The sequence below is a fragment of the Luteimonas sp. e5 genome, from assembly GCF_054031035.1.
In genome coordinates, this window is record NZ_JBSTRX010000003.1 from 267,125 (window position 1) to 378,996 (window position 111,872).

The following is a 111,872-nucleotide window of genomic DNA, read 5'->3' on the forward strand; positions in this document are numbered from 1 at the left end:
TCGTGATTCCCGGCCCTTCGCGCATAGCGCTACGGGCGTTCGCCGGATGCGCGCGGCAGTGCCGCGCAAACGCATCCGCTCACCCCTCCAGGCGCGCCATCTTCCAGATGGCGTCCTGTCGTGATTCCCGGCCCTTCGCGCATAGCGCTACGGGCGTTCGCCGGATGCGCGCGGCAGTGCCGCGCAAACGCATCCGCTCACCCCTCCAGGCGCGCCATCCTACGGATGGCTTCCTGTCGTGATTCCCGGCCCTTCGCGCATGACCCTGCGCGCGTCCACCGGTCACCGCATCCCGGCTTCATAGCTGTCTCAGGTTCTGCGACACCTCACGCCTATCCTGCCGGCAGGCCGGTCGGAGATGCGTTCATGACGATGCTGTTCCCCTTCAAGGTTGACTGTGGCTGCTGCGGCAAGCAGGCCGAGGTCACCGAAATCACCAGTACCAATGCCCATGGCTACGACGACCTGGACATGCGGCCGCCGCCGATGGAACGCGATACGTTGCCGCATCAGGTGCATGCCTGTCCGCACTGCGGCTGGCGCAGTTTCCAGTTACGGCCGCTTGATGGCATCGACTTGCCGCAGCTGGTGCAGTCCGCCGGCTATCGCGATCGGTTGCAAGCACCGGGGTTTCCGCAGTTGGCACGGGACTTCCTCGCCCACGCGTACGCCTGCGAGCAGGCCGGGCAGGCCAGGCAGGCGACCCTGCACACCTTGAAGGCGGCTTGGGCTTGTGACGATGCCGATTGCGGCGAGGCTGCGAGATCGACCCGCCTGACCCTCCTCAAGCTGCTGGATGCGTTGCAGGCGGCGGGCGAAGTGTTCACCGCGGACGCCATCTCCGACGCCCTGGTTCGCCTCGACATCGCACGCCGCGCCGGTGAGTTCGACACCACCATCAAGCTCGCGCAGGACGTGTTGGCGCAGCAAGGCCTGACCGACTTCGGGCGTGACATCGCCCGGTTCCACCTGGCGCGCGCCAAGGCCGCGGATGCGGGCTGCTACACCATGGCCGCGGTGGAAGAAAGCACGGGCTGAGCGGGTCGGCGCCGCAGCCGCGTGAATCCACTCCATTGGCGCAGGCGCAACGCCGGCATTACGGGCGGCCACGCATCGTTCTCCATTCCGCGTCCTCGCTCAGGCACAATCCCTGCGCATACGGTTGCCGGCCACCCCGGGGAACAGATGGCCGCGCCATGCCTGCAAGGGGAGAGAGATGGGGTCATCCAGTGCACGCGAACTCAAGCAGCGCCATCGGCAGCTGCGCGAGGGGCAGGAGCGGAATGCGGCGACGCGGCTGCATCGGGCGATCAGTTGGCTGGCGCGGGCCGAACAGGAGACGGACGATGCCGATGCCTGCTTCATCTTCCAGTGGGTGGCGCTGAACGCGGCCTACGCGCGCGAGTTCAGTCGCGAGGAAAACGAGCGCGACCGCTTCCGCCAGTTCGTGGCGACGCTGGTGACATTGGACACGCGCCACACGCTGCACGCGGCCTTGTTCGGCCAGTTCAGCGGCCCGATCCGCACGCTGATCGAGAACCGCTTCGTGTTCGAGCCGTTCTGGACCGCGCTGCGCGAGCACGATGCCAGCAATCGCTGGGAGGCGAGCTTCGCAGCCAGCCGCAAGGCGGCACTGGCGGCGGTGATGGACAACGACACCACGACCGTGCTGTCGATCGTGTTCGACCGCCTGTACGTGCTGCGCAACCAGTTGGTGCATGGCGGCGCCACCTGGAACAGCCAGGTCAACCGCGCCCAGTTGCATGACGCGGTGCGGATCCTGGGCACTTTGTTGCCGTTGATGCTGGAGGTGATGCTGGATCACCCGCAGCACGACTTCGGCGAGGTGCTGTATCCGGTGGTGTGATCGGCAGGGCCGTCGCTGACGTCGCCAAGCAAAGCTGACCCCCGGCGCACCCGTCGATTCCCGGCGGCAGCAGTGCGCGCCGGAGTTTGACAGACTGCCCGTGCCCGGCAGGGTTTGCCGGTGACGGAGAATCAGATGCTTGCGCTGTGGGTCGCGGTAGCGGCGTTGATGTTCGGTTTGTACAACGTGTTCATCAAGCTGTCGGCGGATGCGATCAATCCGATATTGGGTGCGGTGGTGCTGCAGTTCGTGGCCGCGTTCCTGGGGCTGGGCCTGCTGTTGGCGACGCAGGCGCCAGCGGGTGCCCCGTCGTTGCTGTGGACTGGACGCGGGCTGGTGCTGGCAACGCTGGCCGGGGTCGCGATCGGGCTGGTCGAGATCCTCGCCTTCTTCATCTACGGCCGCGGCATGTCGGTGGCGGTGGGCAATCCGTTGATCGTCGGCGGCTCGTTGCTGGTCACCACCGGCATCGGCGTGGCGCTGCTGCGCGAGTCGATCAGCCCATTGCAGGCGCTGGCGGTCGGCATGATCGCCGGTGGCGTGCTGTTGCTGGCCTGGACTGCGGCCCGCGCCGGAGGGTGATGCGCCGCGGGTGCGCTGCTACGCTTTCCGTGATGGAATCGCACACCAACCCCGTCCTCGCCCCGACATGGCGGCGCAAGCTGTCGGCGTACTGGCGCCTGATGCGCGCGGATCGGCCGATCGGCTGGCTGCTGCTGCTGTGGCCGACCTGGTGGGCCTTGTGGCTGGCCTCGGACGGGGTGCCGGCGTGGCATCCGCTGATCGTGTTCACCCTCGGCGTGTGGCTGACGCGTGCCGCCGGCTGCGTGATAAACGACTATGCCGACCGCTGGCTGGATGGCGAGGTGGAGCGCACGCGGTCGCGGCCGCTGGTGACCGGCGAAGTCGGCGCACGCGAGGCGCTGCTGCTGTTCGCGGTGCTGATGCTGGTCGCGTTCGCCCTGGTGCTGACGCTCAACCGCCTCGCCATCGGGCTCAGCGTGATCGGCGTGCTGCTGGCGGCGAGCTATCCCTTCCTCAAGCGGCATACCCACCTGCCGCAGGTGTACCTGGGCATGGCCTTCGGCTGGGGCATCCCGATGGCGTTCGCCGCGGTGCAGGGCGAGGTGCCGCCGCTGGCCTGGCTGCTGTACGTCGGCAACATCTTCTGGGCCACCGCGTATGACACCTGGTATGCGATGGTCGATCGCGACGACGATCTGCGCATGGGCGCGAAATCGACCGCGATCCTGTTCGGTGATCTGGATCTGGTCGCACAGGGCGTGCTGTATGCGGCCACCTTCGTGGCGCTGGGGCTGGTCGGGACGCGCGCCGGGCTGGGCGCGTGGTATGCCGCGGGCCTCGCCGTCGCTGTGCTGCTGGTGCTGTGGCAGTTTCGCATCGCCCGTGGCCGCGAGCGCGCGGCCTGCTTCCGCGCCTTCCTGCACAACAACTGGGTCGGCATGGTGGTGTTTGCTGGCATCGCACTGGACTTCGCCCTGCGTACCGGCTGAACCGGCGCGCAGGCGGACGCTCCGGGTCATCGGGTCAGCTTCCGTAAATTACGGAAGACGAACCAGGCACGCGGAACGTTCGGTAATTGCCGAATGCGGCATGGAGCCGATGACAGCTGATCCGCCACCGCGTGCGGGACGTTCCGGAAACGTGCATGCGATTCAATAATTATTGGACGCATCAACCCGCGCACGCAACGCTCACGCCACCCGCGCGCAGACCCAGGCATCGACCCGCTCCACGCCCGCCGCGCGCAGTGCCCAGGCTGCCGCTTCCAGCGTGGCGCCGGTGGTCATCACGTCATCCACCAATGCCACGTGCGCCGGCCACGGGGTGCCGGGCCGGCAGCGGAATGCGCCGCGCAAATTGCGCCGGCGCGCCGCCTTGTCCAGTCGCGATTGAGCCGCAGTGGCGCGTTGCCGTTGCAGGCCGCGCTGCAGCAGCGGGATGTCCAGGGCCCTGGCCAGCGGTCGCGCCAGTTCCAATGCCTGGTCGTAGCCGCGCTGGCGCAGGCGTGCGCCGTGCAACGGCACCGCCAGCAGCGCATCGGGACGCTCGCCCGCCGGCAGCCTGCGCCAGGCATCGGCCATCAGCCCGGCCAGCAGACGCCCGGCGGCCAGCGACTGGTGAAACTTGAAGCGCGGCAGCAGATGATCGAGTGGCGCGGCATAGACGAATGCCGCGCGGGTCACGCTGATCGGCATGTCGCGCCGTTTGAGGCAGGCGCCGCACAGCCCGCCGGCGTCCAGCCGCGACAGCGGTTCGGCACAACTGCGGCAGGCGTGCTCCAGCCACGGCAGCGCCGAATGGCAGGCCGGGCACAGGTCGCGATCGGCCTGAGCATCGCCGGCCATGCCGCAGGCGAGGCAGCGTGGCGGCCAGCCTGCGCGCACGCCGCCGTCAACCAGCGTGCGAAGGGAAAAGTTGACAGGCATCCTCATGCTTCCCAGACTGCCTGTTTCCGCTCCCCGGGTCTGTCAGACATGTCCGATTCCTGCGTCGGTTCGACGCCCGTTCGCCACGACTGGACGCTTGGTGAAGTCACCGCGCTGTTCGCCCTGCCGTTCACCGAGCTGCTGTTCCGCGCCGCCGACGTGCATCGCCGGCACTTCGACCCGACCCAGGTGCAGATTTCCACCCTGCTCTCGGTGAAGACCGGCGGCTGCCCGGAGGATTGCGGCTATTGCCCGCAGGCGCAGCGCTATCACACCGGCGTGGAGGCGACCAAGCTGATGGCCTGCGACGAGGTGCTGGAGAAGGCACGCGCGGCCAAGGCCGCCGGGGCCTCGCGCTTCTGCATGGGCGCGGCCTGGCGCTCGCCCAAGGATCGCGACATCCCCAAGGTGGCGGAGATGATCGCCGGGGTGAAGGCGCTGGGCCTGGAAACCTGCGCCACGCTCGGCATGTTGAGCGAGAGCCAGGCGCAGGCGCTCAAGGACGCCGGCCTGGACTACTACAACCACAATCTGGATACCGCCCCGGACTTCTATGGCGACGTGATCACCACCCGCGAGTACCAGGATCGCCTGGACACGCTTGGCCACGTGCGCGATGCCGGGCTCAAGACCTGCTGCGGCGGCATCGTCGGCATGGGCGAATCGCGTACCCAGCGCGCCGGCCTGCTGCGCACGCTGGCCAACCTGCCCGCGCATCCGGATTCGGTGCCGATCAACCGCCTGGTGCGGGTTGCCGGCACGCCGCTGGCCGAGGAGGCCGAGCTGGATCCGTTCGAGTTCGTGCGCACGATTGCCGTCGCCCGCATCCTGATGCCGCGCTCGATGGTGCGGCTGTCCGCCGGGCGCGAAACCATGAGCGACGAACTGCAGGCGCTGTGCTTCCTTGCCGGGGCCAACTCGATCTTCCACGGCGACAAGCTGCTGACCACCGGCAATCCCGACGTGTCGCAGGACGAAGCCCTGCTCGAGCGCCTCGGCCTGAGTGCGATGCCGTTCGCCGGCGCCGATGTCGAGAGCTGCAGCGACACCGTGCATGCCGACATCACCGCGGCAAGGCGGGCCAGCGCCGCGGCATGAAGCGGCCTTCGCCCGCCGAACGCATCGCGCAGGCGCGCGCCGAACGCGACGCGCGACGCCAGCGTCGCCGGCGCCGCGTCATCACGCGCCGCGACGGCGTGCGGGTGCAGATCGACGGGCGCTGGCTGACCGATTTCTGCAGCAACGATTACCTCGGCCTGTCGCAGCACTTCAGCGTGATCGGTGCGCTGCAGGATGCCGCCGCCGAGGCTGGCAGCGGCGGTGTCGCCTCGCATCTGGTCAGTGGCCACACGGCGCTGCACGAGGCGCTGGAACGGGAGATGGCCGACTGGCTGCAGGCGCCGGCCGCGCTGCTGTTCTCCAGCGGCTGGCAGGCCAATCTCGGCGTGCTGCAATCGCTGCTGGGCGAGTCCGATGTCTGCGTGCAGGACCGCCTCAACCACGCCAGCCTGATCGACGGCGCGCGCCTGGCCGGCTGCCGCCTGCGGCGCTATCCGCATGGCGATGCCGAGGGCGCATTGCGCCAGTTGCGCGCACAACCCGAAGGGCTGGCGATGCTGGCCACGGACGGCGTGTTCAGCATGGATGGCGACATCGCCCCGCTGCGCGAGCTGGCGCTGGTCGCGCGCATGCAGCAGGCGCTGCTGTACGTGGACGATGCGCACGGCGTGGGCGTGATCGGCCCGCAAGGCCGCGGCAGCGTGGCCGCGGCGCGGCTGGGCGTGGATGAAGTGCCGCTGCAATTGGCGACGCTGGGCAAGGCGCTCGGCAGCGCCGGCGCGGTGGTGGTCGGTGATGCCGACTGCATCGGCCACCTCGCCGAAACCGCGCGCCCCTATCTCTACACCACCGCGCTACCGCCGGCGCAGGCCGCCGCCGCGCTGGCCGCGGTGCGCCTGGCCCGGCGTGAGGACTGGCGCCGCGAGAAGTTGCTCGCGCTCAGCCTGCGCTTCCGCGCCGCGGCACTGCGCGAAGGCTTCCGCCTGATGGACTCGGATACCCCGATCCAGCCCTTGCGCTGCGCCAGTGCCGAGCACGCGTTGGCGATGGCCGAGGCACTGACCGACGCCGGCGTGCTGGCGGTCGCCATCCGTCCGCCGACGGTGCCGGAAAACGGCGCGCGGCTGCGCTTCACCTTCTCCGCCTTGCACGCCAACGAAGACATCGATGCGCTGCTCGAAGCACTGTGCCGGGCGCGCGATGAAACCCGGCGCCGGATCGGCAGCGCACCATGAACCGGGCTGCGACGGAAGGCCGCCTGGCACTGGCGGCGATCGGGCTGGGCCTGGCTTCGGCGCTGTTCTTCAGCCTGACCTATGTGCTCAACCGCGCCGCCGCCAGCGACGGCGGCCACTGGGCGTGGACCGCCAGCCTGCGTTATCTGGTCACCCTGCCGCTGATGCTGCCGTTGATGCGTCGGCGCCAGCAGTGGCAGCCGGTGCTGCACGCGATCAAGGCACATCCCGGGGCCTGGTTCGGCACCTCGGCGCTGGGCTTCGTGCTGTTCTATGCACTGCTCTCGTATGCCGCCGACAGTGGGCCATCGTGGCTGGTCGCGGGCAGCTTCCAGTTCACCGTGATCGCCGGGATGCTGATGGCGCCGTTGCTGTACCGCGATGCACGCCGCCATGTGCCGCTGGCGGCGTGGGGCGTGGGCCTGATGATCTTCGCCGGGGTGATGCTGATGCAGTTCGCGCATGCCGAAGGCGGGCTCGACCGCGCCGGCTGGATCGCGCTGGCCTGCGTGCTCGGCGCGGCACTGCTGTATCCGCTGGGCAACCGCCTGCTGCTGCTGCATCTGGAGCGCAGCGGCGAAGACCTCGATGCCACCCAGCGCGTGTTCGGCATGACCCTGGCCAGTCAGCCGATGTGGCTCGCACTCGCCGCCTGGGCGTGGACCCGCGCCGGTGCACCGCCGGCCTCGCAGCTGTGGCTCGCCGCCGGGGTCGCGGTCTCTGCCGGCATCATCGCCACCATCCTGTTCTTCAAGGCCACCGGCATGGTGCGCGACAACCCGACCGCGCTGGCCGCGGTGGAGGCGATGCAGGCCGCCGAGCTGATCTTCGCCAGCCTGATCGGGGTGTGGTGGCTGGGCGAAGCGTGGCCGCGCGGCGGCGCATTCTGGGGCGGTGCGGTCATCATCCTCGGCATCTTCGCCTTCGCCTGGGTGGCGGCGCGCCCGCGTGCGCGCGACCCGCGCGAAGCCCGCGCGGTGGGCACGGATCACGGCGCATGAAACTCCACATCGAACGCACCGGCGACGGTCCGGACCTGGTCCTGCTGCATGGCTGGGCGATGCACGGCGGCGTGTTCGCGCCGCTGGTCGAACGCCTGCGCTCCGACTTCCGCCTGCACGTGGTCGATCTGCCGGGCCACGGCGGCTCGCGCCACAGCCGCGTGCCATTGACGCTGGATGCCTGCATCGACGCGATCAGCGGCAAGGTGCCGGACACTGCATCGTGGTGCGGCTGGTCACTGGGCGGGCTGATCGCGTTGGCCGCGGCGCAACGCGGCGCACCGATGCGTGCATTGGCGATGCTGTGCGCCTCACCCTGTTTCGTGAAGAAGGCCGACTGGCGCTGGGGCATGTCGGCGGAAATCTTCAGCGGTTTCGCCGACGGGCTGCGCAGCGACTGGCGTGGCACGCTGGAGCGTTTCATCGCGCTGGAGGCATTCGGCTCCGACCACGCGCGCGATGAGCTGCGCCAGTTGCGTGCGGAAGTGTTCGCCCGCGGCGAACCGGCGGCCTCGGTGCTGGCCGATGGCCTCGCCCTGCTCGAGCACGAGGACCTGCGTCCCGGCCTGTCCGCGCTCGCGCTGCCCAATCTGTGGCTGGCCGGGCGCCGCGACCGCGTGGTGGATGCCCGCGCCATGGCCGCGGCGGCCGCCGCAACACCGGGAGCGAAGCATGCGCTGATCGAGCACGCCGGCCATGCGCCATTCCTGACCCATGCCGACGCGGTGGCCTCGGCGCTGCGCGAACTGGCGGCGGAGGCGGCATGAGCCGGGTGTTCGACCACCGCCAGGTGCGACGCGCGTTCGGCCGCGCCGCCGCGGGTTATGCCGCGGCCTCGCCGGTGCAGGCCGAAATCGAATCGCGCCTGCTCGAATCACTCGACCACTGGTCGCTGCGCCACGGCGATGCCATGCCGGAGCGCATCCTCGACCTCGGCTGCGGCCCCGCCCGCGCTTCCGCGCACATGCGCGAGCGCTGGCCGAAGGCGCAGATCATCGCCATCGATGCCGCGTTGCCGATGCTGCACGCGGCCGCAGCCAATACCCGCGGCCACTGGCTGCGCCGGCGCGAGGTGCATCGCGTGAATGCCGATCTGCGCGCGCTGCCGCTGGCCGCCGCCAGCGTGGATCTGTTGTTCAGCAACCTCGCCCTGCAATGGGTCGAGGATCTGCCAGCCACCTTTGCCGAGTTCCGTCGCGTGCTGCGGCCCGGCGGCATGCTGCTGGTCTCCACCTTCGGCAGCGAAACCCTGGCCGATCTGCGCGAGGCCTTCGCCGCCGCCGACAACGCACCGCATGTCAGTCCGTTCACCGCCATCGCCCCGTTCGGCGACGCGCTGATCGCCGCCGGTTTCCGCGACCCGGTGCTTGATCGAGACCTGCTGCTGGAATACCACCCGCGTTTTTCAGACATCCTGCAGGCACTGCGCGCGATGGGCGCGACCAACGCACTGCAGGCACGTCGCGGCACGCTGTCCGGGCGTGGCCGCTTCGCTGCCGCCGAGGCCGCGCATGCACGCGACGAGCGCGGATTCCCCATGCGCTGGGAAGCGATCCATGCGCAGGCGTGGGCGCCGGAGCATGGCGCACCGATCCGCGATGCCGAAGGCGAACTGGCCGCGGTGCCGCTGTCGGCGATCCCGATCCGGCGCCGGCCCCGCTGAGCGCGGCAACGGATGCGTTCATCGATGGCGGCCTAGACTGCGGCCATGCCCATGCCGCCTGCATCCCGCCGTCATCGCCGCGCACGCCGTTTGCATGGCCTGCTCCTGTTGCCGTGCCTGCTGCTGCCGCTGCTGCCCGTGCACGCCACGCACGCCGCTGACAGCACGAGCGCGGTGCAACAGGCCGATGCGTTGCTGTCGCGCGCCGACGAGGCCGCTCTCGATGGCGTGTTCCAGGCCCTGCATGGCGTGTCCCGATCGCCGCAGGACGCGGCGCGCCTGTGCCAGGCACTGGCCGGTGCTGGCCAGAGCGATGCCTGGCTGCGTCTGCCCGGCGAGCTGTCCCCGCTGCACCAGCAGGCGCTTGCCGATGCCTTCGCCAACCTGCTGCTGTCGGCGTGGATCGGCCAGCCACGCGAGTTCGACGAAGCGGCGGCGCAACGCAGCCTGCGCCAGGCCGGCGTGCGCGCGGCCCTGCTCGATGCCGACTTCAGCGCGGCCACACTCGCCGGTCCGGTACAGGATCCGGCCGACGAGGCATTTCATCAGCGGCGCTGCGCGTCGATGCGCGCGTTGCTGGATGCCCTCGCGGGCCAGCCGCGCGAGGAACGCGCCGCGGTCACCCGCCTGCTGCTGCGCGATGGCCTTGCCGTCATGATCGGCACCACCGCGGGGAATTGACGAGCCCGCCGGCGGCGTTCAGTCCCGCGCCGACACCTGGGCGATCCACTCGCGCAGGTTGTAGTAATTGGTGATGCGGCCGATGCGCGGCTGACCGGCCTCCTCGACGATTTCGAAGAACGCGCCACCGGGAAGTTCATAGCGCTGGCCGGCGGCGTCGGGCAGTCCGGCGGCGGTGCTGAGGTATTCACCATGCACCACGTACTCGGCACCGGCGCGGCGACCATCGGGGCTGGTGGTGACCACGATGTCGTGCAACTGCTCGCGGTAATGCGCGTCCATGCGGCGCATGAAGGTGGCGAATGCATCGCGCCCGATTTCGCGCGCGCCTTCGTTGAGGTCATGCACCACGTCGTCGGCCAGCTGCTCCAGCATGCCGTGGCGATCGCCGCGGTTGAAAGCGTCGTAATAGGCCAGGATCAGCGCGCGCGTGCGCTGGGCGGCGGGGGTGCTCATGGCAGGGACTCCAGCAGGGTGGACAGGTCGGCGGGATCGAGGTTGCCGCCGCTGAGGATGATGCCGACGCGACGTCCGGCGAAGCGGCCCGGTTCGGCCAGCAGCGCGGCCAGCGTCACCGCCGCCGAGGGCTCGACCCATTGCCGCAGGTGGCGGATCAGCAGCCGCAGCGCCTCGCGGATGATGTGCTCCGGCGCCAGCACGATGCCGCGCGCCCCGCGCTGCAGCAGGGCGAAGGTGCGTGGCGACAAATGCCCGCGCAGGCCGTCGCAGATGGTCGCGGGTACGCGGTCGTCGATCAACCGGCCCGCGGCCAGCGAGTCATGCGCATCGCGCGCGGCTTCGGGTTCCGCGCCCCACACTTCGCAGCCCGCACCGCGCGTGCGCACCGCCAGGGTGCAGCCCGAGAGCAGACCGCCGCCACCGACCGGCGCCAGCAGCACGTCGAGCGTGGGTACGGCAGCCAGGAGTTCCAGCGCCGCGGTGGCCTGCCCGGCGATCACCTGCGGATCGTCGAACGGATGGATCAGGCGGCCGCCACTCTCGGCCAGCAATGCCGCGGTCGCCGCGTCGCGTGCGCGCATGTTCGGCGCGCAACGCAGCAGCCGCGCACCGTGGCGGACGATGTTGTCGAGCTTGGCCTGCGGTGCCCCCTCGGGCACCACCACCTGCGCACGAATGCCGCGCAGGCGACAGGCCAGCGCGATCGCGGCGCCATGGTTGCCCGAGCTTTGCGTCACCACCCCGCGCGCGGCTTCATCATCGCTCAAGGCGAACACCGCATTGCAGGCGCCGCGGAACTTGAACGCACCGCTGCGCTGCAGATGCTCGCATTTGAAATGCAACTCGGCGCCCACCAGTTCATCCAGCACCGTGCTGCGCAGCACCGGGGTGATGCGCGCATGCGGGCGGATGCGTGCCGCTGCCTGCAACACGTCCATGGTCCCCGGGAATCGTGGGCCGGGGCTCACTGCCTCAACCCGATCTTGCGCTCGCGGCCTTCCTCAGTCACGAGTCAGCGCGTGCAGGATGCGCAGGTCCTCCGGCTCCAGTTGCGCAGTGAGCGGCTCGCTCGGCGCAAGGCCGCGGAAGCGCATGCGGAAGGCGCGCAGGGTGGCGGCACGGTCATCCAAGCCATAGCCGATCGCGCGCAGCGCCAGCCAGCCATCGAAGCCCGGCGGCGGGTCGACCAGCTCGCCCTGCGGCCAGATGCCGAAGCCGGCATCGAACAGCCGCTTCCACGGGAAATGCGCGCCGGGGTCGACCTTGCGCGTGGGCGCGAGATCGGAATGGCCGATCACCTGACTGCGCGGGATGCGCAGGCGCGTGGTGAGGTCATCCAGCAGGCGCAGCAGAGCCTGGATCTGCGCCTCGCTGTACGGCTCTTCGCCATCGTTGTCGATCTCGATGCCGATGCTGGCGCTGTTGAGGTCGGTGATCGCCCCCCAGCGCCCGCCACCGGCGTGCCAGGCGCGCTCCTGGTCGGAGACCAGCTGATGGATGCCGCCATCCTCGCCGATCAGGTAATGCGCGCTGACCCGGCCGCCGCTGTTCGCGGTCTTCAGCGTATGCAGGCTCTCCTCGACCGAACCCTGCTGGGTGAAGTGCAGCACGATCACCACCGCACGGCGCTGGTCGAAGTTGGGCGACGGCGACCAGGTCGCCATCGGATTGCGCGGTGCGCTGGCACACGCCGCAAGCAGCAGAACAAGGCACAAGGTGAGCAAGTTCTTCATGCCCCGATTGCACCCGTCCCGTGCGCGGCTTGTCAAGCCCCGTGGTTCCGTGCCGGGCGAACGCCCGCCGCGCTGCGGCGGGCCGGACATCCGCCGTTCCGTCGTGCTGCTGGGTGATGCCGCGCGTAGCGTCAGATGGTGTGACATCTGATATTCGAGCGGGTGAGCCGGGCATGCCCGCGCGGCACGGCCGCGCATGCCGGGCGAACGCCCGCCGCGCTGCGGCGGGCCGGACATCCGCCGTTCCGTCGTGCTGTTGGGTGATGCCGCGCGTAGCGTCAGATGGTGTGACATCTGATATTCGAGCGGGTGAGCCGGGCATGCCCGCGCGGCACGGCCGCGCATGCCGGGCGAACGCCCGCCGCGCTGCGGCGGGCCGGACATCCGCCGTTCCGCCGTGCTGTTGCGCGATGCCGCATGTAGCGTCAGATGGTGTAGTACATCTGGTATTCCAACGGATGCGTCGCGGCGCGGAAAGCGGTGACTTCCTTCATCTTCAGGGCGATGTAGGCATCGATGAACTCGTCACTGAACACGCCGCCGGCCTTGAGGAAGTCGCGGTCGCCGTCGAGTGCCTCCAACGCCTGATCCAGCGAGTGGCAGACGGTGGGAATGGCCTTCTCCTCTTCCGGCGGCAGGTCGTACAGATCCTTGTCGCTAGGCCCGCCCGGATCGATCTGGTGGCGGATGCCGTCCAGCCCGGCCATCAGCAGTGCGGCGAAGCCGAGGTAGCCGCTGTTCATCGGGTCGGGGAAACGCATCTCCACCCGCCGCGCCTTGGGGTTGGCGACATAGGGGATGCGGCAGGAGGCGGAACGGTTGGATGCCGAATAGGCCAGCATCACCGGCGCCTCGAAGCCCGGCACCAGGCGCTTGTAGCTGTTGGTGGTGGCATTGGTGAAGGCGTTGATCGCGCGCGCATGCCTGAAGATGCCGCCGATGTACCACAGCGCGGTCTGCGACAGACCGCCGTAGCCATCGCCGGAGAACAGGTTCTTGCCGTCCTTGGCCAGGCTCATGTGCACATGCATGCCGCTGCCGTTGTCACCGACCAGCGGCTTGGGCATGAAGGTGGCGGTCTTGCCGTGGCGATGGGCGACGTTCCTGACCACGTACTTCAGCGTCATCAGATCGTCGGCCTTCTTCACCAGGGTATCGAATCGCACACCGATCTCGCATTGGCCGGCCGTGGCGACTTCATGGTGGTGCACCTCGACTTCCAGGCCGAGGTTGCCCAGCACCTTGCACATTTCCGCGCGCAGGTCATGCAGGCTGTCCTTTGGCGGCACCGGCAGATAACCGCCCTTGACCATCGGCCGGTAGCCGCTGTTGCCACCGGCATACTCGCGACCCGAGTTCCACGCCGCTTCCTCGGAATCAACCTCGTAGAACACGCGGCCCATGTCGTTGCCGAAGCGCACCGAGTCGAACACGAAGAACTCCGGCTCCGGGCCGAAGAACGCGCTGTCGGCGATGCCACTGGCCTTGAGGTAGGCCTCGGCGCGGCGCGCGATGCCGCGCGGGTCGCGGGCATAGGCCTGCATCGTGGTCGGGTCGAGCACGTCGCAGACCATGACCAGGGTCGGGTCCGCGGTGAACGGATCGAGGAAGGCGCTGCCGGCATCGGGCAGCAGCACCATGTCGGAGTTCTGGATGCCGCGCCAACCACCGATCGAACTGCCATCGAACATGCGTCCGTCCTCGAACAGGCTCTCATCGACGATGGACGCGGGAAATGTCAGATGGTGTTGCACGCCGACGAGGTCGGCGAAGCGCAGGTCGACGAATTCGACCTGATGGTCGCGGATGAGGGTTTCGACGTGTTCGATGGACATGGAATGGCCGGACTGGAGGGAGGTGGGCACGCGGTTGCGACGCGCAAGGGGACGGCTCATCGCGCCTGCGCCAGGTCTGCTCCGATGGGTACCACCCCGCCATGCCCGCCGCAGGACATGCCGGCGATCATGATGCGGCAAGCCGGGCGCCGGCCGCAAGCATGGTCGCGCCATCGCGTGGGCGCTGCCGGCGCCGTCGCCTGCTAACCTGCGCGCTGCGCACGGCCCTGCCGCCGCGCCCATCCGCACCTGTCATCCTGCCGACCTGCCCCCATGTCCGACCTCCTCGCCGCGCTGCTGCTCGGCATCATCGAAGGCATCACCGAGTTCCTGCCGATCTCCAGCACCGGCCACCTGCTGATCGCGCAGCATTGGCTCGGCGCGCGCAGCGACCTGTTCAACATCGCGATCCAGGCCGGGGCGATCCTCGCCGTGGTGGTGATCTACTGGCGCAAGCTGCGCGACCTTGCACTGGCGTTCCTTGGCCGTGCGCCGCTCGAGGGCGAGGCCGGCAATATCCGCGCCGCACGCGATTACCTTTACAAGCTCGGCCTCGCCTTCCTGGTCACCGCGCTGGGCGGCCTGCTGGTGAAGAAGCTTGGCTGGGAGCTGCCCGACCGCGTGCTGCCGATCGCCTGGGCGCTGGTGATCGGTGCGTTCTGGATGGTGCTGGCCGAGCAATGGGCGGCACGCCGTGCCGCGGTGATCGGCGAGCGCAGCCAGGTGTCGTGGCTGACCGCGGTGCTGGTCGGCATCGCGCAGGTGGTGGCCGGGGTATTCCCCGGCACCTCGCGCTCAGCGGCAACCATCTTCATCGCCCTGCTCGCCGGCACCACCTCGCGCGCGGCGGCCACCGAATTCGCCTTCCTCGTCGGCATCCCGACCATGTTCGCCGCCACCGGCTACGAACTGATCGACGTGCTGCGCCAGGGTGCCGCCGGCAACGAGGACTGGGCCGCGCTCGCGGTCGCCTTCGTGGCCTCGATGCTGACCGCCTTCATCGCGGTCAAATGGCTGTTGCGCTATATCCAGAGTCATCGCTTCACCGCGTTCGCCGTGTACCGGCTGATCCTCGGCATCGCACTGCTGCTGTGGTTGCCCGCCGGGGCCTGAGGCCGGCATCGGCGGAGTGAAGCATCCCGTCACCGCAAGGAGGTTCCCATGACGTTTCACCGTGAATTGATCGCCCTGCCGCTCGCCGCGGCGCTGGCCGCCTGCGCCGCCGGCCCGGAAACGGGTGACGCGCCACCAGCGTCCACCGACGCAGCCGCCATCAGCGCGCGCCTGCTCAGCCACGACTGGCGACTGGAACGTGCCAGCGATGCCGCGGGCCAGTCGCTGCCGGCGACAGGCGATCTATATCGCCTGCGCTTCACTGCCGATCGCCTCGACATCAGCGGTGGCTGCAACGACATGTTCGGCGGCTACCGCCTGCATGAGGACATGCTCACCGTGGAGCCCCTCGCCTCCACCCGCAAGGGATGCGAGCCGCCGCGCATGCAGGCGGATGCCGAAGTGGCACGCCTGCTGCAACAGCCGCTGCAGATCGAGTTCGGGCCGGGTACCGGGATGCATCTGCAGGCCGCTGACGGCAGCCAGCTGCAATTGCGCGCGACCCCGCGCGACTGAGCCGGCCGGCAAGCGCATGGACTGATCCCGCCGCATACGCGGCGCGCCGGTCGCCGCGTGCGTGATCAGGCGTGCAGCGAATAGGTCGCGTAGGTCGCCGCCTCGCCCAGCACATGGCCATGCATGGCCGCGAACGCGTCGCCGGCGGTGAAGCGCTCGGGCAGCTCCAGCCGTTCCACGTCGAGCGCGAACAGGCGGAAGAAATAGCGGTGCATGCGCAGATCGTTGCCCGGCGGGTACGGGCCGTCATAGCCGAAGTAGTCGCCGCGCATGCCGTCCTCGTCATTGGCGAACCAGGCGGTGTAATCGTTCAGTCCCTGACGCGCGCCATCGGGCAGCGTATTGGCGGGCTTGCCACCCTTGACCACGCCGTCGGCAAGACGGCCGGCGGCGATCTCGCTGGTCTCGGCGGGGATGTCCACCATCACCCAGTGCACGAAGTCCCCACGCGGGTGCTCGATCTCGATTTCGACCCCGTCCTTGCCGACCAGCGAGGCATCGGTCGGCACGTCCGGGTCGATGCACATCAGCACCAGCGAGCGAGTGCCCTTTGGCACCTCGCTCCATGCCAGATGCGGGTTGCGGTTGCCACCGAACCCGTCGCGGGTGCCCATGGCGAATTCGGCCGGCAGCGGCTTGCCGTGCTGGAAACTGTCACTGCGGATTTTCATTTCTCTCTCCCGATCCGGTGCCTGCCACCAGACTAGCCGGTTTTGCGTTTCAGGCCGTGCCCAGCGCCTGCGCAAAGCGCTGCGCCATCCACTCCTCGGCATAGCCGGCCATGCGCCAATCACGCAGGAAACCGCAGTGGCCGCCATGTTCGGCGAGCTCCACGCGCACCTGATCGATGCGCGCGATGGCATGGAAATGTGCGACCGGCACCACCGGGTCGTCCGCCGCCATCAGGATGTCGGCCGGCAGCGGCAACGCCGCCAGGCGCTCGCCGGCGATGGAATAGGCGTCGAAATACGCCTCCAGCGAGCCGTACTCGGTATGCCGTTCGGCGAACCAGGCGGTCAGTGCACGCAGCCGCTGGCGCAGCACCGCGTCATCGAAGTCGTGCGCCTCGGGGAACAGCACGCGTTTTTTCTGCAGCGAGCGTCGCCATTTGTGTTCGAAGTAGCGCTGGTACACGGGCAGACCCGCTTCCATCGCATCCATCACTCCGGCCGGGTCGATCGCCGGGCATACCGCGGCCACCGCACGCAGCGGTAGATCATGCGCGCGCAAGGCCAGGCGCAGTGCGAAGTTGCCACCCAGCGACCAACCGCCAACCAACAATCCATCCGGCTGCAGCCGCGCCACCAGGTCATGGGCGGCGCTGACGACTTCGTCGATGCGCCCGGAGTGGAAGATCTCCGGATTCAGATGATGGGTGTCGCCGTGGTCGCGGAAGTTGAGGCGGAACACCGCCAGCCCCTGCTGCAGCAGCCGCGCCGTGGCGAGGCACACGTAATGGGATTCGCTGCTGCCTTCCCAGCCATGCAACAGCAGGGCCAATGCCGCGGTGCGTGTCTGCGTCGGCTCGCTCAGCACGCCCTCCAGACGCACCCCGGCACCGCCCTCCAGCAGCATGCGCCGATGTCGCGCGCCACTTCCGGCCAGTGCGCGCCGGGCGCGGCGACCACGTGCCGGGCCCGAAGCCAGCATCGACTGCAGATGCGGATTGCGCAGGCCACGCGGTGGCTGGTAAGGGCTGGGCCGGATCGGCATGCCGCGAACTCAGTTTGGCGACGGCAGCGCGGCAGCGATGCGGCTGCGCGCGGTTTCCGCCATGCGCCTGCGCCCTTCGGCATCGGCCGGCTTGAACGGATCGAGGAACACCACGTCGGCAACGATCCCCGGCTCACCCAGGAGGCGCAGGAAGTTCTGCGCGAAGTTCTCGCCGCGCGCGAATGCGACACGGGTCTGCGCCGCGCCGCCTTCGCCATAACGCAACGCCACCGGCTGCACCGGCACGTCGGCGTCCACCGCGGCGCTGAAGATGCGCGCATGGAACGGCCCGAGTTCGTGACCACCCCGCGTGCCGCCTTCGGGGAACGCGCCGACCGAACGCCCTTCACCCAGGCGCCGGGTCATCAGCTCCAGCACCTCGTCCAGCGAGCGGCGGTCACCGCGCTGGTGGAAGATGGTTTCCGCCTTGCCGGCCATCCAGCCGACCAGCGGCCAGCCGGCGATCTCGCGCTTGGCGACGAAGCCCATCATGCGCTGACTGTGCAACACCACGATATCGGTCCAGCTGACATGGTTGGCGACGAACATGGTCGCCCCCGGCAACGGCTCGCCGACGCGGCGCACGCGCACGCCGAACACGCGCATCAGCCAGTACGACCACCAGCGGATCAGGCGATATTCCAGGCGTTCGCCACCCCATTCCAGCCCGCGCGTGGGCAGGCTGATCAGCAGCAGCACGATGGGCAGGTCGACCAGCACATGCCACAGCAGCAGGGGCGTCCGCCACAGGTAGCGCAGGCTGCGCCGCACGGCGGAGTCGCGGGGAGCGGAAGTCATCGCGTCACGATAGCCCGGCTGCGCGTGTTGCGCCACGGCACGATGCCGGCGGCTCACCCGCGCCGACGCACCACGGCGAGGGTCAGGCGCGAGATGCAGACCAGCTGTCCGGCATCGTCCTCGATGCGGATTTCCCAGACCTGGGTGCTGCGCCCGACGTGCAATGGACGTGCGGTACCGGTCACTTCACCCTCGCGCACGCCGCGCAGGTGGTTGGCATTGATCTCGATGCCGACCACGCCTTCATCCTCGGCCACGCACAGGCCGGCGGCGGTGCTGCCGAGCGTTTCCGCAAGCGCCGCCGAGGCGCCGCCATGCAACAGGCCGTAGGGCTGGTGCGTGCGGGCATCGACCGGCATGGTGCCGCGCAGGTAATCGGGCCCGAGTTCGGTGAACACGATGCCCAAGGGCTCCATCAAGGTGCCGCGGGACCACTGGTTCAGGGTTTCAAGCGTGATGTCGCGGCGGAACATTGAACGAGCCGGTACGGGAACGGCAACAGCTTAACGCGGCTCAGCGCACGCGGAAGTGCGGCACCTGCACCGAGAGCGGGGCATAGCCGCGCGCGGAACCGGCATAACCGCCGCTGCGCGCGCTGTAGCTCTCACCACGGCGCCGAGCGCCGCGATGGGTGTGCTCGACCAACGCCAGCGGGGTGCCCAGGGCCGTGCTGCGGGGACGGATGTTGGTTTTGATCTGCATGATGAACCTCCTCCTCAGCAACCAGATTTATGAATGGGGGTATTATAGCAAATTAACAACATGAATGGGCGTTTTTGGGTCAGATATCGCAGTTTGTCGACATCAGCCGCCCTCAGCGGGATTTTTCGCTCCCGAGGTCATGGCGTGATAGACGGAGTTGGCCGACGTTGCCGGCTTTTGTTCGTTTCCGGTCTTGTTTACGCGCTTTTTTGACGCGAACAGTCGGCATCATGTCCGCCGTGATCGCCCGAATATCATGCGGCTCCGCATACAGCGGTTCCGCATACGGCGGTGTCTCTCAGCGCACCCGGAACAGGGCCGGTGCAACGGGCGCGACATAGCGGCGCAGACCATCGGCATATCCGCTGCTGCGGCCATAGCCGACACCAAGATCGCGCTCGCGGCGAGGCAACGGCACGCCGGCAGCGGAAGCAGGGGACGGCAGGCCGTGCGGGGGGGCGACGATTTCCACGTGGCGGGAGGGGATGGCATTCATGACGTGCTCCTCGGTTGTTGTTTTAGTGTGTTGGTAAAGTAACACACCAAAACAACAAGCACAGGTGCCGGAAGTCACCCAACCGATGACCTGCCACGCGCCTGTCGCCCGCACCTGGCAGGTGCGTTGCGGTGCGCGCAGCTGCGCGGAACGATGGTCAGAGGATCGGCGCGAGGCCCGCGCCGAATGCGGTCAACAATCGCGTGGCGAACCATTTCACGCCGATGCGGACCTCGGGGAAGTCACCCACTGGTCGATAGCAGCGCGCGAAATCCTCATGCGTGATGCGCAGCGGCGTCGGGCATTGCGGACCGGGCATGAACTCGTAGCTGGTGGCATAGCGGCGCGGCATCAGGTCGAACACCGGCAGCTGTTCGGACACCTTCATCAGCGAGTAGTCCAGCCCGGAAAGGATCGGCGGGCGCTTGCGTGGCGCGATCACCCACGAGTTCTCCGGTTCGATGTCGCGGCGGATGTGCGTGGCGAGCTCGGCGGCGAAGCGCGCATCGCGGATGATCACCGCGCTTTCGGTGTTGTAGTGGTCGCCGCGCGGGTCGAAGTTGTGGGTGCCGACCACGCCCACCGCATCGTCGACCACCAGCGACTTGGAATGCAGGCCGATGCGCACTCCGGCGCGCTTGAGCGGCGCCGCGCTGCCGCGCGAAGCGAACACCAGGCGCCGCTGCAGGGTGTATTCGCGGCGATCGCGGCTGGCCCAGGGCTGGCGAACCGGCTCCGGTGGCGGACCAAGGCTGTCCACCCGTGGCGCACGGGTCGCGACCAGGTCGATGGGTGCGTCTTCCGGATACGGCTTGTACTCGTAGATCTCGAAGCCGAAAGTACGCAGGTAGCGGCGCTTGTACTTGTGCGACAGCGCGTACACCATGAACGCATCGGTCGCGGCCAGGCTGTTGGTCGACACCACCACCCGTGGCGGCTGCTCGCGCCTGCGCATTTGCGTGAACAGCTGTTGCGCGGGTCTGGACAGCACCAGGTACGGCGTCTGGATCAGCACCTCCTCGCGGGTGGATTCGACCAGCTGGTACAGCACGTCGCTGGAGGGCGCGGCCGCACGGCGCACTTCACGTGGCTCGCGACGGTGCTTCTGCGGCAAGTCGGCGACGAACTCGACCCCATGCACCGGCTGGCTCGCCGCGGCCAGGCGCGCAAGCTGCTCCGGATCGTTGGCCGAGGCCTGCATCAGGCGTGCGCGCTCGGGATGCCGGTAGGCACGCCGCGACAGCTCGGGCACGCCCTCACGCCGCAGCACCCGCGCCACGTCGCGCAATTCGATCACCGGCACGCTGCGCCGCGACTGCCAGAATGCCTCGAAATTGGCCGCCATCTCCGCCACCACCGGGCCGCTGAGCGCGATGTCGCGATCACGGAAGTTGTATTCGGCATCCCAATCGAAATAGTCATCCTGGTAATTGCGCCCGCCGGTGATGCCGATGCGCTCATCGATCAGCAACACCTTGCTGTGCATGCGCTGGTTGAGGGTGCGGAAGCAGCACAGCGTGCCGAGCGCGTAATCGATCCAGCGCATCTGCCCGCGGCCGAGCACCGGGTTGTATACCTTGACTTCGAAGTTGGCATGCACGCCGGCCAGCGCCGCCAGGGTGCGCGCGGTCCTCATTGCCGAAAGCTGGTCCAGCAGCAGGCGCACGCGCACCCCGCGACGCGCGGCGCCGACCAGTTCACGCAGCACCACGCGCCCGGCATCGTCCTCGTCGAAGATGTAGGTCTGCAGGTCGATGTTCTCGCGCGCGGCACGGATCAGGTGCAGGCGCAGGCGCAGCGCATCCTGGCCTTCTTCCAGCAGCAACGCGCGATGGGTTGCCTCATCATCCGTGTCGCTCGCATCCGCGCCGGCGATATCGCCGCCATCGGCGGCCGCCTGCGTGCGTGCGGCATCGGCTTCGGCTTGTGCCAGCAGCGGTGAAGGCTGTGCGCAGCGATCCTCGCGTTCGCAGTCGAGCTGCTGCGGGCGCGCCTGCTCGACGATGCGCATCACCTCGTAACTCTGCTGCGGCGGCAGGGTGCTGCACCCTCCCAGCAACGCCAGCGCGAACAGCAGCACGCCGCGCTGCACACCGATGCGTCTTGCCGCCACTCAGGGCACCCGCCACGCGGCCAGCCGCCCCCCACCCGCGGCCACCGCATGCCCGAAATCGAGCACCGCGATCGCCGCCACCGGCATCGGCCGCAGCCGTGCATCGGCGGCGAAATGGGCCAGCAGCTGCTCCAGTCCCGGGTTGTGCCCGATCAGCCACAGCCGCCGCGCCTGCACATGCGCCGCGCGCGCGTCCTCGATCACGCCGAGCAACTGGCCGAGGCTGGCCTCGTAGATCGCCGGCTCGAAGCGTGCCGGCGGCAGGCGGCAACCCGCCGCTGCGACACCGTCCAGCGTCTGCCGCGTGCGCAGTGCGGGTGAACACAGCAGCAGGTCGGGCGACGGCTGTTCGTCACGCAGCCAGTGCCCCGCCTGCACGGCCTGTGCCCTGCCGTGTGCGCTCAGCGCGCGCTCGGCATCGGCCTGCCCGGGCAGCGCCATTTCCGCCTCGGCATGGCGCAGCAGCAACAGATGGAACGTCGATTCGCCTGGCATCGGGTGCGATCTTCAATTGCGTGGGCGTTCCAGCCACTTCAGCAGTGGCCGCCAATCGTCCTGGTGTGCACGCACCTGGGCCGACTGGTAATCGAACAGACTGCGACCCAGCCCGGTGAGCAGCACGTAGGACTGGCTGTCGCGCACTTCGGCCACCAGTGGCACGCCCCATTCGCGCAGGATGTCCATCGCCTGACGCGAGGCATTGGTCCACGGCTTGAGCTTGTTGCCGACCAGTCCCAGCGGCAATTCGCCGCGGCGTACGCGCGGGTGCTTGGCCAGGGCATTGATGAACGGCACCGTGGCTTCGATGTCCAGTGCCGAGGGTGGCACCGGGATCACCACCGCGTCAGCGCGTTCGAGGTAGGGCTCCAGTTCACCGCATTGGGCGCCCGCCGGGGCATCAATCACCACCCGTTGACTGTCCGCGGGAATGCGTTTGGCCCAGGCCTTGCGCGTGCCATCGATCGGCAGCACCGCGTGCGGCAAGTCCGCGCGGCGCTCGGCCCAGCGGGTCGAGGAGCCCTGCGGGTCGGCATCCACCAACACCGTGTTCAGACCCTGAGTGGCCCAGTACGCGGCCAAGTGGGTCGCCAGCGTGGTCTTGCCCACGCCGCCTTTGGAGCTTGCCACCAGCACCGTCTTCATCGCGCTCTCCCGTGCCCAGAGGCAAAGCCTAGCACCGCCCCCGCAAGGCGCGCGCGAGGGCGTTTTTCCTCACTTCCCGTCGTCCGGTGGCAAACGGAAAAACGCCTGCGCCGTGGCGCTGGTGGCACGGGCGACCGTATCCATGCTTTCGCCACGGTCGCGCGCCAGCTCCTCGGCGATGTGCGGCAGGAAGGCCGGCTCGTTGCGACGATCCTTCGGCATCGGTTTCAGGCTGCGCGGCAGCAGGTAGGGCGAATCGGTTTCGATCATCAGCCGGTTGGCCGGAATGTGCCGAACCAGTTCACGCAGGTGCTGGCCGCGGCGCTCGTCGCACAGCCAGCCGGTGATGCCGATGTGCCAGTCCTGATCCAGGTAATCGAACAGTTCCTCGCGGCTGCCGGTGAAGCAGTGCACCACCGCCGGGCCGAGCCGGCCATCGAAGTTCTTCATCATCGCCATGAAGTCGGCATGCGCATCGCGCTGGTGCAGGAACAGCGGCTTGCCGGTGTCCACGCCGATCTGCAGCTGCATCTCGAACGCCCGCCGCTGCATCGGCCGTGGCGAGAAATCGCGGAAATAGTCCAGTCCGGTCTCGCCGACCGCGACCACTTCGGCATGCCCATGCAATGCGCGGATTTCCGCATCGCATTCGGCGCTGTATTCGCTGGCGTGGTGCGGATGCACGCCGGCGGTGGCGAACAGCTCGCCCGGATGCTGCCGCGCCAGCTGCAAGGCCTTGGGTGAATGCTCGCGCGAGGCGCCGGTGACGATCATGCGCGTGACCCCGGCGGCACGCGCACGTTGCAGCACCGCCTCGCGATCATGGTCGAAGCTGTCGTGAGTGAGGTTGACGCCGATATCGATGAGCATGGCAGCAAGGCGGTGTGGAGCGGATGCGGCGCGAAGCATACCCGAGGCCCGTGCGGCAGCCGTGCGCGGGACGGCTGCGTATCCTTGCGCCATGCATCGCCCCGCCCTGCCGATCGACGAGGTCCTGCCGCAGCTGCGCGAATCGCTGGCCGCGCATCCGCGGCTGGTGCTGGAAGCGCCGCCGGGCGCGGGCAAGACCACCCAGGTGCCTTTGGCGCTGCTGGATGCGCCGTGGCTGGACGGGGGCAGGATCGTGATGCTCGAGCCACGCCGGGTCGCCGCGCGCGCCGCCGCCGGCTTCATGGCGCGGCAGTTGGGCGAAGAGGTCGGCGCCACGGTGGGCTACCGCATCCGTTTCGAATCGAAGGTGTCGGCGGCGACGCGGATCGAAGTGGTCACCGAGGGCATCCTCACCCGCATGCTGCAGGACGACCCGTTGCTGGAAGGCGTCGGTGCGGTCTTGTTCGACGAATTCCACGAGCGCCACCTCGCCGGCGATCTGGGCCTCGCGCTGGCGCTGGACGTGCAAGCCAGCGTGCGCCCCGACCTGCGCATCGTGGTGATGTCGGCCACGCTCGATGGCGAAGCCCTGGCCGGCTGGCTGCAGGCACCACGCATCAGCAGTGCCGGGCGCAGCTTTCCGGTGCATGTCACGCACTTTCCCGCACGCCGCGACGAGGCACTGGAGCCGCAGCTGCGGCGCGCGATCGGACATGCGCTGAGCACTCATCCCGGTGACGTGCTGGTGTTCCTGCCCGGGATGCGCGAGATCCGGCGCGTGCAGCGGCTGCTGGATGCATCGCCGGTCGAGGCCGAGGTGCTGGTATTGCATGGCGAACTGCCGATCGAACAACAGGCGCGGCTGTTGCAGCCGGCGCAGGATGGCGTGCGGCGGGTGGTGCTGGCGACCAATGTCGCCGAATCCAGCCTGACCCTGCCGGCGGTGCGCGTGGTGATCGACAGCGGCCTGGCGCGCGAGCCGCGCTTCGATCCGAACAGCGGCTTCGCGCGGCTGGACGTGGTGCGCATCACCCAGGCCAGTGCCGACCAGCGCGCCGGGCGTGCCGGGCGCGTGGCCGAGGGCTGGGCACTGCGCCTGTGGCCGGCCTCCGAACGCCTGGCACCACAGCGGCGCGCCGAAATCCACCAGGTCGAGCTGGCCACGCTGGCACTGGAGCTGGCGGCGTGGGGCAGTGACGAGCTGCGCTTCGTCGATGCGCCGCCGCCCGGAGCGTTGGCGGCGGCACGTGACCTGCTGCGGCAGCTTGACGCGCTCGACCCGGCCGACACGATCACCCCGTCCGGCCGGCGCATGCTGGCCCTCGGCACCCATCCACGGCTGGCGGCGATGCTGCTGGCCGCGACCGCCGACGAGCAGGCACTGGCCTGCGATCTTGCCGCCCTGCTCGAAGCGCGCGACCCGCTGCGCAGCCGCAGCGATGCACTCGCCGAACGCTGGCAGGCCTTGGCCGCCTTCCGTGCCGGACGCGTGCCGGCCGATGCCGTGCGCAGCAGCTTGGCGCAGATCGACGCCGCGGCACGGCAGTGGCGTCGCCGTCTGCGCTGCACTGCGACTCCATCGGATGACGCCCCCGCGCATGCCCTGGGTGGCCTGCTGGCGCATGCCTTTCCCGACCGCATCGCGCATTGCCACCCCGATGACCGCCTGCGCTACCTGCTGGCCAACGGGCGCATGGCGCGGCTGGGCGAAGACAGCGCACTGTTCGGCGAGCCCTGGCTGTGCGTCAGCGAATTGCGCCACGAAACCGGCGATGCACTGATCCTGCGCGCGGCGCCGCTGGACGAGGCGCGCCTGCGCCGCGCATTCGCCGAGCGCTTCCGCAGTGGCGATGAGGTGCGCTGGGACGCACAGCGGGGCGCACTGGTGGCCGAACATGTCGAGCGCTTCGCCGGCATCGTGCTGTCCACCCGCGGCGGCGGCCGGATCGATCCGGCGCTGGCCACGCACGCCTTGCTTGACGCGGTGCGCGAGTCGGGCCTGCAGCTGCTGCCGTGGAGCGAAGCGAGCACGCAATGGCGCATCCGCGTGCAATGCCTGCGCAGCTGGATGCCGGAACTGGGCCTGCCGGACATGTCCGACGCCGCCCTGCTCGGCAGCCTCGATGACTGGCTCGCGCCCGCGCTCGCCGGCAGGATGCGGCTGGATGATCTGGCTGCGGACGCACTCGGCGATGCGCTGCGCTCGCGCGTGGATTATCCGCTGCAACGCCGGCTCGATGTGCTGGCGCCGGTGCGCATCGAGGTGCCCTCCGGGCTTGCGCGACGCATCGATTACCGCCTCGACGACCACGGCGAGCCGGCACCGCCGGTACTGGCAGTGAAACTGCAGGAACTGTTCGGGCTGGGCGAGACACCGCGCATCTGCGAGGGCCGCATCGCGCTGCTGCTGCACCTGCTCTCGCCGGCGGGCCGGCCGTTGCAGGTGACCCGCGACCTGCGCGGCTTCTGGGACCGCACCTGGCCCGAGGTGCGCAAGGAAATGAAGGGGCGCTACCCGCGCCACCCGTGGCCCGAAGACCCGTGGAATGCGACCGCGACCCATCGCGCCAAACCGCGCGGACAGTAAGCCCCGCGCACAATCCCCGCGCGCGCCGACGGTTCAGCCTGCAGCCGGCTTGCACTCACATGCAGCCAACGCTGCGCGACGGATACTTTCCGCAACCTTGCACATGCCGCGAAAGGCGGACGGAGAGCCCATGAACAAGTTCGAGGACATCGCCCAGCGCGCCGCACACGTGGCCGGTGAAGTGAGCCAGAAAGCCGGCGAGCTCGCTGCCGGCCTCGGCAGCCGCGCCGCGCACCTGGGCGGCGACATCAAGGGCAAGCTGCCGGATGCGGCGATGCGCTGGCTGGAAACCGGCGCCGCGCTGGCGGCGGTGCGCACCGGTGGGCGCACCGCAACCCGCTTCGTGCGCCGCAATCCCGGCGTGGTGGTTGCCGCGGCCGCGGCGGGCGGCCTGCTGTGGTACGCCACGCGCCGACATGCGAAGAAGAAGGCCGAGGAAGCCGCGATCGAAGGCACGGCCAAGCGCATCGACGCGCGTCGTCGCCACACGCGTGCCGACGCGGACGACGCACAGGCCGACTGACACCCACCGGCACCACACCCCGGCGGGACGGCGGCACGCGGCGCTCAGGAAACGCCGGCTTCGTCCTGCGCCGTGGCCGCGGGCAGCTCGATCACGAAGCGCGAGCCGCCGCCTTCGCGATCCTCGTAATACAGCTGGCCACCTGCATCCGCGATGATCTGCCGCGCCAGCGACAGGCCGAGGCCGCTGGACAGCTCATCGGCCTGCTGTGCTTCGCTGAGGCGGGTGAAGGGCTTGAACAATTCGCGTTGGCGGGATGCGGGAATCCCCGGCCCGCGGTCGGAAACATGCAGCTGCCAATAGCCGTCCGCCCCGTTGCGCACCTGGAACTCCAGTTCGCCACCACCAGCCGCGTACTTGCTGGCGTTGGTGACCAGGTTCTCGGCGACCTGGCGCAACACCATCGGCTCGATCGCCACCAGGCAATCGTGCTTCGGCAACTGGCCGAGAATGCGCACGCCGCGGGCTTCGAGCTGCAGGCTGTAGCGCGCGCGCAGCCACTCCACCGTTTCGTTCAGCGAGGCCGAGGGCCGCGGTGCATCCGGATCGGGCGCCACCATGCGCGCCTGCCGTTCCAGATAGGTACGGATGTAGCTGATCGCATCCAGCGTCGCTTCGTGGATCACTTCGAGGTAACGCGGCGCGCGCTCGGGATTGCATTCCGCGCGCATCAGCATCTCGCTGGCAAACAGCACGCTGGTCAACGGATTCTTCAGATCATGCGCAACCAGGTTGACCAGGTTCTGTCGCTCGCGCGCCACGCGTTCCAGACGGTCGCGGGTCAGCTTGAGCACGATGTGCGAGTTCACCCGCGCCAGCAATTCTTCGGGAATGAACGGCTTGGTGACGTAGTCCACGGCCCCGGCTTCGAACGCACGCAGCAGCAGTTCGCGCTCGTGCGCGGCGGTCAGGAACACCACCGGGATGCGGGTCAACTGCGGATCGGCCTTGAGTTCGCGGGTCAGGTCGAAGCCGTCCATGCCCGGCATCATCATGTCGAGCAGGATCAGGTCGGGCCGGACCCGACGGCAGGTCTCCAGGGCCGCCTCGCCATCCCCGGCGGTGGAAACCTCGTAGCCCTGGCGCGCCAGCAGCGTGGCCAGCACGCGCAGGTTGGTGGGTTGATCGTCGACCAGAAGGATGTGGCCGGCAATGGCAATGGTGTTGGGCAACTGGTTTCCCCTGGCAACGCGCATTCACCCGGCGCGTCGCATCATTGGAGTATAGGGTGGCTTGCGCGGGGCTGAATACGCTGCCAAGTTTCTGAATCATTCATCAATTCAGTCGCTTGCGCGCCACTGCCCCGGCGCGAGGTCGCGCAGTTCGATGCCGCCCATCGCCACCCGCACCAGGCGCAAGGTGGGCAGGCCGACCGCGGCGCTCATGCGCCGGACCTGGCGATTGCGGCCTTCCCGGATGACCAGTTCCAGCCAGGCATCCGGCACATTCTTGCGAAAGCGGATCGGCGGGTCGCGTGGCCACAGCCGCGGTTCGGCGATCAGGCGGGCCTGCGCCGGCAGGGTCGGCCCATCCTTGAGTTGCACGCCGCGGCGCAGCGCGTCGAGCTGCGCGGGCTGTGGTTCCCCCTCCACCTGCACCCAGTAGGTCTTGGCCATCTTGTGCCGCGGGTCGGTGAGGCGGTGCGCGAGACGGCCATCATCGGTCAGCAGCAGCAGGCCTTCGGAATCCAGATCGAGCCGACCGGCGGCATACACCCCCGCCGGAAAACCGAACTCGGCCAGCGTGCGCCGCGGTGGCGTGCTGCGATCGGTGAACTGGCACAGCACGCCATACGGCTTGTTGAAGGCGATCAGCACCGCATGCGCCGTGCGCCGGCTTCAGGGCTTGATGAAGCGCAACGTCATGCGGTCGCTTTCGCCGATGGCACGGTATTTCTCCGCATCCGCCTTGTCATGGCGATTGGTCGGCGGCAGCATCCACACGCCCTGAGCATGATCGGTGCTGTCGGCGGGGTTGGCGTTCACCTCGCTGCGCGCATCCAGACGGAAACCGGCGCGCGTGGCGAGGTCGATCACCAGCTCTTCGGTGAGATAGCCGGACTGCTTCATCACCTCCAGCGGCGTACCCGGCTTGGCGCGGTGGTCGACCACGCCGAGCACGCCGCCGGGCTTGAGCACCTGGTGGAAGGCGCGAAAATGCGCCGCGGCGGTATCGGCGGCGACCCAGTTGTGCACGTTGCGGAAGGTCAGCACCACGTCGGCGGAACCCGGCGCACCCAGTTGCGGTGCGCGCGGGTCGTACTCGATCACTTCGGCGCGGCTGAAACGCTCGGGATCGGCGGCGAAACGGGCTTTCAGCGCGGCATTGCTGCGTCCGTAAAAGCTGTCGGCCGGCCCTGCCGGCATGGCGGCGAAGTAACGCCCGGAATGCCGCAGGTAGGGGCCGAGGATTTCGCTGTACCAACCCGCGCCCGGGCTGATCTCGACCACCCGCATGCGGCTGCCGACGCCGAAGAACTCCAACGTCTGCTGCGGATGGCGGGCACCGTTGCGTGCACGATTCTCCGCGCTGCGCCATGGCGCATCGACGATGAAGGCGAGCGCAGCGGCATCTTCCTGCGCCCATGCACGTGCACTTTCACTGCGCTGCCTGACGCTCTGCCCGGCGCAGGAGGCAAGTGTCAGTGCGCAGCTCAGCAGCAACAGGCGGGTCATTGTTCGACGCATGATCCTTCCCCAAGGACGTGTTTCGCCAAGCGTACCGCAGGCACATGCACGCGGCACGAACATGACGCACCGAGGCACGGCGCAGCGGCCCCGGCACCGCGCTCGCTACACTGCAAGGCCGGTTCCAGGTCGCGAGTGGCGCGCATGAAAACCTACCTCGTCGGCGGCGCGGTGCGCGATGAACTGCTCGGCTTGCCCGGCGGCGACCGCGACCATGTCGTCGTCGGCGCCACGCCCGAGATGATGCGCGCACGCGGCTTTCGCCAGGTCGGCCGCGACTTCCCGGTGTTCCTGCATCCGCACACCGGCGAGGAACACGCCCTCGCACGCACCGAGCGCAAGTCCGGACGCGGGCATCAGGGCTTCGTGGTGCATGCCTCGCCTGACGTGACGCTGGAGCAGGATCTTGCGCGGCGCGACTTCACCATCAATGCCATCGCGCGCGACCTGGACAGCGGTGCACTGATCGATCCGCACGGCGGTGCGGCCGACATCCAGCACCGCGTGCTGCGCCACGTCGGCGCGGCCTTCGTCGAGGATCCGTTGCGGGTGCTGCGCGCGGCGCGCTTCATGGCGCGCTTCGCCCCGCTCGGGTTCTCCATCGCCCCCGAAACCGTCACCCTGATGCGTCAGGTGGCCGCAGCCGGCGAGCTGGAAAGCCTCAGCGCCGAGCGCATCTGGCAGGAGCTGGTCCGCGCCCTGCGCAGCGCACGGCCATCGGCTTTCCTCGCCAGCCTGCGCGAATGCGGGGCACTGGCGCGCGTGCTGCCGGAGGTGGATGCGCTGTACGGGGTACCGCAACGCGCCGACTACCACCCCGAAGTGGACACCGGGGTGCACGTGGAAATGGTCTGCGACATGGCCGCACGGCTGGCTCCTGGCGATGACCTGATCGGCTTCGCCGCGCTGACCCACGACCTCGGCAAGGCCCTCACGCCCGCAGCCGAGCTGCCGCGGCATCCGCTGCATGAGTCACGCGGCCTGAAACCGCTGCAGGCCTTGGCCGAACGCCTGCGCGTGCCGAACGAGCATCGCCAGCTCGCCGCCATCGTCTGCCGCGAGCACCTCAACGTGCATCGCCTGATGGAACTCAAGCCAGCCACGGTGTTGAAGATCCTCGAGCGTGCGGATGCGTTCCGCAAGCCCATGCGCATCGATCAACTGGCCAGCGCCTGCGAAGCCGACAGCCGTGGCCGCGCCGGCCACGCCGACACGCCCTATCCGCAGGCGAACGAGCTGCGTCGGCTGTTCGCCGCCGCGCGCGTGCCACGTGCCGCCGAGCTGGCCGATCGCCACAGCGGGCCGGCGCTGGGGGAAGCGTTGCGACGCGCGCGCATCCGCGCGATTGCCGAGGCGCGTGATGCGGCGAGCACATCGCAGGCGCAGGCCGATGACGCGGATCAAACCGCGCTTCACGCCGAACAGGCATCATGCAGGACCCACCCCATCAGGAGAGCCGCCATGCAGGGCTACGTTGACGACATCGAGAAAGCCACCGAGGACAATCAGGACTATCGCCGCGTGGTGTATACCGGCAAGCACATGCAGCTGGTGCTGATGTGCCTGCAGCCGGGCGAGGAGATCGGCGAGGAAGTGCATGAAGGCCACGACCAGTTCTTCCGCTTCGAGGAAGGCAGTGGCGAAGTGCAGATCGACGGCCAGAGCCATGCGGTCAAGGGTGACTTCGGCGTGATCGTGCCCGCCGGCGCACGCCACAACGTGATCAATACCGGCGCCAAGCCGATGCGCCTGTACACCCTGTACGGCCCGCCGGAGCATCGCCACGACGTGGTGCATGCGAGCAAGGCCGACGAGCAGGAAGAACACTTCGACGGCACCACCAGCGAATAAGCCCGCTCGTGCGCCTGCCGCGGCCCTTGTGCCGCGGCAAGCCTGCTGTGCAAAGCAGTGCGGGCAGCTGCGCTACAGCCAGCGCGGCACCTGCGCGCGGTACGCGTCGAATGCGCTGCCGAAACGCGCCTGCATGCGTGCCTCCTCGAACGGGATGATGCGCGCATGCAGCAGCCACAGCGCCGGCAATCCGGTCAGCCAGCCCCACGGCAGGTCGAGGATCAGGGCAAGGCCAAGATAACTGGCCAGCAAGGCCAGGTACATCGGATTGCGCGAGTGGCGATACGGCCCCTGGCGCACCAGTGCGCCGGGCTGGCCGGCGGGCAGCAGCGTGGTGCCACGCTTGCGGAACAGCAGCATGCACCACAGCGCGAGCAGCAAGCCGCCATTGGCCAGCACGGTGCCCAGCAGATGACTGATGTGCCGGGCCCTCTCACCCGGCAATGGCAAGGCAAACAGTTCCTGCATGGCCCAGGCCACGCCCAGCGCGAGCGCAAAATGCACCGGCGAGGTCAGCCGCAACCACCACGGTGCAGGCACCGCGAGTGCGGCCCGGGAGGTCGCTTCAGAATCCATGGCGCAGGAAGCCACCATCCACCGCGATGCATTCGCCGGTGATGTAACTGGCCGCCGGCAGGCACAGGAAAGCCACCGCCGCCGCCACTTCCTGCGGCTCGCCCACGCGCCCCATCGGCGTGCGCAGCAGGACCTCGTCCAGGTAATCGGGATCGGCCAGCTTGGGCGAGGTGCGCCGGGTGCGGATGTACCAGGGCGCGACCGCATTCACGCGCACGCCGTCTTCGGCCCATTCCACCGCCAGGTTGCGCGTCATCTGGTGCATCGCCGCCTTGCTCATGCCGTAGGCCACGCCGGTGCGCACATGGGTCAGGCCGGAAACGCTGCCGACGTTGACGATGCTCGAACTGGCATGCCGGGTCAGCAGGGGATGGGCATAGCGCGACAACTCGAGCGCGCTGAACGCGTTGATCTCGAAAATGTCGCGCCATTCCTGTTCGCTGTACTCGATCGCCGGACGGGTGAGGTTGCCGCCGGCGTTGTTGACCAGGATGTTGAGGCCCTCGCCGAAATCCTCGACCCAATCAAGGATGATGCGGCGATGCTCGGCGATGGCGACATCGGCGGCGAGCAGGTGCGCCTCGCCACTGTCGATCTCCGCCTCCAGCTCGTCGCGCGCCTCCTCCAGCGCGTCCTCGTTGCGCGCCACCATCAGCACGGTGGCGCCCAGGCCCATCAACTCGGCGCTGATGGCGCGGCCGATGCCGGCACTGGCGCCGGTCACCAGTGCAAGTTGCCCATCCAGCCGCCAGCGTGCGTCGGCCATCGAAATGCTCCCGTGCGACAAGCCGCAAGCATAGCTGCTGGAGAAGGCCACGAAAAAACGTGCCGGGAAGACCCGGCGCGTTGCATGTGGCTTTGATGTCGCGGATCAGGGTCCGCAGAAGCAGTGCGCGGCGGCGCGCACCATCGGCCCGCCCGGGGTGTGCGCCTGCGAATGCAGGTAGCGCAGCGGTTCCTGCAGCTTCGGCTCGAACAGCCCGACCACGTTGCGCAGCAGCGCCGAGCGCGCCAGCACGGCGCTGCCCATGTCCGCCTGCACCATGTCCGCGAGCCAGGCCATGAACGGTGGTACCGGCTCCTCGACATAGCGCACCACGTACTTGCCGGATTCCAGCTCGGCGCGCTCTGCCGCATCGTCGATCGCCGCCTGCACGCCGCCGAACGCATCCACCAGTCCGCGCTGGTGCGCTTGGGCGCCAGTCCACACCCGGCCACGCGCCACCTCGTCCACTTCGTCGACGCTCTTGCCGCGTGCCTCGGCCACGTTGCCGATGAAGTCGCGGTAGCCCTTGTCGATCACGCTCTGGATCACGCGGCCGAGTTCCGGCTTCAACGGCCGGGTGGGATCGAATGCATCGGCCCAGCGCGTGGTCGAGACGCCGTCGCTGTGCACGCCGATCTTGTCCAGCGTGCGGGTGAAGTTGGGGATCAGGCCGAAGATGCCGATCGAGCCGGTGATGGTGCTCTCGTCGGCATAGATGCGATCGGCGTTCATGCTGATCCAGTACCCGCCGGAAGCGGCAAGATCGCCCATCGACACCACCACCGGCTTGCCGGCGGCCTTGAGCGCAACCACTTCGCGGCGGATCTGCTCGGAGGCGAACACCTCGCCACCGGGCGAGTTCACCCGCAGCACCACCGCCTTGACCTTGTCCTCGTCACGCGCCTGGCGCAGCAGCGCGGCGGTGCTTTCCCCGCCGATCGAACCGCGCGCCTGCTTGCCCGGCATGATCTCGCCCTCGGCCACCACCACCGCCACCTGCGGACGCCCATCGGCCTCCACCGGCAGCTTCGGCGCGATGTGGCGCAGGAAGTTGCCCCAGCCGATCTGGCGGAAACCGCCATCGGCCTTCTTGTCCTTCTCGCCGCGTTCGGCGAGCAGGGCCTCGACTTCCTCGCGCGTCTTCAGGCCATCGACCAGCTTGTGGTTGAGCGCGTACAGGGCCATGTCGCCACCGGCGGCCGTGATGCCCTCATCCATGGCGTCGATGTCGGCGCTGAGCGTGGCGACATCCAGCTTGCGGCGCTCGGCGATGCCGGCCAGCATCCGCTGCCAGATGTCGTTCATCCAGTACAGATCGGCCTCCTTGGCCTCGGGCGAAGCGTCATCGCGCACGAACGGCTCGGCCGCGGACTTGTATTCGCCCACCTTGAACAGGTGCACATCCACGCCGAGCTTGTCCTCCAGCCCCTGACGGAAGTAGGGCTGCGAGCGCGACAGGCCGATCAGCTCGACGCCATAACCCTTGGGGTCGAGGTAGATCTCGTCGGCCTGTGCGGCAAGGAAATACTGCGCCTGGCCAAGGCCTTCGCCATATGCGATCACCTGTTTGCCGGCGCCACGCAGGCGCTCCAGCGCGCGCGCCACTTCATGCAGCGAGGCATAGCCGTGCACGCGCAGATTGCCGAGGTCGAGCAGGACGCGCTCGATGCGCTTGTCCTTGGCCGCGCCATCGATCACGCCGACCAGATCGCGCAATTGCACCTGGCCGCGGCTGTCATCGGGCTTGGTGCCGGCCAGGGCGCGGGTCAATGCATCGCGGCTGTCCTGTTCGACCAGGGTGCCGGCCGGATCCAGCACCAGCGTGGTGCGCTCCGACAGCTTGACGCCCTGCCCGCCACCGACGATCGCGGCAAGCACGCCGATCAGCAGCAGCAACAGGATGAAGAAGAACAGCAGGTTGAACACCAGCCGCCGGGTGAAGTTCATCGCGTTCCACAGGCCGACGAAGAACGCGGCGATGGGGCCGCGACGCGGCGTCTGGGGTGCCGCGGGCGGCATCGGCGGCGGAGGGCTGGGAATGGCGTTCATCGACACGAAATCCTTGAAATGGGCTGCAGGTTAGCGCAGTGTCCGACCCCGATGCATGCATCGAAGGTCACGTTGCGGCGCGTGCCGGGGCCGGCTTCAAGGCGGGCGGCAGCGGGATGCTGGCGCTGCTGCGGACAAAGCGGCGCGCCAGCAGCACCGCGGCCACCACCAGCCCGGCGATCAGCCCGATCCACATGCCCTGCGGGCCCCAGCCCAACGCCAGCCCGAGGCCCGCGCCCAGCGGCATGCCCACGCCCCAGTAGGCCAGCGCGGCGAGGAACATCGGCACCCGCGTGTCCTTCAGCCCACGCAGCGCGCCGGCCGACAGCACCTGGATGCCATCGGGGAACTGGAACAGCGCCGCGTACAGCAGCAGGCCGGAGGCCAGTGCGGTGACCGCGGCGTCGCGGCTGTAGCGGGTGACGATGAAATCGTGGCCCAGCACCATCAGCAGCGCGGAGACGGTTTGCGTGGCCAGCACCAGCACCAGCCCGGCTTTGGCCGCGCGGCGGATGCCGTCGCGCTCGCCGCGGCCCAGCGCATTGCCGACCCGCACCGTGGTCGCTTCGGCGATGCCGAACGGGATCATGAAGCACAGGCTGGCGACGTTGATCGCGATCTGGTGCGCGGCCGCCTCGACCGGGCCCAACCGGCCGATCAGCAAGGCGGTGACGATGAACAGGCTGCCTTCCATGGCCACGGTGACGCCGATCGGCAGCCCGGTGCGCAGCAGCGCGGATTGCGCGTCGCGCGCGGGTGCCTCCCAGGCGGAGAACAGGCCGAGGTCGCGGAAGCGCGGCGAGAGCCGCAGATACAGCGCGAAGCCCAGCGCCTGCGCCCACATCATCAGCGCCGAGGCCACGCCCAGGCCACCGGCGCCCATCTCGGCAAAACCGAAGCGACCGAAGGTCATCGCCCAGCCCAGCGGTGCCAGCACCAGCAGCCCGCCGATGCCGAACAGCATGGTCGGCAGCGAAAAATGCAGGCCGTCGCACAGATAGCGCATCGACAGGTACAGGGTCAGCGCCGGCACACCCCAGCGGATGCCCTGGATGAAGGCGGCCGCGCCGGGACGGATTTCCTCGGCGATCCCGATCATCGGCAACAGCAGCGGGAACAGCGACATCAGACCCCACAACACCACGCCCAGCGCCAGCGCCAGCCACAGCGCCTGGCGGAACAGCGGCGCGATCTCGCCGCGGCGGCCGGCGCCGTCCAGCTGCGAGATCGACGGCGGCAGCGCCATCAAGGTGCCCATCGGCAGCATCATCGGCAGCCAGAACAGCGCCGTGCCCACCGACACCGCCGCCAGCGTGGTGGTGCCATGGCGGCCGGCGATCAGGCTGTCGACCAGGCCGATCATGCCGGTTGCCAGATGCCCGGCCGCCAACGGCGCGGCCAGACGCGCACTGCGCGCGATCTCGTGGCGGAAGGAAGGCAAAGCAGGCATCGGCGGGCCAGCAGGCAGGGGAGCAACGCCGGCGGGCGCGCGGCGCGCTATTTTACTGCCTGCCCCGTCCGCCCCGTTGCCCGATGTCCACGTCGCCTGCTGCCGCCTGCTGCGAAAACTGCGGCACCCGCCTGCTCGGCCCGCATTGCCATGTCTGCGCCCAGTCCGCGCACAACCCGCTGAAGAGCTTCCGGCACGCGCTGGAAGACGTGTTCGAATCGTTCTGGCACCTGGACGGGCGCGTGTTCCGCAGCCTGCGCGACCTGCTGGTGCCCGGCCGCATCAGCCGCCATTACCTCGACGGCCAGCGCGTGCGTTACGTGCCGCCGCTGCGCCTGTACGTGATCCTCAGCCTGTTCGCCTTCTTCATCGCCCATCAGCTCGCCTCCGGCATCGATGTCCGCTTCGACCTGCAGGCGCGCAACGATTTCGCCGAGCTTGTGAGCGTGGCCGATGTGGAGGCCGAGCGCGACCGGCAGCTGGTGGAAATCGATGCGGCGCTGGCCGAGGTCGAAACCGATGCCGAGGGCCGCGCCAGCGCGCATGTCGCCACTGCCCTGCAGACGGCACGCCGGCAGGTGGCCGAAACGGCCGAGGCACGAATGGCCGAACTGGAAGGCCGCGAACCACGCCCGGTCGCGGCCGCGGGCGCGTCATCAATCAGCAACGGCCCGTCACTGCAGGCGCAGCCGCAACCCGCCGCCGACACCGGCCTGCTGCGCCGCACGCTGCAGCGCTGGCAACACAATGCGGACGAGAATTTCCGCCTGTTCGTCAACGACGGCCGGCTGTTTGCCGAGCGCATGATCGCGCACCTGCCGACCGCGCTGCTGGTGCTGGTGCCGGTGTTCGCGCTGGTGCTGCGCGTGGTCTACCTGCTGCGCCCGATCGGCTATCTGGAGCATCTGGTGGTGGCACTGTACAGCCACAGTTTCCTGCTGCTGGCGATGATGGCGTGGATGCTGCTGGTGTTGCTGGAGCGTGCCATCGGCGGCAACCTGCTGTCGGGTGTCGCCGCGCGGCTGCTGGCCGGCGGCAGCCTGCTGTACCTGCTGCTGGCGCAAAAGCGCATCTATGGCGATGCCTGGCTGCCGACCCTGCTGCGCTTTGCCATCACCGACCTGATCTACCTGCTGCTGGCGACGTTGGCGTTGAGCGCCGCGATGGCGATGGCCTTCATCGGAGGCGGATGATGATTTACGAGGTCAACCTGTGGGTCGATGCGGCCATCGCCGATGACTACCGCGCGTGGCTGGCGCGCCATGTCGACCAGATGCTGGCGCTGCCGGGCTTCGTCGAAGCACGCGTGTTCGAGGTGCTGGAGCCGGCGCCGGAACAAGGCGAGATCGCGCTGTGCGTGCAGTACCGCCTGCGTGATGCAAACGCGCTTGATGCCTACCTGCGCGACCACGCACCGCGCATGCGCGCGGAGGGCAGCCAGCGCTTCACGGGTCGCTTCCGCGCGACACGGCGTGTATTGCGCGCGGCGGAATGAGCCGCGCTCAACGCTCCAGTTCGGTCAACAGCCAGCGCATGCGACCACTGGCCGGTTGCCGGATCAGCGCCTGGCGCAGCGCGTCGCGACGCGAGGGCGGAGTGGAGAAGGCGAGCCGCCCCAATTGCTCCAGCTCCTGCGGTGGCATCGAATGCAACACCTGCAACAAGGGTTCGCGCTGCGCCTCCGGCACGTAGGCCAGCAGCGGATGCAGGCGCGGATAGTACGCTCCGAGCGCCGGGCCCAGGCGCCAGCCATGACGCTGCTCGCCGGGCAAGGCTTCGAAGCGGCGACGCAAGGCATCCTGCTCGCTCGCCGGCAATGCGGCAAACGCCGCCGCGGACTCGCGCAGCGCCGCCTGCTGGCGCGGTGGCAGCCGCAGCCATGACTGCATCTGTTCGCGCGCATCACGGCGCGAATCCGGGCTCAGTGACTCCCACCAGCGCACGCGCGCGGCCAGATCCGGCGACTGCGCGGTCGCCGTCAGCGCCCCGGTCATCGCGACCAGGACCAGCACGCAGGCGGCCGACAGACGACGGTTACCGGCCCGCATCGCTGCCCTGTGCTTCGACATCACTGCTGCCTGTTTCCGGCGCTTCGTGTTCGGGCGGTGGCGGCTCGTATTCGGCCACGCCCAGTCGTTCGGCTTGATACCAGGCATAGAACGCGCTGTCGCGCGCGATCGCCGCGTCGGCTTCGGGTATTTCCAGCAACACGCGGTCGGGATGGCCGGCAAGCGCGGTCGCCGCATCCATGCGCGTCGCCGGCTCCGCGGCAGGGCCGAGGCCGCGACTGCGCACCTCACCTTCCGCCAGGTCCAGCCAACCGTCCCGCGGCAGCAGCCAGGTCGCGGCAAGCAGCACGGCGCACAGCACTGCCACCGTCAGCATCGCCGGTCGCGCCCAGGCCGGGCGCTCGCGCGTGGCAGCCAACCATTGCGGACCGCGCGAAGGGCGCGCGCGCATGTCGGCAATGCCGATCCGGCGCGCGGTCGGCAAGGTATGCACGCGCGTCTTCAGGGCATCCGTCCAAGCCGACCAGGCATCTTCGCCCACGTGTCGCCGCACGCCGGCCAGTGCGCGGCGAACCACCTCGGGCGGACGCTGCACGATGGCCGCCAGCTCGATCACGCCAAGGCCGGAGGCGAGCTGCAGCAATGCCAGCACGCGCAAGCCTGCGGGCAGTTCGGTCATGGCCTGGAATGGCGCGGGCAGCAGCAGACGCTCGGGAACGCCCAGCAAGGCGGACTCCAGCAGTGCACGCCAGAAACGCAGCGTGAGGGCATGCCCGGCGATGTCCGGCGATGCCCACAGCCCGCGCATCGCCTCGGCGGCCGCGCGATCCGCGCGCATGACATCCCCGCAGGCGAGCTCGGCCACCACGGCACCGGCCGCTTCCAGCGCCTGCTGCTGGCGGCGAAGATCGGTGTACGAATCGGAATTGGACGCGGAAACGGGCATCAACGGGCCATCGGGGTGCGCTGGCGATGATAGCCGGGTGGCCGCGGACATCGCCTATTGCAGATTTCGCGCGGTTTTGCAAGCCCCGAAATACGCTCTGTGCACAGGCAAGGGTTTTCATGCATTGACGTGACTGAACAAATCCGTTCAGCCATGTTTCATGCATGTTTCACGCGCAAGTCATTGTTTTTCATTGTTTTTATCGGCTTGGCGCTTTTTTCGCCATTTTCCGTCAAGGTCGGATCGACCGGGCCTTGCGCGTGGCAGCCGGTGATCATGCACAGACTTATCCACAGTTTTTGTGGATAAGCCGCTTTCCCTTGTCTTGCCAATCACTTGCACCGTTTTGGTGAAGCCTGTCACGAGCTTTCGACCGCAACTCGCCCTCGCGTGACACGCATGGCATGTGCCGCGCCACCCCTAGAATGCGCGCATGCCCGACCTTGCGCTCCAGCTCGCGCTGCCGACGCCGCTGCCGCAGTTGTTCGACTATGCGGCGCCGAGCGGCCATGCACCCTCGCCGGCCGATATCGGCCGCCGCGTGCGGGTGCCATTCGGCCGCCGCGAAGTGGTCGGCATCGTCGCCGGGGTCGGCCCCGCACACACCTCCGCCGAGCTGCGTGAGGTGCTGGCCTTCCTCGACCCGGATCCGTTGCTCGAAGGCGAGCTGCTGGATTCGCTGCGTTGGCTGGCGCGCTATCTGCACGCGCCGCTGGGTGAAGTCCTCGCCACCGCGCTGCCGGCGGCCTTGCGTCGTGGCGAGCCGCTGGCCGACACCACGCAACATGCCTGGCGGCTGAGCGCTGCCGGCCGGCAAGGCCTGGCCACGATGCGCGCCGGACGCCCACGACGGCTGGCCGAACAACTGGCCGAGGCGAGCGACGGCATCGCCGAAGCCCGCCTCGATGAGCTGCATTCGGGCTGGCGCACGCCGATGCGCGCCCTGGCCGGGCGTGGGCTTGTCGAGCGCATCCCCTGCGTGCCGGACTTCACCGCAGGCGGCGAGCGCGGGCCGCAACTCAATCCCGAACAGGCGAGCGCTGCCGCCGCGCTGCGCAGCGCATCCGGCTTCAGTCCGTTCCTGCTCGAAGGCGTGACCGGAAGCGGCAAGACCGAGGTCTATCTGGACGCCATCGCCGCCTGTCTCGCGCGCGGGCGCCAGGCGCTGGTGCTGACGCCGGAAATCGGCCTCACCCCGCAGTTGCTGGCGCGCTTCCGCCAACGCCTCGGGGTGCCGGTCGAAGCGCTGCATTCGGGCTTGGGCGATGGCGAGCGCGCGCGCGTCTGGCTGGCCGCCGCCCGCGGCCAGGCACGGGTCATCGTCGGCACCCGCTCGGCCGTGTTCACGCCGTTGCCGGAGGCCGGCCTGATCGTGATCGACGAGGAGCACGATGCCAGCTACAAGCAGTTCGACGGCATCCGCTACCACGCGCGCGACTTCGCCCTGGTGCGCGCCAAGGCCTTGCAGGTGCCGATCGTGCTGGGCAGCGCCACCCCGGCGCTGGAGTCACTGCACAACGCGCGCAGCGGCCGCTACCGGCATCTGCAGCTCACCCATCGCGCCGGTGCCGGCACGCCGCCGACGGTGCGCATCATCGATGTGCGCAAGCGCCCGTTGCAGGCCGGCCTGTCGGCGGAACTGATGGACGCGATCGGCGCTGCGCTCGCCGCCGGCGGCCAGGTGCTGGTGTTCCGCAACCGCCGCGGCTATGCCCCGGTGCTGCAATGCCACGATTGCGGCTGGAGCGCGCATTGCCCGCAATGCAGCAGCCCGGAGCGCGCGGTGCCGATGACCGTGCACGCACAGGGTCGGCGCCTGCACTGCCACCATTGCGGCCATCGCCGTCCCACGCCGCCGGCTTGCCCCGACTGCGCCAGCCTGGCCCTGCAGCCGCAGGGCAATGGCACCGAACGCATCGAGGAAACACTGGCGCGGCACTTCAGCGAAGTTCCCGTGATCCGCATCGACCGCGGCAGCACGCAGGGCCGCGACGCGCTGCAAAAACACTTCGATGCACTTGGCGATGCGCCGGGCATCCTGGTCGGCACGCAGATGTTGGCCAAGGGCCATGACCTCGCCCGCCTCACCCTGGTCGCCGTGGTCGGCATCGACGAGGGCCTGTACTCGCTGGACTTCCGCAGCCGGGAAAAGTTGGCGCAATTGCTGATCCAGGTCGCCGGTCGCGCGGGGCGCGCCGAGCGCGCGGGCGAAGTCTGGCTGCAGACCCATCACCCCGAGCATCCGCTGCTGCATCGGCTGCTCGATGGAGGTTATCCGGCATTCGCCGAAGAAGAGCTGGACGAGCGCGAAGCCGCCGGTTTCCCGCCCTTCGCCCACCTCGCCCTGCTGCGCGCCGACGCACGCGATGGGCAGACCCCGCTGCGCTTCCTGCAGCAGGCACGCGAACTGTTGCAACACGCGCTGCCGAACGCCACGCTGCCATTTCATGGCGGCACACCCGCACTGGAGCTGCATGGCCCGCTGCCCGCACCGCAACCGCGCCGCGCCGGCTACCAGCGCCTGCAACTGCTGCTCTGCGCCACCCGCCGCAGCGATCTGCACCACGCACTGCAGGCAGTGATGCCGCAGCTGCATGCGCTGCCCGACGCACGTCGCGTGCGCTGGTCGCTGGATGTGGATCCGGTGGATCTGTATTGAGTCCATATCGACCACCCCGGCACGCGGCATGACAAACGCCCGCAGGGTCCGGCTTGGCAACCCGGCGTCCACCACGCATAGTGGTGTTGGTCACTCGATCGAAAGTGGAGGCGGCATGCGACGCAGGAGATGGGCGCGGGTGCTATGCGGGATCGGCCTGCTGCCCCTGGCGGCGCTCGCCGCCGAGGCGATGGCGCGGCCACCGTGGCAGGCGCAGGTGGATGCGCTGCTGGCACCGTATGCCGGCGAACGGCCGGGGGTGAACGTGGCCATCGTCGAAAACGGCAAGCTGCGTTACCGGCGCAGCGTGGGCCTGGCGAGCCTCGAACCACGCGAGCCGCTGGATGCACGCAGCAACTTCCGCCTTGCCTCGGTGAGCAAACAGTTCACCGCGATGGCCACGCTGCTGCTGGTCGCCGACGGCAAGTTGCGACTTGACGAATCACTGACCGAGGTGCTGCCGGAGTTCCCGGCCTATGGCCGCGACATCACCATCGAGCAGATGCTGCGCCATCGCTCGGGCCTGCCCGATTACGAAGGCCTGATCGAACCCGAGCGCACGCAGCAGGTGCTGGATGCCGAAGTGCTGGAATACCTGCAGCTCACCGACGTCCCGCTGTTTGCGCCCGGCAGCCAATGGCGCTACAGCAACTCGGCCTACGTGCTGCTGGCGCTGATCGTGGAGCGGCGCTCGGGCATGGCCTATGGCGAGTTCCTGCAGCAGCGCATCTTCCGCCCGCTGGGCATGCGTCATACCCGGACCTATGCCGCGGACGCGCACATCGCACACCGCGCCTGGGGCCACAGCCCCGCACCGGACGGCAATGGCTACGTTCGCGACGACAAGAGCGTGACCAGCGCGACGCTGGGCGATGGCGGGGTGTATTCCTCGCTCGATGACCTGATGAAATGGCAACGCGCCCTGTTCGCCGGCCGCCTGCTGCCGGCGCCGTTGCACGAGGCCATGTTCAGCGCGGATGCCCCGGGCGCGGTTGGCGCACGTTATGGCCTGGGCTGGTTCATCGACGACCTCGATGGCGGCGGCGTGCGCTGGTGGCACAGCGGCACCACCCGCGGTTTCCGCAATTTCGTGGTGCGCTATCCGCAGTCCGGGCTTGTCGTGACGGTGCTCTCCAACAGCAGCGATACCGATGCCGCGACCCTCGCCGGCGAGATCGTGCGCGCGGTGCGCCCGAGCCTGGCGGTGGTGCCGGCGGAGGCGATCCCGCCCTGAGGCCAGCGCTGCCCGTCCACGGGTGCTGCCGCCATGCAAACGGCCCGCTCATGCGGGCCGTTTCGTATGCAGCGGATCGGGCAGGACGCCTCAGGCGACGAACAGCGCCTTCATCTTCTTCAGCGCGGCGGCCTCGATCTGGCGGATGCGCTCGGCGCTGACGCCGTATTCGTCCGCCAGCTCCTGCAGGGTGACCTTGTTCTCGTCGTCCAGCCAACGCCGCTTGATGATGTCGCGGCTGCGTGCATCCAGGCCCGACAGGCTTTCGCGCAGCAGGGCGAGCTGGTGGTCTTCGCTGTCCACGCGCTCGTAGGCCTGCGAGGGATCCTCGACCTCGCTCGCCAACCAGGTCACCGGCGAGGCCGGGGCATGGTCCTCGTCATCGCCTTCGGGCAGGTCGAAGCCGATGTCGCGCCCGGACAGGCGCGCTTCCATCTCCAGCACCTCGGCCTCGGGCACGTTGAGGTCGGCGGCCACGGTGCGCACTTCCTCGGCATTCATCCAGCCCAGGCGGGTGCGCGATTTGCGCAGGTTGAAGAACAGCTTGCGCTGCGCCTTGGTGGTGGCCACCTTGACGATGCGCCAGTTCTTGATGATGAACTCGTGCATCTCGGCGCGGATCCAGTGCACCGCGAAGCTGACCAGGCGCACGCCGACATCCGGGTCGAAGCGCTTGACCGCCTTCATCAGGCCGATGTTGCCTTCCTGGATCAGATCGCCCAGTTGCAGGCCGTAACCGCTGTAGCCACGCGCCACGTGCACCACGAAGCGCAGGTGGGCGAGGATCAGGTTCTGTGCCGCGGACAGGTCGTTGTCGTCGCGCAGCCGGCGCGCCAGCTGCTGCTCTTCCTCCTGCGACAGCACCGGAATCTGGTACACCGCGCCGATGTAGGAATCCAGCGTGCCGATGCTCGGCATCGGCAGGTTGTTGGAGATCAGCGGATAGTCCAAGGTCTGGATGTTTTCAGTCATGGCGGCAATTTTAGCAGTCGGCATCGATGAGTGCTAACCGCACGAACAACAGCGTTCTGTTCCATTCATGCAACACAACGACCATGTCCGCGCGGGTGCAGATGCAGCCTGACAGCCCATGTGTTGCCGCAGAGTGAGCGGTGCATGACATCGGCATTGACCGCGTGCATTTCAATACCCGCACGCTTTCGCGCACAATGTGGCCTGCTTCGCAGTTTCGATCCCGATGCTCGCCCACGTCTACAAAAGCCTCAAGCGCGCCGATACCTATGTGTTCCTGGCCGAGCGCGAAGGCTTCTCGCGCCTGCCCGAGCCTCTGCGCACGCAGCTGGGCCCGCTCGAATTCGTGCTCGAGGTGAAGCTGGGCCCGGAGCGCCGGCTGGCACGCGAAAACGCGGTCGAAGTGATGGAAAACCTGGCCGTGCGCGGCTTCCACCTGCAATTCCCGCCGTCCACGGCGGACGACCCGATGAGCACGGACTGGGGCACCGATGCCTGAGGCACGAGCGGCCGCTGCCCTCCGCCCCGGCTGGGCACTGCCTGCCCTGCTGCTGGTGCTGCTGGCTCCGCTGGCGGGGCGCATGGCGCTGCTGCCGGTCGCGGCCGGTGCACTGCTCGTTGCCCTGGCGGTGAATGAGCATGCCTGGAAGCCCGCCCTGCGCGCCGTCGCCGGGCCGTGGCTGATCGTGTTCGGCACGGCCTCGCTGCTGCTCACCTGGCCACTCTCGGCCCTGGCCGCGCGTGGCAGCCTGGCTGCGGCACTGACCACGTCCGCCGTGCTGGCCGGCCTGTTGCTGGCCGCCTGGCGCAGCTGGCCACTGTGGTCGGGCATTGCCACGGGCCGGCATGGCGTGGACAGCGACTGGCGGCAAAAGGCCACGCGTGATCCGACACCCTGGCACGGGCTGTACGTGGCGCTGCCGCTGACGCTGCTGGTGGCCGGCGGCCTGGCACTGGGCTGGACCAGCCTGCTGCCCGCCGGCGCGCGCTGGGGCCTGGCCGCGGTGCTGACGCTGGTGCTTGCCCTGCCGCTGCTGCCGCGCCTGCGCCGACCGGCCAGCCGCATTGCCCGCGCCGAAGCCCTCACCAGCAAGCCACTGCGCAATGCCGAGCGCATCGAACTGGAGGCGCTGCGCGACGCGGCAGGCGATGCCGACGTCACCGCGTTGCCGGCCACAACCACGCCCGCCACGACGGAAGCCGCCGCAGGCGGGTCCGCGACCCCGATCGACCCGGCCCGCGCCACTGCCGAACTGTTCGAAGCCGCGCGCGGTGGCCGCGTCGAGCACGCGTTGCAGTTGCTGGCCGATGGTGCCGATGCCCTGGCCATGCCCGACGCCGACGAACGTGACCAGCGCAGTCTGGCGCAGCTCGCCGCGGTGCTGCCGGACTTGCGCCTGCTGCGTGCGTTGATCGAGCGTGGCGCCCCGATCGCGGCCGGCGACGGCCGCCCCGGGGTGCTGCTCGCTGCCACCCGCGACAGCTGGCATGGCCGCCCCGAAGCGGTGATGACCCTGCTCGCCAATGGCGCGGATGCGCGCGAGCAGGATGCCGAGGGCAATACCCCGCTGCACCATGCCGCGCGCAGCACCGACCCCGGCGTTGCCGCGCTGCTGCTGGATGCCGGCGCGCAGATCGACGCCCTCAACCATGCACGCCAATCACCGCTGGCGATGGCCTGCCAGGCCGGCAACTGGCGCCTGGCCCGGTTCCTCGTCGAACGCGGTGCACAGCCGCATCCGGCAGGTGGCGAGCCGGTGCTGATCGCGGCCGCCAGCGGCGAAGACGACGACCCGGCCGGAGTCGAGTTCCTGTTGCAGCGCAAGGCCGCGGTCGATGCCCATGACCAGGCCGGACGCAGCGCACTGCTGCATGCCGCGGCAGCCGGGCACCTCCTGATCACGCAGGCTCTGCTCGACGCCGGCGCCGATGCCGCTCGCCGCGACGGGGACGGCATGGATGCCTGGCTGCTTGCCGCCGGCAGTGGCCGCCGCGCGGTACTCGAGGCCCTGCTCGACGCCGGGGCCGACGCCCATGCGCGCGACCTGCAGGAGCGCGATGCCCTGGCGCATGCGCTTGCCGGCGGCCATGCGGATGCCGGCCTGTTGACATGGTTGCGCGAGCTCGGGCTGGATCCACGACGCCCCGATGCCAGCGGACGCAGCACGCTGGACGTGGCGATCGAACAGGGCCGCTGGGCACTGGTTGCTGCACTCGACCCGACCTGCCCGCTGCCCGGCGTGGCGCGCGATGACGATGGCGAAAGCGCGCGACCGCCGATGCAATTGATGCTGGATGCACTGGAGGACGGGGAGTGCACGGCAGTGGCGGAGGTCGCGGCACTGCTGGAACCCGAAGAACTGGGCCGCACCCTGCTGGATGTCGCCGCCCGCGTGCCTGCCCACCTGCCCCTGCTGCTGAGCCAGCACCCGCCGCTTGATGCACGTGATCCGGCAGGCGACAGCGCCCTGTTCCTGCTGCTCGACCAGGCCGGCGATGCCGACGCACGCAACGCCATCCGCGTGCTGCTCGATGCCGGCGCCAGTCCCGGCGGGCGTGCTGGCCTGGCCCGTTACCTTGCCGCCTGCCTGCGTACACGCGTGACAACGCAGGCGGCCGAAGAACTTGCCCTGCGCTTGGTCGATGCCGGTGCCGATGCCTTCGCCCCCGATGCGCGTGGCGATGCTCCGCTGGCCCTGGCCCTGCGCCTGGACTGGACCCGCCTCGCCGGCGAGTTGCTGGCACGCGGCGCCGATCCCAATCGCGGCGACAGCCGCGGCCTTGCCCCGCTGCACCTGGCCGCCACCTTCGGCCAGGCCGCACTGCTGCGCCAGCTGCTGCGGCATGGCGCGCAGCCGGCCACGCGTGCCGGCGATGGCCAAACCGCGCTGGGCGTGGCGCTTGCCGCCGGCCACCGCGAACTCGAGCACTGGCTCGACTGGTCCGGCTGGCCGCATCCCGGGCGCGCGCTGCGCGCGGCCGACCTGCCGTCGGCGGCGATCCTCGGTGACGCCGCGGGCGTGCGCCGCCTGCTCGAGCTCGGCTTCGACGTGAATGCCCGTGACAGCCAGGGCTGCAGCGCCCTGCTGCGCGCCGCCGGTGGCGGCCACGATGCGGTGGTGGCCGACCTGCTCGCTGCCGGTGCCGACACCGCGCTTACCTCCGACAGCGGTGCCAGCGCCTTGTCGGCAGCGGTCAGCATGCGTCATCTCGAGGTCATCGAACGCCTGCTGGCGCACGGCGTCGACCTGGGTCAGCGCTTGCGCGGCGACGTCACCGTGTTGATGCTGGCCTGCGCCCTCGGCCTTGCCGACGTCGCCGCGCGGCTGATCGCCGCCGGCGCCGACCTGGATGCCGGCGATGCCGAAGGCCTGCGCCCGATCCACTGTGCCGCACTGTTCGGGTTTTCCAGTGCCGACCGTGCGCGCCTGCTGGCCTTGCTCGACACCCTGCTGCTGGCCGGTGCCGATCCGGACCAGTCCACGCTGACCGGCCTGACCCCGCTGCTGCTGCTGCTCGGCGCACGCGCCGAGCCCGACTCAAGCTGCCACGAGGACGTGTTGCTGGCCGGTGTCGAACGCTTGCTGGAGGAAGGCGCCAGCCTGCAAGCCAGTGATCCGCGCGGCTTCGGCCCGCTGCACCTGGCGGCGCTGCACGGCCTCGGCCGCTGCGTGCGCCTGCTGCTGGCGGCCGGCGCCGACCCCCAGCAGCGTGACCGCCTCAACCGCACGCCACGCGAGATCGCACTGATGCGCGGCTTCATGGACGTGGCAGCCGAATTCGACCCCTCCGGCAGCCCCTCACCCTCGATGGCGCGCTTCCTGCACCCGCCGCGCTGAGCTTCCTTCGCCGCCACGGGCTGTGCCATGATCGCCCCATCCGGGGAGGGATCACACATGCTCGCGTCCTGCATGAAACCGCTGCTGATCGTCGTGGCCGCCTGCGCGATGGCAGCGGCGACCCCGGCCCAGGCCGACACGCCGCGCACGCCGCGATCGAAGTCGAGCATCGAAGTGGCCGCATCCGAAGCGGTGATGTCGATGCGCGTCGACGGCGAACTGCTGATCGGCCCCGAGGGTGAAGTGCGCGAACATCGCATCAGCACCGAAGTCCACCCGACGATCAGGAAGCTGATCGAGGACAACATCGCCGGCTGGCGCTTCCATCCGGTCAAGGATGCGGACGGCAAGCCGGTGCTGGCCAGGACGCTGATGCGCATCACCGTGCTTGCGCGCCCTGGTGCGGACGACAGCTACGCCCTGCAGATCGAGAACGTGCGTTTCCACGACGGCGAGCAGCCCGATTACAAGGCGCGCGCACGCAGCCGCGGGATCGAACGGATGACCGGTCCACGGGTCGAGTACCCGCAACTGATGCTGGTCAACGGCGTGCAGGGCTCGGCACTGGTACACCTGCAGTTCAAGCCCAACGGCACGGTGCGCGACGCGGTCGTCGTGCAGTCGGCCATGTTCAACGTGAAGGGCGACCCGGAACTGCTGCAACGGGCGGTGGCGCAGATGGAAAGGGAAACCCTGCGCGGCGCACGACGCATGCGCGTGCAGTTTGCCCCGGACTTCGAGCATGCCGACGATGCCAGTCGCTCCGGTTACATCGTGTTTGTTTTCACGACGCTGGACGACGACAAGGACATCGACGAGCAGCGCAAGGCCGGTGTCTGGCGACATGAGCAGCGCGGCCCGTTGCGCGCGCCGGTCATGCTGGAAAACGGCGCGGCCATCCGCATCGGCATTTCCGATGTCGATGGCAGCGAGGGCCTGATCGATGGCCAGGCCCCGCGGATCCGCCCGATCTCGGGCGTGCCGACACTGTGAGCCGGTTCTTGCACCCGCCTCGCCCGTGCGCGGCACAGGGCATGAAGCGGGCGACATTGGCTTGCCACCTGGAGTTGGCGGCGCTGTGGCTGTCCCCCGCGAAGTACCGTCGGAGGTAGCCCGACTCGCCAACACCACCATGGCCGCGTTTCGCTTCGAGCCGGTCAATGGCGTCTGCAGCAGCGCGGGCCGCATCGCACCCCGGCCTGGATGCTCGAGCCGCGGCAGGGGCGTGCACTGGGCGTGTCCGAGCTGGACGGCAGCGAAGGCATGGTGCCGGCCAGCACGCATCTGCGCCTGCGCACGCCCTGAGCCGGGTCGCGCCCACACGCCCGCCCGCTAACGAAAACGCCCCGTTGTGCGGGGCGTTTCGTCATCACCATGCCGACCAGGCTGGCCAGCGGGCGAAGTCAGCGCTTCATCGAGGCGAAGAATTCGTCGTTCGACTTGGTCTGCTTCATCTTGTCGAGCAGGAACTCCATCGCCGCGATCTCGTCCATCGGGTGCAGCAGCTTGCGCAGGATCCAGATCTTCTGCAGCAGCTCCGGTTCGATCAGCAGATCCTCGCGGCGGGTGCCGGACAGGTTGACGCCGATCGCCGGGTACACGCGCTTTTCGGTGATGCGGCGATCCAGGTGGATCTCGCTGTTGCCGGTGCCCTTGAACTCCTCGTAGATCACCTTGTCCATGGCACTGCCGGTATCCACCAGCGCGGTGGCGATGATGGTCAGCGAGCCGCCTTCCTCGACGTTGCGCGCGGCACCGAAGAAGCGCTTGGGCCGATGCATGGCGTTGGCGTCGACGCCGCCGGTCAGCACCTTGCCGCTGGAGGGCAGCACGTTGTTGTAGGCACGGGCCAGACGGGTGATGGAGTCGAGCAGGATCACCACGTCCTTCTTGTGTTCGACCAGGCGCTTGGCGCGTTCGATCACCATTTCGGCGACCTGCACATGGCGCGCGGCCGGCTCGTCGAAGGTCGAGGAAATCACCTCGCCGCGCACGGTGCGCTGCATTTCGGTGACTTCTTCCGGGCGCTCGTCGATCAGCAGCACGATCAGGTGCACTTCCGGATGATTGCTGGTGATCGCGGTGGCGATCTGCTGCATCATCATGGTCTTGCCGGCCTTGGGCGGGCTGACGATCAGCGAACGCTGGCCCTTGCCCTGCGGCGCCATCAGATCGAGGATGCGGCCGGTGATGTCCTCGCTGGAACCATCACCGCGCTCCAGACGGAAGCGCTGGCGCGGGAACAGCGGGGTCAGGTTCTCGAACAGGGTCTTGTTCTTGCTGGCCTCGATCGGCTCGCCGTTGATGGTGTCGACCACGTTCAGCGCGAAGTAGCGCTCACCGTCCTTGGGCCAGCGGATGCGGCCGGCGATGTGGTCGCCGGTGCGCAGGTTGAAGCGGCGGATCTGCGAGGGCGAGATGTAGGTATCGTCCGGGCCGGCCAGGTAGCTGGCCTCGGCCGCGCGCAGGAAGCCGAAGCCGTCGGGCAGGATTTCCAGCACGCCGTCGGCCGCGACGCCTTCGCCGTGCCGGGTCAGCACCTTGAGCAGGGCGAAGATGATGTCCTGCTTGCGCGCACGCGCCACGCCGTCGGTGATCTGCAGTTGCTCGGCGATTTCCAGCAACTTGTGCGCCGGCATGCGCTTGAGATCGGACAGCGAATACTGCGGGAAGCCTTCCGGCACCTGCGGATGCGGGCGCGGCACGAACGGCTCCTGCGGGCCGCTGTCGTCGGGCAGCCCCTGTTCGCGCTGGCGCTGCTCGCGCTGGCGCTCGCGGCGATTGCGGAAGCGATCGCGGCGGTTTCCGCGGCGCGGTTCGCCCTCACCGCCCTGGCCTTGGCCTTGGCGCGGCGCATCGCTGGCCGCTGCGGCTTCGTTGCCGGCGCCCGCTGTCTCGGCGTGCGTCGCCTCGGCAGCGCCTTCGTCCCTGGCGGCGGGCTCGGCCTTGGCTTCGGTGGCCGGCTTGGCCTCCGCGTCGGCAGCGGACTCGGTCTTGGCGGCCTTGCTCACGGTCCGGGTGCGGACCGGATTGGCGGAGGTGTCGGCATCATCGCCGGCGGCAGTCGGGGTGGCATCGGCCTCGGCGCGCGCCTTGGGCGGACGGCCGCGGCGCTTGGGCGCCGGAGCCTCGGGGGTCTGGGTATCGTCGGACAAGCGGGAAATCCTCGCGATCGAGCACCCGGATTGGACGTCGGGCGTCGAGTGTGTCGAAAAGAAAATGATTCAGATGGGTGCGGCGCGAACGAACTGCACGGGCAGCGGGCACCGGACGTGATTGGAAAGTAGCATCCGCGCGGGCTGCGATGCAAGCACCGGCGCGGTGTCGTTCATTTGCGGATGATCGCGCCGCGCACCGTTTGGTGCGCGGCCGGTGGGCTCAGAGCGCCTGTTCGAGCAGCGCCGCCAGCTGCGGCTTGCCCACCGCGCCCATCTGCGTGCCCTGGATCTGGCCGTCCTTGAACACCAGCAGCATCGGGATCGAGCGCACGTGGTACTTCAGCGCGGTAGCCTGGTTCTGATCGACATCGACCTTCACCACCTTGGCGCGACCGGCGTATTCGTCGGCCAGTTCGTCCAGCGCCGGCGCGATCATGCGGCAGGGGCCGCACCACGGCGCCCAGAAGTCCACCAGCACCGGGACATCCGATTCCAGCACCTGCTGGTTGAAATCCAAATCGGTGGCGTGGATGACGTTATCGCTCATGCTGGCTCCTGAAGGGCTGGAATCGGGTGGGACGCGGCCGGAATTGTTAAACTGGGGCGTTTCGCGGTGGTTTCAAGCCCACCGCCCGCCTTGCGCGACGCCTGCCCACCAGTCTGCGGCGCGCCCCTCCTTCTTGCAAGCGCACACGCGCCCGGCGACCGATACCCCATGAGCGACAAACCCCTTACCGACGTCACCTTCGCCTCCTTCGACCTGCACCCGAGCCTGCTGGCCGGGCTTGAGGCCGCCGGCTTCACCCGCTGCACGCCGATCCAGGCGATGACCCTGCCGGTGGCCCTGCCCGGTGGCGACGTCGCCGGCCAGGCGCAGACCGGCACCGGCAAGACCCTGGCCTTCCTGATCGCCGCGATCAACCGCCTGCTGACCCAGCCGGCACTGGCCGAGCGTAAGCCCGAGGACCCGCGCTGCCTGATCCTGGCGCCGACCCGCGAGCTGGCGATCCAGATCCACAAGGACGCGATCGGTTTCGCTTCCGACCTCGGCCTGAACATCGCGCTGGTCTACGGCGGCGTGGATTACGACAAGCAGCGCGCGCAGCTGCAGGCCGGTGCCGACATCATCATCGCCACACCCGGGCGGCTGATCGATTACGTCAAGCAGCACAAGGTGGTCAGCCTGCACGCCTGCGAAATCTGCGTGCTGGACGAGGCCGACCGCATGTTCGACCTCGGCTTCATCAAGGACATCCGCTTCCTGCTGCGGCGCATGCCGGCGCGCACCGAGCGCCAGACCCTGCTGTTCAGCGCCACCCTGAGCCACCGCGTGCTGGAGCTGGCCTACGAGCACATGAACGAGCCGCAGAAGCTGGTGGTGGAAACCGAACACATCACCGCGGCCAAGGTGCGGCAGAAGCTCTACTACCCGGCCGACGAGGAAAAGCTGCCGCTGCTGCTGGGCCTGCTCTCGCGCAGCGAAGGCGCGCGCACGATGGTGTTCGTCAACACCAAGGTCTATGTCGAACGCGTCGCGCGGGCGCTGGAAAAGGCCGGCTACCGGGTCGGCGTGCTGTCCGGCGACGTGCCGCAGAAAAAGCGCGAAACCCTGCTGCGCCGCTTCCAGGCCGGGCAGCTGGAAATCCTCGTCGCCACCGACGTCGCCGCGCGCGGCCTGCACATCGACGGCGTGTCCCATGTCTACAACTACGACCTGCCGTTCGATGCCGAGGATTACGTGCACCGCATCGGCCGCACCGCGCGCCTGGGCGCCGAGGGCGATGCGATCAGCTTCGCCTGCGAGCGCTATGCGATGAGCCTGCCGGACATCGAGGCCTACATCGAACAGAAGATTCCCTCCGAGCCGGTCACCAGCGAACTGCTGACCGCGCTGCCGCGCCCCGAGCGCAAGGCGCCGGCGGAAGAGGGTGAAAGCATCGGCGAGATCTTCAAGGAAGCGCGCGAAGCCCGTGCCGCCGAGGACGCCCGTCGCGGTGGCGGGCGCAGCGGCGGCCGACCGGGGGCGCGTGGCGAGCGCGGTGGCGATGGCAGTGAGCGCCGTCCGCGTCGTCGTCGTGGCCCGCGCCGCGAAGGCGAGGCCGCCGATGCCGGAGCACAGGCCGGCCAGTCCACCGGCGCCGACGCGCAAACCCCGACGCCCGCGCAGTCGGCGCCAGCGGGCAGCGGCCCGGCCGTCGATGCCGATGGCAACCCGCGCCCGCCACGCAAGCGCCGTCGCCGGCGTCGCGGCAAGCCGGTGGATGCGGCCCATGCCGGCAGCAACAACGCAGCGTCGGCAAACGGCGAAGCCCAAGCCAATGCCGCGCCCGCCGCGGCGCGGCGCGATCACGCCAGGCCGGCCGCCGACAAGGCCACCGCGCCCAAGCCGCGCAAGCCCGCAGCCAAACCGGCCGAGCGCGGCGCGGCGCCCGTGGCCACGTCCCGCGGCGACGACTCGCTGCTGCGCCGCATCGGCCGCGGCCTGAAGTCGTTGGTCAAACGCAGCCCGTCGCAGCATCACTGAGCGCCGCCTGACCGGGCAGGGCACCGCGAGGCGCCCGTTCGCGGCATGACGTGCACGGCCATGTCCGGCGCATGCAGGCGTGCGCATCGCGCCGGACGGCAACGCTCGTGGTGCAACCCCGGCGGGTGCGCCTCTTATACTGCGCGCATGAGCATCCTGCGCTTCGACCAGGTCAGCAAACGCTATGCCGGTGGGCGCGAGGCGCTCAGCGAGGTCAGCTTTTCGGTCGACCCGGGCGAGATGCTGTTCGTCACCGGCCATTCCGGCGCCGGCAAGAGCACCCTGCTGCGGCTGATCCAGCTCGCCGAGCGGCCCAGCCGCGGCGCGGTGCTGTTCGACGAGCGCAACCTGCTCAAGGTGCGCGGACGGCGCATCGCTTTGCATCGGCGTGAAGTCGGCGCGGTGTACCAGAACCACCTGCTGCTGACCGATCGCAGCGTGCACGAGAACGTGGCGCTGCCGCTGATCCTGCGCGGCATGCGCCGGGGCGAGATCGGCAAGCGGGTGCGCTCGATGCTGGAGCGGCTGGGCCTGGGCGGACGCGGCGACGCGCTCCCCGGCCAGCTGTCCGCAGGCGAGCAGCAACGCGTGGGCATCGCGCGGGCATTGGTCGGCGAGCCGCGCCTGCTGGTGGCGGACGAGCCCACCGGCAACCTCGACCCGACCCTCGCCGGCGAGATCATGGAGCTGTTCGCCGAACTGCCGGCACGCGGCACCAGCGTGCTGGTGGCGAGCCACGACCTCGCGCTGGTCAAACGCATGCGCAAGCGCGTGCTGGTGCTCGACAACGGCCGCCTGGTCGACGACATCGCCCCGGAGGATCTGGCCGAATGAACGCCTCGCAGGCACCCGCGCGCCAGTCCGGCCTCGCCACCTGGTTCGACCATCATCTGTACAGCCTGATGGCCAGCCTTGGCCGCGCCCTGCGCAAGCCCTGGGCCACTTTGCTCACGGTCGGCGTGATGGCGGTGGCGCTGTGCCTGCCGCTGGGGCTGGGGCTGGCGCTGAAGAACCTCGAACGCTTCACCGGCAACGTGCAGGACGCGCGCGAGATCAGCCTGTTCCTCAAACCGGGCACCGAGGCACAACGCGCCAGCGCCCTGGCCGAAGAGCTGCGCGGCGCCGGCAATGTCGCCGCGGTGGAGTGGAAGACGCCCGAACAGGGCCTGGCCGAACTGCGCGAGAATCCGGCGCTGGGCGATGCCATCGGCCAGCTCGATGACAACCCGCTGCCGCACCTGCTGGTGATTCGCCCGGCCGGCGACGAGCGCATGCTGGCCGAGCGCCTGGGCGCCTTGCCCGAAGCCGACATCGTGCAGCACGATGCGCTGTGGCGGCAGCGGCTGGACCAGTGGCTGGCATTCGGTCAGCGCCTGGCCTGGGTGCTCGCCGTGCTGCTCGGCCTTGGTGCGCTGCTGGTGGTCGGCAACACGGTGCGGCTGGACATCCAGTCACGACGCGAGGAGATCGGCGTGCTGCAGCACCTGGGCGCCACCGACGGCTTCATCCGCCGCCCGTTCCTCTATCTCGGTGCATGGTATGGCCTGCTCGCCGGCGCCCTCGCGCTGGCGTTGCTGAGCCTCGCCCACCACTACCTCGCCCCGCCGCTGGCACGCCTCGCGGCCAGTTATGGCAGCGGCTTCACGATTCAGGGCTTCAACCCGCTGCAGGCACTGGCGGTGGTCGCGGCCGCCGGCGTGCTCGGCTGGCTCGGTGGCGGGCTGGTCACCGGTCACTACCTGCGCCAGACCCGGCCCGAACGCTGATGTCCACGATCAAGCACGACCTGCGCCATGTGGTCAGCGATGCCCCGCGCGTGCTGGTGGTGGATGGTTCGCGACTGGTGCGCAAACTGATCGGCGACGTGCTCGCACGCGAATTGCCGCAGGCACAGGTGCAACAGGCCGGCAGCGTGGCCGAAGCACGCCGCGCGCTGGACGAGGGCCATTTCGACCTCGTCACCACTTCGCTGGCGCTGGACGATGGCGACGGCCTCGCCATCGCGCAGGCGGTGCGCGCCTCGGCCGGGCAAAGCTACGTGCCGGTGATCGTGGTTTCCGGCGAGGCCCGCGCGCGACTGGAGAGCCGCAGCCTTGGCGAGGACATCACCGACTGGTTCGACAAGTCGCTGGGCATGCCGGCACTGGCCGCGTTCATCCGCGGCTTCGTGCATCCCGAGCCGATCCCGGGCGCGCGCGTGCTGTATGTCGAGGACAGCCGCGTGGTCGCACATGCCACCAAGCGCATGCTCCAATCGCAGCAGATGGTGGTACACCACGTGGCCAGCGCGGAGGACGCGATCGCGTGGCTGGATGGCCATGTCGCCGACAGTGGCGGGCCCGGCTGCGAACTGGTGCTGACCGACCTCTACCTCACCGGCGAGCTGACCGGCCAGGACGTGCTGGCGCATGTGCGCGAGCGGCTCGGCCTTGGCCGACGGCGGCTGCCGGTGCTGGTGATGACCGGTGACGAGAACCTCGACAACCAGCGCGAACTGCTGCGCTCCGGTGCCAACGACCTGGTGCTCAAGCCGATCGAAGAGCGCCTGCTGCTGACCAAGACCCTGTTCCAGTTGCGTCTGGCCGCACTGCCGCCGGAGGCCGGCGAGTCGTGAGCGAGGCGCGTGAACTGCGTCTGGAGCCGTCGTGGAAGGCGCGCGTGGGCGACTGGTTCGCGCGCGAGGACATGCAGGCATTGTCGGCCTTCCTGCGCCAGCGCCGTGCCGCGGGTGCGCGCATCTTTCCCGCGGCGGCAAACATCTTCGCCGCGTTCGATGCCACCCCGTTCGATGCGGTCAAGGTGGTGATCCTCGGCCAGGATCCCTACCACGGCCCGGGACAGGCCCACGGCCTGTGCTTTTCGGTGCCTCCGGACGTGCCGGTGCCGCCTTCGCTGCAGAACATCTACAAGGAACTGCACGGCGATATCGGCATCGACCGTCCCGACCATGGCTGGCTGATGCCTTGGGCGCAGCGTGGCGTGCTGCTGCTCAATGCGGTGCTGACGGTCGAGGCCGGACGCGCCGGCAGTCATCAGGGGCGTGGCTGGGAAGGCTTCACCGATCATGTGGTGGACGTGCTCAATCGCGAGCGCGAAGGGCTGGTGTTCCTGCTCTGGGGCAGTTATGCGCAGGCCAAGGGCAAGGTGATCGACACCCGCCGCCACCGCGTGCTGCGCGCACCGCACCCTTCGCCGTTGTCGGCGCACCGCGGGTTCTTCGGTTGCCGGCATTTTTCGCAAGCCAATGCCTATCTCGCCGCACGCGGGGAAACTGCAATCGACTGGTCATTGCCGCCGCGCGCGCAGCTGCCGCCGGTAGCGTGATCGCGGCGCGAAACTGAACGATGGCACTCGCGGCTAAACTGCGGATGAAGCCGCGATGCCTGCACGCGGCCAAAACGGCCGAATCACGAAAAATTAAGGCCTGATTCAATCCATGCACGCAATGGTGGACTCATCGTCATCGGGGGGCCTGAAGCCATGAACCTCAAATCCATCCTCCTTTCCGCATCCCTGCTCGGCGGCAGCGCCCTGCTCGCCGGCTGTGCCACGCCGTATGTCAGCGGCTCGGTCGGCACCCGCGTGGGCAGCGGCGGCTATGTCGGTGCCAGCGTCGGCGGCTATCCCTATTACGGCGGTTATCGAAATTACGGTCGCGCCTCCGTGCACGGCTACGACCGTTACGGCAACCCGATCTACCGCATGCCCGACGGACGCCTGGTGATCGGCGGCAGCTACCGCTATCCGTCGTATGGCTATCCGTCTTACGGATACCCGGGCTATGGCTACCCGGCATACGGATACCCGAGTTACGGGTATCCGGGCTATGGCTATCCCGGCTACGGCTATGGGGGCCGCCCGATCCAACGACCGAACCGTCCCGTGCATCCGCCGCGCCCGAGTGATCCGCCCGGCGGCGTGCGCCCGCAGCCGCCGCGTCCGCCCGTCGGCGCGCAGCCGCCAGGCCGCACCGGTGGCAGCAGCAGCGGCGATGCCCTGCGCCAGGCGCGCGAACGGGCACGCCAGCACGACAGGCGAAACATCCCGCGCGAACGCCAACAGGAACCCTGAGCAAGGCCCTGAGCAGGCAATGGCTTGCGCACGCGCAAGCCATGCTTGCATCTGCCGCGTCAAGGGGGCAGTCTAGGCAGGCAGCGCCCGGTTCGAGGAGCCCACGGATCCCCCCTGTTCCGTCCTCGTCCGGGCGTTGCCCTGTCCACGCGTTGCCATGCCGCCGCAGGGCTGCACGGATGGAAAAGACGAGGGGCTGGACGTCCCCCGACATCCAGCCCCTCTTGCTACCCCGGAATGCGCAACGCCGGCCCCTGCTCCAACACCGGCTGCGCTCGAAGCGCTCGCCATTCCGAGTGCATCGGTAATGAAGCAGGTTCCGTGCCAACTCTGCGTGGAGCGATATTTCGCCGCTTCGCCCGTTGTTTTCCATGCCGGCGCCGGGCAAAACCAACGTCAGGCGCCAATGAATGCGGCCGCCACGTCCAAGCCTGACGCTATGCGTCGACATTGATCGCGCTCATGCCTGCCCGCTCTGCGGCAGGCACCGCGTTCGCGACCCGGACATCACCCGTCACCTGCCTACAATGGCCATGTTCACGATCATCCTCGACCGTTTCCGGTACCGCACCATGCACGCTTGCCCGCCACGCCCGCCGTCCTGCCCGCCCCGCGGCACGCGAGGCCGTGCATGAGCCCGGCGCATGACCGCTTCGATGTGATCGTGGTCGGCGGCGGCCATGCCGGCAGCGAGGCCGCGCTGGCCGCGGCGCGTGCCGGTGCGCGCACCCTGTTGTTGACCCACAACATCGAAACCATCGGTGCGATGAGCTGCAACCCGGCCATCGGTGGGATCGGCAAAGGCCATCTGGTGCGCGAGATCGATGCACTGGGCGGGATCATGGCCCGCGCCGCCGATGCCGCCGGCATCCAGTGGCGCACGCTCAATGCCAGCAAGGGCCCGGCGGTGCGCGCCACCCGCTGCCAGGCCGACCGCAGCCTGTACCGCGCCTTCGTGCGCCGCGCGCTGGAGTCGCAGCCGGGCCTGTTCCTGTTCCAGGCCGCGGTGGACGACCTGCTGATCGAGGGCGAGCGCGTGGTCGGCGTGCTGACCCAGACCGGGCTGCGCTTCCACGCACCGGCAGTGGTGCTCACCGCCGGCACTTTCCTCGCCGGCAAGGTGCATATCGGCGAAACCCGGTTCGCCGCCGGACGCATGGGCGATCCGCCCTCGACCACGCTGGCGCAGCGCCTGCGCGATGGCCGCTTCCGCGTCGGCCGGCTGAAGACCGGCACTCCGCCGCGCATCGACGGTCGCAGCCTGGATTATTCGCGCATGAGCGTGCAGCCGGGCGACGAGCCGCGGCCGGTGTTCTCCTTCCTCGGCACGCATGCCGACCACCCGCGTCAGGTGCAGTGCTGGATCACCCATACCAGCGAGCGCAGCCACGCGATCATCCGCGCCGCGCTGCACCGCAGTCCGTTGTATTCGGGGCAGATCGAGAGCACCGGCCCGCGCTACTGCCCGAGCATCGAGGACAAGGTGGTGCGCTTTGCGGAAAAGGCCTCGCACCAGATCTTCGTCGAGCCCGAGGGGCTGGATGTCAACGAGATCTATCCCAACGGCATCAGCACCTCGTTGCCGTTCGACGTGCAACTCGAACTGGTGCGCTCGATCGCCGGCTTCGAGCAGGCCCACGTCACCCGCCCCGGCTATGCCATCGAATACGACTTCTTCGATCCGCGCGGGCTGAAAAGCTCGCTGGAAACGCAGGCGGTGGCGGGCCTGTTCTTCGCCGGCCAGATCAATGGCACCACCGGTTACGAGGAAGCCGCCGCGCAGGGGCTGCTGGCCGGGGTCAATGCCGCGCGCCAGGTGCGCGGGCTGGCGCCGTGGAGCCCGCGGCGCGACCAGGCCTACCTCGGTGTGCTGGTCGATGACCTGATCACCCAGGGCGCCTCCGAGCCGTATCGCATGTTCACCAGCCGCGCCGAATACCGCCTGCAGCTGCGCGAGGACAATGCCGATGCGCGGCTGACCCCGATCGGTCGCGAGCTGGGTCTGGTCGACGAGGCGCGCTGGGCCGCCTTCAGCCGCAAGCGCGAGGCGGTGGAACGCGAAAGCGCGCGCCTGGCCGCCACCTGGGCCGCGCCCGGCAATCCGCTGGGGCAGGCGCTGCGGCGCGATGCCGGTATCGAGCTCAGCCGCGAGTCCAGCGCCATGGACCTGCTGCGCCGCCCGGAACTGGACTATGCCGCGCTGATGCAGGTCGAAGGCATCGGCCCCGGCCTGGACTGCGCCGAGGTCGCGCAGCAGGTGGAGATCGAGGCCAAGTACGCCGGCTATCTGCAACGCCAGCGCGAGGAGATCGAGCGCGCACGGCGGCACGAAGACAGCGCGATCCCCGACGGCTTCGACTACGCCGCGGTGCATGGCCTGTCCAATGAAGTGAGGCAGAAGCTGGAGCAGGTGCGGCCCGAGACCCTGGGTCAGGCCGGACGCATCCCGGGCGTCACCCCGGCCGCGGTGCAACTGCTGATCGTGCACCTGGCGCGGGCCCGCCGCGAGCGCGCGGCCTGAGCCACCGCGCGCCACACGCGCCCTTGTCGAAGCCTTGCCTCATCGCCCCCGCTCGCGCCGGGCCACCGTGCTTCAGCGCTCGGTACGCCAGTTGACCGAGCCCTTGTTCTCCACCGTGCTCGATTCGATGGTGACGTCGAAGCCCTTGCGCAGCAGGTATTTCAGCGTCAGCACCTGACCGGTGCCGAGCAGCGACACGCCATAACCGACGTACAGCCGCGGCGAGAGGTATTTGCCGATGCCGAACACGCTGCCGCCCAACGTGCTGGACTGCATCATCCCGGCATCGTCCAGACCGATGCTGGTACCCAGCTGCGAGGCGAGCAGGCTGCCGCCGGCACTCAGCGCGGCCGAGGCGGCATTGACCTGACGGCCTTCGTCGCCGGTGGCCGCCGACAGCGAGCGACCCAGCGCGAGATAGGACAGTGCCTCGGACTGGTCCATCGCCGGATCGGCCCACACCTCGGCCTGCGGCGCGCTGGCGCGGCCACTGACGCGGATGCCGGCGGTGACATCGCCGACCACGCGCTGCGCCTGGATGTCGAGCACCGGATTGGCCACCGGGTCGTTGGACCAGACCAGACGCCCGCGCTCGATCTGCAGTTTCTGCCCGTAGGCGGTGTAGCGCCCGTCCACGTCCAGCCGGCCGCTGGCGGTCATTTCGCGGCCCGGTCGCGCACGCACGCGCAGGTTGCCGTCGAGCGTGCCGTCCAGGCCGAAGCCGCGCAGGCGCACGTTATCCCCCAGCGCCAGGGTCAGATCCAGATCCAGCCCGCTGCCTGGCGTGCGAGCGGGGTTGGCCGGATCCAGCACCACCACGTCGGCCGAACGCGACACGCCATCGTCGAGCCGCTCCAGATCCATCCGCGCCGAGGGGATGGTGACCGTGCCGCTGACCGCGAGCGGCTGCCCCGGCTGCAGGCGCACCACCACGTCCGGGTCGACCACCGCGCGCAGGTCGCGGGTATCCGACAGCAACACGTTGGAACCCTTGACGTTGAGCACCAGCGGCGTGTCCTGACCACGCCAGCCGAGGCTGCCGTCCACGTTCAGCACGCCCTCGCCCGAACGCACGCTGCCGCTCAGCTGGGCATTGCCATCGGCACGCGCACGCAGGGCGAAGCGGCCGTCACTCAACACCAGCCCATAAGCCGGCACTTCCGCACGCAGGTTGGTCAGCTCGGCATTGCCGCCGATCGCCGGATCGCCGCGCGTTCCTGACAAGCTGATGCGACCGCTGACCAGCCCGCGCGGATCGACGATGTCGGGCACCAGCACTTCCAGCCACGACAACTCGCGCATGTCGAGGTCGATTTCACCGGCCAGCGGCGCGAATTCGTCCCAGCCGGTATCCAGCCGCGCACTGACCCGGCCATCCCCGCTGATGCCGCTCTGCAACGTGGCCTGGATGCGTTGCGGGGTCAGGTTCGCGTCCAGCCGCAGCTCGCGGTAGCTCATCAACTCGTCGCGGCTGCCCTGGCCCAGACGCAGCGCGCCGCGTGATGAACGCAGCTGCACGGTGCCGGCCCATGCATTGCCGGCCGGCTGCACATGCGCATCCAGATCCACCGCGCCATCGAGTTGCCACGGCTTGCCATCCTCGCGCGCCGGCAGCCATGGCGTGGCCAGCAGCAACGGCAGGTCCCGCCCTTCCACGTCCAGGCCACGTCCCGGCCATTGTCCGCCCACGCACAGCGAGCCGCCGGCGCTGGAGGTCAGACAGCCCTGCGACAGCGACCAGGCCGTGCCGTGCTGCGCAAAGTCCAGCGGTGCGCCGAGGCGCCAGCTCGCACCGCGCACGGGGACGAATTCGAGGGCGGCGAGACTGCCGCTCCATGCCTGCCCGCGCCGCAGTGCGCTGCCCTGCACTTGCACGCGGCCGATGTCGCCGCTGGCATCGGCCTCCAGCTGCAGGTTCTCCACCGCGCCGGTCGCATGTACCTGCAGGCGCTCGAATGCGACGCCGGCCTGCACTCCGCGCGCGTCGATGCGCAATTCACCGCCACTGCCGCGCCATGGCAGGCGGCCGCGCGCCGTGAGGGCATCGGCGCGATAGTCGGCCAAGCGCACGCCGCGGCCTTCGAGATCGGCATCGATGTCGAAGGCCTGCACCGGGCCATCCAGACGCACATGCCCATTGAGCACGCCATGCGCATCCGGCAGCAGGTCGTTGAGCTGCAATGGCGCGAAGCGGGCATCCAGTTCGATGCGCTGGCCGTAACGTCCGCGCGCGTCGAGTCGGCTGCTGCCGAGTGCCAGCGCCGCCTCGCCGCTGTATTCCTCGCCCAGCACATGCAGCTGCGCATGCCCGCTCAACGCGCGGCCACGCAACTGGCCGCCGAGCTCGCTCAACGACACCTCGGCCCGCAGCCCGCCACGGTCCTGCATCTGCCCGCTGCTGGCCAGCCGACCGCGCACCGCGCCGTGCCAATCGGGCAGGAAGTAGCCCGGATCGAAGCCGGCCAGCTGCGCATCCGCCTGCCAATGCAACGCCGGGCTCCAGTCCACCCGCCCTTCGGCATCGAGCCGGCCTTCGGGCATCACCACCGAGAGCGAGCGCACGCCGAGCCCGGTTTCGTCACCGCGTCCGTCCAGTTGCAGGCGCGCCTGACGGCCTTCTCGCCTGAGCGTGGCGCGACCGATCACCGCCCACGCCTCGCGGCTGCCGGCGATGCCGAAATCGCCGTCGCCGGCAATCAGCACGCCACCACGCGCGTCCTCGCCCCAGCCCAGGCCACGCGCATTGGCGGCCAGTTTGAAGTGCGCCTGCTCCTGCTTGAACATGCCGTAGCCGTTCAAATTCAGCCGCCCGCCCAGCACATCCAGCACCAGCGGCTGCGCATGCAGGGTCTGCTTCTCCAGGCGCAGCGTGGATGGCCGGATCACGATCCGTTGCGTGCCCTGCGACCACTCGCCTTCGATGTCGGCATGACCGCCCTGACCGGCGACATCGAGCTTGAACGCCATCGGCTCGCCGCTGCCGCCGGCACCGGTGAACACGGCCGGGTCGAGACCGGCACTTTCGGCCACCAGGTTCCAGCCGGCATGGCCCTCGCGTGCGGCGCGCATGTCCGGCGAGCGCAGGGTGAGCGTCGCGCGCAGCGGCGCCGGCGCACGGCCGCCGATGAACACGTCCATGGTTTCCAGATCGCCACGCGCGATCAGGCCGATGCGCCCGGCGGTGCGCCCCGTCGCCGCGGGCAGTACCGCGGTCGCGGTCATGTCGGTGGCGAAATCCGCGCCCGGGCGATAGTGCCCGTGCAGGTGGAAGCGTCCGCGGTCGCTGTCGATGTCCAGCGCACCAACCTCGAGTTCGCCCGGTGCCACCGTCAGCGCACCCTCGAGGCGGCGGATGCCGATCGCCGGCTCGCCACCGCTGCGCACCATCAGGCCATCGACGCGCACGCGATTGGCTTCGATCGCCAGCGGCGGCTCGATGCGTGGCAACACCTCGGGCCAGGTCGGCAGCTCGAAGGGGGTGTCGCTGCTGGCGATGTCGAGCGTCGCGCCATCGACTTCAAGCGCCTGCAAGCGCAAACGCCGGTCCACCAGTGCACCGAGTTTGGGATCGAGCATCACCCGGCTGGCGGTGAAACGCGTTTCGCGGCGATCCTTGCACAGCGCCATCGCCCGCGTGTTGACGTCGAAATCGGGATCGGCACACGCGGTCCAGACGAAACGCACGCCATGCAATGTCATCGGCCCGCTGACCGGGCCCTCGGCACGCTCCCATTGCAACGAGGCATTGGCCGGCAGCCGTGCACGGATCTGCGCCAGCAGCACATCGCGCCCGGCCAGCGTGCTGACCAGCCACCACACCAGCAGCAGGCCGGCGACCACCAGCAACGTCACGCCCAGGCCACTGCGGATGGCGATCTTGCGCTGGCGCCGACGGCGCAACCGACGCAGCTCGGCCAGGCGGGCTTCACGCTCCTCGGCGCTGGCATCAGCGGACAGCGGCTCCAGGCCGTAGCGGCGATAGCGCGCGTAGCGCTCGCGCAATCGATCCTGCCAGCCGCTCACAGGTCGGCTCCCAGGCTGAGGTGGATCTGGAACGAGGAATCCGGCTGGTCAAGCCCGCGCGCGATGTCGATCCGCACCGGGCCCACCGGCGAGCGCCAGCGCGCACCGATGCCGACGCCGGTGCGCCAATCCGGGGTGTCGTCGAAGGCCGAACCGGTATCGACGAACACCGCCATGCCCAGCGCCGGAGTGAAGTAGCGCTCGAATTCGACGCTGGCGGTGGCCAGTCGGCGTGCGCCGATCGCGTAACGACGCTCGTCGCCCGGGAACGCGGCGATGCGCGGCCCGACCTCGCGCCAGGCGTAACCGCGGATGCTGCGATCGCCACCGGCGAAGAAACGCAGCGACGGCGGCAGTTCGGCATGGCGCTCGCCATAGGTATCGCCCAGTTCGCCACGCACGATCAGGCGATTGGCCTCGCCCAGGCCACGGAACCAGCGCACGCTGGCGTGCATCTGCACGAAGGTGGCCTGCGAGCCGACGCCTTCCACCCCGCCGCGCAGCATCAGGGTGCCGCCGAGGCCGCGACGCGGAAACATGCGGTCATCGGCATCGATGTATTCGGCACGCAGCGAGGGGAAAGTATAGGTCGCGTAGTGGTAGGGCGGGATTGCATCGGGGGATTCGAGCACCTCGTGCACGTACAACCAGCGCTCGCGCAACGCATGCAATGACGCCACCGCGGTCAGGTAGCGATTGATTTCGCCGCTGCGGCTGGCAACGAACTCCAGACGCCGGTTGTCGATGTAATCGGTGGTCTCGTCGGCCGCCTGCAGGCTGGCGGTGTACCAGCCATCCAGCCAGCGGAACGCCGGCACCCTGTATTGCAGGGTCAGGGTCTTGCGGTAGCGCGCCCAATCCACCTGCGCCAGCGCCTTGTGCCCGCGCTGGTTGAGATAGCGCCGCTCCATGCCGGCGGTGAAACCGGCGCCGCTGTCGGTGCCGTAGGACACGCCCAGGTTGTACACGCTGCGCTTGGCCGGGGTCAGGCGCACGCTGACCGGCACCATGTAATCGACCGCGTCCTCCGGCTGCGGGGTGATCTCGATGCGGCTGAAGTAGTCAAGCCCGATCAGCGACTTGCGCAGGCGATCCAGACGCCCCTGGTGGTAGTACTCGCCTTCCTCCCAGTACACCAGCTTCTGCAGCAATTCCGGGCGCACCACCTGCTGCGGCGTCTGCTCGAAGGTGATGGCACCCATGTCGTAGCGCAGCCCGCTGTCCCAGCCAAGATCGACGTCGGCGGCATGTTCGGCACGGGTGACTTCGACCCGGCGGGCGATGAAATCGGCATCGAAGTAACCGCGTTCGGCCAGACGCCGGCTGATGCGCGCCTTGCTGGCCTCGTACTGCGGATGGCTGAACACCTCACCGCTCTTCGGCACGAAGGCCTCGATCTCTTCGCGCAGGTAGCGATCCTCGCCACCCTCGCCTTCGATGCGCACGTCCTCGCGCCGTACCCGCACCGGCTCGCCCGGATCCACCCGCAGCGCGATGACCAGTGCCGAGGCGCCCCCGCTGCGCGTCACTTCGACCGTGGCCGAGTAATGACCGAATGGCTCCAGTGCCTCGCGTGCTTCGTCCGCGGCCACTTCCAGCAGGTACTCCAGGCGCCGCGCGGTGATGGTCTTGTCCAGCGCGTCTTCCAGCGACAGGTGCACGCGCACGTTCTCGCTCATCGCCTCGTCGAGCCCGTGGATGTCCACGCGCACGATTTTTTCCGCCGCCGCCTGCAGGGGAAACACCAATGCAAGCAGCAACAGGTACTGTCGGGCCGATTTCATCGGCACAGGATAAACGCGCGCTGTATGCGCCGGGTGGCGGCAGCCTGAACGGCGCGTGTGCGCGTGCTGCACGCCATGGCCCACCACCCTGCCCGACTGCGCGCAGCCGAGTCCGTGATCAGGGTGTTCGCGCGGATCGGCGCCCGACCCGAGCAGCGGTCAGGAGGTCCGCTGCGGAGTGCTCATGCCTGCCTGCCAGGCACGCAGGTCAATGGCGCTTCGGCGTGATGTCAGGGCGTCCGGGGCCCTGCCAATCCCCACTTTCCAGCACTCTGGGGCAGATCCGCTGATACTGACTCAGCGAATCCTTGTCTGCACGATCCCAACGGCGGCCGTACTTGTTGGGCGGACGGCAACCACCGGTATACACCCACTGCCCGGTATAGGGCGGGATCGGTTTCCAGCATGCCGGGGCGCGGATCTCGCGCATCTGGATCGAAGGCCCTTCCGTGCAGAAAAGCATGGGGTCGTTGTCGCGATAACGGATCTTTTCGTAGAACCCGCCGCCCGACTGCTGCGCCGCGATCTGGTCGGCAGCAAACAAGCCCGCGATGGCAAGCAATGAGATGATGATCCAGGAGCGCATGAGAAACCCCAATCCGTGGCAGTCAAGCAAACTCCAGCATGAATATGTGACTGCGTCAAGACAGGCCCGCGACGCCATGCGCAGGCCCGGATGGCCGCTGCATGCGGGCTCAGGCCGAGAGATGCTCGATCGCGGCGACGCTGCCGAGGCGGTCGGCCAGCCGCTGCAGCAGGGCAAGGCGATTGCCGCGCAGCGCCGGGTCCTCGGCGTTGACCATGACCTGGTCGAAGAAGGCATCCACCTCGGGGCGCAGCGCGGCCAGGCGGGTCAGCACCGCGAGGTAATCGTGCTGCGCCAGCAGCGGGTCGGTGTCCGCGATTGCGGCATCCATCGCGCTGGCCAAGGCGCGCTCGGCATCCTCGGTCAGCAATGCCGGGTCCAGCGCCGGCGCGATGTCGTCGCCGGCCTTGCGCAGGATGTTGCGCGCGCGCTTGTTGGCGGCGGCGAGGGCGGCGGCTTCGGGCATCGCGGCGAAACCGGTAATGGCGGCCAGACGCGCATCGAAGTCGCTCAATGAGGCCGGGCGCAACGCAGCCACGGCCTCGAACGCCGGCGCCGACACGCCACGCCCCTCGTACCAGCCACGCAGGCGCTCGACGATGAAGTCGTACAGTTCATCCGGGTCCGGCGCCGCAATCGGCAGCGCATCACCTGCACGCGCCAGCAGCGCACGCAGGTCGAGGTCGAGGCCGGCTTCGATCAGGGTGCGCGCCAAGCCGAGTGCATTGCGGCGCAGGGCGAACGGATCCTTGTTGCCGGTCGGCTTGAGCCCGGCAGCGAAGCCGCCGGTCAGCGTATCCAGGCGCTCGGCCACGGCCAGCACCCGGCCCAGCGGCGAAGGCGCGATGCCATCGCCGGCGTTGCGCGGCATCCACGCCTCGTCGATCGCCGCGGCGACGTCATCGGGCAGGCCCGCGGCGCGTGCGTAATGGCGCCCGGCGATGCCCTGCAGTTCGGGGAACTCGCCGACCATGCGCGATTGCAGGTCGGCCTTGGACAGCTCCGCCGCCTGCCGCGCCATCGCCGGATCCACGCCCAGTTGCGCCGCGATCGCCTCGGCCAGCGCCGCGACCCGCGTCACCTTGTCGGCCATGCTGCCGAGCTTGTCCTGATACTTGACCGTGGCCAGCCCGGCATTCATCGCCAGCAGGCCCTGCTTGAGGTCTTCCTCGAAGAAGAAGCGGGCATCGGCGAAGCGCGGGCGGATCACCCGCTCGTAGCCCTGGCGCACCGCCGCCGGATCCTTCGATTCGATGTTGGCGATGCCGATGAAGTGCTCGCTCAACCGGCCCGCGCCGTCGAGCACGGGGAAGAACTTCTGATTCGCCTGCATGGTCGAGACCAGCGCTTCCTGCGGCACATCGAGGTACTCGCGCTCGAAGCTGCAGCCGACCGCCACCGGCCATTCGGTCAGTGCATTGACTTCCTCCAGCAGCGCCGGATCGATGCGGGCGGTGCCGCCGAGGTCGGCGGCCGCGGCTTCGACCCGGGTGCGGATGCGTTCGCGCCGCTCGTGCGGATCGACCAGCACCCTGGCCGCGCGCAGGGCATCGACATACTGGGTCGGTGATGCGATTTCCAGCGCCTGCGGATGCATGAAGCGGTGGCCGCGGCTGAGGCGGGCACTGCGCACACCCATCACGTTGCCATCGGCCAGCTCGTCACCGAGCAGGATCAGCAGCCAGTGCACCGGGCGCGCGAAGGCATGCTCGTGAGCGCCCCAGCGCATCGGCTTGGGCACCGGCATCGCCGCCACCGCTTCGGCGACGATCTCGCCGAGCAGGTCGATGGTGGCGGCACCGGCGCGCACGCTGCGATGCACGAAGCGCTCGCCCTTGGCATCGCGGGTGGTCTCCAGCGCAGTCCAGTCCACACCGGCCTTGGCGGCGAAGCCCTGCAGCGCGCGGGTCGGTTGGCCGTCGGCATCCAGCGCGATGTTGCGATACGGGCCGAGCAACTCGTTGTGCTGCTCGGGCTGTTGCGTGGCCACCGCCGGCAGCAGCAGCGCGAGCCGGCGCGGCGTGTACAGCGGAGCGGCCTCGCCACGGCGATACTCGATGCCGCGTTTGTCGAGCCCGGCAAGCACGCCATCGAACAGCGCCTGCGCCAGCCCCGGCAATGCCTGCACCGGCAGTTCGTCGGTGCCCAGCTCGATCAACAACGGTTGCATCAGCGCATCGACCATCATGCGGCCTCCCGCTGCTTGAGGCCGGGGAAGCCCAGCTTTTCGCGCTGCGCGAAATAGGCCTGCGCCACCGCCTGCGCCATCCTGCGCACGCGCAGGATGTAACGCTGGCGTTCGGTGACCGAGATCGCGCGGCGCGCGTCCAGCAGGTTGAAGCTGTGGCTGGCCTTCATCACCTGTTCGTAGGCCGGCAGCGGCAGTCCGGCCTCGACCAGCGCCAGCGCCTCGCGCTCGCAGGCATCGAAGCGGTGGAACAGCTCGGCGACATCGGCATGCTCGAAGTTGTAGGTGCTGTGCTCGACCTCGTTCTGGTGGTAGACGTCGCGGTAATGCACCGGCGCGCCGTCCGGCCCGTAGGTCCAGACCAGATCGAACACGTCATCGACGTTCTGCAGGTACATGCACAGCCGTTCCAGACCGTAGGTGACCTCGCCCAGCACCGGCCGGCATTCCAGCCCGCCGGCCTGCTGGAACCAGGTGAACTGGGTCACTTCCATGCCGTTGAGCCAGACTTCCCAGCCCAGCCCCCAGGCACCAAGCGTGGGCGATTCCCAGTTGTCCTCGACCAGGCGCAGGTCGTGCACTTCCGGGTCGATGCCCAGCTCGCGCAGCGAATCGAAATACAGCTCGACGATGTTGTCCGGCGAAGGCTTCATCACCACCTGGTACTGGTAATAGCGCTGCAGGCGGTTGGGGTTTTCGCCGTAGCGGCCATCGGTGGGCCGGCGCGAGGGCTGCACATAGGCCGCATTCCACGGCTCCGGGCCCAGCGCGCGCAGGAAGGTGGCCGGATGGAAAGTGCCGGCGCCGACTTCCAGGTCCAGCGGCTGGATCAGCACGCAACCCTGCGCCGCCCAGTACTGGTCGAGGCGCTGGATCAATTGCTGGAAGGTGATGGCGACGCGGTCGGCGGGCATTGCGGCGGTGGCTCGAGCGAAACCGCTAGTATAAATCTCCGCTGCCTTGTGCCCTGTCCGCCGATGTCCCTGCCTTTTCTGATCCTCAAGACCGGCACGCCGGTGGCGCCGATGCGTCGCCATGGCAGCTTCGCGCACTGGATCCGGGTCGCCGCCGGGCTGGCCGAAGACGACACCCGCGTGGTCGATGCCGAAGCCGGCGCGGCCCTGCCCTCGCCACGCGGGCATGCCGGGATCATCGTCACCGGCTCGGCGGCGATGGTCAGCGACCGCCTGCCTTGGAGCGAGACTGCCGCCGACTGGCTGCGTGCGGCGGTCGATGCACGGCTGCCGGTATTCGGCATCTGCTATGGCCACCAGCTGCTGGCGCATGCGCTGGGCGGCACGGTCGGCGACAACCCTCGCGGACGCGAGATGGGCACGGTGCAAGTGCAATGCCTGCCGCCGGCCGCCCACGATCCGCTGTTCGCCGGCGCACCGCAGACGTTCAAGGCACAGTCCACCCATGAGCAGATCGTGCTCGAGCCACCGCCGGGCGCGCAGGTGCTGGCACGCACCGATGTGGATGATTGCGCCGCCTTCCGCAGCGGCGATCGCGCCTGGGGCGTGCAGTTCCATCCGGAGTTTTCCGCCCGCCACATGCGCGGCTACATCGCCGCCCGCGCCGCCGTGCTGCGCAGCGAAGGCCGCAACCCGATCGCAATGCACGCCGCGGTGCGCGCCGCACCCGCGGCGCGCGCGATCCTGCGACAATTCGTGCGCCTGGCGCGTGCTTCCATGTGTCCGGCCTGACCCCCCGACCCGTGCAGGCGCCTGCCCCGATGACTCCGCGACGCGTTCCCGTTTCCCGCGCCTGGACCTGGTTCATGCAGGCCATCAACCTCGGCGCGCGCAACCCGCGTGCGGTATTCGGTGCCGCGATGCTGCTGGTCGGCAGCCTGTACCTGTTGTTGATCGCCGGTACCCTGCTCGCGGCCACCGTCGGCGGCGGCGGGCAAGGCACGCCGGCGCTGGCGTTGATGGTGCTGACCGCGCTCGCGGTGTTCATGCTGGTGCCGATCCTGATCGGCGGCCTGATGCATGTGATCCGCGAAGTGGAGAACGCGCGTCCGGCGCGCGCGGCAGACATCTTCCAGCCGTTGCGCAGTGGCCGTGCCGGCCGCCTGGCGGCCTTCGGCGGGCTGCAGATCGTGGTGATGGGGCTGGCCGCGCTGGTCACCCGGCAACTGGTAGGCGACGACTACGCCGCCGCCTACATGGAAGCGGTCAATGCCGCGCTCAACCAGCAAACACCGCAGCCGTTGCCGCCGCCGGCACATCCGTTGCCCTTGTTCCTGTGGCAGACCGCGGTCAATTACTTCACCACCACGACCGTCATGCTGGGCATCGCGCTGGTGGCATTGTCCGGCCTCGGCTTCGGCCAGGCGGTGCGCGCGGCGTTGCACGCGGCACTGCGCAACCTCGCACCCAACCTGCTGGCTGCCGCTCTGTACTTCGGCGCGCTGGTGGTCGCGATCATGATCCTGAGCGTCATCGGCAGTCTGCTGCTGCTGGTGCTGGGCAAGCTGTTCATGCCGCTGGCGCTGGTGGTCGGGCTGCTGCTCACGCTCGGCTTCATCAGCGCGGCGCTGGTGATGGTCTGCGGCGGCGGCTACCTGATCTGGCGCGACACCTTCGGCGATGCCGAAGCACCGCCGAGCGCACCCGTGGTGGAACACCGGATCGAAGTTTGAGCCGCCCTCGCGGCGACGATCACGACGCCTCGGCGAACATCGCGTCCACCACGGCATCCATGCGTTGCGTCAGCGACGCGCCCGCCGCCAGCGCGAGCAACACCGGCAGCAGCCCGGCGATCACCAGCACCAACACGCCCCAGGCCGGCGTGCGTTGCCGGGCATCGGCGCGCCAAACCACGCGCGTGCCGGCCAGGCGGTCATGCAAGGCGCGGTGATCGGGGCCCGAAAGTGCCAGCAGATGGCCGATGTTGAGGCTGAGCCAGGACAGCGCACCGGCCAGATGCCGCGCCAGCGCCCGTGCAAACGACAGCCGAGCGCCGGTGTCATCGACCACATGCAGGCCGAGCGCGCGCTTGCCGAGCGTGGCGCCGCCGACACGCGATTCCAGCCACGGCCAAACGACTGCGGCCAGCAGCAGGAACAGGCCGAGCGGTGCCGCCAGCAAGCTCCACAGGCGCGTACGCAACTGCGTCAATGCCTCGAGCAGCGGCGCGCTCGCGGCACGCATCTCTGCGAGCAGGCTGGCAAAGTCCTGCGCCGGGCTCGCGGCCAGCGCCACCATCTGCCGCACCATCGCCTGCGCCAGGCCGCTCCATGCGGCATCCACGGCCAACCAGCGTGGCGGCAGACACGGCGCGCACAGCAGCACCGCGCAGACGAGCAGCAGGCCGGCATCGAGCAGCCAGGCGACCGCGCGTGGCCACAAGCCGGCCGCCTGAACCGGGTCAGCCGGCGGTGTCGCCATCATCCCGCGCACCGCGCTCGCACCGGCGCAGCAGCGCCGCGGCGAGGATGCCGACTTCGTACAGCAGGCACATCGGCAGCGCCATCATCACCATCGACAGGCCATCACCGGGAGTGATGATCATCGCCACGGTGAAGCAGGCAATGATCGCGTAGCCGCGCGCCTGCCGCAGTTGCCGTGCATCCACCCAGCCCAGCAGCACCAGGATCACCAGCGCCACCGGCACCTCGAAGCTGAAACCCGAGGCCAGCGCGATGATGGCGACGAAATCGAGATAGCGGGCGATGTCCGGCATCATCGCCACACCTTCGGGTCGGGTCAGCGCGAGGAACTTGAACATCGCCGGCAGCAGCACGAAATAGGCGAATGCGCAGCCGGCGTAGAACAGCAGCACCGAGGATGCCAGCAGCGGTGCGGCGAGACGTTTCTCGTGCCGGTACAGCCCCGGCGCGATGAAGGCCCAGGCCTGGTACAGCAACACCGGCGCGGCGCCCAGCAGGGCCAGGTACAGCGCCAGGCGCAGCGGGGTGGTGAACGGGGTCAACGGATCGGTGGCGATCATCTGGCTGCCGGCCGGCAGCGCCGCCAGCATCGGCCCGGCAAGCAGGTTGTAAAGGCGATCGCTGAACACCGCGAACACGGCGAACAGCACGATCACCGCGATCACCGCCTTGAGCAGGCGCGCACGCAATTCGACCAGATGCGACAGCCAGCCGGCCACCGGGCCTTGGGATGCGGGCTCAGGCGCGTTCATCGGATCGGTCGTGTTGCGCATCGGGGGCGGTCGCATCCGTGCGCGCGGCTTCAGCGGATGCCGCGCCATCGTCCGCCTTCAGCGTGGCCTTGGCCTCGCGCGCTGCATCTTCCATCCCGGCGATGCCTTCGCGCATCGCCTCGCCGGCCTCGTCGACCGCCGCTCGCGCCTGTTCGAGACTGCGGCGCAGGTCTTCATCGGCCAGCTCACGCTCGAACTCGCTTTTCACCGTATGCCAGTGCGCACGCGCACGACGCACCCACAGGCCGGCGAAGCGGGCCGCGCGCGGCAGCCGTTCCGGGCCCAGCACCAGCAGTGCGACGACACCGAGGATGACGAGTTCGGGAAAACTGATTTCGAACATCGCGCCGCGATGCCCGCTCAGGAATCGCGCGGCGACACGTCTTCCTTGCGCTCGCGTCGTGTCTCGTCGGCCGGCGCCTGGCGCTGGTCCTCGATGCGTCCGGGCTCGTCATCCGGGTCACGCATGCCCTTCTTGAATCCCTTGACCGCGCCGCCGAGGTCCTCGCCGATGTTGCGCAGGCGCTTGGCGCCGAACACCAGCAGCACGATCACCAGCAGGATGAGTAGTTCGCGCCAACCGACCATGGCGTTGATTCCGCTTGAATACCAGACGCCACAGCATACCGCAGCGCCGTGCCTGGCTCAGGGCAGCGGCGTGGTGGTGACCTTGCCTTCGTCCTTGTCGGTCGCGCTGCCGGTCGCGGGCGCTGCCGCACCTTCCGTCGCGGGCTGCGCCACCGGCGCATACAGCGGCTTCTCCTCGGGTACATGGCGCCGACCACGCGCATCGGCGGTGGCCTGGTCCAGTGCCTGGCGCAGGCTGGCGACCGCGCCACTGGGCGGCTGCGGCGCGCGGTTCTCGAAAATCATGCGTGGCGTGGCACCCTTTCCGTACACCGCCTGGTTGGCCTCATCGTCCACCTTCAGCACCGCGCCATCCAGCGCCACCCCGGCGAACAGGCCGCGTGCGCGCGACCATGACCAGATCTCCGCCTTCAGCTGGCCGTCGGTGGCGGCCGCGGCATTGCGCCCGACCGGACCGGCGGCGACCGCGGCATCGGCACCCAGGGTGAACTTGCCGTTGACGATGTTCTGCACCCCGCGGTCATTGCGGATCACCAGCACCACGTCGGCCGATTGCACGCCGGCCTGGAAGCCGACGCTGCCACCGACCAGCTTGACGAACACCGGGTTCGACCACGCACCCTCCGCGGTCTTCACCGACATCAGACCAAGCCCGCGGCGACCACCGAAGATCAGCCCGGCCTTGACCGTGTCCGGCACGATGACGATGCCGCGCGCTTCGTCCAGCAGTTTGTCCGGGATCGCCGATTCGGGCATCGCCAGACTGTCGCCCAGGACGCGCGCCGCATTGCCGGCACGTGCATCCTCCGCGTCACCGGCGAACGCCGGCGGGGCGAGGGCCAGGGCAAGAGCGAGGGCAAGGGTCGAGATCGGGCGCATGCGGGCAATCCGTGTGATCGGGGCAGCCTTGAGCATAGCCGCAGCCGACACCGCTTTTCCGGCCCGCGCATGAACCGCGGCGCACGGCGGCATGCGGAAGGGTATCCTCCCCGGCCATGTCTGCCTCCACCGCTTCTGCCTCCACGCCCCGCCGCGCCCTGCTGCTGGTCAACCTCGGCACCCCGGCCAGACCCGATGCGGCCGCGGTGCGCGAATACCTGGGCGAATTCCTGCTCGACCCGCGCGTGGTGCAGATCCCGCGCTGGCTGTGGAAACCGCTGCTGCAAGGCGTGATCCTGCCGCGGCGCAGCCCGGTGGTGGCACAGAAGTACGCCGAGATCTGGACCGACGAGGGCTCGCCACTGCTGGCACACAGCCGGCGGCTCACGCAACGGGTGCAAGCCCTGCTGCCGGATTGGACGGTGGCGCTGGCGATGCGTTACGGGCAACCCGCACTGGCGGCGGAAATCACCCGCCTGCATGCACAGGGCATCCGGCAGCTGGTACTGCTGCCGCTGTACCCGCAGTATTCGACCACCACCACCGCCTCGGTCGACGATCTGGCCCGCGCCACCGTCGCGGGATTGCCGGGGCTGGAATTGAAGGTGATCGCGGACTACCACCGCGACCCGGGCTGGGTCGAAGCCATCGCCGCCAGCATCCGCGAGCACTGGCGGCAACACGGCCGCGGCGAGCGCCTGCTGCTGTCCTTCCACGGCATCCCCGAGCGCCTGGTGCGTCAGGGCGATCCGTACGCCGCGCAGTGCGAAGCCGGCACCGCCGCGATCGCCGAGGCACTGGGCATCGCGCGCGACGAAATCCTGCTGACCTATCAATCGCGCTTCGGCCGCGAGCGCTGGCTGCAGCCCTATACCCTGCAGACGGTCGAGCAGCTCGGCCGCGAGGGCGTGCAACGGCTGGATGTCGCCTGCCCCGGCTTCGCCGTGGACTGCCTGGAAACGCTGGAAGAAATCCGGCTGCAGAACGCCGATGCGCTGCGCGAGGCCGGTGGCGGCGAGCTGCGCTACATCGCCTGCCTCAACGACCGGCCCGACCACGCCGCCGCGCTCGCCGCGCTGGCGACGTCGCTGGCCTGACCCGTCCCCTGCCCGCGAACCGGCACATGAACCTCGAAGACATCCACATCGACATCCCCCTCGGACGCATCGCCGCCTTGCGCGGCGGCAGCGCCGACGCCACCCCGGTGCTGGCACTTCATGGCTGGCTGGACAATGCCGCCAGCTTTGTGCCCCTGGCGCGGCACTTGTCCGGCATCGACCTGGTCGCCATCGACCTGCCCGGCCACGGCCGCAGCGTGCACCTGCCGCCCGGTGCGCATTACACCTTCGAACTGGCCGTGCACCACGTGCTCGACGTGGCCGATGCACTGGGCTTCTCGCACTTCACCCTGCTCGGCCATTCGATGGGCGCGGGCATCGCCAGCCTGGTCGCCGCGGCCTGCCCCGAACGGGTGACCCGTCTGGTCTGCATCGAGGCACTCGGTGGCCTGTCGCACCCGGCCGAAGAAGCCGCGCAACGGATGCGCGAATCGGTCGCCGCCGCGCGCACGCGACGACCGCTGCGCGTGTTCGACAGCATGCAGCCGGCGATCCAGGCACGCATGCGCGCCAACCAGATGAGCGAGCCGGTGGCGCGCCTGCTGGTCGAGCGCGGCATGCGCGCACGCGATGGCGGACTGGTCTGGGCCAGCGACCAGCGCCTGACCGTGCCCACCTTCCTGCGTCCGGTGGATGCGCAGATCGAGGCGCTGATCGCCGGCATCCAGTGCCCGACCCGGGTACTGTTCGCCGAGCCGGCACAGCCCTACCTGCCCGATGCGGTGCGCCGCGGCTATGCCGCGCAGCTGGTCGATGGCCGCATGCACGTGCTGCCCGGCACCCACCACCTGCACATGGAAACGCCGGCAGCGGTGGCCGCGTTGCTCGCCGACTTCCTCGCCGGGCGCTGAAATCCCGCGCGCCGCGTCAGTCGGCGCGGGTCAGTTGCAGCGCGCCCTCGAGCACCTCGAACAGGCGCTTGAACTCGCCGGCCATCAGCGCGAAGCGGGCATCGAGTTCGGCGCGCAGATCGTCGCGTTCGGTGCTTTCCAGTTGCTCCACCGCACCATCGAGCAGCTTGAACTTGCGGATCACCAGGTCTTCGCCCAGCACGAAGCCGACGTGGTCATCGAGGTTCAGCGCCAGCCGCACCACCTGTTTGCCGGCCTGCAGATGGGTGTCGATTTCCTCGCCGGCCAGTTCCATGCGCTGGATCTTGACCACCGCGCCGCTGTCGGCCGGGTCACGCAGTTCGCATTCGTCGCCGAGGGCGAGCCCGCCCGGCAGCGGGTCGCCGGCGATCCAGCCGGTGAGCACCGCGCGCGGGGCGACTTCGGCATTCACCGGCAACGCCGGGAAGCTGCCGAGCGCTTCGCGCAGCAGCGACACCACCGCCTCCGCATTCTTGCGCGAGGACGTATCCACCGCCAGCACGCCATGCTCGAGATCGATCAGCGCATCGGTGCGGCCGGGGCGCACGAAGGCGCGCGGCAGCAGCTCGGTGATCAGATCCTCCTTCATTTGCCGGCGCAGCTTGGCACCGGGCCGGCGCGCATGCTGCGCCTCGTACTCGGCGATCTTCTTCTGCAGCAGGTCGTTGACCACCGCGCCGGGCAGCAGGCGATCCTCGCTGCCCATGCTGAGCCAGAGAGCATCGCCGACGCGATGCATCAGCGCCGCCTCTTCGCCCTCGTTGCGACCGAACGGCGAGATGAAGCCGCGCGATGACAGCTCCATCGGACCGACCGGCTTGAGCGCGGCTTCGGCCAGGCGGTTTTCCAGCCCATCGAAAGAGAACGAAACGGGGAAACGGAACAGGCTCAGGTTGCGGAAGAACATGAAGACTCCGGAAGCGGGGACGGTGCCGTCGGCCACCCCGGCACACGGGCCGGGCAGCCGAAACGGGGTGGAGGGCTCAGGCGTCAGCCCGGCGCATCGGGCGCGCCGGCCAGCCAGGCATGCGCATCGGGCAGTGCCTCGCCGCCGCGCCGGCCCAGTGCCATGAAGTCGAACAGCGCCGGGTCGCTCAGTTGCGAAGGGCGGATGTCGGCCAGTGCGCGGGCCATGGTCTGGATCCGGCCCGGGTGTTCGCGCTCCCACTGCCGCAGCATCTGCTTGACCTGTGCGCGCTGCAGGTTTTCCTGGCTGCCGCACAGGTTGCAGGGGATGATCGGGAACTGCCGGGCCTCGGCGTAGGCCTCGATGTCGGCCTCGCTGACGTAGGCCAGCGGCCGGATCACCACATGCCGGCCGTCATCGGAGAGCAGCTTGGGCGGCATGCCCGACAGCTTGGCGTGGAAGAACAGGTTGAGGAAGAAGGTGTTGACCAGATCGTCGCGGTGGTGGCCCAGCGCGATCTTGCTGAAGCCGTGTTCGGCCGCGTAGGTGTACAGCGCGCCGCGGCGCAGCCGCGAGCACAGCGAACACATGGTTTTGCCTTCCGGGATCACCCGGCTGACCACCGAATAGGTGTCCTGTTCGATGATGTGGAAGTCCACGCCCTGCGAACGCAGGTACTCGGGCAGCACGTGTTCGGGAAAGCCCGGCTGCTTCTGGTCGAGGTTGACCGCGGTGATGGAAAAATTGACGGGTGCTTTCTTCTGCAGCTGCAGCAGCACGTCCAGCAGGGTGTAGCTGTCCTTGCCGCCGGACAGGCACACCATCACCTTGTCGCCGTCCTCGATCATGCCGTAGTCGGCGATCGCGCGGCCGACCTGGTGGCGCAGGCGCTTGGCCAGCTTGTCGGCCTCGCGCTTGCGCGCGCGCGAATCGTCAGCGGCAGGTGTTGCGGCCGGCGCCTCGCCGGCGCCAGCCGCATCCAGCAGGGTCAGGGGAATCGGGTTCATCAGGCGAGGCATTGTAGCCGCGCCCCCGACCCCCGGCATGCCTCAGGGCAGCCAGACCCGGTTCATCACCGCCGGGTCGGCGGTCAGGCGGGTGACCCGGCCGCGGGCATCGAAGTGCACCTGGAACTCCTTGAAGCTATCCAGCCAGTAACGCCACAGGTTGGACTCCAGGTCCGGGTTCTCACTGCTGACCGGCCAGCCCAGCGCGGTGCGCACCTGCTCGCGGGTCATGCCGGCGGTCAGCTTGGACTGGCGCACTGCCTGCTGCACCTTGGCCGGCCAGCTGGCAATCTTCTGCCTCGGGTCTTCACGCAGCACGTAGCGGCTGGCGAACTCGTCGGGCTTGAGGTCGCGGCTGTAATCGTTGCCGATCGCCTGCTTGCTGCCGTCGATCACGACGCGGACGCGGTTGCGTCCATGCCCGGTGATGCTGACCGGGGTGCCCGCAGGCAGCATCTTCTTGCCGCCTTCGGCGTAATTGATGTCGCTGATCCAGCTGCCATCGGTGCGCATGTTGCAGCACAGGAAGCCGTCGTAGCGTTCCTGCGCGGCGGCAGGGGTGGAAGCGGTAGCCAGCAGCGCGGCGGCGCCAAGCACGATCAGGATCGGGTTCATTGCTGTTCTTCCTTGCATGAATGCGGCCGGGGCCCCGCCGCGATGGCGACTTCCACATCCGGGAGGTGCGGTAGCCCCCTGTCCGCACACGCCGATTGTGGCATGCGCGGCCTGTCGCCGCACGCGCTATGCTCGATGCATGAGCCGTATCGACGACCCGCTGCAGTTCCGGCAATTGATGCGACAGCTCATGCAGCTGCGCAGCGAGCACCGCGAACTGGACGCGACGATCGAACGCCTGCATGCCGACCACTGTGGCGACGAACTGGCGCTGAAGCGGCTGAAGAAGCGCAAGCTGCTGCTCAAGGACGGTATCGCGCGGCTGGAAAGCGCGTTGATTCCCGACCAGCCGGCCTGACACCGCACGCGTCGCGCATGCGGCATGACGCCCTGCCCCACGCGGCCGGCTTCAGCCCGCCTCGCTCCCGCCGCTGCCGCCCTCGGCGTCGTGCTCGCGGGTCGCTTCCGGGCTGATCTTCTCGATGGTGTGGCGCAGCTCGCGGCTGAGGATCACCTTGGCATCACGTGCCCACTGGTTGAGGCGCTCGTCGTAGACCAGGCGCGCGTTTTCGTCGGCCCAGACCAGGCGCAGCTCGCGCAGTTTCTGGATGAAACCACGGAACAGCGACTTGTCGAAGAACTCCGGCGCGGTACGTGCGTACAGCAGCGACAGCCGCTGCGCGGCCAGTTGGCACAGGCTTTCCAGCTCGCCCGCACTGAGCGTGCCCGAACCATTCTTGGCCAGCACCGAAATCGCGATGTAATAGCGCTCGAAAGCCTGCTGCAACGGATGGCCGATGCCGCGCAGGCGGAATACTTCATCGCTCTGTCCGGAGTGGCGGGCCAACAAGTCACCGTCCTCGTCCACCTTCTCGAGCAGCCCTTCGCGCACGAACAGGTCGGCGGTGGCATCGATGCGCGCGGCGAATTGCTGCGGCGTCCACGGCAGGAACAGCTCGGCCTGCAGGAACGGGTACACGTTTTCGCCAAGCCGCATCAGCAAGCTGCGCGACATGCGCCGGTTGTGCAGGAAGCACACCGCGATCCAAGCCGAGGCAGTGAACAGGTGCAGCACGTTGTTGCGGAAGTACGACAGCAGCACCGCCTTGTCATCGGCCACGTCGAGCACATCGCCCAGCGGGTGGCGAATGCGCCGCAGCACGCCGATCTCCTCGCCGTGGGCAACAATCTCCGCCGGGCTGTGCGGGGTCACGGTGATGCGATCGGAATAGGGGATTTCCGCCAGCAGGATCTTCGACAGCGCGATCTGCGCCAGCAGGTCGGCTTCACCCATCGCGTTCTTCGGCGTGGACAGCAGGGCCATCGCCAGCAGGTTGATCGGGTTGACGTCGGCGGCGCGGTTGATGTTGACCTGGATGCGCTGCGCCAGCGTGGCGACGGTATCGGCCAGCCATTCGGGACGGTCATCATCGGCCAGCGGTTTGCCATCCCAGCTGCCGGCATGGCTCGCCAGCACCTCGTCGAGGTGGATCGGCTCGCCGAAGTTCACCACCACCTGGCCGTAGTTGCTGCGCAGCACCCGCGGAATGCCGGCCAGCAGTTGCCAGATGGACTCCTTTTCCTTGGGCTTGCCGGACAGCTCGTCGAGGTAGCTGTTGCCTTCCATCAGCTTCTCGTAGCCGATGTATACCGGCTGGAACAGCACCGGCCGGGTCGGGCGACGCAGGAACCCGCGCAACACCATCGAGATCATGCCGCCCTTGGGCTGCAGCAGGCGGCCGGTGCGCGAGCGCCCGCCCTCGATGAAACATTCGATGGAATAGCCACCGGACACCAGTTGCGCGACGTATTCGGACAGCACCGCCGAATACAGCGCGCTGCCGCGGATAGAGCGGCGGATGAAGAATGCCCCGCCCTTGCGCAGCAGGGTGCCGATCAGCGGCAGATTGAGGTTGACTCCGGCCACGATGTGCGGCGGCACGATGCCGCGCTGGTACAACATGTACGACAGCAGCAGATAGTCCATGTGGCTGCGATGGCTGGGCACGTAGACCACTTCGTGCCCGGGCGCGGCGGCCTTGAGCATGTCCAGGTGGTGCACCAGCACGCCGCGGTAGATGCGGTTCCACACCGGGGTCAGCAGGAAGCTGGCCGAACGCACCACCGGGTGCGAGTAGTCAGCGGCGATTTCCCAGGCAAAGGCATGTGCCTTCTTCCACGCGTCCGCGGGCTTGCCTCCATCACGCCGCGCCTGATCGGCAATCGCCTCGCGCACGGCCGGCGCGGCCAACACGCGGTCGATCAAGAGGCGGCGGGTGGACAGGTCCGGGCCGATGACCGCGCTGCGGATGCGGCGGAAGTGGGTGCGCAGGACGCGCGAAAGCTTGCGCACGGTGCGCTCGGGCGGCAAACCTTCATCGACCACCGCGCGCAGCGATACCGGCGGCGAGAAGCGCACCAGCGTGCCGCGGCCATTGAGCAGGATCGCCAGCAGGCGGCGGAAGCGGCCGACCAGGGTCCAGTTCTCCGAGAACAGCACCGAGAACCAGCCGCTCTGCTTGTCCGGCGCACGACCGACGAAGATCGACACCGGCAGCAGATGCACGTCCAGCGCGGGATCTTCCCGGTGCGCTTCGAGCAAGCGCGCCAGCGAGCCGGAATGGGTCTTGTGCTCGGCGCCGGGCGCCAGGCCCAGGGCATTGGCATGGCGACGCGACAGCGCAACATAGGCGCGCTTGCGTCCGAGCGGATCACCCGGCAGGGGCTGCAGCGGTGGCGGCAGGCCGGCCTCCTGGCAGGCGCGATCGAGGATCAGCGCATTGCTGAGGCCGTACTCCTCCAGCACGTAGCAAACCGGACGGCCATCGGCGAGCTCGGCCGGCGCCTTCGGCTCCAGCTTGAGCGCGACCCACGGTCGCAGCAGGCGCCCGAGCAGGCGCGCCCACCATGGTCGCGAGACGATCAGCGAAGTGCGCGGCCGCTTGCCACGGCCGTCATCCGGTCCCGGTGCAGGCGATGGCGCCTCGGGCTCGGCGGCCGGCGGCTCCGGAAACGGCAGCGGGCTCTGGTTCTGCATCGGCGTATTATCGCGCAGCAGGCGTTTGCGCCGCGGGTGCCGTTGCCTCGGCGTCATCATCGCCCGCGTTCGCATCGCCGACCAGCGATTCGCGCGCCGCACGCAGGTAATCGGACAGGTACCAGCGCCCATCGACCTGCTCGACATCGAGCACGGTGACGATTTCCTTCTCGTCCAGCACGTAGCGCACGCGCACCTGGGCACGACCATCGGCGCTTTCCAGAGTTTCCGTGCGCAAGCTGGCCAGCGCCGAATCCACGCCCAGGCCATACAGGCCGAGCACCTGCTTGAGCGCGATGTACAAGGGCGTCAGCGCCTTGAGGCCCTCGTCCAGGCCAAGCCGGCCGAGGTCCGTATCGCCGTGCAGGCCGCTGCGCTCGGCGGCGCGCACCAGGATGCGAATGCTCTCCTCGCCGCGGCCCGGATCGCCCAGCGGCGCGCGCTGCGCCCAACTGGCGACCACGTCGATCAGGCGGGTGTAGTGCTGGCGCTCGCGTTCGTCATAGCCGCCTTCGCGACCAAGATACTGCTTGCCGAACAGGCCCAGCGCACGCGCCGATTCCTGCAGCGCCGCGGTCTGCCCCGCCAACTGGCGCTTGAAGCCGGCCTGCAGGCGCGCCTCGGCGCCGGGCGCGGACAGCGCCTCGAGCAGGCCGGGGATGCTGTCATCCAGCGGCAGTTCGGTCAGTGGCCAGCGGCTGCGTCCCTCGCGCCAGGCAGTATCCAGTTCGGCATGCAGCGCGGCCGGCACCGCGGCACGCGCGAGTGCGTCCAGCTCGTTCTGGCGCAGATGGCCGATCAGCACACTGACTGCGCCCTCGGGGGTGTCCGCGCCCGGCAACACCTGGCCAGGCGCGGCCGCTTCGCGCTCTGGCGGCGCAGAAGGCGTGCAGGCGACGAGGGCAAGGCAGGCGAGCAAACCACTCAGCAAGCCGGCATGGCGCCACGGACGGATTGGCATCGATGATGTCTGCAAATGAACCCCTGCCCGCATCTTGACCACAGCGCTGGCCGCGCCGCAAGTCACCGGCGTCATCGGCGGGGGCAAAAAAGAAGGAGACCGGAGGTCTCCTTGCAAATCCGGCAACGCCGGAGGACGTGTTGTGGCAAGGGCAGGTTAACCGCCCGGCAAACTTTATGCAACACCTTAAGTATATCGGTGCAAGTTATTGATTTCAGGGGTTTTCTTTGTTCAGCCCTGCCCGCTTGGCCGCACGCCGCTCGGCGCGCGGCAGGCCACGCCGGTTGTCGTACAGGGCCGGTTCCCAACTGCCGTAACTGGGGTTGGGCAGCATCCACCAGCGCTCACCCCACCACGACGCGTAGCTCTGCGCCTGCGCTGCGCGCGCCGCGGCGGCATTGTCGGCAATCTCGACGAAATCGCCCAATTGGTCGCCGAACTGCATCACGATGCGATACCCGCGCGCAGCCAGCAGGCGTCGGCAACGCTTGCCGCTGCCCTGCTGTTCGCAGCCGGCGACCTGTTTGCCGAGTCCCATGAACACTTCATCGTGGGCCACCGGGAAACCGACCGCACGCAAGTTGGCCAGCGTCGCCGCCTTCTGCGCCTCGGTGCGATTGGAGATGTACAGCAAGGTGATGCCACGCGCCTGCGCGGCACGCGCGAATTCCACTGCGCCGGGCACCGGTCGCGCCTTCTGCTGCGCGACCCAGCGATCCCAGCCGGCTTCGTCGAACTCGCCGCCTTCGGCAATCAGGCGCGCCTGATAGGGCGAGTTGTCGAGCACGGTTTCATCCACGTCGACGATGATCGCCGGCGGCAAGTCGGCGGCAGGTCGGTCACGCTCGGCAGGCGGCAGGGCGTCCTCGCCGGAAGCCAATGCCGCATCCAGACGCGCCTCGGCGGCGCGGAACAGGCTGCGCGTGACCTGCGCATACTCCGCCGAGCCCTGCATCCAGGCCACGGCGTTGAGATTGTCGTCGGCCGCCACCGTGGCCGGGGTGCCGGGCGGCGCCACCGGCGCGTGCAGGCAGGCGCTGAGCAGCAACACCGCGGCGAGCAACGGCAGGTGGGCGGGTCGCGGCAAGCGGGATGTCAGATGCATGGAGAACCTCGTGGCGGTGCAGTGCCGCACGCAGCGGCGTGGGCGGTCAGGACTCAACGATATCGCAGGGCAGCCGGAGAGCGTCAGCCCGTGAAAAGCCGCAAGGCATGGACGAGAAGAACGAAGGTGCCGTCACATGGCACGCCGCGGCGCGGCAAAACTCCCGGCAACGCGGCCTGATCTGCGCCGTTTGCCGGCCTGCCCGGCATCATGATGCGGCAGGCGATGCCGGCATCACGCGCATGCTCAGGCCAGCACCGGACCCCGGCGCTGCAGCTGCTCCTGCTGCTCACGGGCTTGTTGCTGCTGCGCAGTCTGGTTGTTCAGCGCAACGGCCTCGGCATTGGCCTGCCATTGGCGCGTGCTTTCTTCCACGGGCGTCTTGATTGCGGCCGCGGTTTCCACATAGGCGACGCCACGCACGTTCGGCCCGTTGTCGGCACCCAGGACAAAGGCGCGGCTGCCATCGCGGCTGAGGGTGACATTGGCCACCTCGGGGATGTGCGGACTGGCTGCGGTCAAAGAAGCCGCCAAGCGCTCGCTTTGTTCATCCGGCGAGCGCCCCATGTTGCGATCAATCGTCGAAACACCCGCGTAGACCTGCTGGTATCGGCCGAATGCCGGATGCCCGGGATCTCGCATGTCCGGAGAACCTTGCATCTCCGGATCAAGGAAGGCCCCGCGGCGACGAAGATGTTGTTCCGCCTGCCGTGCTGGCTCGCCAGGCGGCAGCGGGGAGCGAAAGTGAAGCACTGCGTCCTGCAAATGGCCCAGTCCTGAACGCGACAGGGTGGTGGTCAGCCCGCGCAGATTGGAGACATCATCGCGATATTTGTCGAGCATCGGGTCGTATTGGGCAGCCACGGCCCGGGCTTGCGCGTCGCTCAGTACCGGTCGATCCGGCTTGTAGTCACCATCCCACGGTAGGAAATTGTGCATGTCATGGGAACCGCCCCGCATTGTGTCAATGGCAGCCCCGACGTCATTTCTGCGATCGAATATACGGGAACGATTGTTTTCGTATCCGTTGCGTTTCAGCGTATCGATTTCCTGTGCATTGCTGTATACCCGGACCTGGCCGTAATGCGGTGACGCGGCACTGACCATGTCCGCACCCATCACATGGTTGACGAAGTCATTGCCCTCTTCCGGCACCCGATAGAGTTTGCCGGTCACCGGGTTGCGCAGGTTCAGGCTGGCGGCACCGTAGGCATTGAATGTTTCCCCTTTCAGGCCGAAATAGTGTCCGCTGATCTGGGCCAGCGTGCCGCCCAGGGAATGGCCGGTGACGGTCACGGCTGGCGATGACACGCCGTTGTCACGCGCATACTCGTCGGCCATCGAGATGGCCGTTCGAGTCAGGTCAATCGCATCTTTCGCCTGCGGGTTGTGCCGCGCGACCACCATGCTGCCATCGGTCACCACCAAGTCTTCAAGCATCTGCCGCTCGAACTCGGTGCCACGATGGGCGACGATGATCGCACCGCTGTTGACGTGCTGATACACCACCCCCTGGTAGCCGGAGGGCTGGTCAGAAAAAGCGAGGATCTTGTAGCGCTCGCCTCCGATCACCGCCTGCTTGTCAACCAGTGAGTTGAAGTCCACCGCGTTGCCACGCTCATCACGGCCATAACTATGGTCGGCAAGATAGGCATGCTGCTGGCTGGAAACCGTCATGGCATCGCCTCCTTCTTCGGCTCGAAGGTCACGGTAAACAAGTCGTCATCGGTGATGGAGGGGCCGAAACGACTGCGATCAGACAAACCGAGGCTCAATGGCTCTTCGAGCTCCGACGAATCCCGTCGCGGGTAAGAAGCCTTGTTGAAAAAGACAGTCTCTGTCTGCTCGTTCAACAATTTGAAGTTCGGAATCGCGGGGACAAAACGTGTTTCACGCGCGCCCCCGGAGGCCTTCATGCGAATCCGGAACTGGATCAGTTCCCAATGGCAAACCCCGCGACCGGTGTAATCCTCATCCAGCATCTGGTCGGCAAACACGACCGCTTCGTATTCGTTTTCCGACAGTTGCGTGAGCGGAATCTCGATGTCTTCGGTCGGCACCGGGGCGCTGCGCCCGCCGGGATTGTCTCTGGGTGGTCGCAGGCATTCCTTGTTGACCACGTCGTATTGCGCCAATGCCTGCTTCCAGGCGAACGGCCCGGGGGCATCCTTGATCGTGATGTGGATGCGATAGCCCTCCTTCGGGGAGGGATTGGTGCGGTAGCTCGCAGGCGCGGTGTCGGAAACAGGGGTTTGCATGCTCATACCTGAAGGGTTGCAAGCGACCAGCAGCATGCCGGACAGCAGGGACAGGGAACGGGTCATGGAAGATCTCGTCAGGCAGACGCGGGCGGCGGGGGACAGGTCAAGCCGCATTTGCGCCATTCAGCCTCTGGTTTAGCACACCGATCTGACACCGACAAGCGCATGCCGCCCTCACTCGTCGAGCAGCGCCTGCAGTTGGGCGAGGCCGGCACGGGCGCGTTCCTTGCGATGCGCGGCATCGGCCACCGGGTCGGCGCCGTCGCGTTGCAACTCGGCGGCGGGCAATTCGTCGAAGAAGCGCGAGGGTGAAAGCCGCACCGGACCACCCCAGCGGTTGGCACGCCGCGAATGCGACAGCCACAGCCGCTCCCTGGCACGGGTGATGCCGACGTACAGCAAGCGCCGCTCCTCCTCCAGCCGGCCTTCGTCGAGGCTGGCCTCGTGCGGCAGGGTGCCGTCCTCCATGCCGACGATGAACACGCAGCGGAACTCCAGACCCTTGGCGGCATGCAGGCTCATCAGCCGCACCTGGTTGCCGGCATCATCGCGGTCGTTGCGGCTGACCAGCGCCAGTTGCGCGGCGAGATCGCCCACACCGGCACCCCTAGCGCCCTCGAACCACTGCGCCAGCTCCTCCAGATTGCCGGCGCGGATGCGATAGATCGCCTCGCTGCTGCACTGCGCCTTGAGTGCGGCATCCAGCCCGGAGCGCTGCACCAGGCGGCGCACCAGTTCCGCCGCCGCGACCTCGCGCGATTCGCGGCGCAAACCGGTGACGATGTCGGCGAAGCCATGCAGGGCATTGGCCGCGCGTGCCGGCAACTGTTGCAGCAGGCCGACCGACTCGGCCGCACGCGAGAGCGGCAAATGCGCCTCGCCGGCCAGTTCCGCCAGCCGTGCCAGCGTGGTCTGGCCGACTTCACGCCGCGGGCTCTGCACCGCACGCAGAAAGGCGGCATCGTCATCGGGGTTGGCGATCAGGCGCAGCCAGGCCAACGCGTCCTTGACCTCGGCGCGTTCGAGGAAGGCGGTCCCGCCGGAGAGGTGGTACGGGATGCGCAGCAACTGCAACGCCTTTTCCAGCGCGCGCGACTGGTGGTTGCCACGGAACAGCACGCAGAAGTCGCTCCACGGCACACCCTTGGCGGTATGCAGGAAGTGGATCTCGGCGGCCACCTTCTCCGCCTCGTGCTCGGCATCGCGGCACTCCCACACGCGGATGCGCTCGCCATCGGCGGCCTCGCTCCAGAGCGTCTTGGGATGGCTGTGCGGATTGTGCGCGATCAGGTGGTTGGCCGCGCGCAGCACGCGGTTGCTGCAGCGGTAGTTCTGTTCCAGCTTGATGATCTCGAGCGCCGGATAGTCCTCGCCCATGCGCAGCAGGTTGTCCGGATTGGCCCCGCGCCAGGCGTAGATCGACTGGTCGTCGTCACCGACGCAGGTGAACTGGCCGGCCTCGCCGGCCAGCGCCTTGAGCAGGCGGTACTGCGCGTCATTGCTGTCCTGCGCCTCGTCCACCAACAGGTAGCCGATGCGCTCGCGCCAGGCATGCCGCGCCTCGGCATCGCCCTCCAGCAACCGCACCGGCAGACGGATCAGGTCATCGAAATCCACCGCGTTGAAACTTTGCAGGCGCGCCTGGTACTGCGCATACAACCGCGCGGCTTCGCGTTCGCGGGTGGATGCGGCGGCCTCAAGTGCTTCTTCCGGCGACAGCCCGGCGTTCTTCGCCCGCGAGATCAGCGCCAGGCTGGCCTGCACCGCATCGGCCTTGGCACCGCCCATCAGGTCGCGCACCTGGGCCGCGGCATCATCGGCATCGAACACCGAAAACCCGCGCTTGAGCCCGAGCCTGGCGCAATCGATCTGCACGATGCGCAGGCCGAGCGCGTGGAAGGTGCACAGGGTCAGTCCCTCGCCGGCATCGCCACGCAGGCGGCGCGCCACGCGCTCGCGCATTTCGCGCGCCGACTTGTTGGTGAAGGTGATCGCGGCGATGCGCCGTGCCGGATAGCGCCCGCTGCCGACCAAGTGCGCGATCTTCTCCACGATCACCCGGGTCTTGCCGCTGCCGGCGCCGGCCAGCACCAGCAGGGGCCCTTCGGTGTGCATCACGGCTTGGCGCTGCGGGGGGTTGAGACCGTGCATCGACAACTTCGGGGCGGCGGGCCATTGTGCGGCGGCGGCAACAGGCTGTCGAGATTGACAGCCCGTCGGCGGCCGCCATCGCGGCCCTACAATCCGCGCATGGCCAAGCTGTATTTCTATTATTCGGCGATGAATGCGGGCAAGACCACCACCCTGCTGCAATCGGCGCACAACTACCGCGAGCGCGGCATGCGCGTGCTGATCCTGACCCCGGCGCTGGATGACCGCGCCGGCACAGGCCGCGTCGCCTCGCGCATCGGCCTGCAGGCCGATGCGCTGCGCTTCCATGCCGACGATGACCTGCTTGCCCGCGTGCGCGAGGACATCGCCTCGCATGGCCCACTGCATTGCGTGTTGGTCGACGAAGCCCAGTTCCTGTCCCGCACACAGGCCTGGCAGTTGTCCGAGGTGGTCGATGCACTGGGCATCCCGGTGCTGTGCTACGGCCTGCGCACCGACTTCCGCGGCGAGCTGTTTGCCGGCAGCGCGGCCTTGCTGGCCTGGGCCGACGAGCTGCAGGAGATCAAGACGATCTGCCATTCCGGCGCCAAGGCGACGATGACCGTGCGCGTGGACGAAACCGGGCGCGCGCTGGCCGCCGGGCCGCAGGTCGAAATCGGCGGCAACGAGCGCTACGTCTCGGTCAGCCGTGCCGAGTTCAAGAAAGTGATGCGCGGCGAGGGCGAAATCCCGTTGCTGCAGCCGCCGCTGCCATTGGATTCCTGAGCCCGCGACGCCCGAGCGCGGGCGCGGCACTCAGGAGGATGCCTGCATCGGGTCGGATTCCGGCTGCCGGGCTCGGCAGGCCTCATGCGCACGCTGCACTTCACGCGACAGGCGGCCACCCTGCGGGCGCAGGCTTTCCAGCGTGGCCTCGAGTGCCGCGAATTCACCCATCGCGGTACCCGCCTGCGCCGGGTCATGGCAATGCGCTTCGGCCAGCCACAGGCGGGCCTGGAGATGGCGTTCGATGCCGGCGGCATCCAGCGGCGAGTCCGCCACCGCCGCCTGCAGGCGGGCAAGGTCGGCTGCGATCGCCGCGCGCGATGCCTCTTCGTCCACGCCATCACCCGCATCACGTCCCTGGCGGGCGGCAGCGATGACCAGACGCAGGCGCGCGCGCAACAGTTCAAGCTCGGCCGAGTTGCCGCCATCCTCCACCGCGGCAAGCGCACGCGCCGACTGACCCAGCCGCAACCAGGCTTCGGCACGCAGCCGCCAGCCGAGCGCATTGCGCGGACGCAGGTGATCGATCTCGTCGAGCACGCGCAAGGCTGCTTCGGCGTTGCCCGCCTCGATCAGCACCGCGGCGTCACGCTGCAGGGTATCGGCCAGCGCCGCATGCGCATTGAGATCGCGCAACAGGCGCGCCGCACGCAGGAAATCGGCGTGCGCGCGCTCGTGCTCGCCCTGCTCCGCGGCCACCTGCGCCAATGCATCCCAGGAGGCGGCGGCTTCCATGCTGGTGGCGCCGTGGCGTTGCAGCAGCAACGGATGGTTGCGCGAAAACTCCGCCGCCGCGTCGTCGATGCGGCCTTCGTCGAGATACAACATCGCGGTCTGCCGCCGCAGCGCGAGCGTGCCGGGATGGCTGCTGCCCTGCAGTTCGTCGGACAGTGCCAGCGCCTGCGCATAGGACAGGCTGGCGGCACGGCTGCGTCCCATCTGCAGCTCGCTGGCGCCGATCGAGCGCAGGATGTCGATCGCCAGCGGGTGGCGTGGACCGGCGATGCGTTGCAGTTGCGCCAGCGCACCCTGGAAGCCACGCAGCGCCTGCGCCGAATCCCCCACGTCCACCGAAAGCGCGGCCAGGTCGGTGAGGTTTTCGACCACGCCGATGTCATCGCCCAGCGCGCTGCGCCGCAATGCCAGCGACTGTTCGAACAAGGGCCGCGCCGCCGCGCTTTCACCATTGGCGCGGCGGCAGCGCGCCAGCTGCGAATAGAACTCCGCCGACAGCGCCGGCAACTGCGCCTGCGCGCGACGCGCGGCGCCAAGTGCCGGCTCGAGGAGGGTGATGCACTCACGCACATTGCCCTGCAGGCGTTGCAGGCGTCCGCGTTGGGTCGCGGCCTCCAGACGCAGGCCCGGCGGTGCATCGGGCATGCGTGCAAGGATGGTGGCCTGCTGATCGAGCAATTCCCCGGCTTCGGCGTATTGGCCCAGCGCAATGCGGATGCGCGCGATGACGCCCAACAACTCGGCATGTGCACGTGGTTGCTGCGCCAGCTCGCGCTCTCCGCGCAATTCACCGGCATCGATCAGCGTTTCCACTTCCAGCGGCGCGCCGCTGCGTGCCACCCCGGCGTTCTCGAACAGACCGATGACGAAGGTCTGCAGTGCCTGCGCGCGCGCCGCTTCACGCACCGCCTGCTGGCGCTGCTGCCAGGTGAAGGCAAGCATGCCGAGCAGGGTCAGCACCACCACCGCGGTGGCGGTAATGGCGAAGGCATGGCGGCGGGCGAACTTGCGCAGGCGATACCCCAGACTCTGCGGCCGGGCCAGCACCGGCAAACCGTCGAGATGGCGCTGGATGTCCAGCGACAGGGCTTCGACCGAGGGATAGCGCTGCTCCGGCTCCTTCGACAGCGCCTTGCCGATGATGTTGTCGAGGTCACCGGAAAGCATGCGTGCCCAGCGCCGGCGATCGATGCCCGGCACCACCTCGTCATCGCCACCGCGAGCGACTGCCTGCGACGGGCGCAGCGGCTCCTCGGCGAGGATCGCCTGCTCCCATTGCGCGCTGGTCGGCTGCTTGAGCCGGTAGGGCTTCTGCCCGGCCAGCAGCTCGTACAGCACCACGCCGAGCGAATACACGTCACTGCGGGTGCCCACCGGCTCGCCGCGGATCTGCTCGGGCGCCGCGTAATGCAGGGTGAAGCTGCGCACCCCGGTGCGGGTCACCTCCGGCGGATCGGCGGCATCGCCATCGAGCAGCTTGGCGATGCCGAAGTCCAGCAGACGCACTTCGCCCTCGGCATTGACCAGGATGTTGGACGGCTTGAGATCGCGGTGCACCACCAGGTTGGCATGCGCATGGCTGACCGCCTCGCATACCTGGCGGAACAGCTCCAGGCGCGGGCGCAGGCCGAGGCCGCGTGAACGGCAGTAATGCAGGATGCCCTCGCCCTCGACCTCCTCCAGTGCCAGGTAAGGCTGGCCGTTGGCGCCGATACCGGCATCCAGCAGGCGTGCGATGTGCGGGTGTGCCAGACGCGCGAGGATTTCACGCTCGCGGGTGAAGCGCAGACGCAGGCCGGGGTCGGCCAGCCCCGGACGCAACAGTTTGAGTGCGACACGGCGCTGGTACAGGCCATCGGAACGTTCGGCCAGCCAGACCTGGCCCATGCCGCCCTCGCCGAGCAGCTTGATCAGCCGGTACGGACCGACTTCCTCGCCCTCGCGCGGGCCCGGTGGCGCGGTCACCAGCGGTGAGTCCAGCAGGCTGTCCGTGCTGGCCTGCTGTGCCAGCAGCTCACGCAGGTCACTCACGAAGTTGGCGTCTTCGGCCTGCAGCGTGGCCAGATGCGCCTCGCGCGCGGCCGGATCCAGCTCGATCAGGACATCAAGCTCGGCCGACAGCCGTTGCCAGCGACTGCGATCCATCAGCCGCCCTGCAACATGCGCAGCAGGAACATCCGTGCCTTCTGCCAGTCACGTCGCACGCTGCGCTCGGAGCGTTCGATGAGCTCGGCGATCTGCGCCTCGGACAGACCGGCGAAATAGCGCAGCTCGACCACCCGCGCCAGTTGCGGGTCCAGCTCCTGCAACTGGCCCAGAGCGCGATCCAACGACAACAGATCCTCGTCCAGGCGAATGCCGTCATCCACGCTCTCGGCCAGCTCGGCCACCCGTTGCAGGGTCTGTCCGCCGCCGCGCTTGAGCGCCACGCGTGCCCGCGCATGATCCACCACCACGCTGCGCATGGCGCTGGCGGCATAGGCGAAGAACGCGCCGCGGTCGGCGAACTCGGCCTGCTCCTGGCCGGCCAGCTTGAGATAGGCCTCGTGCACCAGCGCGGTCGGATCGAGGGTGTCGTCATTGCCACCGCCCAATTGCCGCCGCGCCATCGCGTGCAGCTCGTGGTACAGCGCCTGCAACACCCGGTCCAGCGCCGCGCGATCGCCGCCGCGGGCCTGATCCAGCCATTGGGTGATGCCTTCGGACGCGTTGTGCATGGTTCGAGTTTATCCCCCGCCGGCTGAGCGCAAGCGCAGCATGCGGGAGCTGCCGGAATGACGCGACGCGTTCAGCGCTGGCAGCTCGGGCACCACACGCTGCTGCGCTGGCCAAGCTGCACTTCGCGCAGGCGCGTGCCGCACGCGCGGCAGAGCTGCCCGCCGCGGCCATAGACCAGCAATTCCTGCTCGAAGTAGCCGGGCAGGCCGTCGGGGCTGATGAAGTCGCGCAGGGTGGTGCCGCCGCGCTCGATGGCATGGCCGAGGATGTGCTTGACCGCCTCAGCCAGGCGCCGGTAGCGCTCGCGCGAGATGCGCCCGGCCTGACGGCGCGGATCGATGCCGGCGGCGAACAGGGCTTCGGCGGCATAGATGTTGCCGACCCCGACCACCACCGCCTGATCCATCAGCATCGTCTTCACCGCGCTGCGGCGCCCACGCGCACGCCGGAACAGATGGTCGCCGTCGAATTCGTCCGCCAGCGGCTCCGGGCCGAGCCCGCGCAACAGCGGGTGCAGCTCCCCCGGCGCCTGCCACAGCAGGCAGCCGAAGCGGCGCGGGTCGTTGAAGCGCAAGATGCGGCCATCATCGAGCAGCACGTCGACGTGATCGTGCAGGCGCGGCGGGATATCGCCCGGCAATACGCGCAGGCTGCCGCTCATGCCCAGATGCCACAGCGCGCTGCCAGCGGTGGTGTCGAGCAGCAGGTACTTGGCGCGGCGGCGCACCGCGTGGATGCGCGCACCGGCCAGCAGCGCCGGCAACTGCGCCGGGATCGGCCAACGCAGGTCGGGACGGCGCAGCTCGACCGCACGCACCTGGCGGCCGAGCAGATGCGGCTCCAGGCCGCGGCGGGTGGTTTCGACTTCGGGCAGCTCGGGCACGGTTGCGGAAAACGGCGACGGACAGTTCCAGCATGGGGGCGAATGCGTCGCCGCAAAAGCCCGTGCATGAACGCGCGCCGTGGCCGCAATGGATTATTCACCGCGCGGGCCGCATCATCGTGCTGTCTCCCTCCCACATGCGCGACCGCCAATGCCTTCCCCGATCCTCGATTTCCTCGTCCACGGCTTCAGCGGCATCGGCTGGCTGGGGCTGGGACTGTATTTCCTCATCGCCACCCAGCTCACCATCTTCGCGGTGACGCTGTATCTGCATCGCTCGCTGGCGCATCGCGGGGTGGACTTCCATCCGCTGGTGGCGCACGTGTTCCGCTTCTGGAGCTGGCTCAGCACCGGCATGGTGGCGCGCGAATGGGCCGCGGTGCATCGCAAGCACCACGCCAAATGCGAAACCGAGGACGACCCGCACAGCCCGATGCACAAGGGCCTCGGCCGCGTGTTCTGGCGCGGCGTGGAGCTGTACCGCGATGCCGCCAGCGACACCGCCTGCATCGAGCAGTACGGCAAAGGCTGCCCGGATGACTGGATCGAGCGCCGCGTGTACACCCCGCTGGCCAGCTGGGGCCCGGCGCTGCTGTTGCTGCTGTTGTTCGCTGCCTTCGGCATCAAGGGCATCGCGGCCTGGGCCTTGCAGATGGCATGGATCCCGTTCTGGGCCGCGGGCGTGGTCAACGGCCTCGGCCACTGGTGGGGCTATCGCAATTTCGAAACCGGCGACACCGCCACCAACCTGGTGCCCTGGGGCGTGTGGGTCGGCGGCGAGGAACTGCACAACAACCACCACGCGTTCCCGTCCTCGGCCAAGTTCGCCCTGCGCCGCTGGGAATTCGACATCGGCTGGGCGGTGATCCGCGTGCTGCAGGCCATGCGCCTGGCGCGCGTGTTGCGCGTGGCACCGGCCCTGGACGTGCGCCCGAACATCCCGATGCCGGATCTGGAAACACTGCGCGCGCTGCTCGCGCACCGCTTCCAGGCGATGACCGACTTCCATCGCCGGGTGCTCAAGCCGGCGCTGCGCGAAGAGGCGCCGGACATGCGCCTGCCGCGCCGCCTGCGCCGCGGCCTGGTCGATGACGGCCGCTGGCTGGCGCCCGAATGCCGCGCCCAGCTGGAGGCCTGGGTGGCCCGCTCGCCGCGCCTGCAGGCGCTGGTCGAACACCGTCGCCGCCTGGCGGCGCTGCTGGAAGCGCGCTCGGCCAATGCCAGTGAATCGCTGCACCGACTGCAGGACTGGTGCCGCGAGGCCGAGGCCAGCGGCATCGCCTCGCTGCAGGCCTTCGCCCAACGCCTGCGCGGTTATGCCTTGAAGCCGGCATGAAGCCGGCGCGCGGCATCGGCATCGCCTGCTGCGTCCTGCTTGCGGCAGCCTCCGCAGGCACGGCGTCGGCACGGCAGGCCGCGGCCACGCCCGGCAGCATCGACGGCTACCTCGCGCGCATCGACCGCGACGGCGATGGCCGCGTATCGCTCGAGGAATACCTGGCCTGGATGAGCCATGGCTTCGAGCGCATGGACCGCAACCGCGACGGCGTGCTGCAACCGCACGAGCAGCCCGGTGGCCGTGGCCGTGCACTCAGCCGGGTCGAGCATCGCGCCGCGCTGGAGGCCACCTTCCGTCGCCAGGACGTGAACCGCGACGGCTATCTCGACGCGCGCGAGCTGGCGGCACCGCCACGCTGACAGCGCGCCTCAACGACGACGCCGGCACGTGGCCGGCGTCGTCCCATGCCCACTCCCGGTTGCACTCAATGCGCCGAGGCGCGCGAGGCTCCGAGGCCGGTTTCCGAACGGATCTGCTGTGCCTTGAACGCCGCACGATCCTTGGCCGCACGCGCACTCTTGTCGGTGATCGAGAACAGCCAGATGCCGATGAAGGCCAGGCTCATCGAGAACAGCGCCGGCGAGGTGTAGGGGAACGGTGCGCTGCCGGCAGGGTTGCCCAGCGTGGCCTCCCACACCGACGGGCTGAGCACGGTCAGCACCACCGCCGAGATCAGGCCGAGGAAGCCGCCGATCACCGCGCCACGGGTGGTCATGTCCTTCCACAGGATCGACAGCGCCAGCACCGGGAAGTTGGCCGAGGCCGCGACCGCGAACGCCAGCGAGACCATGAACGCGATGTTCTGCTTCTCGAACGCGATTCCCAGCAGCACCGCGATGATGCCCAGCGCCAGCACCGTCAACCGCGAGATGCGCAGCTCGGTGACGCTGTCGGCCTTGCCCTGCTTGAACACGGTCGAATACAGGTCATGCGAGACCGCCGAGGCACCGGACAGGGTCAGCCCGGCCACCACCGCGAGGATGGTGGCGAAGGCCACCGCCGAGATGAAGCCGAGGAACAGGTCGCCGCCGACCGCATCGGCCACCAGCACCGCGGCCATGTTGCTGGCGCCTTCGCCGCCGTGGATCACGCCGCGCACGGTGTCGGCGAACTCCGGGTTGGTCAGCACCAGGGTGATCGCGCCGAAGCCGATGATGAAGATCAGCAGGTAGAAATAGCCGATCCAGGTGGTTGCCCAGAACACCGACTTGCGCGCTTCCTTGGCATCGGGAACGGTGAAGAAGCGCATCAGGATGTGCGGCAGGCCGGCGGTGCCGAACATTAGCGCCATGCCGAAGCTGATCGCCGAGACCGGATCCTTGATGAAGCCGCCCGGGCCCATGATCGCCAGCCCGCTGGCACGCGCCTCATCCGGCCCGGCACCGGCATTGCCGGCGATCGCCGACTTGACCTCGACCGCGTGCGCGAACAGGCGCTCGAAGCTGAAGCCGTACTTGGACATGATCATGATCGCCATGAAGGTCACGCCCGACAGCAGCAGCACCGCCTTGATGATCTGCACCCAGGTGGTCGCGGTCATGCCGCCGAACAGCACGTAGATCATCATCAGCACGCCGACCAGCACCACCGCGATCCAGTAGTCCAGACCGAACAGCAGCTTGATCAGCGAGCCGGCGCCGACCATCTGCGCGATCAGGTAGAAGGCCACCACCACCAGCGTGCCGCTGGCGGCGAAGGCGCGGATCGGGCCCTGCTTGAAGCGATAGCCGGCGACGTCGGCGAAGGTGAACTTGCCGAGGTTGCGTAGCCGTTCGGCGAGCAGGAAGGTCAGGATCGGCCAGCCCACCAGCCAGCCGGTGGCATAGATCAGGCCATCGAAGCCGCTGGCCATCACCGCCGCGGAAATGCCCAGGAACGACGCCGCGGACATGTAATCGCCGGCGATCGCCAGGCCGTTCTGGAAGCCGGTGATGCCGCCACCGGCGGTATAGAAATCGGCCGCCGAGCGGGTGCGCCCGGCCGCCCACTTGGTCACCCACAGGGTGGCCACCACGAACACCGCGAACATGCTGATCGCGGTCCAGTTGGTGGCCTGCTTGACGGTGGCACCGACATCCGGCGCGGCCAGCGCAAGACCGGAAAACGTCGCCAGTGCCAGCAGCATTGCCGCGCGCGCGGCAGGATTGGACGAGAGCTTCATTGCGCGGCCTCCTCGAGCACTTCGCGGGTGAGGCGGTCGTATTCGCTGTTGGCGCGGAACACGTAGATGCCGGTCAGGGTGATGGTGAACAGGATCACGCCGACCGCGATCGGGATGCCCAGCGTGGTCACGCCTTCGCCCAGCGGTCGCGACAGCAGTTCCTTGTCGAACGCGATCAGGCCGATGTAGCCGTAATAGACCAGCCACATCAGGATGGTCAGGGTCCAGCCGAAGCGGTTGCGTCGGCGTTTGAGTTGCTGGTATTTCGGATTGGCCTCGATGCGGGCCATCATCGGGTCGAGTTGTTCGTTCATTGCTCTCTCCACTGCCGGGAAGTGAACGCCGGCCCGCGCCGACGCAAGGGTGACGCGCCGTGGCGGCGCATCAGAAGCTGTACTTGACGCTGGTGTGCACGCGCTTGAAGTCGCCCGACTGGCCGCTTTCGAGTTTGCGCTCGCCCCAGCCGATCTCGGCGCCCAGGTCGAGCCTGGGAATCGGTGACCAGATCAGGTTGGCGTGCAGCGAATGGCTGCTGCGGGTGATGCCGAGGCCGGTGTAGTCGACCGGGTTGTCGATGCGTGCCGCCGCGGCCATCAGGTTGCCGCGCAGGCGTGGCGCGAACACGTGGCGCCAGGCGACGAAGCCGCCGCTGCCATCGACCGGATGCAGCCCGCCATCAAGATCGATGGCCACGTCCGGGGCAAGACCGAAGGCGAGGTAGCGGCCGATGCCGCGGCCATGGTTGAGCGCGAAGCGGATATCGTCATCCGGCCCCAGGTTGGCCTTGCCCGAAACACTGAGCGACACGCCCTGGCGGTAATCGCTCGGCACCTTGAACTGGCGCAGCAGGGCCGCCACCGAGACATGCCCCCAATCGCCACGCTGCTGCCAGCGCGCGGTGAAATCCGGGAACGCGTTGTCGCCGCTGTTGTAGCGCGGCGCGCCCTGGTAGCCCTGCACCGTGGTCTGCGGATTCTCCAGCGAGAAGCTCCATGGCCCACGGCTGTAGCGCAGCTGCGCCTGGCGCACGAACACGGTGCCATCGCTGACGCCGACGAAATCCACCGCGTCCGGCAACGCCGCCACATCCATGAAGTTCGACCAGGTCTGCCCGGCCAGCCATTCGTTCCAGCTCACGTAGGCGTGGCGCAGGGTGACGCCATGGGTATTGGTGCTGGTCTCGTTGCCGAGGTTGGCGCTGCCGCCACCGAAGAAGTCGGCTTCGATGTAGGCCTTGACCTTGTGCCCGTCTTCGCTGGCGTGATCGGCGCTGAACCAGAAGCGCGAGAACTGTGCGCCGAAATCCGCATACGGATCGACCGCCGCCACGCCGCCGACCGGGATCGCCGCAGGCAGGTGGAACATGCGGCCGGCAGTGCCGTCGGCGATCTTGCCGCCGTCGGTATCGGTCAGCATGGCATCGAACTTGATGAAGCCGCCGTAGCTGAAGGTGGTGCCGGGTGTCGCGGCCTGCATGGGCGCCGCGCCTGGCGCGGGCAGCGGCGGCGCGGCGGTGGCTTCATCGCGCGCCTGTTCGAGTCGCTCGACGGTTTGCTGTTGCTGCGCCGACAGGCGCGCGACGATGCGCTCGAGCTCGGCGACGCGCGCCTCCAGTTCCGCTTCGCGCGGGCTTTGCGCCAGCGCCGTGCCCGGCGCCAGCAACGCCAGCGCGATGGCGAGTGCAGGCAGGCGGCGGCGGTTGGGTGGCAGGTCGCGGTATGTCATCGGTCATCCCCACGCACGGATTGGCGTGCAGGCAGGTTCGACCGATATGCGGCGCGCGCCTATTCGCCCTTGGTCGAAGTTGCAGCGCACAATCGACCAATGTCTAACGCCACGGCGCGCGGGCTGCGGCACACTGCAGGCACGTTCAACCACACCGCGGAGCAGTCCCATGTCCAGGCCCGTCGACAGCATCCACGTCCCCGCCGCGTTCGCCGCGCGCGCCAACATGCGCCATCGCGATTACCGTCGCGAATACGAGGAATCGGTCACCGATCCGGACGCGTTCTGGGCGCGCATCGCCGAGCGCGTGGAATGGATGAAGAAGCCGACCATCATCCGCAACGTCAGCTTCAACGAGGACGATTTCCGCATCAAATGGTTCGAGGACGGCGAGCTCAACGTCAGCGTCAACTGCCTCGACCGGCACCTGCGCGAGCGCGGTGAGAAGACCGCGATCCTGTTCGAGCCGGATGATCCGTCGATGCCGTCGCAGAAGCTCAGCTACCGCGATCTGTACCTGCGCGTGAACCAGCTGGCCAACGCCATGCGCGGCATGGGCATCGGCAAGGGCGACCGCGTCACCATCTACCTGCCGATGATCCCCGAAGCGGCGGTGGCGATGCTGGCCTGCGCGCGCATCGGTGCGGTGCACACCATCGTGTTCGGCGGCTTCGCGCCGCATTCCATCGCCGATCGCATCAGCGATTCGCAGAGCAAGCTGGTGATCACCGCCGACGAGGGCCGCCGCGGCGGGCGCACCGTGCCGCTGAAGATGAACGTGGATGCCGCGCTCAAGCTGCCCGGCACCGACACGGTGGAAAAGGTCATCGTGTTCCGCCATACCGACGGCAGCATCGACTTCGACACCCGCCGCGACGTGTGGTGGCACAAGGCGGTGGACGGGCAGCCGACCACCTGCGAGCCGGAGCGGATGAACGCCGAGGACCCGCTGTTCATCCTCTACACCTCCGGTTCCACCGGCAAGCCCAAGGGCGTGCTGCACACCACCGGCGGCTATCTGGTGTATGCCAGCTACACCCACGAGATCGTGTTCGACATCAAGCCCGACGACATCTACTGGTGCACCGCCGACGTCGGCTGGATCACCGGCCACAGCTACATCGTCTATGGCCCGCTGGCCAATGGCGCCACCAGCCTGATGTTCGAAGGCGTGCCCAGCTGGCCGAATGCCTCGCGCTTCTGGGAAGTGGTGGACAAGCACCAGGTGACCATCTTCTACACCGCGCCGACCGCGATCCGCGCACTGATGCGCGAGGGCGAGCACGCGGTCAAGCGCACCTCGCGGCAGTCGCTGCGCCTGCTCGGCAGCGTCGGCGAACCGATCAACCCCGAAGCCTGGCGCTGGTACCACCAGGTGGTCGGTGACGAGCGCTGCCCGATCGTCGATACCTGGTGGCAGACCGAGAACGGCGGCATCCTGATTTCGCCGCTGCCCGGCGCCACCGACCTCAAGCCCGGCTCGGCCACCCTGCCGCTGCCCGGCGTGCGCCCGGCGCTGGTCGATACCGGCGGTACCGTGCTGGAAGGCGCGGTCGATGGCAACCTGGTCATCACCGACTCGTGGCCGGGCCAGGCACGCACCCTGTGGCGCGATCACCAGCGCTTCATCGACACCTATTTCAAGACCTATCCGGGCATGTACTTCACCTCCGACGGCTGCCGCCGCGACGAGGACGGCTACTACTGGATCACCGGCCGCGTGGATGACGTGATCAACGTCAGCGGCCACCGCATCGGCACCGCCGAGCTGGAAAGCGCGCTGGTCGCGCATCCGAAGGTGGCCGAGGCCGCGGTGGTCGGCTTCCCGCACGACATCAAGGGCCAGGGCGTGTACGCCTACGTCACCCTCAAGGACGGCGAGGCGCCCAGCGAGGAACTGAAGAAGGAACTCAACGGCCACGTGCGCAAGGAAATCGGCCCGATCGCCAGCCTCGACTTCCTGCAATGGGCCCCGGCCCTGCCCAAGACCCGCAGCGGCAAGATCATGCGCCGCATCCTGCGCAAGATCGCCGAAGACGCGCCCGACCAGCTGGGCGACACCTCGACCCTGGCCGACCCGGCGGTGGTCGATGCACTGGTGCGCGATCGCAGGAACGCATAAGCCCAGCGCACACGGGGCATGACGCGGGGGTGTCTGCGCGGGCGGCCACCCCCGTTTGTTTGCATGTCGCGAACATCGCCGCGCCCGCCATCCGCGACTGCAGCGGGCGGCGGCTTCCCCTACACTCGGCGCATCATGCCGTTGATCCTGATCGCCGACGACCATCCGCTGTTCCGCGAGGCACTGCGCGGCGCGATCAGCCGGCTGCTGGCCGACCACGAGATCCGCGAAGCCGAGGACGCCGACGGCCTGTACGCGATGGTCGAGGCGGCGCCGGATGCCGATCTGCTGCTGCTGGATCTGAACATGCCGGGCGTGCACGGGCTTTCGGCGCTGGTGCACCTGCGCGCGCAGCATCCGCAGCTGCCGATCGTGATGGTGTCGGCACGCGAAGAACCGGCGCTGATGCGACGTGCGCTGGACCATGGCGCGATGGGCTTCATCCCCAAATCGGCCGATGCCGTGAGCATCGGCGAGGCGCTGCGCCAGGTGCTGGATGGCGAGCGCTGGGTGCCGCCACAGGCGGCGCAGCTGGCGCCCGCCGGCGACGAGGACGAACGCGAGATCGCGCGTCGCGTGGCCGAGCTGACCCCGCAGCAGTTCCGCGTGCTGCAGATGCTGTGCACCGGCCTTCTGAACAAGCAGATTGCCTGGGAGCTGGGCGTGTCCGAAGCCACCATCAAGGCACACATGACCGCGATCCTGCGCAAGCTCGGCGCGCACAACCGCACCCAGGCGGTGCTGCTGGCCAGCCGCCTGGCGGTGGACCCGGACAGCGTGCAGGCGCCGCCCGAGGACGAATGAGGTCGCCCGAATGAGCGTGCTGTCGCGCCTGTTCGCGCGCCCTGCACAACGCAGTGAAGCGCAGCATCTGGCACTGCGGCTGGAGGATGGACGCGAGGTCGACGTGCGCCTTATCCGCCATGCCCGTGCCCGTCATCTGCGGCTGGCGGTGGATGAGCGCGGCCCGCGCCTGACCCTCCCGCCCCGCGGCAGTGAACGCGCGGCACTGGCCTTCCTGCACGGCCATCGCGACTGGCTGCTGACGCAGCTGCGGCAGCTGGAGGTGGACGGCGGCGGCACGCTGCAGGCCGGCATCACCACGCAGCTGCATTGGCGTGGCAAGGATTGGCCGCTGCATTGGCGCGACGGCCGCAGCACCCGCCTGCAGCTGGAGGGCGATGCGCTGTGCTTCGAGCTGCGCGGCGGGGTTGCCGGCGCGCAGGCATTGCCGGCGAGCCGCCTGCGCCGCGCGCTGCACGATTTCTGTCGCGCCGGCATGCGCGCGGACATCGGCCGCTGGCTGCCGGAACTGTTGCCGGGCCTGCCGCAGCCGCCAAGCCGGTTGGTGATCAAGCCGATGACCTCGCAATGGGGCTCGCTGTCACCGGCCGGCGTGGTCGCGCTGGACCTGTCGCTGGCACTGGCACAGCCCTCGGCACTGCATTACGTGCTGGTGCACGAGCTGTGTCATCTGCTCCATCGCGACCACTCACCGGCGTTCTGGCGTGAAGTCGCCGCGCGCCGCCCCGACTGGCGGGACGAGCGCGACTACCTGCACCGCGAAGGTCGCCGGATCAAGGCGCGCCTGCACCGGCTCGCCGGCTGAGCCGGCTCAGGTCTGTTGCGCGGCAAGAAACGCGCGCAACGAAGCCGGGCGCACCGGCTTGGTCAGCACCACCACCGCGCGCGCCTTGGCTTGCTGCTTGATCGCATCGCTGCCATCGCCGGTCAGCAAGGCGGCCGGCAGCGCCCGCCCGGCGGCTTCGCGCAGCGTGTCGATCAGTTCCAGCCCGTGCAGGCGGTCGTGCAAGTGGTAATCGACCAGCAGCACCTGCGGTGCTTCGCGGCCGAGCAGGGCCATGGCGCCGTCCACGTCGGACGCCAGATGGGCCTGCACCTGCCAGCGTGCCAGCAGCGCGCGCATGCCATCGAGGATGTCCGGGTCGTTGTCCACGCACAACACGCGCATGCCGGCCAGGCCCTGATCCAGCGCCGCCGGCGGCGGCGCACCCGACGCTGGCACTGCTGCCAGCGCCGCGCCGCGCGGCACCAAGATCGCGAACATGCTGCCGCGACCGATGCGCGAGCGCACTTCGAGACGGTGGTCGAGGGTGCGTGCGATGCGCTGGCAGATCGACAAGCCCAGGCCCAGCCCGCGCTCGCCCTGTCCCGGCAGGGCGAAACGACGGAACTCCTCGAAGATTTCCTGCAGATGGTTCGGATGGATGCCCGGCCCGGTATCCCACACCTGCAGCGCAACCTCCGCACCACGTCGGCGCAACGCCAGCAGCACGCCGCCTTCGCGGGTGTAGCGCATGGCGTTGGCGATGAAGTTCTGCAACGCGCGGCGCAGCAGGCGGCGATCACTGCGCACGATGCATTCCCGCGGCGTGCGCACGCGCAGGGCCAGGCCGCGCTGGCGGGCGATCGGCGCATATTGCGCGGCCAGCTCGTGCAGCAATTCGCCGGCATCGAACAGGGCAAGCTCGGGCTTGAGCTCGTTGGCATCCAGCCGCGAGATGTCGAGCAGGCCCTCGAGCAGGTCCTCGGCCGCGCGCAGCGACGCATCCACGCGCTCACCCAGATGCCGCGCTTCGTCGCCATCGCCGCTTTCGCGCAATGCACTGGTGAACAGGCGCGCGGCATTCAGCGGCTGCAGCAGGTCGTGGCTGACCGCGGTCAGGAAGCGTGCCTTGGATTGCTGCGCGGCCTCGGCCTCGCGCGTGCGCAACTCCACGCGCTGCTCCAGCGTTTCGTTGGCCTCGCGCAACGCCTGTTCCACCTGCTTGTAGGCGGTCACGTCGCTGAAGGTGGTGACGTAACCGCCGCCGGGCAGCGGGCGTCCGCGCATCTCGATGACTTGGCCGCTGGCGCGCACGCGCTCGAACACATGCGGTGCGCCTGCACGCAGATGCGCGGTGCGGCGCTCGATATGCGCTTCGATGTCGCCCTCGCCCATCTCGCCGTTCTCGGCATTCCAGCGCAACAGGTCGGCGATCGGCCGGCCGACGTAGAGCATGCCGTCGGGATAGCCGAACATTTCCTGGTATTGCCGGTTCCAGGTCACCAGCCGCAGATCGGCATCGATCACGCTCACGCCCTGGGCGATGTTTTCCAGCGTGGTCATCAGCACCTGGCGGTTGAAACGCATCTCCTGCCCGGCCTGGTCGAGCATCTCCACCACGTCGCCCAGCGCCATGCCCGAGCCGCGCAGCGCACTGGTCAACATGAGCCGTGCGGAGTCGGCACCGATCGCCGAGGCCAACAGGCGCTCGGTGTATTGCATCAGCGCACGGTCGGCAATTTCGTCCGGACGCCATGGCTCGTCCTCGGGGCCACGGTAACGGGCGAAGGCACGCCGCGCGGTGCGCTCGCCGACGATGCGCTCGGCCAATGCCAGAAGGTCGCTGCCGCGCAGGTTGCCGGCAAGGCCACCGGCATCCTGCGGCGCGCGCTGGGCATAGGGTTCGAGGAACGGCTGCGCCAGCAGCTGTTCGCGCAGACGCGGGCGCCGGCGCAGCGACACCGTGACCAGCACCAGCACGTTGGCCAGCAGGGACCAGAACACGCCATGGCTGAGCGCATCCCAGCCGGACATGCCGAGCAGCCCCTCCGGGCGCAGCCAGCCGATGCCACCGGGACCATGCTCCAGCCAATCTTCCAGGTGCAGCCACTCGCTGTGCACCAGCGAGGGCAGGAACAGGGTGTAGGCCCAGACCAGCGCGCCGGTCAGGGTGCCGGCCATGGCGCCCTGGCGACTCGCGCCGCGCCAGTACAGGCCGGCGAAGAGCGCCGGCGCGAACTGCGCCACCGCGGCAAACGCCAGCAGGCCGTACTCGGCCAGACTGCCGTGACCACGCACCACGCGCTGGTAGCCGAAGGCGAACAGCGCCAGCGCGATGATGGTGGCGCGGCGCACCCACAGCAGACGTCCGGCGATCACCGTCTCGCCCACCGCCGCGCCACGCAGGCGCAGCATCACCGGCATCACCAGGTCGTTGCTGACCATGGTCGCCAGCGCGATGCTGGCCATGATCACCATGCCGGTGGCGGCGGAAAACCCGCCGAGGTAGGCCGCCAGCGCCAGCCACTCCTGATCGAAGTGCAACGGCAGCGCCAGCACGTAGCTGTCGGGCGACACCCCGGTGCCGGCGAACAGCGCCACGCAGGCAATGCTCAGCGGCACCACCAGCAACGAGAACAGCAGCAGGTAGCCGCCGAACATCCAGCGCGCCGGGCGCAGGTCGCGCACGTCGAGGCATTCCACCACCGCGACATGGAACTGGCGCGGCAGGCAGACGATGGCAAGAAACGCGACCAGGGTCTGCGTGACCACGCTGCCGGGCAAGGGCTGCGCGAACATCGCGCGCCCGGCGTCGAGCAGCGGCAGCGCCTGCGGCCCGCGCAGCTGCCACAGCGCGAACAGGCCAAGCGCAATGAAAGCCAGCAGCTTGAGCAGCGACTCCATCGCCACCGCCAGCATCATGCCGCGGTGGTGTTCGGTGGCATCGGTGCGGCGGGTGCCGAACAGGATCGCGAACAGCGCCAGCGACAGCGCCACGTACAGCGCCGGATCGGCCAGCACGCGCTCGCCGGCGGGCGCATCCAGCAACACGCCCACGCTCATCGCCACCGCCTGGTACTGCAGGCTGAGATAGGGCACTGCGGCGACCAGTGCCACCGAGGTGACCAGCGCCGCCAGCCCCGGCACGCGGCCATAACGCGAGGACAGGAAATCGGCGATGGAGACGATGCGCTGCTCGTCGCTGATCAGGATCAGCCGCTCCAGGATGCGCCAACCGAAGATCAGCAACAGCACCGGGCCCAGATAAATCGGCAGGAAGCCCAGCCCGGTGCGCGCCGCGGTGCCGACGGCACCGAAGAAGGTCCACGACGAGCAATACACCGCCAGCGCCAGCGCATACACCGCCGGCCGCAGCCACGGAAAACGCGCCGGCAGCGGATGGCGCTCGCCCCAGCTGGCCACGCCGAACAGCAGGCCGACATAGGCGATGGAAACCAGCAGCAGCGACCAGCTCGAGATCATCCGCGCGCCTGTCCTGGGTGGATGCTCCGAGTGTAGGCGAGCGCACCACCACGGCCAAAGTCGAACATACACGCGTCAGCGGGACTGCGAGAATGACCTCAATCCCGATGCCCGTGGCGCCATGGAACCCGTTCCCGGCCTCGACCTGTCGCAACCGCCGTTCGACCTGCTCGACGAAGCCGGACGCACGCTGCTGACCGCCAGCGTCGACCTCGCCTTCCATTCCGCCGGCGAGTTGCTGCTCGAGGCCGGCAATCCTTCGCCGCATGCGGTGGTGATCCTCAAGGGCCGCATCTGCGCATTCGAGCGTGACGCCGAGGGCCGCGAATCACGCTTCGGCGATTACGGGCCCGGCGACGTGTTCGGCGCCTGGGCGGTGATGGCCGGCCGCGCGCGCCACAGCTACCGCAGCGAAAGCGATTGCCTGCTGTTCCTGATTCCGGCCGCCAGCTTCCGCCGCCTGCTGGCCGACAATCCCGCGTTCGCCGCCTACTTCAGCGAGGGCCTCAGCGCCAAGGGCCGGCTTGCCGCGCTCGAGCGCGGCCGCGATTCGGAGCTGGCCGAACTGATGGTGACCCGCGTCGGCGACGCGCAACTGGCACCGGCCGAACGCATCGACGCGGCCACCAGCATCCGCGAGGCCAGCCAGCGCCTGCGCGAGAAACGGGTGGACTGCCTGCTGGTCGAGGACGCTGCCGAAGACACACCGGGCATCGTCACCCGCACCGACCTGCTGGAAGCGCTCAGCCATCGCCTGCTGCCACTGGAGGCACCGGTCGGCCCGCTCGCCAGCCGGCCACTGGTCAGCCTCGGTCGCGAGGACATGCTGTTCCAGGCGCTGGTGGTGATGACCGAGCGCCAGATCGAGCGCGTGGCGGTGGCCGAGGGCAGGCAGATCATCGGCACCCTCGGCATGGCCGAGGTGCTGGCGCATTACGCCAGCCACTCGCATCTGATCAACCTGCGCCTGGCGCGCGCGCAAAGCCTCGCCGAGATCGCCGAGGCGGCACGCGAAATGCCGCGCCTGATCCGCACCCTGAGCGCCCAGGGCGCGCGCATTCCGAACCTGATGCAGCTGGTCAGCGCACTCAACAGCCGCATCATGCGCGGCATTTTCGAACTGCTGCTGCCGGCCGAACTGCGGCAACGCGTGTGCCTGCTGGTGATGGGCAGCGAGGGCCGTCGCGAACAGTTGCTGAAGACCGACCAGGACAACGCGCTGGTGATGGCCGACGACATCGACGCCGCGGACGAGGCGGCGATTGCCGAGGCCATGCAACGCTTCGCCGCCGCGCTGGGCGAAGTCGGCTACCCGCCCTGCCGCGGCGGGGTGATGGCGAGCAACCCGCATTGGCGCATGCGCCAGTCCGAATGGCGTCAGCGCATCGACCGCTGGCGTTTCCTGCATACCGGCGAAGCCGCGCTCGATCTCGCGATCGCGCTCGATGCGCGCCCGGTCGCCGGCAATCGTGCCCTGTTCGCCCCGGTGGACGCGGCCCTGATGGCATTGGGCGGCGACGAGCGCCTGCTCAATCAACTGGCCGCCGCGGTGCTGCAATTCGATACCCCGCTGACCCTGCTTGGCCAGGTACGCGGCGATGCGCAGGGCACCGACCTGAAGAAGGGCGGCATTTTCCCGGTGGTGCATGGCCTGCGCTGCCTGGCGCTGCGCCACGGCATCAGCGAGCGCAACAGCTTCGAGCGTTGCCGGCAGCTGCTCGATGGCGGCCTGCTGCCGGCGGAACTGGGCCGCGACCTGCCGCAGGCACTGGCCGCGTTCCAGCGCCTGCGGCTGGATGCGCAACTGGAGGCGATCGATGCCGGGCGCACGCCCGACGACTTCATCCAGGCCGAACGCCTGCGCCGGCTGGATCGCGAGCTGCTGCGCGATGCCCTGCGCGTGGTGCGCGACTTCCGCGGCCTGATCAAGACCCGCTTCCACCTGCGCGAATGAGCACCGCCACCGCCCTGCGCCGCTGGTGGACGCGCCGACGCCATGGCGAGGGCGAATGGCGCGCATTGACCGCGCCGGCGCCGCAGCACGAATGGGTCAGTCTGGACCTCGAAACCACGGGCCTGGATCCCGCGCGCGATCACATCCTCAGCCTCGCAGCGGTGCCGTTGCGCGAGGGGCGCGTGTGCCTGTCCGAGCGCTTCACCCGGCGCATCCGGCCGGAGCGCGAATTCGGCATCGATTCCATCCGCCACCACCACATCACCCCGCAGGAGGCCGCCAGCGGCATCGGCGTGACCCGCGCGGTGCGCGAATTCCTGCACTGGCTGGGGCCACGCCCGCTGCTCGGCTACTACCTCGATTTCGACCTGCGCATGCTGGCCCCGCATGTGCGCGCGGTCTGCGGCTTCACCCTGCCCAACCGCCGCTTCGATCTTGCCGACGCGGTGCAGGCGGCGCAGTTGCGGCGGCGCCCGGATGCCCCGCCCAACCTCGACTTCCACCACATCGCACATACCCTCGGTGTGCCGGTACTGGGCCGGCACAGCGCGCTGGGGGATGCCACCACGGTGGCCATGTGCTGGCTGGCGCTGCAGGAAAAGGGCTGGCACCCGGCGGACTGAGCAGGCGCACGCACGCCGCCAGCCCGCGCAGGGCAAAACAAAACCCGCCGGTTTGCGGCGGGTTTCGTCGAAGCGGCAAGCAGCGAAGGCGCTTACTTGATCTTGCCTTCCTTGTAGATCACGTGCTTGCGCACCACCGGGTCGTACTTCTTCATTTCCATCTTGCCCGGGGTGTTCTTCTTGTTCTTGTCGGTGGTGTAGAAGTGACCCGTTCCTTCCGAGGAAATCAGGCGGATCTTGTCGCGCTTGGAGGGCATGGTCGGGACTCCTTAGATCTTTTCGCCACGGGCACGCAGGTCGGCCAGCACGGCGTCGATGCCGTTCTTGTCGATGGTGCGCAGGGCCTTGGTGGAAACGCGCAGCTTCACCCAGCGGTTCTCCGAAGCCACCCAGAAGCGGCGTTCGTGGAGATTGGGCATGAAACGGCGGCGGGTCTTGTTCATCGCGTGCGAGACGTTGTTACCCGTCACGGTACGCTTGCCGGTTACTTGGCATTGGCGGGACATGAGCACCTCTCGTGTGTCCGTGGGTGCCACCCGTGGCCCGGGCGGCGGCGGCCCCGGCGCGCCTTGCGGCGGCCACGCGATGCGGGCATCGATCCTGCGGGCCGGAATCGCGTTTCCGGCACGGCCTGCCGTCGGGCGGGCGCAGGGAGCCGAGCATGATGCGACAGATCCGGCCGCGATGCAAGCCCGGCAGCGGCGGGGACGCCCGGCGCGGCTGCCTCAGCCGCCGCCGGCCTTCTCGCGCGCGATGAAGCTGCGGATCTCGCTCTCCAGCAACGGCAGCGGCACCGAACCCTGTGCCAGCACCGCGTCATGGAAGCGGCGCGGGTCGAACTTCGCGCCCAGCTCGCGCTCGGCTTCGCGGCGCAGGTTCATGATCGCGATCTCGCCGAGCTTGTAGGACAGCGCCTGCGCCGGCCAGGAGATGTAACGATCGACCTCGGTGGTGACCTCGTGCTCGGACAGCGCGGTGTTCTCGCGCAGGTAGGCGATCGCCTGCTCGCGGCTCCAGCCCTTGTGGTGCACGCCGGTATCGATCACCAGCCGCGCCGCACGCCACATCGCGTAGGTCAGGCGGCCGAAGTCCTCGTACGGCGTTTCATAGATGCCCATTTCCTTGCCCAGCCATTCCGAATACAGGCCCCAGCCCTCGCCGTAGGCGCTGATGTATTCGCGGCGAAAGCCCGGCATCTCGCCCATTTCCATCACCAGCGAACCCTGCAGCGAATGCCCGGGTGCGGATTCGTGCAGGGTCAGCGCCGGCAGGTTGTACAGCGGCCGCGAAGGCAAGTCATACGTGTTGAGCCAGTAGGTGCTGGCACCGCCGCGGCCCGCAGTCCAGAACGGGGCGATGTCCGGCGGCACTTCGACGATGGCGAAGCGGTTGCGCGGCAGCTTGCCGATGATCTTGCCGATCTCGCCATCCACGCGCTTGCTGATCCACGCCGCGCGATCGAGCAGCGCCTGCGGCGTGTCCACGTAGAACTGCTTGTCGGTGCGCAGGAAGGCGAGGAAATCCTGGAAGCGGGTCTGCGGCGAATTCCCCTTGAATCCGACCTGCTCGATGATCGCGTCCATCTCGGCGCGGATCTGCGCGACTTCCTTGAGGCCGATCTGGTGAATCGCCTCGGGCTCGAGGTCGAGCGTGGTGTAGTGGCGGATCTGCTGGCGGTACCAGGCCACGCCATCGGGCATCGCCTCGGCGGCCAGCGTGGTGCGCGCCTGCGGCACGTATTCGTTGCGGAAGAAGGCCAGCAGCTCCGCATAGGCCGGGATCACCGCCTCGGACAGCGCGCGTCGCCCCTCCTCGCGCAACGCCTGCTGCTCGGCCGCGGGGATCGACACCGGCATGCGCTTGAACGGGCGATACAGCGCGGCCTGCTCCACATCGCGCAACTCCGCCACCTGCGCGATCGAGGCATCGCGCCCGTCCAGCGTGGCACGCGGCACCGAGAACCCGCGCGCGAGCCCGGCGCGCATGTTGCCGATGTGCTGCTGGAAATAGCGCGGCACATCACGCAGCAGCGCGATGTAATCGCGGTAATGCTGCGCGCTGCGCAATTCCTGCTGGCCCATGAAGCCGAGCCACGACCAGAACGAGGAATCGGCGTTGAACGGCATCTCGTGGTCGCGGAAACGCGCGCCGGCGGCAAGGTTCTCCACCTGCGGCCGATAGACCAGGTAATGGATGCGGTTCTCCGCGCCGAGCCGCGCCGGGTCGATCCGCTCCAGCTCGGCCAGCACGCCCTCCCATACCTTGAGCCGGCGTGCCTGTGCCTGTGGCGAGACATCCGGCAGCCGCAGGCGCAGGCCGCTCGCATCCTCGCCATCGACCTGGCCGTTCTCGGCCTGGCGCCAGGCCCATTCGCGCTCCCAGATGGCACGGAAGCGGGCGTCGGCGGCGGATTCGGCGGCGCGCGCAGGCTGCGCCTGCGGCACAGGCGGCGCCGCCTGCAGGGACGCGCTCCACGGCAGGGCAAGCAGACAGGCGAGCAGCAACGGGGTACGGGTCATGGCGGCATCGGGTTGCGGACGTGCCCCGATGCTAACCCTTCATGCCGCTGCCGGCTGCCCGCGGCCGCCTTCAATCGTGGTCGTGGTCGTGGTCGCGGTCGCGCCGCCAGCCGCGGTGGCGGATGTCCAGCCACAGGCTGTAGCCGGCGGTGAAAGTGGGAAACAGGTTCTGCAGGATGCCGACCGAATCGTTCTTGCCGAACACGAAATAGGCCAGCGTCATCAGGCTGCCGAGGATGCTCATGTACCAGAACATGCGCGGGATCACCGGGCGGCCGGCGCGGCGGCTGGCGATGAACTGCACCAGCCAGCGGCTGCCGAACATCAGCGCGCCGATCCAGCCGATCAGCTTCCACGGACTCATGTGCACCCCGGTCCATTCCAGCCAGCTGATCGGGGCATGCATGAAGGAAACGGGGTCGGGGCTGATCACGGGCTCGGTTCCGGGTGCAAACAGGGAGGGTGGATGCGCTCAACCATCGTCGCGCGGAATGATTTCCTCGATGTCGGTCCTGCGCTGCCGTGCGATCAGCCAGGACACGCCCAGCAGGTCGCGCACGCCGACCAGCGCGCGGCCGAGATTGGTGTACTTGGACACGCCACTGCTGCGTGCGCGATGGTTGACCGGCACGCTGAGCGTGCGCCAGCCGGCACGCTGCATCAGCGCCGGCAGGTAGCGGTGCATGTGGTCGAAATACGGCAGCTCGAGGAAGGCGGCGCGTTCGAACAGCTTGATGCCGCAGCCGGTGTCGGGGGTGGCATCGCCAAGCATGCGCGCACGGATCGCATTGGCCCATTTCGAGGCCCAGCGCTTGCTGCCCGAATCGCGGCGCTCTACCCGCCAGCCGGCGAACATGCGCACCGCCTCGTCGGCCTTGTCGCGCTCGGCCAGGAGGCGCGGGATGTCCGCCGGATCATTCTGCCCATCCCCATCCAGGGTCGCGATCCACGGCGCGCGCGCGGCCTCGACGCCGTGGCGGATCGCTGCGCTCTGTCCGCTGTTGGCGAGGTGGCGGATCACCCGCAGCTCCGGCGTGTGCGCCTGCAACGCGCGCAGCCGCTGCAGGCTGCCGTCGCGCGAGGCGTCATCCACGTACACGATCTCGAACGCAAGCCGGCCGCGCAGCGTGGCCACGATTTCTTCCACCAACGGGGCGATGTTGTCTTCCTCGTTGTAGACCGGCACCACCACCGAC

99 protein-coding genes and 2 pseudogenes (1 of these 101 cut by a window edge) are annotated in these 111,872 nt (G+C 68.8%); 43 read left to right on the plus strand and 58 right to left on the minus strand.

The features are described 5' to 3' along the window. The first annotated feature begins 366 nt into the window (after nt 1–366). The 4 genes from ACW11F_RS10330 (at nt 367) to ubiA (ending at nt 3,381) form a co-directional block, all read left to right on the plus strand. Nucleotides 367–1,038 (plus strand): hypothetical protein, encoded by a 672-nt coding sequence (locus ACW11F_RS10330; protein WP_456996822.1) that lies wholly within the window; start codon nt 367–369, stop codon nt 1,036–1,038. A gap of 178 nt (nt 1,039–1,216) precedes the next feature. Beyond that, nucleotides 1,217–1,867 carry a hypothetical protein gene (locus tag ACW11F_RS10335; RefSeq protein ID WP_456996823.1) on the plus strand — a complete coding sequence of 217 codons (651 nt, stop codon included), beginning with the start codon at nt 1,217–1,219 and terminating at the stop codon, nt 1,865–1,867. 135 nt (nt 1,868–2,002) lie between these two features. Continuing rightward, a complete protein-coding gene (locus ACW11F_RS10340; RefSeq protein WP_456996824.1) occupies nt 2,003–2,449 on the plus strand; it encodes a hypothetical protein in 447 nt (148 codons plus the stop codon). Between the two features lie 32 nt (nt 2,450–2,481). Continuing rightward, the gene (gene ubiA / locus ACW11F_RS10345) at nt 2,482–3,381 is read left to right on the plus strand and encodes a 4-hydroxybenzoate octaprenyltransferase (protein ID WP_456996825.1); all 900 of its coding nucleotides are present in this window, start codon (nt 2,482–2,484) and stop codon (nt 3,379–3,381) included. 201 nt (nt 3,382–3,582) lie between these two features. Here ubiA and ACW11F_RS10350 read toward each other — a convergent pair whose 3' ends face one another. Beyond that, the gene (locus tag ACW11F_RS10350; RefSeq protein ID WP_456996826.1) at nt 3,583–4,317 is read right to left on the minus strand and encodes a double zinc ribbon domain-containing protein; all 735 of its coding nucleotides are present in this window, start codon (nt 4,315–4,317) and stop codon (nt 3,583–3,585) included. 48 nt (nt 4,318–4,365) lie between these two features. Here ACW11F_RS10350 and bioB point away from each other — a divergent pair, with 48 nt between their 5' ends. From bioB to ACW11F_RS10380, 6 genes are read left to right on the plus strand one after another with little or no spacing between them, the layout of a single operon-like run. Then, nucleotides 4,366–5,415: a biotin synthase BioB gene (gene bioB, locus ACW11F_RS10355; RefSeq protein ID WP_456996827.1), complete on the plus strand. Its 1,050-nt coding sequence runs from the start codon at nt 4,366–4,368 to the stop codon at nt 5,413–5,415. Beyond that, nucleotides 5,412–6,611, plus strand: coding sequence for an 8-amino-7-oxononanoate synthase (gene bioF, locus ACW11F_RS10360; protein ID WP_456996828.1), 1,200 nt, complete (start codon nt 5,412–5,414; stop codon nt 6,609–6,611). The genes bioB and bioF overlap by 4 nt, the downstream gene beginning before the upstream one ends. Then, complete coding sequence (locus tag ACW11F_RS10365; RefSeq protein ID WP_456996829.1) at nt 6,608–7,612, plus strand: multidrug resistance efflux transporter family protein; 1,005 nt, start codon at nt 6,608–6,610, stop codon at nt 7,610–7,612. The genes bioF and ACW11F_RS10365 overlap by 4 nt, the downstream gene beginning before the upstream one ends. Further along, complete coding sequence (bioH, locus tag ACW11F_RS10370) at nt 7,609–8,379, plus strand: pimeloyl-ACP methyl ester esterase BioH (RefSeq protein ID WP_456996830.1); 771 nt, start codon at nt 7,609–7,611, stop codon at nt 8,377–8,379. The genes ACW11F_RS10365 and bioH overlap by 4 nt, the downstream gene beginning before the upstream one ends. Further along, nucleotides 8,376–9,275: a methyltransferase domain-containing protein gene (locus tag ACW11F_RS10375; protein ID WP_456996831.1), complete on the plus strand. Its 900-nt coding sequence runs from the start codon at nt 8,376–8,378 to the stop codon at nt 9,273–9,275. Before bioH ends, ACW11F_RS10375 begins: the two co-directional genes overlap by 4 nt. 45 nt (nt 9,276–9,320) lie before the next feature. Continuing rightward, nucleotides 9,321–9,956 carry a hypothetical protein gene (locus ACW11F_RS10380; protein ID WP_456996832.1) on the plus strand — a complete coding sequence of 212 codons (636 nt, stop codon included), beginning with the start codon at nt 9,321–9,323 and terminating at the stop codon, nt 9,954–9,956. Nucleotides 9,957–9,974: 18 nt separating this feature from the next. On the opposite strand, the gene ACW11F_RS10385 is transcribed toward ACW11F_RS10380, so the two are convergent. The 4 genes from ACW11F_RS10385 to glnA form a co-directional block, all read right to left on the minus strand. Further along, complete coding sequence (locus ACW11F_RS10385) at nt 9,975–10,412, minus strand: ketosteroid isomerase-related protein (RefSeq protein ID WP_456996833.1); 438 nt, start codon at nt 10,410–10,412, stop codon at nt 9,975–9,977. Continuing rightward, on the minus strand, nt 10,409–11,353 hold the full coding sequence (locus ACW11F_RS10390) for a threonine ammonia-lyase (RefSeq protein WP_456996834.1): 945 nt from the start codon (nt 11,351–11,353) through the stop codon (nt 10,409–10,411). The genes ACW11F_RS10385 and ACW11F_RS10390 overlap by 4 nt, the downstream gene beginning before the upstream one ends. A gap of 63 nt (nt 11,354–11,416) precedes the next feature. Next, entirely contained in the window at nt 11,417–12,148 is a 732-nt protein-coding gene (locus ACW11F_RS10395; RefSeq protein ID WP_456996835.1) for an N-acetylmuramoyl-L-alanine amidase, read from the minus strand. A 425-nt stretch (nt 12,149–12,573) separates the two neighbouring features. Further along, nucleotides 12,574–13,983 (minus strand): type I glutamate--ammonia ligase, encoded by a 1,410-nt coding sequence (glnA, locus tag ACW11F_RS10400; protein WP_456996836.1) that lies wholly within the window; start codon nt 13,981–13,983, stop codon nt 12,574–12,576. A gap of 273 nt (nt 13,984–14,256) precedes the next feature. Between glnA and ACW11F_RS10405 the strand changes: the two genes are divergently transcribed. Then, entirely contained in the window at nt 14,257–15,096 is an 840-nt protein-coding gene (locus ACW11F_RS10405; RefSeq protein WP_456996837.1) for an undecaprenyl-diphosphate phosphatase, read from the plus strand. Between the two features lie 48 nt (nt 15,097–15,144). Continuing rightward, complete coding sequence (locus ACW11F_RS10410) at nt 15,145–15,612, plus strand: META domain-containing protein (protein WP_456996838.1); 468 nt, start codon at nt 15,145–15,147, stop codon at nt 15,610–15,612. A gap of 65 nt (nt 15,613–15,677) precedes the next feature. Here the strand turns inward: ACW11F_RS10410 and ACW11F_RS10415 are convergent, their stop codons facing one another. The 10 genes from ACW11F_RS10415 to ACW11F_RS10460 form a co-directional block, all read right to left on the minus strand. Then, on the minus strand, nt 15,678–16,283 hold the full coding sequence (locus ACW11F_RS10415) for a YbhB/YbcL family Raf kinase inhibitor-like protein (protein ID WP_456996839.1): 606 nt from the start codon (nt 16,281–16,283) through the stop codon (nt 15,678–15,680). Between the two features lie 49 nt (nt 16,284–16,332). Next, nucleotides 16,333–17,319: a YheT family hydrolase gene (locus tag ACW11F_RS10420; protein WP_456997093.1), complete on the minus strand. Its 987-nt coding sequence runs from the start codon at nt 17,317–17,319 to the stop codon at nt 16,333–16,335. Nucleotides 17,320–17,334: 15 nt separating this feature from the next. Then, entirely contained in the window at nt 17,335–18,123 is a 789-nt protein-coding gene (locus tag ACW11F_RS10425; protein WP_456996840.1) for a lysophospholipid acyltransferase family protein, read from the minus strand. 53 nt (nt 18,124–18,176) lie between these two features. Continuing rightward, entirely contained in the window at nt 18,177–18,596 is a 420-nt protein-coding gene (locus ACW11F_RS10430) for a hotdog fold thioesterase (RefSeq protein ID WP_456996841.1), read from the minus strand. A gap of 40 nt (nt 18,597–18,636) precedes the next feature. Next, nucleotides 18,637–18,825, minus strand: a complete 189-nt coding sequence (locus ACW11F_RS10435; protein WP_456996842.1) for a hypothetical protein — start codon at nt 18,823–18,825, stop codon at nt 18,637–18,639. Nucleotides 18,826–19,123: 298 nt separating this feature from the next. Then, entirely contained in the window at nt 19,124–19,321 is a 198-nt protein-coding gene (locus ACW11F_RS10440; protein ID WP_456996844.1) for a hypothetical protein, read from the minus strand. A 157-nt stretch (nt 19,322–19,478) separates the two neighbouring features. Then, the gene (locus tag ACW11F_RS10445; RefSeq protein WP_456996845.1) at nt 19,479–21,434 is read right to left on the minus strand and encodes a phospholipase D family protein; all 1,956 of its coding nucleotides are present in this window, start codon (nt 21,432–21,434) and stop codon (nt 19,479–19,481) included. Continuing rightward, complete coding sequence (locus tag ACW11F_RS10450; protein ID WP_456996847.1) at nt 21,435–21,929, minus strand: SixA phosphatase family protein; 495 nt, start codon at nt 21,927–21,929, stop codon at nt 21,435–21,437. 12 nt (nt 21,930–21,941) lie between these two features. After that, nucleotides 21,942–22,577, minus strand: coding sequence for a ParA family protein (locus ACW11F_RS10455; RefSeq protein ID WP_456996849.1), 636 nt, complete (start codon nt 22,575–22,577; stop codon nt 21,942–21,944). A 69-nt stretch (nt 22,578–22,646) separates the two neighbouring features. Continuing rightward, nucleotides 22,647–23,447: a TatD family hydrolase gene (locus tag ACW11F_RS10460; protein ID WP_456996850.1), complete on the minus strand. Its 801-nt coding sequence runs from the start codon at nt 23,445–23,447 to the stop codon at nt 22,647–22,649. Between the two features lie 91 nt (nt 23,448–23,538). Between ACW11F_RS10460 and hrpB the strand changes: the two genes are divergently transcribed. Then, the gene (hrpB, locus tag ACW11F_RS10465) at nt 23,539–26,034 is read left to right on the plus strand and encodes an ATP-dependent helicase HrpB (RefSeq protein WP_456996851.1); all 2,496 of its coding nucleotides are present in this window, start codon (nt 23,539–23,541) and stop codon (nt 26,032–26,034) included. 130 nt (nt 26,035–26,164) lie between these two features. Continuing rightward, entirely contained in the window at nt 26,165–26,557 is a 393-nt protein-coding gene (locus ACW11F_RS10470; protein ID WP_456996852.1) for a hypothetical protein, read from the plus strand. A gap of 44 nt (nt 26,558–26,601) precedes the next feature. Here ACW11F_RS10470 and ACW11F_RS10475 read toward each other — a convergent pair whose 3' ends face one another. The 3 genes from ACW11F_RS10475 to ACW11F_RS10485 form a co-directional block, all read right to left on the minus strand. Then, complete coding sequence (locus ACW11F_RS10475) at nt 26,602–27,729, minus strand: hybrid sensor histidine kinase/response regulator (RefSeq protein WP_456996853.1); 1,128 nt, start codon at nt 27,727–27,729, stop codon at nt 26,602–26,604. Between the two features lie 108 nt (nt 27,730–27,837). After that, nucleotides 27,838–28,374, minus strand: a complete 537-nt coding sequence (locus ACW11F_RS10480; protein ID WP_456996854.1) for a pseudouridine synthase — start codon at nt 28,372–28,374, stop codon at nt 27,838–27,840. A gap of 21 nt (nt 28,375–28,395) precedes the next feature. Next, entirely contained in the window at nt 28,396–29,244 is an 849-nt protein-coding gene (locus ACW11F_RS10485) for a class I SAM-dependent methyltransferase (RefSeq protein ID WP_456996855.1), read from the minus strand. A gap of 144 nt (nt 29,245–29,388) precedes the next feature. Here ACW11F_RS10485 and ACW11F_RS10490 point away from each other — a divergent pair. Further along, nucleotides 29,389–30,603, plus strand: a pseudogene (locus tag ACW11F_RS10490) (multifunctional CCA addition/repair protein); the annotation flags it as partial. 198 nt (nt 30,604–30,801) lie between these two features. Further along, entirely contained in the window at nt 30,802–31,095 is a 294-nt protein-coding gene (locus ACW11F_RS10495; RefSeq protein ID WP_456997094.1) for a cupin domain-containing protein, read from the plus strand. A gap of 72 nt (nt 31,096–31,167) precedes the next feature. Here ACW11F_RS10495 and ACW11F_RS10500 read toward each other — a convergent pair whose 3' ends face one another. The 4 genes from ACW11F_RS10500 to ACW11F_RS10515 all read right to left on the minus strand — a co-directional run bounded on the left by ACW11F_RS10500 (nt 31,168) and on the right by ACW11F_RS10515 (nt 35,936). Beyond that, entirely contained in the window at nt 31,168–31,671 is a 504-nt protein-coding gene (locus ACW11F_RS10500) for a methyltransferase family protein (RefSeq protein WP_456996856.1), read from the minus strand. Next, nucleotides 31,661–32,437, minus strand: a complete 777-nt coding sequence (locus tag ACW11F_RS10505) for an SDR family oxidoreductase (RefSeq protein ID WP_456996857.1) — start codon at nt 32,435–32,437, stop codon at nt 31,661–31,663. Before ACW11F_RS10505 ends, ACW11F_RS10500 begins: the two co-directional genes overlap by 11 nt. 105 nt (nt 32,438–32,542) lie before the next feature. Further along, the gene (gene sppA / locus ACW11F_RS10510) at nt 32,543–34,456 is read right to left on the minus strand and encodes a signal peptide peptidase SppA (protein WP_456997095.1); all 1,914 of its coding nucleotides are present in this window, start codon (nt 34,454–34,456) and stop codon (nt 32,543–32,545) included. A gap of 97 nt (nt 34,457–34,553) precedes the next feature. After that, the gene (locus ACW11F_RS10515; RefSeq protein ID WP_456996858.1) at nt 34,554–35,936 is read right to left on the minus strand and encodes an MATE family efflux transporter; all 1,383 of its coding nucleotides are present in this window, start codon (nt 35,934–35,936) and stop codon (nt 34,554–34,556) included. A gap of 83 nt (nt 35,937–36,019) precedes the next feature. Between ACW11F_RS10515 and ACW11F_RS10520 the strand changes: the two genes are divergently transcribed. Both ACW11F_RS10520 and ACW11F_RS10525 read left to right on the plus strand, forming a co-directional pair. After that, nucleotides 36,020–37,129, plus strand: a complete 1,110-nt coding sequence (locus ACW11F_RS10520; RefSeq protein WP_456996860.1) for a DUF3667 domain-containing protein — start codon at nt 36,020–36,022, stop codon at nt 37,127–37,129. Beyond that, entirely contained in the window at nt 37,129–37,431 is a 303-nt protein-coding gene (locus ACW11F_RS10525) for a DUF4286 family protein (RefSeq protein WP_456996861.1), read from the plus strand. The genes ACW11F_RS10520 and ACW11F_RS10525 overlap by 1 nt, the downstream gene beginning before the upstream one ends. Nucleotides 37,432–37,438: 7 nt before the next feature. On the opposite strand, the gene ACW11F_RS10530 is transcribed toward ACW11F_RS10525, so the two are convergent. After that, nucleotides 37,439–38,005 carry a DUF3106 domain-containing protein gene (locus tag ACW11F_RS10530; protein WP_456996862.1) on the minus strand — a complete coding sequence of 189 codons (567 nt, stop codon included), beginning with the start codon at nt 38,003–38,005 and terminating at the stop codon, nt 37,439–37,441. Then, entirely contained in the window at nt 37,971–38,891 is a 921-nt protein-coding gene (locus ACW11F_RS10535) for a hypothetical protein (RefSeq protein ID WP_456996863.1), read from the minus strand. Before ACW11F_RS10535 ends, ACW11F_RS10530 begins: the two co-directional genes overlap by 35 nt. A 433-nt stretch (nt 38,892–39,324) precedes the next feature. Here ACW11F_RS10535 and ACW11F_RS10540 point away from each other — a divergent pair, with 433 nt between their 5' ends. Then, entirely contained in the window at nt 39,325–41,550 is a 2,226-nt protein-coding gene (locus ACW11F_RS10540; RefSeq protein WP_456996864.1) for a primosomal protein N', read from the plus strand. A gap of 115 nt (nt 41,551–41,665) precedes the next feature. Continuing rightward, on the plus strand, nt 41,666–42,784 hold the full coding sequence (locus tag ACW11F_RS10545) for a serine hydrolase domain-containing protein (RefSeq protein ID WP_456996865.1): 1,119 nt from the start codon (nt 41,666–41,668) through the stop codon (nt 42,782–42,784). Between the two features lie 90 nt (nt 42,785–42,874). On the opposite strand, the gene rpoH is transcribed toward ACW11F_RS10545, so the two are convergent. Next, the gene (gene rpoH, locus ACW11F_RS10550; RefSeq protein WP_456996866.1) at nt 42,875–43,756 is read right to left on the minus strand and encodes an RNA polymerase sigma factor RpoH; all 882 of its coding nucleotides are present in this window, start codon (nt 43,754–43,756) and stop codon (nt 42,875–42,877) included. 226 nt (nt 43,757–43,982) lie between these two features. Here rpoH and ACW11F_RS10555 point away from each other — a divergent pair, with 226 nt between their 5' ends. The 3 genes and pseudogenes from ACW11F_RS10555 (at nt 43,983) to ACW11F_RS10565 (ending at nt 48,588) form a co-directional block, all read left to right on the plus strand. After that, on the plus strand, nt 43,983–44,255 hold the full coding sequence (locus ACW11F_RS10555) for a YcgL domain-containing protein (RefSeq protein ID WP_456996867.1): 273 nt from the start codon (nt 43,983–43,985) through the stop codon (nt 44,253–44,255). 754 nt (nt 44,256–45,009) lie between these two features. Further along, nucleotides 45,010–47,595: pseudogene (locus ACW11F_RS10560) on the plus strand (ankyrin repeat domain-containing protein); the annotation flags it as partial. Nucleotides 47,596–47,652: 57 nt separating this feature from the next. Continuing rightward, the gene (locus tag ACW11F_RS10565; protein WP_456996868.1) at nt 47,653–48,588 is read left to right on the plus strand and encodes a hypothetical protein; all 936 of its coding nucleotides are present in this window, start codon (nt 47,653–47,655) and stop codon (nt 48,586–48,588) included. Between the two features lie 410 nt (nt 48,589–48,998). On the opposite strand, the gene rho is transcribed toward ACW11F_RS10565, so the two are convergent. Then, on the minus strand, nt 48,999–50,759 hold the full coding sequence (rho, locus tag ACW11F_RS10570; protein ID WP_456997096.1) for a transcription termination factor Rho: 1,761 nt from the start codon (nt 50,757–50,759) through the stop codon (nt 48,999–49,001). A gap of 214 nt (nt 50,760–50,973) precedes the next feature. Continuing rightward, nucleotides 50,974–51,300 carry a thioredoxin gene (trxA, locus tag ACW11F_RS10575; RefSeq protein WP_456996869.1) on the minus strand — a complete coding sequence of 109 codons (327 nt, stop codon included), beginning with the start codon at nt 51,298–51,300 and terminating at the stop codon, nt 50,974–50,976. A 168-nt stretch (nt 51,301–51,468) separates the two neighbouring features. Between trxA and rhlB the strand changes: the two genes are divergently transcribed. From rhlB to mnmG, 7 genes are all read left to right on the plus strand, one after another. Beyond that, nucleotides 51,469–53,277: an ATP-dependent RNA helicase RhlB gene (rhlB, locus tag ACW11F_RS10580; protein WP_456996870.1), complete on the plus strand. Its 1,809-nt coding sequence runs from the start codon at nt 51,469–51,471 to the stop codon at nt 53,275–53,277. Nucleotides 53,278–53,424: 147 nt separating this feature from the next. Further along, the gene (locus tag ACW11F_RS10585; protein WP_456996871.1) at nt 53,425–54,111 is read left to right on the plus strand and encodes a cell division ATP-binding protein FtsE; all 687 of its coding nucleotides are present in this window, start codon (nt 53,425–53,427) and stop codon (nt 54,109–54,111) included. After that, nucleotides 54,108–55,043, plus strand: coding sequence for a permease-like cell division protein FtsX (gene ftsX, locus ACW11F_RS10590; protein ID WP_456996872.1), 936 nt, complete (start codon nt 54,108–54,110; stop codon nt 55,041–55,043). Before ACW11F_RS10585 ends, ftsX begins: the two co-directional genes overlap by 4 nt. After that, nucleotides 55,043–55,891, plus strand: a complete 849-nt coding sequence (locus ACW11F_RS10595) for a response regulator (RefSeq protein WP_456996873.1) — start codon at nt 55,043–55,045, stop codon at nt 55,889–55,891. The genes ftsX and ACW11F_RS10595 overlap by 1 nt, the downstream gene beginning before the upstream one ends. Next, entirely contained in the window at nt 55,888–56,601 is a 714-nt protein-coding gene (ung, locus tag ACW11F_RS10600) for a uracil-DNA glycosylase (protein ID WP_456996874.1), read from the plus strand. Before ACW11F_RS10595 ends, ung begins: the two co-directional genes overlap by 4 nt. Before the next feature lie 156 nt (nt 56,602–56,757). Continuing rightward, the gene (locus ACW11F_RS10605; RefSeq protein ID WP_456996875.1) at nt 56,758–57,348 is read left to right on the plus strand and encodes a hypothetical protein; all 591 of its coding nucleotides are present in this window, start codon (nt 56,758–56,760) and stop codon (nt 57,346–57,348) included. 631 nt (nt 57,349–57,979) lie between these two features. After that, complete coding sequence (mnmG, locus tag ACW11F_RS10610) at nt 57,980–59,869, plus strand: tRNA uridine-5-carboxymethylaminomethyl(34) synthesis enzyme MnmG (protein WP_456996876.1); 1,890 nt, start codon at nt 57,980–57,982, stop codon at nt 59,867–59,869. Between the two features lie 72 nt (nt 59,870–59,941). On the opposite strand, the gene ACW11F_RS10615 is transcribed toward mnmG, so the two are convergent. The 5 genes from ACW11F_RS10615 to glyQ form a co-directional block, all read right to left on the minus strand. After that, on the minus strand, nt 59,942–63,892 hold the full coding sequence (locus ACW11F_RS10615) for a translocation/assembly module TamB domain-containing protein (RefSeq protein WP_456996877.1): 3,951 nt from the start codon (nt 63,890–63,892) through the stop codon (nt 59,942–59,944). Next, nucleotides 63,889–65,676 (minus strand): autotransporter assembly complex protein TamA, encoded by a 1,788-nt coding sequence (locus ACW11F_RS10620; RefSeq protein ID WP_456996878.1) that lies wholly within the window; start codon nt 65,674–65,676, stop codon nt 63,889–63,891. Before ACW11F_RS10620 ends, ACW11F_RS10615 begins: the two co-directional genes overlap by 4 nt. 208 nt (nt 65,677–65,884) lie before the next feature. Continuing rightward, a complete protein-coding gene (locus ACW11F_RS10625) occupies nt 65,885–66,262 on the minus strand; it encodes a hypothetical protein (protein ID WP_456996879.1) in 378 nt (125 codons plus the stop codon). 109 nt (nt 66,263–66,371) lie between these two features. Then, entirely contained in the window at nt 66,372–68,447 is a 2,076-nt protein-coding gene (gene glyS / locus ACW11F_RS10630) for a glycine--tRNA ligase subunit beta (RefSeq protein WP_456997097.1), read from the minus strand. Then, nucleotides 68,447–69,364: a glycine--tRNA ligase subunit alpha gene (gene glyQ, locus ACW11F_RS10635; protein ID WP_456996880.1), complete on the minus strand. Its 918-nt coding sequence runs from the start codon at nt 69,362–69,364 to the stop codon at nt 68,447–68,449. Before glyQ ends, glyS begins: the two co-directional genes overlap by 1 nt. A gap of 63 nt (nt 69,365–69,427) precedes the next feature. On the opposite strand from glyQ, the gene ACW11F_RS10640 reads away from it, so the two are divergent. Both ACW11F_RS10640 and ACW11F_RS10645 read left to right on the plus strand, forming a co-directional pair. Further along, nucleotides 69,428–70,156, plus strand: coding sequence for a glutamine amidotransferase (locus ACW11F_RS10640; protein ID WP_456996881.1), 729 nt, complete (start codon nt 69,428–69,430; stop codon nt 70,154–70,156). Between the two features lie 29 nt (nt 70,157–70,185). Then, nucleotides 70,186–71,097, plus strand: coding sequence for a hypothetical protein (locus ACW11F_RS10645; protein WP_456996882.1), 912 nt, complete (start codon nt 70,186–70,188; stop codon nt 71,095–71,097). A 19-nt stretch (nt 71,098–71,116) separates the two neighbouring features. On the opposite strand, the gene ACW11F_RS10650 is transcribed toward ACW11F_RS10645, so the two are convergent. Genes ACW11F_RS10650 through ACW11F_RS10670 form a run of 5 tightly spaced genes read right to left on the minus strand, consistent with a single transcriptional unit; the run spans nt 71,117 to nt 74,087 of the window. After that, a complete protein-coding gene (locus tag ACW11F_RS10650) occupies nt 71,117–71,845 on the minus strand; it encodes an RDD family protein (RefSeq protein ID WP_456996883.1) in 729 nt (242 codons plus the stop codon). Next, on the minus strand, nt 71,826–72,599 hold the full coding sequence (tatC, locus tag ACW11F_RS10655) for a twin-arginine translocase subunit TatC (protein ID WP_456996884.1): 774 nt from the start codon (nt 72,597–72,599) through the stop codon (nt 71,826–71,828). The genes ACW11F_RS10650 and tatC overlap by 20 nt, the downstream gene beginning before the upstream one ends. Further along, nucleotides 72,586–72,963 carry a Sec-independent protein translocase protein TatB gene (tatB, locus tag ACW11F_RS10660; RefSeq protein WP_456996886.1) on the minus strand — a complete coding sequence of 126 codons (378 nt, stop codon included), beginning with the start codon at nt 72,961–72,963 and terminating at the stop codon, nt 72,586–72,588. Before tatB ends, tatC begins: the two co-directional genes overlap by 14 nt. A 17-nt stretch (nt 72,964–72,980) precedes the next feature. Next, a complete protein-coding gene (gene tatA, locus ACW11F_RS10665) occupies nt 72,981–73,208 on the minus strand; it encodes a twin-arginine translocase TatA/TatE family subunit (protein WP_456996888.1) in 228 nt (75 codons plus the stop codon). Between the two features lie 57 nt (nt 73,209–73,265). Further along, complete coding sequence (locus ACW11F_RS10670; RefSeq protein WP_456996889.1) at nt 73,266–74,087, minus strand: lipid-binding SYLF domain-containing protein; 822 nt, start codon at nt 74,085–74,087, stop codon at nt 73,266–73,268. Nucleotides 74,088–74,203: 116 nt separating this feature from the next. Between ACW11F_RS10670 and hemH the strand changes: the two genes are divergently transcribed. After that, nucleotides 74,204–75,184 (plus strand): ferrochelatase, encoded by a 981-nt coding sequence (gene hemH, locus ACW11F_RS10675; RefSeq protein WP_456996890.1) that lies wholly within the window; start codon nt 74,204–74,206, stop codon nt 75,182–75,184. Between the two features lie 26 nt (nt 75,185–75,210). Next, nucleotides 75,211–76,056, plus strand: a complete 846-nt coding sequence (locus ACW11F_RS10680) for an alpha/beta fold hydrolase (RefSeq protein ID WP_456996891.1) — start codon at nt 75,211–75,213, stop codon at nt 76,054–76,056. Nucleotides 76,057–76,072: 16 nt separating this feature from the next. On the opposite strand, the gene ACW11F_RS10685 is transcribed toward ACW11F_RS10680, so the two are convergent. The 3 genes from ACW11F_RS10685 to bamE form a co-directional block, all read right to left on the minus strand. After that, nucleotides 76,073–76,984, minus strand: coding sequence for a recombination-associated protein RdgC (locus ACW11F_RS10685; RefSeq protein ID WP_456996892.1), 912 nt, complete (start codon nt 76,982–76,984; stop codon nt 76,073–76,075). A gap of 83 nt (nt 76,985–77,067) precedes the next feature. After that, nucleotides 77,068–77,991, minus strand: a complete 924-nt coding sequence (gene ttcA, locus ACW11F_RS10690) for a tRNA 2-thiocytidine(32) synthetase TtcA (protein WP_456996893.1) — start codon at nt 77,989–77,991, stop codon at nt 77,068–77,070. Between the two features lie 42 nt (nt 77,992–78,033). Beyond that, nucleotides 78,034–78,606, minus strand: coding sequence for an outer membrane protein assembly factor BamE domain-containing protein (bamE, locus tag ACW11F_RS10695; protein ID WP_456996894.1), 573 nt, complete (start codon nt 78,604–78,606; stop codon nt 78,034–78,036). A 139-nt stretch (nt 78,607–78,745) separates the two neighbouring features. Here bamE and ACW11F_RS10700 point away from each other — a divergent pair, with 139 nt between their 5' ends. Continuing rightward, nucleotides 78,746–78,964 carry a DUF465 domain-containing protein gene (locus ACW11F_RS10700; protein ID WP_456996895.1) on the plus strand — a complete coding sequence of 73 codons (219 nt, stop codon included), beginning with the start codon at nt 78,746–78,748 and terminating at the stop codon, nt 78,962–78,964. A gap of 51 nt (nt 78,965–79,015) precedes the next feature. On the opposite strand, the gene plsB is transcribed toward ACW11F_RS10700, so the two are convergent. From plsB to ACW11F_RS10730, 6 genes are all read right to left on the minus strand, one after another. Beyond that, nucleotides 79,016–81,643, minus strand: coding sequence for a glycerol-3-phosphate 1-O-acyltransferase PlsB (plsB, locus tag ACW11F_RS10705; protein WP_456996896.1), 2,628 nt, complete (start codon nt 81,641–81,643; stop codon nt 79,016–79,018). A 7-nt stretch (nt 81,644–81,650) separates the two neighbouring features. After that, nucleotides 81,651–82,604, minus strand: a complete 954-nt coding sequence (locus ACW11F_RS10710) for a hypothetical protein (RefSeq protein ID WP_456996897.1) — start codon at nt 82,602–82,604, stop codon at nt 81,651–81,653. A 214-nt stretch (nt 82,605–82,818) separates the two neighbouring features. Continuing rightward, complete coding sequence (locus tag ACW11F_RS10715) at nt 82,819–83,709, minus strand: 5'-nucleotidase, lipoprotein e(P4) family (protein ID WP_456996898.1); 891 nt, start codon at nt 83,707–83,709, stop codon at nt 82,819–82,821. A 246-nt stretch (nt 83,710–83,955) separates the two neighbouring features. Further along, nucleotides 83,956–85,386, minus strand: a complete 1,431-nt coding sequence (locus ACW11F_RS10720; RefSeq protein WP_456996899.1) for an XVIPCD domain-containing protein — start codon at nt 85,384–85,386, stop codon at nt 83,956–83,958. Next, the gene (locus ACW11F_RS10725; protein ID WP_456996900.1) at nt 85,383–86,033 is read right to left on the minus strand and encodes a hypothetical protein; all 651 of its coding nucleotides are present in this window, start codon (nt 86,031–86,033) and stop codon (nt 85,383–85,385) included. The genes ACW11F_RS10720 and ACW11F_RS10725 overlap by 4 nt, the downstream gene beginning before the upstream one ends. A 111-nt stretch (nt 86,034–86,144) precedes the next feature. After that, entirely contained in the window at nt 86,145–88,121 is a 1,977-nt protein-coding gene (locus ACW11F_RS10730) for a UvrD-helicase domain-containing protein (RefSeq protein WP_456996901.1), read from the minus strand. A 99-nt stretch (nt 88,122–88,220) separates the two neighbouring features. Here ACW11F_RS10730 and ACW11F_RS10735 point away from each other — a divergent pair, with 99 nt between their 5' ends. Beyond that, nucleotides 88,221–88,847: a thymidine kinase gene (locus tag ACW11F_RS10735; protein WP_456996902.1), complete on the plus strand. Its 627-nt coding sequence runs from the start codon at nt 88,221–88,223 to the stop codon at nt 88,845–88,847. A 30-nt stretch (nt 88,848–88,877) separates the two neighbouring features. Here ACW11F_RS10735 and ACW11F_RS10740 read toward each other — a convergent pair whose 3' ends face one another. The 3 genes from ACW11F_RS10740 to mutM form a co-directional block, all read right to left on the minus strand. After that, nucleotides 88,878–91,727 (minus strand): protein kinase domain-containing protein, encoded by a 2,850-nt coding sequence (locus tag ACW11F_RS10740; protein ID WP_456996903.1) that lies wholly within the window; start codon nt 91,725–91,727, stop codon nt 88,878–88,880. Then, complete coding sequence (locus tag ACW11F_RS10745) at nt 91,727–92,299, minus strand: ECF-type sigma factor (protein WP_456996904.1); 573 nt, start codon at nt 92,297–92,299, stop codon at nt 91,727–91,729. Before ACW11F_RS10745 ends, ACW11F_RS10740 begins: the two co-directional genes overlap by 1 nt. Before the next feature lie 71 nt (nt 92,300–92,370). After that, nucleotides 92,371–93,183: a bifunctional DNA-formamidopyrimidine glycosylase/DNA-(apurinic or apyrimidinic site) lyase gene (gene mutM / locus ACW11F_RS10750; RefSeq protein ID WP_456996905.1), complete on the minus strand. Its 813-nt coding sequence runs from the start codon at nt 93,181–93,183 to the stop codon at nt 92,371–92,373. A 151-nt stretch (nt 93,184–93,334) separates the two neighbouring features. Here mutM and ACW11F_RS10755 point away from each other — a divergent pair, with 151 nt between their 5' ends. Both ACW11F_RS10755 and ACW11F_RS10760 read left to right on the plus strand, forming a co-directional pair. Continuing rightward, the gene (locus ACW11F_RS10755) at nt 93,335–94,519 is read left to right on the plus strand and encodes a DesA family fatty acid desaturase (RefSeq protein WP_456996906.1); all 1,185 of its coding nucleotides are present in this window, start codon (nt 93,335–93,337) and stop codon (nt 94,517–94,519) included. Continuing rightward, nucleotides 94,516–94,881 carry a hypothetical protein gene (locus tag ACW11F_RS10760; RefSeq protein ID WP_456996907.1) on the plus strand — a complete coding sequence of 122 codons (366 nt, stop codon included), beginning with the start codon at nt 94,516–94,518 and terminating at the stop codon, nt 94,879–94,881. Before ACW11F_RS10755 ends, ACW11F_RS10760 begins: the two co-directional genes overlap by 4 nt. 65 nt (nt 94,882–94,946) lie before the next feature. Here ACW11F_RS10760 and ACW11F_RS10765 read toward each other — a convergent pair whose 3' ends face one another. From ACW11F_RS10765 to ACW11F_RS10775, 3 genes are all read right to left on the minus strand, one after another. Continuing rightward, nucleotides 94,947–96,647, minus strand: a complete 1,701-nt coding sequence (locus ACW11F_RS10765) for a cation acetate symporter (RefSeq protein WP_456997098.1) — start codon at nt 96,645–96,647, stop codon at nt 94,947–94,949. Nucleotides 96,648–96,679: 32 nt separating this feature from the next. Next, entirely contained in the window at nt 96,680–96,997 is a 318-nt protein-coding gene (locus ACW11F_RS10770) for a DUF485 domain-containing protein (protein ID WP_456996909.1), read from the minus strand. A 70-nt stretch (nt 96,998–97,067) separates the two neighbouring features. Next, entirely contained in the window at nt 97,068–98,408 is a 1,341-nt protein-coding gene (locus ACW11F_RS10775; protein WP_456996910.1) for a DcaP family trimeric outer membrane transporter, read from the minus strand. Nucleotides 98,409–98,577: 169 nt separating this feature from the next. On the opposite strand from ACW11F_RS10775, the gene acs reads away from it, so the two are divergent. From acs to ACW11F_RS10790, 3 genes are all read left to right on the plus strand, one after another. Continuing rightward, entirely contained in the window at nt 98,578–100,530 is a 1,953-nt protein-coding gene (gene acs / locus ACW11F_RS10780) for an acetate--CoA ligase (protein WP_456996911.1), read from the plus strand. A 135-nt stretch (nt 100,531–100,665) separates the two neighbouring features. Beyond that, nucleotides 100,666–101,334, plus strand: coding sequence for a response regulator (locus tag ACW11F_RS10785; protein WP_456996912.1), 669 nt, complete (start codon nt 100,666–100,668; stop codon nt 101,332–101,334). 10 nt (nt 101,335–101,344) lie between these two features. Next, entirely contained in the window at nt 101,345–102,139 is a 795-nt protein-coding gene (locus ACW11F_RS10790; RefSeq protein WP_456996913.1) for a M48 family metallopeptidase, read from the plus strand. Nucleotides 102,140–102,145: 6 nt separating this feature from the next. On the opposite strand, the gene ACW11F_RS10795 is transcribed toward ACW11F_RS10790, so the two are convergent. Further along, nucleotides 102,146–105,580 carry a hybrid sensor histidine kinase/response regulator gene (locus ACW11F_RS10795; protein ID WP_456996914.1) on the minus strand — a complete coding sequence of 1,145 codons (3,435 nt, stop codon included), beginning with the start codon at nt 105,578–105,580 and terminating at the stop codon, nt 102,146–102,148. 121 nt (nt 105,581–105,701) lie between these two features. On the opposite strand from ACW11F_RS10795, the gene ACW11F_RS10800 reads away from it, so the two are divergent. Continuing rightward, nucleotides 105,702–107,534, plus strand: coding sequence for a DUF294 nucleotidyltransferase-like domain-containing protein (locus ACW11F_RS10800; protein ID WP_456996916.1), 1,833 nt, complete (start codon nt 105,702–105,704; stop codon nt 107,532–107,534). Next, entirely contained in the window at nt 107,531–108,157 is a 627-nt protein-coding gene (locus ACW11F_RS10805) for an exonuclease domain-containing protein (RefSeq protein WP_456996917.1), read from the plus strand. The genes ACW11F_RS10800 and ACW11F_RS10805 overlap by 4 nt, the downstream gene beginning before the upstream one ends. Nucleotides 108,158–108,249: 92 nt before the next feature. Here ACW11F_RS10805 and rpmG read toward each other — a convergent pair whose 3' ends face one another. From rpmG to ACW11F_RS10830, 5 genes are all read right to left on the minus strand, one after another. Further along, complete coding sequence (gene rpmG, locus ACW11F_RS10810) at nt 108,250–108,414, minus strand: 50S ribosomal protein L33 (RefSeq protein WP_076586027.1); 165 nt, start codon at nt 108,412–108,414, stop codon at nt 108,250–108,252. 12 nt (nt 108,415–108,426) lie between these two features. After that, a complete protein-coding gene (gene rpmB, locus ACW11F_RS10815) occupies nt 108,427–108,663 on the minus strand; it encodes a 50S ribosomal protein L28 (protein WP_112927280.1) in 237 nt (78 codons plus the stop codon). Between the two features lie 219 nt (nt 108,664–108,882). Next, a complete protein-coding gene (locus ACW11F_RS10820) occupies nt 108,883–110,676 on the minus strand; it encodes a DUF885 domain-containing protein (protein ID WP_456996918.1) in 1,794 nt (597 codons plus the stop codon). A 70-nt stretch (nt 110,677–110,746) separates the two neighbouring features. Next, nucleotides 110,747–111,082 carry a lipid-A-disaccharide synthase N-terminal domain-containing protein gene (locus ACW11F_RS10825; protein WP_456997099.1) on the minus strand — a complete coding sequence of 112 codons (336 nt, stop codon included), beginning with the start codon at nt 111,080–111,082 and terminating at the stop codon, nt 110,747–110,749. A 66-nt stretch (nt 111,083–111,148) separates the two neighbouring features. Continuing rightward, on the minus strand, nt 111,149–111,872 hold the 3' portion of the coding sequence (locus tag ACW11F_RS10830) for a glycosyltransferase family 2 protein (protein ID WP_456996919.1). Its footprint extends 50 nt past the window's final position; the window shows 724 of its 774 coding nt (coding positions 51–774); the start codon falls outside the window, past its right edge; its stop codon occupies nt 111,149–111,151.

What these genes read in the sequence shown, in the direction of transcription:
- ACW11F_RS10330 (WP_456996822.1), top strand. Translation starts at nt 367, where the DNA reads ATGACGATGCTGTTCCCCTTCAAGGTTGACTGTGGCTGCTGCGGCAAG.
- ACW11F_RS10335 (WP_456996823.1), top strand. Translation starts at nt 1,217, where the DNA reads ATGGGGTCATCCAGTGCACGCGAACTCAAGCAGCGCCATCGGCAGCTG.
- ACW11F_RS10340 (WP_456996824.1), top strand. Translation starts at nt 2,003, where the DNA reads ATGCTTGCGCTGTGGGTCGCGGTAGCGGCGTTGATGTTCGGTTTGTAC.
- ubiA (WP_456996825.1), top strand. Translation starts at nt 2,482, where the DNA reads ATGGAATCGCACACCAACCCCGTCCTCGCCCCGACATGGCGGCGCAAG.
- ACW11F_RS10350 (WP_456996826.1), bottom strand. Translation starts at nt 4,317, where the DNA reads ATGCCTGTCAACTTTTCCCTTCGCACGCTGGTTGACGGCGGCGTGCGC.
- bioB (WP_456996827.1), top strand. Translation starts at nt 4,366, where the DNA reads ATGTCCGATTCCTGCGTCGGTTCGACGCCCGTTCGCCACGACTGGACG.
- bioF (WP_456996828.1), top strand. Translation starts at nt 5,412, where the DNA reads ATGAAGCGGCCTTCGCCCGCCGAACGCATCGCGCAGGCGCGCGCCGAA.
- ACW11F_RS10365 (WP_456996829.1), top strand. Translation starts at nt 6,608, where the DNA reads ATGAACCGGGCTGCGACGGAAGGCCGCCTGGCACTGGCGGCGATCGGG.
- bioH (WP_456996830.1), top strand. Translation starts at nt 7,609, where the DNA reads ATGAAACTCCACATCGAACGCACCGGCGACGGTCCGGACCTGGTCCTG.
- ACW11F_RS10375 (WP_456996831.1), top strand. Translation starts at nt 8,376, where the DNA reads ATGAGCCGGGTGTTCGACCACCGCCAGGTGCGACGCGCGTTCGGCCGC.
- ACW11F_RS10380 (WP_456996832.1), top strand. Translation starts at nt 9,321, where the DNA reads ATGCCCATGCCGCCTGCATCCCGCCGTCATCGCCGCGCACGCCGTTTG.
- ACW11F_RS10385 (WP_456996833.1), bottom strand. Translation starts at nt 10,412, where the DNA reads ATGAGCACCCCCGCCGCCCAGCGCACGCGCGCGCTGATCCTGGCCTAT.
- ACW11F_RS10390 (WP_456996834.1), bottom strand. Translation starts at nt 11,353, where the DNA reads ATGGACGTGTTGCAGGCAGCGGCACGCATCCGCCCGCATGCGCGCATC.
- ACW11F_RS10395 (WP_456996835.1), bottom strand. Translation starts at nt 12,148, where the DNA reads ATGAAGAACTTGCTCACCTTGTGCCTTGTTCTGCTGCTTGCGGCGTGT.
- glnA (WP_456996836.1), bottom strand. Translation starts at nt 13,983, where the DNA reads ATGTCCATCGAACACGTCGAAACCCTCATCCGCGACCATCAGGTCGAA.
- ACW11F_RS10405 (WP_456996837.1), top strand. Translation starts at nt 14,257, where the DNA reads ATGTCCGACCTCCTCGCCGCGCTGCTGCTCGGCATCATCGAAGGCATC.
- ACW11F_RS10410 (WP_456996838.1), top strand. Translation starts at nt 15,145, where the DNA reads ATGACGTTTCACCGTGAATTGATCGCCCTGCCGCTCGCCGCGGCGCTG.
- ACW11F_RS10415 (WP_456996839.1), bottom strand. Translation starts at nt 16,283, where the DNA reads ATGAAAATCCGCAGTGACAGTTTCCAGCACGGCAAGCCGCTGCCGGCC.
- ACW11F_RS10425 (WP_456996840.1), bottom strand. Translation starts at nt 18,123, where the DNA reads ATGACTTCCGCTCCCCGCGACTCCGCCGTGCGGCGCAGCCTGCGCTAC.
- ACW11F_RS10430 (WP_456996841.1), bottom strand. Translation starts at nt 18,596, where the DNA reads ATGTTCCGCCGCGACATCACGCTTGAAACCCTGAACCAGTGGTCCCGC.
- ACW11F_RS10435 (WP_456996842.1), bottom strand. Translation starts at nt 18,825, where the DNA reads ATGCAGATCAAAACCAACATCCGTCCCCGCAGCACGGCCCTGGGCACC.
- ACW11F_RS10440 (WP_456996844.1), bottom strand. Translation starts at nt 19,321, where the DNA reads ATGAATGCCATCCCCTCCCGCCACGTGGAAATCGTCGCCCCCCCGCAC.
- ACW11F_RS10450 (WP_456996847.1), bottom strand. Translation starts at nt 21,929, where the DNA reads ATGCCAGGCGAATCGACGTTCCATCTGTTGCTGCTGCGCCATGCCGAG.
- ACW11F_RS10455 (WP_456996849.1), bottom strand. Translation starts at nt 22,577, where the DNA reads ATGAAGACGGTGCTGGTGGCAAGCTCCAAAGGCGGCGTGGGCAAGACC.
- ACW11F_RS10460 (WP_456996850.1), bottom strand. Translation starts at nt 23,447, where the DNA reads ATGCTCATCGATATCGGCGTCAACCTCACTCACGACAGCTTCGACCAT.
- hrpB (WP_456996851.1), top strand. Translation starts at nt 23,539, where the DNA reads ATGCATCGCCCCGCCCTGCCGATCGACGAGGTCCTGCCGCAGCTGCGC.
- ACW11F_RS10470 (WP_456996852.1), top strand. Translation starts at nt 26,165, where the DNA reads ATGAACAAGTTCGAGGACATCGCCCAGCGCGCCGCACACGTGGCCGGT.
- ACW11F_RS10485 (WP_456996855.1), bottom strand. Translation starts at nt 29,244, where the DNA reads ATGCGTCGAACAATGACCCGCCTGTTGCTGCTGAGCTGCGCACTGACA.
- ACW11F_RS10495 (WP_456997094.1), top strand. Translation starts at nt 30,802, where the DNA reads ATGTGCCTGCAGCCGGGCGAGGAGATCGGCGAGGAAGTGCATGAAGGC.
- ACW11F_RS10500 (WP_456996856.1), bottom strand. Translation starts at nt 31,671, where the DNA reads ATGGATTCTGAAGCGACCTCCCGGGCCGCACTCGCGGTGCCTGCACCG.
- ACW11F_RS10505 (WP_456996857.1), bottom strand. Translation starts at nt 32,437, where the DNA reads ATGGCCGACGCACGCTGGCGGCTGGATGGGCAACTTGCACTGGTGACC.
- sppA (WP_456997095.1), bottom strand. Translation starts at nt 34,456, where the DNA reads ATGCCGCCCGCGGCACCCCAGACGCCGCGTCGCGGCCCCATCGCCGCG.
- ACW11F_RS10515 (WP_456996858.1), bottom strand. Translation starts at nt 35,936, where the DNA reads ATGCCTGCTTTGCCTTCCTTCCGCCACGAGATCGCGCGCAGTGCGCGT.
- ACW11F_RS10520 (WP_456996860.1), top strand. Translation starts at nt 36,020, where the DNA reads ATGTCCACGTCGCCTGCTGCCGCCTGCTGCGAAAACTGCGGCACCCGC.
- ACW11F_RS10525 (WP_456996861.1), top strand. Translation starts at nt 37,129, where the DNA reads ATGATTTACGAGGTCAACCTGTGGGTCGATGCGGCCATCGCCGATGAC.
- ACW11F_RS10530 (WP_456996862.1), bottom strand. Translation starts at nt 38,005, where the DNA reads ATGTCGAAGCACAGGGCAGCGATGCGGGCCGGTAACCGTCGTCTGTCG.
- ACW11F_RS10535 (WP_456996863.1), bottom strand. Translation starts at nt 38,891, where the DNA reads ATGCCCGTTTCCGCGTCCAATTCCGATTCGTACACCGATCTTCGCCGC.
- ACW11F_RS10540 (WP_456996864.1), top strand. Translation starts at nt 39,325, where the DNA reads ATGCCCGACCTTGCGCTCCAGCTCGCGCTGCCGACGCCGCTGCCGCAG.
- ACW11F_RS10545 (WP_456996865.1), top strand. Translation starts at nt 41,666, where the DNA reads ATGCGACGCAGGAGATGGGCGCGGGTGCTATGCGGGATCGGCCTGCTG.
- rpoH (WP_456996866.1), bottom strand. Translation starts at nt 43,756, where the DNA reads ATGACTGAAAACATCCAGACCTTGGACTATCCGCTGATCTCCAACAAC.
- ACW11F_RS10555 (WP_456996867.1), top strand. Translation starts at nt 43,983, where the DNA reads ATGCTCGCCCACGTCTACAAAAGCCTCAAGCGCGCCGATACCTATGTG.
- ACW11F_RS10565 (WP_456996868.1), top strand. Translation starts at nt 47,653, where the DNA reads ATGCTCGCGTCCTGCATGAAACCGCTGCTGATCGTCGTGGCCGCCTGC.
- trxA (WP_456996869.1), bottom strand. Translation starts at nt 51,300, where the DNA reads ATGAGCGATAACGTCATCCACGCCACCGATTTGGATTTCAACCAGCAG.
- rhlB (WP_456996870.1), top strand. Translation starts at nt 51,469, where the DNA reads ATGAGCGACAAACCCCTTACCGACGTCACCTTCGCCTCCTTCGACCTG.
- ACW11F_RS10585 (WP_456996871.1), top strand. Translation starts at nt 53,425, where the DNA reads ATGAGCATCCTGCGCTTCGACCAGGTCAGCAAACGCTATGCCGGTGGG.
- ftsX (WP_456996872.1), top strand. Translation starts at nt 54,108, where the DNA reads ATGAACGCCTCGCAGGCACCCGCGCGCCAGTCCGGCCTCGCCACCTGG.
- ACW11F_RS10595 (WP_456996873.1), top strand. Translation starts at nt 55,043, where the DNA reads ATGTCCACGATCAAGCACGACCTGCGCCATGTGGTCAGCGATGCCCCG.
- ACW11F_RS10605 (WP_456996875.1), top strand. Translation starts at nt 56,758, where the DNA reads ATGAACCTCAAATCCATCCTCCTTTCCGCATCCCTGCTCGGCGGCAGC.
- mnmG (WP_456996876.1), top strand. Translation starts at nt 57,980, where the DNA reads ATGAGCCCGGCGCATGACCGCTTCGATGTGATCGTGGTCGGCGGCGGC.
- ACW11F_RS10620 (WP_456996878.1), bottom strand. Translation starts at nt 65,676, where the DNA reads ATGAAATCGGCCCGACAGTACCTGTTGCTGCTTGCATTGGTGTTTCCC.
- ACW11F_RS10625 (WP_456996879.1), bottom strand. Translation starts at nt 66,262, where the DNA reads ATGCGCTCCTGGATCATCATCTCATTGCTTGCCATCGCGGGCTTGTTT.
- glyS (WP_456997097.1), bottom strand. Translation starts at nt 68,447, where the DNA reads ATGGTCGATGCGCTGATGCAACCGTTGTTGATCGAGCTGGGCACCGAC.
- glyQ (WP_456996880.1), bottom strand. Translation starts at nt 69,364, where the DNA reads ATGCCCGCCGACCGCGTCGCCATCACCTTCCAGCAATTGATCCAGCGC.
- ACW11F_RS10640 (WP_456996881.1), top strand. Translation starts at nt 69,428, where the DNA reads ATGTCCCTGCCTTTTCTGATCCTCAAGACCGGCACGCCGGTGGCGCCG.
- ACW11F_RS10645 (WP_456996882.1), top strand. Translation starts at nt 70,186, where the DNA reads ATGACTCCGCGACGCGTTCCCGTTTCCCGCGCCTGGACCTGGTTCATG.
- ACW11F_RS10650 (WP_456996883.1), bottom strand. Translation starts at nt 71,845, where the DNA reads ATGGCGACACCGCCGGCTGACCCGGTTCAGGCGGCCGGCTTGTGGCCA.
- tatC (WP_456996884.1), bottom strand. Translation starts at nt 72,599, where the DNA reads ATGAACGCGCCTGAGCCCGCATCCCAAGGCCCGGTGGCCGGCTGGCTG.
- tatB (WP_456996886.1), bottom strand. Translation starts at nt 72,963, where the DNA reads ATGTTCGAAATCAGTTTTCCCGAACTCGTCATCCTCGGTGTCGTCGCA.
- tatA (WP_456996888.1), bottom strand. Translation starts at nt 73,208, where the DNA reads ATGGTCGGTTGGCGCGAACTACTCATCCTGCTGGTGATCGTGCTGCTG.
- ACW11F_RS10670 (WP_456996889.1), bottom strand. Translation starts at nt 74,087, where the DNA reads ATGCGCCCGATCTCGACCCTTGCCCTCGCTCTTGCCCTGGCCCTCGCC.
- hemH (WP_456996890.1), top strand. Translation starts at nt 74,204, where the DNA reads ATGTCTGCCTCCACCGCTTCTGCCTCCACGCCCCGCCGCGCCCTGCTG.
- ACW11F_RS10680 (WP_456996891.1), top strand. Translation starts at nt 75,211, where the DNA reads ATGAACCTCGAAGACATCCACATCGACATCCCCCTCGGACGCATCGCC.
- ACW11F_RS10685 (WP_456996892.1), bottom strand. Translation starts at nt 76,984, where the DNA reads ATGTTCTTCCGCAACCTGAGCCTGTTCCGTTTCCCCGTTTCGTTCTCT.
- ttcA (WP_456996893.1), bottom strand. Translation starts at nt 77,991, where the DNA reads ATGAACCCGATTCCCCTGACCCTGCTGGATGCGGCTGGCGCCGGCGAG.
- bamE (WP_456996894.1), bottom strand. Translation starts at nt 78,606, where the DNA reads ATGAACCCGATCCTGATCGTGCTTGGCGCCGCCGCGCTGCTGGCTACC.
- ACW11F_RS10700 (WP_456996895.1), top strand. Translation starts at nt 78,746, where the DNA reads ATGAGCCGTATCGACGACCCGCTGCAGTTCCGGCAATTGATGCGACAG.
- plsB (WP_456996896.1), bottom strand. Translation starts at nt 81,643, where the DNA reads ATGCAGAACCAGAGCCCGCTGCCGTTTCCGGAGCCGCCGGCCGCCGAG.
- ACW11F_RS10710 (WP_456996897.1), bottom strand. Translation starts at nt 82,604, where the DNA reads ATGCCAATCCGTCCGTGGCGCCATGCCGGCTTGCTGAGTGGTTTGCTC.
- ACW11F_RS10715 (WP_456996898.1), bottom strand. Translation starts at nt 83,709, where the DNA reads ATGCATCTGACATCCCGCTTGCCGCGACCCGCCCACCTGCCGTTGCTC.
- ACW11F_RS10720 (WP_456996899.1), bottom strand. Translation starts at nt 85,386, where the DNA reads ATGACGGTTTCCAGCCAGCAGCATGCCTATCTTGCCGACCATAGTTAT.
- ACW11F_RS10725 (WP_456996900.1), bottom strand. Translation starts at nt 86,033, where the DNA reads ATGACCCGTTCCCTGTCCCTGCTGTCCGGCATGCTGCTGGTCGCTTGC.
- ACW11F_RS10730 (WP_456996901.1), bottom strand. Translation starts at nt 88,121, where the DNA reads ATGCACGGTCTCAACCCCCCGCAGCGCCAAGCCGTGATGCACACCGAA.
- ACW11F_RS10735 (WP_456996902.1), top strand. Translation starts at nt 88,221, where the DNA reads ATGGCCAAGCTGTATTTCTATTATTCGGCGATGAATGCGGGCAAGACC.
- ACW11F_RS10740 (WP_456996903.1), bottom strand. Translation starts at nt 91,727, where the DNA reads ATGGATCGCAGTCGCTGGCAACGGCTGTCGGCCGAGCTTGATGTCCTG.
- ACW11F_RS10745 (WP_456996904.1), bottom strand. Translation starts at nt 92,299, where the DNA reads ATGCACAACGCGTCCGAAGGCATCACCCAATGGCTGGATCAGGCCCGC.
- ACW11F_RS10755 (WP_456996906.1), top strand. Translation starts at nt 93,335, where the DNA reads ATGCCTTCCCCGATCCTCGATTTCCTCGTCCACGGCTTCAGCGGCATC.
- ACW11F_RS10760 (WP_456996907.1), top strand. Translation starts at nt 94,516, where the DNA reads ATGAAGCCGGCGCGCGGCATCGGCATCGCCTGCTGCGTCCTGCTTGCG.
- ACW11F_RS10765 (WP_456997098.1), bottom strand. Translation starts at nt 96,647, where the DNA reads ATGCTGCTGGCACTGGCGACGTTTTCCGGTCTTGCGCTGGCCGCGCCG.
- ACW11F_RS10770 (WP_456996909.1), bottom strand. Translation starts at nt 96,997, where the DNA reads ATGAACGAACAACTCGACCCGATGATGGCCCGCATCGAGGCCAATCCG.
- ACW11F_RS10775 (WP_456996910.1), bottom strand. Translation starts at nt 98,408, where the DNA reads ATGACATACCGCGACCTGCCACCCAACCGCCGCCGCCTGCCTGCACTC.
- acs (WP_456996911.1), top strand. Translation starts at nt 98,578, where the DNA reads ATGTCCAGGCCCGTCGACAGCATCCACGTCCCCGCCGCGTTCGCCGCG.
- ACW11F_RS10785 (WP_456996912.1), top strand. Translation starts at nt 100,666, where the DNA reads ATGCCGTTGATCCTGATCGCCGACGACCATCCGCTGTTCCGCGAGGCA.
- ACW11F_RS10790 (WP_456996913.1), top strand. Translation starts at nt 101,345, where the DNA reads ATGAGCGTGCTGTCGCGCCTGTTCGCGCGCCCTGCACAACGCAGTGAA.
- ACW11F_RS10795 (WP_456996914.1), bottom strand. Translation starts at nt 105,580, where the DNA reads ATGATCTCGAGCTGGTCGCTGCTGCTGGTTTCCATCGCCTATGTCGGC.
- ACW11F_RS10800 (WP_456996916.1), top strand. Translation starts at nt 105,702, where the DNA reads ATGGAACCCGTTCCCGGCCTCGACCTGTCGCAACCGCCGTTCGACCTG.
- ACW11F_RS10805 (WP_456996917.1), top strand. Translation starts at nt 107,531, where the DNA reads ATGAGCACCGCCACCGCCCTGCGCCGCTGGTGGACGCGCCGACGCCAT.
- rpmG (WP_076586027.1), bottom strand. Translation starts at nt 108,414, where the DNA reads ATGCCCTCCAAGCGCGACAAGATCCGCCTGATTTCCTCGGAAGGAACG.
- rpmB (WP_112927280.1), bottom strand. Translation starts at nt 108,663, where the DNA reads ATGTCCCGCCAATGCCAAGTAACCGGCAAGCGTACCGTGACGGGTAAC.
- ACW11F_RS10820 (WP_456996918.1), bottom strand. Translation starts at nt 110,676, where the DNA reads ATGACCCGTACCCCGTTGCTGCTCGCCTGTCTGCTTGCCCTGCCGTGG.
- ACW11F_RS10825 (WP_456997099.1), bottom strand. Translation starts at nt 111,082, where the DNA reads ATGCATGCCCCGATCAGCTGGCTGGAATGGACCGGGGTGCACATGAGT.